This is a genomic window from Pseudomonas imperatae (assembly GCF_057128625.1).
In genome coordinates, this window is sequence record NZ_JBSKHP010000014.1 from 1 (window position 1) to 111,076 (window position 111,076).

109 protein-coding genes (1 of these 109 cut by a window edge) are annotated in these 111,076 nt (G+C 63.2%); 63 read left to right on the plus strand and 46 right to left on the minus strand.

Going from position 1 to position 111,076, the window contains the following annotated elements; translation table 11 throughout:
• Window positions 1–89 precede the first annotated feature (89 nt).
• Genes ACWKWX_RS18250 through ACWKWX_RS18260 form a run of 3 tightly spaced genes read right to left on the minus strand, consistent with a single transcriptional unit; the run spans window position 90 to window position 3,931 of the window.
• The gene (locus ACWKWX_RS18250) at window positions 90–1,391 is read right to left on the minus strand and encodes a c-type cytochrome (protein WP_483828512.1); all 1,302 of its coding nucleotides are present in this window, start codon (window positions 1,389–1,391) and stop codon (window positions 90–92) included.
• A gap of 12 nt (window positions 1,392–1,403) precedes the next feature.
• Entirely contained in the window at window positions 1,404–3,188 is a 1,785-nt protein-coding gene (locus tag ACWKWX_RS18255) for a GMC family oxidoreductase (protein WP_416421709.1), read from the minus strand.
• A gap of 2 nt (window positions 3,189–3,190) precedes the next feature.
• A complete protein-coding gene (locus tag ACWKWX_RS18260; protein WP_416421708.1) occupies window positions 3,191–3,931 on the minus strand; it encodes a gluconate 2-dehydrogenase subunit 3 family protein in 741 nt (246 codons plus the stop codon).
• A 322-nt stretch (window positions 3,932–4,253) separates the two neighbouring features.
• On the opposite strand from ACWKWX_RS18260, the gene ACWKWX_RS18265 reads away from it, so the two are divergent.
• Window positions 4,254–4,895, plus strand: a complete 642-nt coding sequence (locus ACWKWX_RS18265; RefSeq protein ID WP_483828513.1) for a phosphatase domain-containing protein — start codon at window positions 4,254–4,256, stop codon at window positions 4,893–4,895.
• Here the strand turns inward: ACWKWX_RS18265 and ACWKWX_RS18270 are convergent.
• Window positions 4,892–5,173 (minus strand): YheV family putative zinc ribbon protein, encoded by a 282-nt coding sequence (locus ACWKWX_RS18270; RefSeq protein ID WP_416421706.1) that lies wholly within the window; start codon window positions 5,171–5,173, stop codon window positions 4,892–4,894. The two genes, ACWKWX_RS18265 and ACWKWX_RS18270, sit on opposite strands and share 4 nt — an antisense overlap.
• Complete coding sequence (gene prlC / locus ACWKWX_RS18275; RefSeq protein WP_483828514.1) at window positions 5,170–7,221, minus strand: oligopeptidase A; 2,052 nt, start codon at window positions 7,219–7,221, stop codon at window positions 5,170–5,172. The genes ACWKWX_RS18270 and prlC overlap by 4 nt, the downstream gene beginning before the upstream one ends.
• Before the next feature lie 89 nt (window positions 7,222–7,310).
• Here prlC and ACWKWX_RS18280 point away from each other — a divergent pair, with 89 nt between their 5' ends.
• Both ACWKWX_RS18280 and ACWKWX_RS18285 read left to right on the plus strand, forming a co-directional pair.
• Window positions 7,311–7,874, plus strand: coding sequence for a gamma carbonic anhydrase family protein (locus ACWKWX_RS18280; RefSeq protein WP_483828515.1), 564 nt, complete (start codon window positions 7,311–7,313; stop codon window positions 7,872–7,874).
• Between the two features lie 14 nt (window positions 7,875–7,888).
• Window positions 7,889–8,542 (plus strand): HAD family hydrolase, encoded by a 654-nt coding sequence (locus ACWKWX_RS18285; protein WP_483828516.1) that lies wholly within the window; start codon window positions 7,889–7,891, stop codon window positions 8,540–8,542.
• A 104-nt stretch (window positions 8,543–8,646) separates the two neighbouring features.
• On the opposite strand, the gene ACWKWX_RS18290 is transcribed toward ACWKWX_RS18285, so the two are convergent.
• Entirely contained in the window at window positions 8,647–9,732 is a 1,086-nt protein-coding gene (locus ACWKWX_RS18290) for an aminopeptidase (RefSeq protein WP_483828517.1), read from the minus strand.
• 59 nt (window positions 9,733–9,791) lie between these two features.
• On the opposite strand from ACWKWX_RS18290, the gene ACWKWX_RS18295 reads away from it, so the two are divergent.
• Window positions 9,792–10,205, plus strand: coding sequence for a PA0061/PA0062 family lipoprotein (locus ACWKWX_RS18295; protein ID WP_416421701.1), 414 nt, complete (start codon window positions 9,792–9,794; stop codon window positions 10,203–10,205).
• A 50-nt stretch (window positions 10,206–10,255) separates the two neighbouring features.
• Window positions 10,256–10,669 (plus strand): PA0061/PA0062 family lipoprotein, encoded by a 414-nt coding sequence (locus ACWKWX_RS18300; protein ID WP_483828518.1) that lies wholly within the window; start codon window positions 10,256–10,258, stop codon window positions 10,667–10,669.
• Here the strand turns inward: ACWKWX_RS18300 and ACWKWX_RS18305 are convergent.
• Both ACWKWX_RS18305 and ACWKWX_RS18310 read right to left on the minus strand, forming a co-directional pair.
• Complete coding sequence (locus ACWKWX_RS18305) at window positions 10,666–10,902, minus strand: DUF1161 domain-containing protein (protein WP_416421699.1); 237 nt, start codon at window positions 10,900–10,902, stop codon at window positions 10,666–10,668. The genes ACWKWX_RS18300 and ACWKWX_RS18305 overlap by 4 nt on opposite strands.
• Window positions 10,903–10,987: 85 nt before the next feature.
• Entirely contained in the window at window positions 10,988–11,416 is a 429-nt protein-coding gene (locus ACWKWX_RS18310; protein ID WP_416421698.1) for an OsmC family protein, read from the minus strand.
• 199 nt (window positions 11,417–11,615) lie between these two features.
• On the opposite strand from ACWKWX_RS18310, the gene ACWKWX_RS18315 reads away from it, so the two are divergent.
• A complete protein-coding gene (locus ACWKWX_RS18315) occupies window positions 11,616–12,617 on the plus strand; it encodes an LLM class flavin-dependent oxidoreductase (protein ID WP_416421697.1) in 1,002 nt (333 codons plus the stop codon).
• Window positions 12,618–12,743: 126 nt separating this feature from the next.
• Here ACWKWX_RS18315 and ACWKWX_RS18320 read toward each other — a convergent pair whose 3' ends face one another.
• On the minus strand, window positions 12,744–12,959 hold the full coding sequence (locus ACWKWX_RS18320) for a DUF1161 domain-containing protein (RefSeq protein WP_416421696.1): 216 nt from the start codon (window positions 12,957–12,959) through the stop codon (window positions 12,744–12,746).
• Between the two features lie 123 nt (window positions 12,960–13,082).
• Complete coding sequence (locus ACWKWX_RS18325) at window positions 13,083–13,298, minus strand: dodecin (RefSeq protein ID WP_416421695.1); 216 nt, start codon at window positions 13,296–13,298, stop codon at window positions 13,083–13,085.
• A 150-nt stretch (window positions 13,299–13,448) separates the two neighbouring features.
• Here ACWKWX_RS18325 and ACWKWX_RS18330 point away from each other — a divergent pair, with 150 nt between their 5' ends.
• Window positions 13,449–13,772, plus strand: coding sequence for an ElaB/YgaM/YqjD family protein (locus tag ACWKWX_RS18330; protein ID WP_416421694.1), 324 nt, complete (start codon window positions 13,449–13,451; stop codon window positions 13,770–13,772).
• Here ACWKWX_RS18330 and ACWKWX_RS18335 read toward each other — a convergent pair.
• Window positions 13,769–14,665, minus strand: a complete 897-nt coding sequence (locus ACWKWX_RS18335; protein WP_483828519.1) for a LysR family transcriptional regulator — start codon at window positions 14,663–14,665, stop codon at window positions 13,769–13,771. The two genes, ACWKWX_RS18330 and ACWKWX_RS18335, sit on opposite strands and share 4 nt — an antisense overlap.
• A 113-nt stretch (window positions 14,666–14,778) precedes the next feature.
• Here ACWKWX_RS18335 and trpB point away from each other — a divergent pair, with 113 nt between their 5' ends.
• The 4 genes from trpB to ACWKWX_RS18355 all read left to right on the plus strand — a co-directional run bounded on the left by trpB (window position 14,779) and on the right by ACWKWX_RS18355 (window position 17,875).
• On the plus strand, window positions 14,779–16,002 hold the full coding sequence (gene trpB / locus ACWKWX_RS18340; protein WP_416421692.1) for a tryptophan synthase subunit beta: 1,224 nt from the start codon (window positions 14,779–14,781) through the stop codon (window positions 16,000–16,002).
• A complete protein-coding gene (gene trpA / locus ACWKWX_RS18345; RefSeq protein WP_416421691.1) occupies window positions 15,999–16,811 on the plus strand; it encodes a tryptophan synthase subunit alpha in 813 nt (270 codons plus the stop codon). The genes trpB and trpA overlap by 4 nt, the downstream gene beginning before the upstream one ends.
• A gap of 125 nt (window positions 16,812–16,936) precedes the next feature.
• Window positions 16,937–17,389 carry an anti-virulence regulator CigR family protein gene (locus ACWKWX_RS18350; protein ID WP_483828520.1) on the plus strand — a complete coding sequence of 151 codons (453 nt, stop codon included), beginning with the start codon at window positions 16,937–16,939 and terminating at the stop codon, window positions 17,387–17,389.
• Window positions 17,390–17,422: 33 nt separating this feature from the next.
• Window positions 17,423–17,875, plus strand: a complete 453-nt coding sequence (locus tag ACWKWX_RS18355) for an anti-virulence regulator CigR family protein (protein ID WP_416421689.1) — start codon at window positions 17,423–17,425, stop codon at window positions 17,873–17,875.
• 115 nt (window positions 17,876–17,990) lie between these two features.
• On the opposite strand, the gene ACWKWX_RS18360 is transcribed toward ACWKWX_RS18355, so the two are convergent.
• Together ACWKWX_RS18360 and ACWKWX_RS18365 are read right to left on the minus strand one after the other, a co-directional pair.
• Window positions 17,991–18,323, minus strand: a complete 333-nt coding sequence (locus ACWKWX_RS18360; protein WP_416421688.1) for a DOPA 4,5-dioxygenase family protein — start codon at window positions 18,321–18,323, stop codon at window positions 17,991–17,993.
• 34 nt (window positions 18,324–18,357) lie between these two features.
• Window positions 18,358–19,272 (minus strand): choline sulfate utilization transcriptional regulator, encoded by a 915-nt coding sequence (locus tag ACWKWX_RS18365; RefSeq protein ID WP_473004986.1) that lies wholly within the window; start codon window positions 19,270–19,272, stop codon window positions 18,358–18,360.
• 115 nt (window positions 19,273–19,387) lie between these two features.
• On the opposite strand from ACWKWX_RS18365, the gene betC reads away from it, so the two are divergent.
• The 3 genes from betC to ACWKWX_RS18380 all read left to right on the plus strand — a co-directional run bounded on the left by betC (window position 19,388) and on the right by ACWKWX_RS18380 (window position 23,511).
• Window positions 19,388–20,908 carry a choline-sulfatase gene (betC, locus tag ACWKWX_RS18370; RefSeq protein ID WP_473004985.1) on the plus strand — a complete coding sequence of 507 codons (1,521 nt, stop codon included), beginning with the start codon at window positions 19,388–19,390 and terminating at the stop codon, window positions 20,906–20,908.
• A gap of 17 nt (window positions 20,909–20,925) precedes the next feature.
• On the plus strand, window positions 20,926–21,846 hold the full coding sequence (gene choX / locus ACWKWX_RS18375; protein ID WP_416421685.1) for a choline ABC transporter substrate-binding protein: 921 nt from the start codon (window positions 20,926–20,928) through the stop codon (window positions 21,844–21,846).
• Window positions 21,847–21,942: 96 nt separating this feature from the next.
• Window positions 21,943–23,511 carry a SulP family inorganic anion transporter gene (locus ACWKWX_RS18380; RefSeq protein ID WP_416421684.1) on the plus strand — a complete coding sequence of 523 codons (1,569 nt, stop codon included), beginning with the start codon at window positions 21,943–21,945 and terminating at the stop codon, window positions 23,509–23,511.
• Here ACWKWX_RS18380 and aroE read toward each other — a convergent pair.
• The gene (gene aroE, locus ACWKWX_RS18385) at window positions 23,508–24,332 is read right to left on the minus strand and encodes a shikimate dehydrogenase (protein ID WP_416421683.1); all 825 of its coding nucleotides are present in this window, start codon (window positions 24,330–24,332) and stop codon (window positions 23,508–23,510) included. The genes ACWKWX_RS18380 and aroE overlap by 4 nt on opposite strands.
• A gap of 54 nt (window positions 24,333–24,386) precedes the next feature.
• Complete coding sequence (gene hemF, locus ACWKWX_RS18390; protein ID WP_416421682.1) at window positions 24,387–25,301, minus strand: oxygen-dependent coproporphyrinogen oxidase; 915 nt, start codon at window positions 25,299–25,301, stop codon at window positions 24,387–24,389.
• Window positions 25,302–25,467: 166 nt separating this feature from the next.
• Here hemF and ACWKWX_RS18395 point away from each other — a divergent pair, with 166 nt between their 5' ends.
• Window positions 25,468–26,442: an NADPH:quinone reductase gene (locus tag ACWKWX_RS18395; RefSeq protein WP_473004982.1), complete on the plus strand. Its 975-nt coding sequence runs from the start codon at window positions 25,468–25,470 to the stop codon at window positions 26,440–26,442.
• A gap of 104 nt (window positions 26,443–26,546) precedes the next feature.
• On the opposite strand, the gene tsaC is transcribed toward ACWKWX_RS18395, so the two are convergent.
• The 3 genes from tsaC to ACWKWX_RS18410 form a co-directional block, all read right to left on the minus strand.
• Window positions 26,547–27,101 (minus strand): L-threonylcarbamoyladenylate synthase type 1 TsaC, encoded by a 555-nt coding sequence (gene tsaC, locus ACWKWX_RS18400; protein WP_473004981.1) that lies wholly within the window; start codon window positions 27,099–27,101, stop codon window positions 26,547–26,549.
• Between the two features lie 36 nt (window positions 27,102–27,137).
• Entirely contained in the window at window positions 27,138–28,232 is a 1,095-nt protein-coding gene (gene dprA / locus ACWKWX_RS18405) for a DNA-processing protein DprA (protein ID WP_483828521.1), read from the minus strand.
• Between the two features lie 90 nt (window positions 28,233–28,322).
• Window positions 28,323–29,348, minus strand: coding sequence for a LysM peptidoglycan-binding domain-containing protein (locus ACWKWX_RS18410; RefSeq protein WP_416421678.1), 1,026 nt, complete (start codon window positions 29,346–29,348; stop codon window positions 28,323–28,325).
• A 150-nt stretch (window positions 29,349–29,498) separates the two neighbouring features.
• On the opposite strand from ACWKWX_RS18410, the gene def reads away from it, so the two are divergent.
• From def to ACWKWX_RS18435, 5 genes are read left to right on the plus strand one after another with little or no spacing between them, the layout of a single operon-like run.
• Window positions 29,499–30,005 (plus strand): peptide deformylase, encoded by a 507-nt coding sequence (gene def / locus ACWKWX_RS18415; protein ID WP_416421677.1) that lies wholly within the window; start codon window positions 29,499–29,501, stop codon window positions 30,003–30,005.
• 58 nt (window positions 30,006–30,063) lie between these two features.
• Window positions 30,064–31,002, plus strand: coding sequence for a methionyl-tRNA formyltransferase (gene fmt, locus ACWKWX_RS18420; RefSeq protein WP_483828522.1), 939 nt, complete (start codon window positions 30,064–30,066; stop codon window positions 31,000–31,002).
• Window positions 30,999–32,312 (plus strand): 16S rRNA (cytosine(967)-C(5))-methyltransferase RsmB, encoded by a 1,314-nt coding sequence (rsmB, locus tag ACWKWX_RS18425; RefSeq protein WP_483828523.1) that lies wholly within the window; start codon window positions 30,999–31,001, stop codon window positions 32,310–32,312. Before fmt ends, rsmB begins: the two co-directional genes overlap by 4 nt.
• Before the next feature lie 12 nt (window positions 32,313–32,324).
• Window positions 32,325–33,698: a Trk system potassium transporter TrkA gene (gene trkA / locus ACWKWX_RS18430; RefSeq protein WP_416421674.1), complete on the plus strand. Its 1,374-nt coding sequence runs from the start codon at window positions 32,325–32,327 to the stop codon at window positions 33,696–33,698.
• A gap of 33 nt (window positions 33,699–33,731) precedes the next feature.
• Entirely contained in the window at window positions 33,732–34,025 is a 294-nt protein-coding gene (locus tag ACWKWX_RS18435; RefSeq protein WP_416427508.1) for a tetratricopeptide repeat protein, read from the plus strand.
• A gap of 153 nt (window positions 34,026–34,178) precedes the next feature.
• Here ACWKWX_RS18435 and ACWKWX_RS18440 read toward each other — a convergent pair whose 3' ends face one another.
• Both ACWKWX_RS18440 and ACWKWX_RS18445 read right to left on the minus strand, forming a co-directional pair.
• Window positions 34,179–35,066 (minus strand): lysophospholipid acyltransferase, encoded by an 888-nt coding sequence (locus ACWKWX_RS18440; RefSeq protein WP_473004977.1) that lies wholly within the window; start codon window positions 35,064–35,066, stop codon window positions 34,179–34,181.
• Between the two features lie 38 nt (window positions 35,067–35,104).
• Complete coding sequence (locus tag ACWKWX_RS18445) at window positions 35,105–35,656, minus strand: DNA-3-methyladenine glycosylase I (RefSeq protein ID WP_416421672.1); 552 nt, start codon at window positions 35,654–35,656, stop codon at window positions 35,105–35,107.
• Window positions 35,657–35,738: 82 nt separating this feature from the next.
• On the opposite strand from ACWKWX_RS18445, the gene glyQ reads away from it, so the two are divergent.
• From glyQ to ACWKWX_RS18465, 4 genes are all read left to right on the plus strand, one after another.
• Window positions 35,739–36,686, plus strand: coding sequence for a glycine--tRNA ligase subunit alpha (glyQ, locus tag ACWKWX_RS18450; protein WP_008367129.1), 948 nt, complete (start codon window positions 35,739–35,741; stop codon window positions 36,684–36,686).
• Window positions 36,683–38,737 (plus strand): glycine--tRNA ligase subunit beta, encoded by a 2,055-nt coding sequence (glyS, locus tag ACWKWX_RS18455; protein WP_416421671.1) that lies wholly within the window; start codon window positions 36,683–36,685, stop codon window positions 38,735–38,737. Before glyQ ends, glyS begins: the two co-directional genes overlap by 4 nt.
• Before the next feature lie 3 nt (window positions 38,738–38,740).
• Complete coding sequence (gmhB, locus tag ACWKWX_RS18460; protein ID WP_473004975.1) at window positions 38,741–39,274, plus strand: D-glycero-beta-D-manno-heptose 1,7-bisphosphate 7-phosphatase; 534 nt, start codon at window positions 38,741–38,743, stop codon at window positions 39,272–39,274.
• 112 nt (window positions 39,275–39,386) lie between these two features.
• Window positions 39,387–40,160 (plus strand): lysophospholipid acyltransferase family protein, encoded by a 774-nt coding sequence (locus ACWKWX_RS18465; protein WP_416421669.1) that lies wholly within the window; start codon window positions 39,387–39,389, stop codon window positions 40,158–40,160.
• 166 nt (window positions 40,161–40,326) lie between these two features.
• Here ACWKWX_RS18465 and ACWKWX_RS18470 read toward each other — a convergent pair whose 3' ends face one another.
• Both ACWKWX_RS18470 and ACWKWX_RS18475 read right to left on the minus strand, forming a co-directional pair.
• On the minus strand, window positions 40,327–41,949 hold the full coding sequence (locus ACWKWX_RS18470) for an MFS transporter (RefSeq protein ID WP_473004974.1): 1,623 nt from the start codon (window positions 41,947–41,949) through the stop codon (window positions 40,327–40,329).
• Between the two features lie 96 nt (window positions 41,950–42,045).
• Window positions 42,046–43,695, minus strand: coding sequence for a GMC family oxidoreductase (locus tag ACWKWX_RS18475; RefSeq protein ID WP_416421667.1), 1,650 nt, complete (start codon window positions 43,693–43,695; stop codon window positions 42,046–42,048).
• 117 nt (window positions 43,696–43,812) lie between these two features.
• On the opposite strand from ACWKWX_RS18475, the gene ACWKWX_RS18480 reads away from it, so the two are divergent.
• A complete protein-coding gene (locus ACWKWX_RS18480) occupies window positions 43,813–44,703 on the plus strand; it encodes a LysR family transcriptional regulator (protein WP_473004972.1) in 891 nt (296 codons plus the stop codon).
• A gap of 4 nt (window positions 44,704–44,707) precedes the next feature.
• On the opposite strand, the gene ACWKWX_RS18485 is transcribed toward ACWKWX_RS18480, so the two are convergent.
• Together ACWKWX_RS18485 and ACWKWX_RS18490 are read right to left on the minus strand one after the other, a co-directional pair.
• On the minus strand, window positions 44,708–45,307 hold the full coding sequence (locus tag ACWKWX_RS18485) for a LysE family translocator (RefSeq protein WP_416421665.1): 600 nt from the start codon (window positions 45,305–45,307) through the stop codon (window positions 44,708–44,710).
• A gap of 2 nt (window positions 45,308–45,309) precedes the next feature.
• The gene (locus ACWKWX_RS18490; RefSeq protein ID WP_483828524.1) at window positions 45,310–46,200 is read right to left on the minus strand and encodes a TauD/TfdA family dioxygenase; all 891 of its coding nucleotides are present in this window, start codon (window positions 46,198–46,200) and stop codon (window positions 45,310–45,312) included.
• A gap of 163 nt (window positions 46,201–46,363) precedes the next feature.
• On the opposite strand from ACWKWX_RS18490, the gene ACWKWX_RS18495 reads away from it, so the two are divergent.
• Complete coding sequence (locus ACWKWX_RS18495) at window positions 46,364–47,284, plus strand: LysR substrate-binding domain-containing protein (protein WP_483828525.1); 921 nt, start codon at window positions 46,364–46,366, stop codon at window positions 47,282–47,284.
• Window positions 47,285–47,314: 30 nt separating this feature from the next.
• Here the strand turns inward: ACWKWX_RS18495 and ACWKWX_RS18500 are convergent, their stop codons facing one another.
• The 5 genes from ACWKWX_RS18500 to dnaA all read right to left on the minus strand — a co-directional run bounded on the left by ACWKWX_RS18500 (window position 47,315) and on the right by dnaA (window position 54,021).
• The gene (locus ACWKWX_RS18500) at window positions 47,315–47,656 is read right to left on the minus strand and encodes a hypothetical protein (protein ID WP_473004970.1); all 342 of its coding nucleotides are present in this window, start codon (window positions 47,654–47,656) and stop codon (window positions 47,315–47,317) included.
• A 162-nt stretch (window positions 47,657–47,818) separates the two neighbouring features.
• Entirely contained in the window at window positions 47,819–50,236 is a 2,418-nt protein-coding gene (gene gyrB, locus ACWKWX_RS18505) for a DNA topoisomerase (ATP-hydrolyzing) subunit B (protein WP_416421662.1), read from the minus strand.
• A 4-nt stretch (window positions 50,237–50,240) separates the two neighbouring features.
• A complete protein-coding gene (recF, locus tag ACWKWX_RS18510; protein WP_476296639.1) occupies window positions 50,241–51,344 on the minus strand; it encodes a DNA replication/repair protein RecF in 1,104 nt (367 codons plus the stop codon).
• Window positions 51,345–51,362: 18 nt separating this feature from the next.
• A complete protein-coding gene (dnaN, locus tag ACWKWX_RS18515; RefSeq protein ID WP_027980937.1) occupies window positions 51,363–52,466 on the minus strand; it encodes a DNA polymerase III subunit beta in 1,104 nt (367 codons plus the stop codon).
• A gap of 40 nt (window positions 52,467–52,506) precedes the next feature.
• Window positions 52,507–54,021 carry a chromosomal replication initiator protein DnaA gene (gene dnaA / locus ACWKWX_RS18520; protein ID WP_416421659.1) on the minus strand — a complete coding sequence of 505 codons (1,515 nt, stop codon included), beginning with the start codon at window positions 54,019–54,021 and terminating at the stop codon, window positions 52,507–52,509.
• A 563-nt stretch (window positions 54,022–54,584) separates the two neighbouring features.
• Here dnaA and rpmH point away from each other — a divergent pair.
• From rpmH to mnmE, 5 genes are all read left to right on the plus strand, one after another.
• Window positions 54,585–54,719, plus strand: coding sequence for a 50S ribosomal protein L34 (gene rpmH / locus ACWKWX_RS18525; protein ID WP_003213577.1), 135 nt, complete (start codon window positions 54,585–54,587; stop codon window positions 54,717–54,719).
• A 16-nt stretch (window positions 54,720–54,735) separates the two neighbouring features.
• Window positions 54,736–55,137 (plus strand): ribonuclease P protein component, encoded by a 402-nt coding sequence (rnpA, locus tag ACWKWX_RS18530; protein ID WP_416421658.1) that lies wholly within the window; start codon window positions 54,736–54,738, stop codon window positions 55,135–55,137.
• Window positions 55,130–55,375 carry a membrane protein insertion efficiency factor YidD gene (gene yidD / locus ACWKWX_RS18535; RefSeq protein ID WP_416421657.1) on the plus strand — a complete coding sequence of 82 codons (246 nt, stop codon included), beginning with the start codon at window positions 55,130–55,132 and terminating at the stop codon, window positions 55,373–55,375. The genes rnpA and yidD overlap by 8 nt, the downstream gene beginning before the upstream one ends.
• A gap of 2 nt (window positions 55,376–55,377) precedes the next feature.
• A complete protein-coding gene (gene yidC / locus ACWKWX_RS18540) occupies window positions 55,378–57,063 on the plus strand; it encodes a membrane protein insertase YidC (RefSeq protein WP_416421656.1) in 1,686 nt (561 codons plus the stop codon).
• An 81-nt stretch (window positions 57,064–57,144) separates the two neighbouring features.
• Entirely contained in the window at window positions 57,145–58,515 is a 1,371-nt protein-coding gene (mnmE, locus tag ACWKWX_RS18545) for a tRNA uridine-5-carboxymethylaminomethyl(34) synthesis GTPase MnmE (protein WP_416421655.1), read from the plus strand.
• Window positions 58,516–58,518: 3 nt separating this feature from the next.
• Here the strand turns inward: mnmE and ACWKWX_RS18550 are convergent, their stop codons facing one another.
• Both ACWKWX_RS18550 and ACWKWX_RS18555 read right to left on the minus strand, forming a co-directional pair.
• Window positions 58,519–59,979 carry a sensor histidine kinase gene (locus ACWKWX_RS18550; protein ID WP_483828526.1) on the minus strand — a complete coding sequence of 487 codons (1,461 nt, stop codon included), beginning with the start codon at window positions 59,977–59,979 and terminating at the stop codon, window positions 58,519–58,521.
• Window positions 59,976–60,704, minus strand: a complete 729-nt coding sequence (locus ACWKWX_RS18555) for a response regulator transcription factor (RefSeq protein WP_416421653.1) — start codon at window positions 60,702–60,704, stop codon at window positions 59,976–59,978. The genes ACWKWX_RS18550 and ACWKWX_RS18555 overlap by 4 nt, the downstream gene beginning before the upstream one ends.
• Window positions 60,705–60,850: 146 nt before the next feature.
• Here ACWKWX_RS18555 and ACWKWX_RS18560 point away from each other — a divergent pair, with 146 nt between their 5' ends.
• The 18 genes from ACWKWX_RS18560 to glmU all read left to right on the plus strand — a co-directional run bounded on the left by ACWKWX_RS18560 (window position 60,851) and on the right by glmU (window position 76,774).
• Window positions 60,851–61,474, plus strand: coding sequence for a cytochrome b/b6 domain-containing protein (locus ACWKWX_RS18560; RefSeq protein ID WP_483828527.1), 624 nt, complete (start codon window positions 60,851–60,853; stop codon window positions 61,472–61,474).
• Complete coding sequence (locus ACWKWX_RS18565; protein ID WP_473004954.1) at window positions 61,471–62,232, plus strand: molybdopterin-dependent oxidoreductase; 762 nt, start codon at window positions 61,471–61,473, stop codon at window positions 62,230–62,232. Before ACWKWX_RS18560 ends, ACWKWX_RS18565 begins: the two co-directional genes overlap by 4 nt.
• Before the next feature lie 63 nt (window positions 62,233–62,295).
• The gene (locus tag ACWKWX_RS18570) at window positions 62,296–62,571 is read left to right on the plus strand and encodes a pentapeptide MXKDX repeat protein (protein ID WP_416421650.1); all 276 of its coding nucleotides are present in this window, start codon (window positions 62,296–62,298) and stop codon (window positions 62,569–62,571) included.
• 62 nt (window positions 62,572–62,633) lie between these two features.
• Entirely contained in the window at window positions 62,634–63,314 is a 681-nt protein-coding gene (gene msrA / locus ACWKWX_RS18575) for a peptide-methionine (S)-S-oxide reductase MsrA (RefSeq protein WP_476296653.1), read from the plus strand.
• A 484-nt stretch (window positions 63,315–63,798) separates the two neighbouring features.
• Complete coding sequence (gene mnmG, locus ACWKWX_RS18580; protein WP_476296655.1) at window positions 63,799–65,691, plus strand: tRNA uridine-5-carboxymethylaminomethyl(34) synthesis enzyme MnmG; 1,893 nt, start codon at window positions 63,799–63,801, stop codon at window positions 65,689–65,691.
• Window positions 65,692–65,696: 5 nt separating this feature from the next.
• Window positions 65,697–66,335, plus strand: coding sequence for a 16S rRNA (guanine(527)-N(7))-methyltransferase RsmG (rsmG, locus tag ACWKWX_RS18585; RefSeq protein ID WP_416427507.1), 639 nt, complete (start codon window positions 65,697–65,699; stop codon window positions 66,333–66,335).
• Between the two features lie 18 nt (window positions 66,336–66,353).
• Window positions 66,354–67,142, plus strand: a complete 789-nt coding sequence (locus ACWKWX_RS18590) for a ParA family protein (RefSeq protein ID WP_416421647.1) — start codon at window positions 66,354–66,356, stop codon at window positions 67,140–67,142.
• Window positions 67,143–67,151: 9 nt separating this feature from the next.
• A complete protein-coding gene (locus tag ACWKWX_RS18595; RefSeq protein ID WP_416421646.1) occupies window positions 67,152–68,024 on the plus strand; it encodes a ParB/RepB/Spo0J family partition protein in 873 nt (290 codons plus the stop codon).
• Window positions 68,025–68,171: 147 nt separating this feature from the next.
• Window positions 68,172–68,579 (plus strand): F0F1 ATP synthase subunit I, encoded by a 408-nt coding sequence (locus tag ACWKWX_RS18600; protein ID WP_027980923.1) that lies wholly within the window; start codon window positions 68,172–68,174, stop codon window positions 68,577–68,579.
• Window positions 68,580–68,595: 16 nt separating this feature from the next.
• Window positions 68,596–69,465: a F0F1 ATP synthase subunit A gene (gene atpB, locus ACWKWX_RS18605; RefSeq protein ID WP_027980922.1), complete on the plus strand. Its 870-nt coding sequence runs from the start codon at window positions 68,596–68,598 to the stop codon at window positions 69,463–69,465.
• A 146-nt stretch (window positions 69,466–69,611) separates the two neighbouring features.
• Entirely contained in the window at window positions 69,612–69,869 is a 258-nt protein-coding gene (gene atpE, locus ACWKWX_RS18610; protein ID WP_002555987.1) for a F0F1 ATP synthase subunit C, read from the plus strand.
• Between the two features lie 54 nt (window positions 69,870–69,923).
• Window positions 69,924–70,394, plus strand: coding sequence for a F0F1 ATP synthase subunit B (locus tag ACWKWX_RS18615; RefSeq protein ID WP_008367083.1), 471 nt, complete (start codon window positions 69,924–69,926; stop codon window positions 70,392–70,394).
• Window positions 70,395–70,406: 12 nt separating this feature from the next.
• Entirely contained in the window at window positions 70,407–70,943 is a 537-nt protein-coding gene (locus tag ACWKWX_RS18620; protein WP_416421645.1) for a F0F1 ATP synthase subunit delta, read from the plus strand.
• 21 nt (window positions 70,944–70,964) lie between these two features.
• The gene (gene atpA / locus ACWKWX_RS18625) at window positions 70,965–72,509 is read left to right on the plus strand and encodes a F0F1 ATP synthase subunit alpha (protein ID WP_416421644.1); all 1,545 of its coding nucleotides are present in this window, start codon (window positions 70,965–70,967) and stop codon (window positions 72,507–72,509) included.
• Window positions 72,510–72,559: 50 nt separating this feature from the next.
• A complete protein-coding gene (atpG, locus tag ACWKWX_RS18630) occupies window positions 72,560–73,420 on the plus strand; it encodes a F0F1 ATP synthase subunit gamma (RefSeq protein WP_416421643.1) in 861 nt (286 codons plus the stop codon).
• 27 nt (window positions 73,421–73,447) lie between these two features.
• Window positions 73,448–74,824, plus strand: a complete 1,377-nt coding sequence (atpD, locus tag ACWKWX_RS18635; protein WP_027980916.1) for a F0F1 ATP synthase subunit beta — start codon at window positions 73,448–73,450, stop codon at window positions 74,822–74,824.
• A 44-nt stretch (window positions 74,825–74,868) separates the two neighbouring features.
• Window positions 74,869–75,294: a F0F1 ATP synthase subunit epsilon gene (locus ACWKWX_RS18640; RefSeq protein WP_416421642.1), complete on the plus strand. Its 426-nt coding sequence runs from the start codon at window positions 74,869–74,871 to the stop codon at window positions 75,292–75,294.
• A gap of 112 nt (window positions 75,295–75,406) precedes the next feature.
• Window positions 75,407–76,774 carry a bifunctional UDP-N-acetylglucosamine diphosphorylase/glucosamine-1-phosphate N-acetyltransferase GlmU gene (gene glmU / locus ACWKWX_RS18645; protein WP_483828528.1) on the plus strand — a complete coding sequence of 456 codons (1,368 nt, stop codon included), beginning with the start codon at window positions 75,407–75,409 and terminating at the stop codon, window positions 76,772–76,774.
• Window positions 76,775–76,922: 148 nt separating this feature from the next.
• Here glmU and ACWKWX_RS18650 read toward each other — a convergent pair whose 3' ends face one another.
• Genes ACWKWX_RS18650 through ACWKWX_RS18660 form a run of 3 tightly spaced genes read right to left on the minus strand, consistent with a single transcriptional unit; the run spans window position 76,923 to window position 79,137 of the window.
• Window positions 76,923–77,312, minus strand: coding sequence for a hypothetical protein (locus ACWKWX_RS18650; RefSeq protein ID WP_483828529.1), 390 nt, complete (start codon window positions 77,310–77,312; stop codon window positions 76,923–76,925).
• Window positions 77,313–77,344: 32 nt separating this feature from the next.
• Window positions 77,345–77,734, minus strand: a complete 390-nt coding sequence (locus ACWKWX_RS18655; RefSeq protein WP_483828530.1) for a hypothetical protein — start codon at window positions 77,732–77,734, stop codon at window positions 77,345–77,347.
• On the minus strand, window positions 77,731–79,137 hold the full coding sequence (locus ACWKWX_RS18660) for a PAAR domain-containing protein (protein WP_483828531.1): 1,407 nt from the start codon (window positions 79,135–79,137) through the stop codon (window positions 77,731–77,733). The genes ACWKWX_RS18655 and ACWKWX_RS18660 overlap by 4 nt, the downstream gene beginning before the upstream one ends.
• A 407-nt stretch (window positions 79,138–79,544) precedes the next feature.
• On the opposite strand from ACWKWX_RS18660, the gene ACWKWX_RS18665 reads away from it, so the two are divergent.
• The 3 genes from ACWKWX_RS18665 to cfaB all read left to right on the plus strand — a co-directional run bounded on the left by ACWKWX_RS18665 (window position 79,545) and on the right by cfaB (window position 83,575).
• Entirely contained in the window at window positions 79,545–80,312 is a 768-nt protein-coding gene (locus ACWKWX_RS18665; protein WP_483828532.1) for a DeoR/GlpR family DNA-binding transcription regulator, read from the plus strand.
• Between the two features lie 11 nt (window positions 80,313–80,323).
• A complete protein-coding gene (gene glmS, locus ACWKWX_RS18670) occupies window positions 80,324–82,159 on the plus strand; it encodes a glutamine--fructose-6-phosphate transaminase (isomerizing) (protein ID WP_483828533.1) in 1,836 nt (611 codons plus the stop codon).
• Between the two features lie 231 nt (window positions 82,160–82,390).
• Window positions 82,391–83,575, plus strand: coding sequence for a C17 cyclopropane fatty acid synthase CfaB (gene cfaB / locus ACWKWX_RS18675; protein ID WP_476296665.1), 1,185 nt, complete (start codon window positions 82,391–82,393; stop codon window positions 83,573–83,575).
• Window positions 83,576–83,591: 16 nt separating this feature from the next.
• Here the strand turns inward: cfaB and cls are convergent, their stop codons facing one another.
• Window positions 83,592–85,031, minus strand: coding sequence for a cardiolipin synthase (gene cls, locus ACWKWX_RS18680; protein ID WP_416421635.1), 1,440 nt, complete (start codon window positions 85,029–85,031; stop codon window positions 83,592–83,594).
• Window positions 85,032–85,177: 146 nt separating this feature from the next.
• Here cls and ACWKWX_RS18685 point away from each other — a divergent pair, with 146 nt between their 5' ends.
• The 3 genes from ACWKWX_RS18685 to zigA all read left to right on the plus strand — a co-directional run bounded on the left by ACWKWX_RS18685 (window position 85,178) and on the right by zigA (window position 88,512).
• On the plus strand, window positions 85,178–85,705 hold the full coding sequence (locus ACWKWX_RS18685) for a DUF3617 domain-containing protein (RefSeq protein ID WP_416421634.1): 528 nt from the start codon (window positions 85,178–85,180) through the stop codon (window positions 85,703–85,705).
• Window positions 85,706–85,960: 255 nt separating this feature from the next.
• On the plus strand, window positions 85,961–87,205 hold the full coding sequence (locus tag ACWKWX_RS18690) for an N-acetylmuramoyl-L-alanine amidase (RefSeq protein ID WP_416421633.1): 1,245 nt from the start codon (window positions 85,961–85,963) through the stop codon (window positions 87,203–87,205).
• Window positions 87,206–87,306: 101 nt separating this feature from the next.
• On the plus strand, window positions 87,307–88,512 hold the full coding sequence (gene zigA, locus ACWKWX_RS18695; RefSeq protein ID WP_483828534.1) for a zinc metallochaperone GTPase ZigA: 1,206 nt from the start codon (window positions 87,307–87,309) through the stop codon (window positions 88,510–88,512).
• Here the strand turns inward: zigA and ACWKWX_RS18700 are convergent, their stop codons facing one another.
• Window positions 88,513–88,866: an NADH:ubiquinone oxidoreductase gene (locus tag ACWKWX_RS18700; RefSeq protein WP_416421631.1), complete on the minus strand. Its 354-nt coding sequence runs from the start codon at window positions 88,864–88,866 to the stop codon at window positions 88,513–88,515. It abuts the gene before it with no gap.
• Between the two features lie 28 nt (window positions 88,867–88,894).
• Here ACWKWX_RS18700 and ACWKWX_RS18705 point away from each other — a divergent pair, with 28 nt between their 5' ends.
• Window positions 88,895–89,845 carry a CobW family GTP-binding protein gene (locus ACWKWX_RS18705; protein WP_483828577.1) on the plus strand — a complete coding sequence of 317 codons (951 nt, stop codon included), beginning with the start codon at window positions 88,895–88,897 and terminating at the stop codon, window positions 89,843–89,845.
• Window positions 89,846–89,881: 36 nt separating this feature from the next.
• Here ACWKWX_RS18705 and ACWKWX_RS18710 read toward each other — a convergent pair whose 3' ends face one another.
• On the minus strand, window positions 89,882–90,271 hold the full coding sequence (locus tag ACWKWX_RS18710) for a DUF3301 domain-containing protein (RefSeq protein WP_416421630.1): 390 nt from the start codon (window positions 90,269–90,271) through the stop codon (window positions 89,882–89,884).
• 117 nt (window positions 90,272–90,388) lie between these two features.
• Between ACWKWX_RS18710 and pdxY the strand changes: the two genes are divergently transcribed.
• Window positions 90,389–91,261, plus strand: a complete 873-nt coding sequence (gene pdxY, locus ACWKWX_RS18715; protein WP_416421629.1) for a pyridoxal kinase PdxY — start codon at window positions 90,389–90,391, stop codon at window positions 91,259–91,261.
• Here the strand turns inward: pdxY and ACWKWX_RS18720 are convergent.
• Window positions 91,258–91,743, minus strand: coding sequence for an acyl-CoA thioesterase (locus tag ACWKWX_RS18720; protein WP_416421628.1), 486 nt, complete (start codon window positions 91,741–91,743; stop codon window positions 91,258–91,260). The two genes, pdxY and ACWKWX_RS18720, sit on opposite strands and share 4 nt — an antisense overlap.
• Window positions 91,744–91,982: 239 nt before the next feature.
• On the opposite strand from ACWKWX_RS18720, the gene ACWKWX_RS18725 reads away from it, so the two are divergent.
• Complete coding sequence (locus ACWKWX_RS18725) at window positions 91,983–93,740, plus strand: cation:proton antiporter (protein ID WP_483828535.1); 1,758 nt, start codon at window positions 91,983–91,985, stop codon at window positions 93,738–93,740.
• A 102-nt stretch (window positions 93,741–93,842) separates the two neighbouring features.
• Here ACWKWX_RS18725 and ACWKWX_RS18730 read toward each other — a convergent pair whose 3' ends face one another.
• The 3 genes from ACWKWX_RS18730 to uvrD form a co-directional block, all read right to left on the minus strand.
• On the minus strand, window positions 93,843–94,250 hold the full coding sequence (locus ACWKWX_RS18730) for an SMI1/KNR4 family protein (protein WP_416421626.1): 408 nt from the start codon (window positions 94,248–94,250) through the stop codon (window positions 93,843–93,845).
• A 119-nt stretch (window positions 94,251–94,369) separates the two neighbouring features.
• Window positions 94,370–95,218 carry a Tim44 domain-containing protein gene (locus tag ACWKWX_RS18735; RefSeq protein ID WP_416421625.1) on the minus strand — a complete coding sequence of 283 codons (849 nt, stop codon included), beginning with the start codon at window positions 95,216–95,218 and terminating at the stop codon, window positions 94,370–94,372.
• Between the two features lie 188 nt (window positions 95,219–95,406).
• A complete protein-coding gene (gene uvrD, locus ACWKWX_RS18740) occupies window positions 95,407–97,590 on the minus strand; it encodes a DNA helicase II (RefSeq protein WP_416421624.1) in 2,184 nt (727 codons plus the stop codon).
• A 161-nt stretch (window positions 97,591–97,751) separates the two neighbouring features.
• Here uvrD and ACWKWX_RS18745 point away from each other — a divergent pair, with 161 nt between their 5' ends.
• The 3 genes from ACWKWX_RS18745 (at window position 97,752) to ACWKWX_RS18755 (ending at window position 102,063) form a co-directional block, all read left to right on the plus strand.
• A complete protein-coding gene (locus tag ACWKWX_RS18745; protein WP_473004940.1) occupies window positions 97,752–100,649 on the plus strand; it encodes an EAL domain-containing protein in 2,898 nt (965 codons plus the stop codon).
• A gap of 88 nt (window positions 100,650–100,737) precedes the next feature.
• A complete protein-coding gene (gene hexR, locus ACWKWX_RS18750; RefSeq protein WP_416421622.1) occupies window positions 100,738–101,604 on the plus strand; it encodes a transcriptional regulator HexR in 867 nt (288 codons plus the stop codon).
• A 240-nt stretch (window positions 101,605–101,844) separates the two neighbouring features.
• The gene (locus tag ACWKWX_RS18755; protein ID WP_473004939.1) at window positions 101,845–102,063 is read left to right on the plus strand and encodes a PA3496 family putative envelope integrity protein; all 219 of its coding nucleotides are present in this window, start codon (window positions 101,845–101,847) and stop codon (window positions 102,061–102,063) included.
• Here the strand turns inward: ACWKWX_RS18755 and ACWKWX_RS18760 are convergent.
• Window positions 102,005–102,967 carry a LysR family transcriptional regulator gene (locus tag ACWKWX_RS18760; RefSeq protein ID WP_483828536.1) on the minus strand — a complete coding sequence of 321 codons (963 nt, stop codon included), beginning with the start codon at window positions 102,965–102,967 and terminating at the stop codon, window positions 102,005–102,007. The two genes, ACWKWX_RS18755 and ACWKWX_RS18760, sit on opposite strands and share 59 nt — an antisense overlap.
• Before the next feature lie 186 nt (window positions 102,968–103,153).
• Between ACWKWX_RS18760 and ACWKWX_RS18765 the strand changes: the two genes are divergently transcribed.
• Together ACWKWX_RS18765 and oadA are read left to right on the plus strand one after the other, a co-directional pair.
• On the plus strand, window positions 103,154–104,569 hold the full coding sequence (locus ACWKWX_RS18765; RefSeq protein WP_416421620.1) for an acetyl-CoA carboxylase biotin carboxylase subunit: 1,416 nt from the start codon (window positions 103,154–103,156) through the stop codon (window positions 104,567–104,569).
• Window positions 104,570–104,580: 11 nt separating this feature from the next.
• Window positions 104,581–106,389: a sodium-extruding oxaloacetate decarboxylase subunit alpha gene (oadA, locus tag ACWKWX_RS18770; protein WP_416421619.1), complete on the plus strand. Its 1,809-nt coding sequence runs from the start codon at window positions 104,581–104,583 to the stop codon at window positions 106,387–106,389.
• 155 nt (window positions 106,390–106,544) lie between these two features.
• On the opposite strand, the gene ACWKWX_RS18775 is transcribed toward oadA, so the two are convergent.
• The 4 genes from ACWKWX_RS18775 to ACWKWX_RS18790 all read right to left on the minus strand — a co-directional run.
• Window positions 106,545–109,499: an autotransporter outer membrane beta-barrel domain-containing protein gene (locus ACWKWX_RS18775; RefSeq protein ID WP_483828537.1), complete on the minus strand. Its 2,955-nt coding sequence runs from the start codon at window positions 109,497–109,499 to the stop codon at window positions 106,545–106,547.
• An 86-nt stretch (window positions 109,500–109,585) separates the two neighbouring features.
• Complete coding sequence (locus tag ACWKWX_RS18780; RefSeq protein WP_483828538.1) at window positions 109,586–110,260, minus strand: GNAT family N-acetyltransferase; 675 nt, start codon at window positions 110,258–110,260, stop codon at window positions 109,586–109,588.
• Between the two features lie 9 nt (window positions 110,261–110,269).
• Complete coding sequence (locus ACWKWX_RS18785; protein WP_483828539.1) at window positions 110,270–110,716, minus strand: N-acetyltransferase family protein; 447 nt, start codon at window positions 110,714–110,716, stop codon at window positions 110,270–110,272.
• A gap of 9 nt (window positions 110,717–110,725) precedes the next feature.
• A protein-coding gene (locus ACWKWX_RS18790) for an FMN-binding negative transcriptional regulator (RefSeq protein WP_416421615.1) crosses the window boundary here: on the minus strand, window positions 110,726–111,076 show its 3' portion. Its footprint extends 276 nt past the window's final position; 351 of the gene's 627 nt are visible here — the last part of the coding sequence; its start codon lies beyond the right edge, outside the window — the gene reads right to left on this strand; its stop codon occupies window positions 110,726–110,728.

Sequence of the window (111,076 nt, forward strand, 5' to 3'; positions counted from 1 at the left end):
CTGCTGCCGAACAACCTGCCATTCACCGCTCTCACCTCAGATTCTATTCCCTTCTCTAGACACAAGCTGCCGAAGGCGGCGTCAGGGCACTACTTGGAGGTCACCTGCCCAAGGTCATCCCCCGAGGTGGTCTTCAGGTCATCGGTGCGCAACGCTTTCACGTCCTTCGCCGACACCTGCGACCCCTGGTTGCCCCAGCTGGTGCGGATGAAGTTCACCACGTCCGCCACTTCCTGGTCCGACAGGCGCCAGGCGTAGGACGGCATGGTGAAGTTCGACGGCGCGGTCTTGGTGGCCACCAGGGTGCCGCCCTTGAGCACGATGTGGATCAAGGACGTCGGGTCGTCGGTCTGCAGCACCGGGTTGCCGGCCAGGGCCGGGAACACGCGGGTGTAGCCCTTGCCGTCGGTGCGGTGGCAGGCGGCGCAGTTGTCGATGTACACCGAGGCACCCGGCTTGCTGTCGTCGCCCTTCCACAGCGCGTCGGCCACGGCCTTGTCGTAGACCTGCGGCTTGTCGTCGGGATTCACCGCCGGCAACGACTTCAGGTAACGGGCGATGGCGGTCAGGTCGGCGTCGCTCATGTACTGCATGCTGTGCTCGACCACGTCGCTCATGCCGCCGAACACGGCAGTACGGTCGCTGCGGCCGGTCTTGAGGAAGGCCACCAGCTCTGCTTCGCTCCAGCTGCCCAGGCCGTCCTTGTGGTCGCCGCGCAGGTTCTTGGCGATCCAGCCCTCAAGCGGCGCGGAACCTGCCAGGAACTCCTTGCCGTCGGCCGGGTTCAGGGCTTTTTCCTGCATGGTGATGGCCCGCGGGGTGTGGCAGGCGCCACAGTGGCCCAGGCCCTCGACCAGGTAGGCGCCGCGGTTGATGCTTTCATCCGCGCCCGCGGCCTTGAACGGCTCGACCTTGGGCGCGAACATGCCGCGCCAGATCGCCAGCGGCCAGCGCATGCTCAGCGGCCAGGGGATGTCGACGTCCTTGTTCTCCTGGGGTACCGGCTGCACACCCTTCATGAAGTAGGCGTACAGGGCCTGCATGTCTTCGTCGCTGACGCGGGCGTAGGACGGGTAGGGCATGGCCGGGTACAGGGTGCTGCCGCTCTTGCCGACGCCGTGGCGCACGGCCTGGTCGAAGTCTTCGTACGAATATTCGCCGATGCCGGTCTTGTCCGGGGTGATGTTGGTGGAGTAGATGGTGCCGATCGGCGTCTCCATCGGCAGGCCACCGGCGAAGGGCTTGCCGCCCTTGGCGGTGTGGCAGGCCACGCAGTCACCGGCGCGCGCCAGGTATTCACCTTTCTGCACCAGGGCCGGGTCGAACGAAGGTTCGGCTGCCCACACGGGCAGGCTGGCCAGGGCCAGGGATGCGATAAACAGTTTGCTCATGATCATCGCTCCTTAAGCCTGCACCAGCGGGCCGGGGTTCTTCAGGTACTGCTCGCGGATCGCCTTGGCCGACCAGTAGGTCAGGGCTGCCACCAGGCCAGTAGGGTTGTAGCCCAGGCCTTGTGGGAAGGCGGACGCACCCGGCACGAACACGTTGTGTACGTCCCAGCTCTGCAGGTAACGGTTGATGGCGCTGGTCTTGGGGTCGGTGCCCATGATCGCACCGCCGTTGAGGTGGGTAGTCTGGTAGGCGGCGGTGTTGAATTTCTCACCGACCTTCTTGCCCAGGATGGCGATGGACTTGGGGTTCATGGCCTTGGCGATCTTGCTCAGCTTGTCGGCCATGAACATGTTCATCTTGATGTCGTTTTCCTGCCAGTTGAAGGTCATGCGCAGCAGCGGCAGGCCGTAGGCATCCTTGTAGGTAGGGTCGAGATCGAGGTAGTTGCCACGGTAGGACTGGTGCGCGCCGTGGGCGTCCATGGACACCTGGTGGGTGTAGTACTCGGCCGTGGTCTTCTTCCAGGCGCTGCCCCAGGCCGGGGTGCCCGGCGGGTTCGAGGTGCCGGCGATAGGGCGGCTGCCGGCCTGGTTGACCCAGAACGGCGAGCCACCGACGAAGCCGTGGGGGCCGTGGTCGAAGTTGTCGGCGTTGAAGTCATCGATCGCCACGCCATTGCCGCCGGCGCCGATGAAGTTGTTGGTGTGGGTGTCCTTGTCGAAGAACGCCTTCACCGTGGCCATGTTCTGGTAGGCAAAGTTGCGGCCCACCACGCCTTCGCCGCTGATCGGGTCGTACGGCTTGCCGATGCCCGACAGCAGCATCAGGCGCACGTTGTTGAACTGGAACGCACCGAGGATCACCAGGTCCGCCGGCTGTTCCACTTCGCGGCCCTGGGCGTCGATGTAGCTGACGCCGGTGGCCAGCTTCTTGTCGTCGGTCAGGTTCACGCGCAGCACGTGGGCGTTGGTGCGCAGCTCGAACTTGGGCTCCTGGCGCAGCGCCGGGAGGATGTTCACGTTCGGCGAGGCCTTGGAATACATGTAGCAGACATAGCCGCTGCAGAAACCGCAGAAGTTGCACGGGCCCATCTGCGCGCCATAGGGGTTGGTGTACGGCCCCGAAGTGTTGGCAGACGGCAGGTTGTAGGGCTTGTAGCCCGACTCGGTGGCGGCCTTGTGGAACAGCATCGCCGACACGCCGTTCTTCTGCGCTTCCAGCGGGAACGGGTTGGAACGGTCGGGCGCGTAGGCGTTGCCGCCCTTGCCTTCACCCACCACCTGGCCCTTAACCGACCAGGCGGTGCCGGAGGTGCCGAAGACCTTTTCCGAGAAGTCGAAGAACGGCTCCAGCTCCTCGTAGGTCACGCCGAAGTCCTGGATGGTCATGTCCTTGGGGATGAAGTTCTTGCCGTAGCGCTCTTCATAGTGGCTGCGCATGCGCAACTCGATAGGGTCGACCCGGAAGTGCACGCCCGACCAGTGCAGGCCGGCACCGCCCACGCCCTTGCCCGGCAGGAACGCGCCCAGCTGGCGGTTCGGCAGGGCCACGTCGTTGACGCTGTGGCGAATGGTGACGGTTTCCTTGGAAATGTCCTGGAAGAGTTTTTTGCGCACGCTGTAGGTCAATTCATCAATGACCTGGGGATAGTTGCCGTCCGGGTAGGTGTCCTGCATCGGGCCGCGCTCCAGCGCCACCACGTTCAGGCCGGCCTCGGTCAGCTCCTTGGCCATGATTGCGCCAGTCCAGCCGAAGCCGACGATCACGGCGTCGACTTTTTTCAATACGGTCGCCATGCTCAAGCCCTCTCGCCGCGAATGGATACTGCCGGGAAGGGGTAAGCCTCGTTGCGTTCAACCCAGTCCATGAAATCGGCGCGCGCGCCGGGGAAGCCCACCAGGGTCCAGCCCACCAGGCCCTTGTTGCCGCCGTGCACCGGGTCGCTGAAGAAGCCTTCCTTGGTGTTCTGGATCAGCAGCGCGAAGAACGCCTTGGACGGCACGTCATCGAACTGGATCTCGCCGGACTCAAGCTTGGTCAGCACGCTTTCCTGGGCAGCGGTATCCAGCTGGGCGAACACCTTGCCCGCCTGCTTCTTGCACCAGGCGTCGGTGGCGGCGATGCCCAGGCGGTAGATTTCCTTGGGCACCAGCTTGAGCTGGTAGCCCATTTCCGGCGGCGCGTCGGCCACGAACGGGCCCTGCATGAACCACAACGCACCGCTGGCGTAGGCGGTGTTCATCTGGCGGTCGATGAATTCCGGCGCACCGGCTTCCAGCGCGCCCGGGCCCAGGTCGTCGGCCGGGATCAGCCGCGCCACGGCGGCGTTGACGAACGCCCACTCCTCGGCGGTGAAGTAGCTGGGCTGGTAGTCCTGCGCAGGCTTGACTGGCGCGGGCTCGGGCTTTTTCTCCGGCGCGGCCATCAGCTCGCCCACACCCATGCCCAGGCCAGTGCTGGCCACGGTCACTACGGGTATCAGGGTGAGAGTCTTGCGCAGGAAATCCCGGCGCGGGTTGTCGTGGTCTTGCTCAGACATGGGGGATCCTCATCCGATCACGGATTATTCGCAGCCTTGGGGCTGCTTTATCGTTTTGAATTGCTCATCGAGCTGCACAGGCAGGCATCGCGTTGCCCTTAGTAAAGAACATCGCGACGTTTTTTAGTTTTATCGAGTCTGGGCGGCACGCCAGGGTGTTGCTTCAGCCTACGTAGAGGCGTTTTGAGAAGCGAAAATGTAACCGGTTTCAGCCCGGTTTTACAGGGTTTTTATACGAAGTTTTTACAAACACCCAACACAGCTTTCACGCCATCGAGGCCATTCTTGCGCCCCATAAGCCCACCGCCCATCCGGATCTGCCATGTCTTTGCTGCACCGTCTGTTGTTTTGCCTGCCGCTGTCGTTGAGCCTGGCCACCACCTGCTTCGCCGGCGAGCCCAGCGTGGAAGTGGCCCCGCGCCCGGCGCAGTGGGCGCAATCGGTGGAGCCGCACTACAACCTGTACCAGATGAGCCCCACGCTGTACCGCAGCGCCCTGCCTGACGAACAGGCGGTGCCGTTGCTGGGCAAACTGCAGATCAAGACCGTGGTCAGTTTCCTCCCCGAGTCGGATGAAACCTGGCTCAAGGAGCCGCAGATCAACCGGGTGCAACTGCCGATGCGCACCGTGCACGCCGATGACGCGCAGATCATCGCGGCGTTGCGGGCCATCCAGGAGGCCCAGGCCAAGGGCCCGGTGCTGATTCATTGCAAGCACGGCATGGACCGCACCGGCCTGGTGTCGGCGATGTACCGGGTGGTGGTGCAGGGCTGGAGCAAGCAGGACGCGGTGGCCGAGATGACCCAGGGCGGGTTCGGCGACCTCAAGCGGATGAAATACGGTATCGACTACATCAACGGCGTTGACGTGGAAAGCGTGCGCAACGCCCTGGCCAGCGGGGCTTGCAGCACCAACCCCCTGGCCGCGTGCGCGGTCAAGGGGCTGTTCAAGGCGCTGATCTAAGCCTGGGGCTTCTTCAACTTGGGGTTGGGGAAGAACTGCACCGTCTGCACTTTCGGGTTGGCCACCTTCGGCGCGGCCTGGTTGACCCGCGTCCCCAGCTCGCTGGGAATCGACTGGCCCTGGGCGTTCAGCGTGTCGCTGTAGCCGCAGGCCACGCACTCGCGGTGCGGCACCTCGTCCTCGCTCCACATCATCAACTTGTCGGACTCGCTGCACGCCGGGCAGACCGCCCCGGCGATGAAGCGTTTCTTGGTCTTGATCACGGTCACTTCACTCATGCTGCCGCGTCCTCACTCAGGCCGCTATGGCGCAAGAGTGCATCAATCGACGGCTCGCGGCCGCGGAAGTCGACGAACAGCACCATCGGCTCCTGGGAACCGCCACGCGCCAGGATGGCTTCGCGGAATGCGCGGCCAGTGGCTTCGTTGAGCACGCCTTCTTCCTCGAAACGCGAGAACGCGTCCGCCGACAGCACTTCGGCCCACTTGTAGCTGTAGTAGCCCGCCGCGTAACCGCCGGCGAAGATGTGCGCGAAGCTGTTGGGGAAGCGGTTGTACGCCGGTGGGCGCATGACCGAGACCTCGTCGCGCACGCCTTCGAGCACCTGCAGCACGCCGCGGCCATCGCCGTGGGTGGCGTGCAGTTCGAAGTCGAACAGCGAGAATTCCAGCTGGCGCACCATCATCAGGCCGGACTGGAAGTTTTTCGCCGCCAGCATTTTTTCCAGCAGGTCCTGGGGCAGGGCGTCGCCGCTTTCGTAGTGACCGGAAATCAGCGCCAGGCCTTCAGGCTCCCAGCACCAGTTTTCCATGAACTGGCTTGGCAGCTCGACCGCATCCCACGCCACGCCATTGATACCCGACACGCCAGCGTGCTCGACGCGGGTCAGCAGGTGGTGCAGGCCATGGCCGAACTCGTGGAACAGGGTGGTCACTTCGTCGTGGGTCAGCAGCGCTGGCTTGCCAGCATCGGCCGGGGTGAAGTTGCACACCAGGTTAGCCACCGGGCTTTGCAGCGCGCCATCGGCGGTGCGACGGTGGTCACGGGCGCCGTCCATCCAGGCACCGCCACGCTTGTTGGCGCGGGCGTACAGGTCGAAGAAGAAGCGGCCCACGTGCTTGCCGTTTTCCTTGATCTCGAACAGGCGCACGTCCGGGTGCCAGGTGTCGAAGCCGGTCTGCTCGGCGATTTCGATGCCGTACAGGCGCTGGACGATGGCGAACAGGCCGGTCAGCACCTTGTCGATCGGGAAGTAGGCGCGCAGCGCTTCCTGGGAGACGCTGTAGCGTTGCTCACGCAGTTTTTCACCGTAGAAACCGCTGTCCCAGCTTTGCAGGTCCGGGCAGCCCTGCTCGGCGGCGTAGGCCTTGAGCTGGGCCAGGTCTTGCGCGGCGAACGGCTTGCTGCGCTTGGCCAGGTCACGCAGGAAACCCAGCACCTGGTCGCTGGACTCGGCCATCTTGGTGGCCAGGCTCAGCTCGGCGAAGCTTGCGTAACCCAGCAGCCTGGCCAGTTCCTGGCGCAGGTCGAGGATCTGTTCCATTACCGGGCCGTTGTCATTCTGGCCGGCGTTGGGGCCCTGGTCCGAGGCGCGGGTGCAGTAGGCAGCGTAGATTTCCTCGCGCAGGGCACGGTCCTGGGCGTAGGTCATCACCGCGTAGTAGCTGGGGAATTCCAGGCTGATCAGCCAGCCGTCCAGGCCCTTGGCCTTGGCGGCGGCAGCCATTTGCGCCTTGGCCGAGTCGGTCAGGCCGGCCAGGGCCGCTTCGTCAGTGACGTGCTTGGTCCAGGCCTGGGTGGCGTCCAGCAGCTGGTTGGAGAACTTGCTGCCCAGCTCCGACAGTTTGCTCTGCACTTCGGCGTAGCGCTGCTGCTGCTCTGGCGGCAGGTCGATACCCGACAGGCGGAAGTCGCGCAGCGAATGCTCGAGGATGGTTTTTTGCGCCACGTCGAAGGACGCCGCTTCCGGGCCGTTGGCCAGCGCTTCATAGGCCTTGAACAGCTCGCGGTTCTGGCCCATCTCGGTGGAGTAGGCGCTCAGGGCCGGCAGGCAGGCTTCATACGCCTGGCGCAGTTCCGGGCTGTTGCAGACTGCGTTAAGGTGGCTGACTGGGCTCCAGGCCGCGCCGAGGCGGTCGTTGAGCTCGTCCATGGCCAGTACCAGGCCGGCCCAGGTAGGCTGCTTGGCCTGGGTTTCGAGAATCTTGGCGATCGCCGCACGGTTGTCGGCCAGGATCTGTTCAATCGCCGGCTGTACGTGCTCGGCACGGATCGCCGAGAACGGTGGCAGGTCATAAGACTGCAGTAGCGGGTTGGTCGCGCTCACGGATACACACCTTGGCTGAAGAAACACCAGCCCATCTTAATTACAATCGGCGCTGACCGCAGCTATCAACGCCAGAGAAGGAGCCTATCGTGGCCATTCGCACTTTCCAGCAGCACACGCCCCAGGTGGGCGCGCGGGCGTTTGTCGACCGTTCGGCGGTTGTCATCGGCGATGTCGAAATCGGCGAGGACAGTTCGGTGTGGCCCATGACCGTGATCCGCGGCGACATGCACCGCATCCGCATCGGCGCGCGCACCAGCGTGCAGGATGCCAGCGTGCTGCACATCACCCACGCCGGGCCCTTCAACCCCGACGGCTTCCCGCTGGTCATCGGCGACGACGTGACCATCGGCCACAAGGTGATGCTGCACGGCTGCACCGTGGGCAGCCGCATCCTGATCGGCATGGGCAGCACGGTCATGGACGGCGCCGTGGTGGAAGACGAGGTCATCATCGGCGCCGGCAGCCTGGTACCACCGGGCAAGCGCCTGGAAAGTGGCTTCCTGTACGTGGGCAGCCCGGTGAAGCAGGCGCGCCCGCTGACCGACAAGGAGCGCAGCTTCTTCACCTACACCGCCGGCAACTACGTGAAACTCAAGGACCAGCACCTGGAGGCCGGCTTCGCCAGCCCCAACCCGCTGTCCACCGACTGATTCGGAAAATTCCCATGCATTATCAGAACATTCTCTTCGACCTGGACGGCACCCTCACCGACCCGCGCGAAGGCATCACCCGCTCGATCCAGTACGCCCTGGAAAAGCTCGGCATCATCGAGCCAGACCTGCGCAAGCTCGAGCACTTCATTGGCCCGCCGCTGCTGCAGGCGTTCATGCAGTTCTACGGGTTCGAGGAAGAGAAGGCCTGGCAGGCGGTGAATTTCTACCGCGAGCGCTTCAAGGTCACCGGCCTGTACGAAAACGAAGTGTTCGAGGGCGTGATCGAGCTGCTGGAAACCCTGGAGGCCCAGGGCCGCCACCTGTACGTGGCCACCTCCAAGCCGTGGGAATTTGCCCGCGAGATCGCCCGGCATTTCGATTTCGCCAAGCACTTCAAGGTGATCTACGGCAGCGAGCTGGACGGCACCCACACCAACAAGGTCGAGCTGCTGGCCCACCTGCTCAAGGAAGAGGGCCTGGACCCGGCCCAGACGCTGATGATCGGCGACCGCAAGCACGACCTGATCGGCGCCAAGGCCAACGGCCTCGACGTGGTGGCGGTGGGCTACGGCTTCGGCAGCCGCGAGGAGCTGGAGGCCGAGGCGCCGACCTATCATTTCGATACGCTGGCTGAGCTGCATCAAGCCTTCCTTACCCCGGTGTAATTGGCACTCCACTCCGGTAGGAGCCGACCTTGGTCGCGATGGGGCCACCGCCGTACGTCAGGCAGGCGAGTTTGTGGCGCCTGCATCGCGACCAAGGTCGGCTCCTACCGGGTTTGAGACAACCTTACCAGCGCCGCCTTGCGGTGATCGGCGGGCAACTTGCCCAACCGCTCCACTTCGCTGAAGAACGTCGGCCAATCGCCGTTCACCTGCCGGAACAATGCCGCGAACGCCGGCACCCACTGGTCATACAGCCCGAACGGCAGCAGCTTGGCGTTGTTCATCGGCGCGTTGACCCAGGCGTCATAGCGCTTGTCGCCGTTCCACTGGCTGTCGCGCAGCTGGCGGTAATCGGCGCGCATGCGCTCGAACGCCTGCTGCTTCGCCTGGCGCATGGCCGCCGGCGCCAGCGGCTGGGCGTACAGGGCTTTGAGGCGGTCACGGGTGTCGAGCACCAGTTGGGTGAACTGGTGGATCTGCTTCGACTGGTCGACGTTGGCCGGCGGCAGCCCCTGGTACGCCCGCCATTGCCGGGTGCCTTCCTGCTCGACGAAGGTGGCGTAGGACTCATTGAACTCGCTGTCGTCCTTCACGTAGAAGCGCTGGTGCGCCAGCTCGTGGAAGATCAGCGTGGCCAGGCGCTCGTCGCCGCGGTCCATCATGGTGTTGATGATCGGGTCATCGAACCAGCCCAGGGTGGAGTAGGCGTCCACCCCGCCAATGTACACGTCCATCCCGGCCTGCTTCTGCAGCGCCGCCTCACCCCGGGCAGCCCCCAGGCTGTAGTAGCCGCGGTAGGCCACGCAACCGGCTATCGGAAAGCAGTGGGTTTGCGGGTCCAGGGAAAATTCCTCGGTGGCAAACACGTTCCACACCACGGAACTGCGTTTCACGTCCGCGTACAGGCGGTAACTGCGGTTGTCGGGCAGGTGCAGATGGCTGCTGGCAAAATCCCGCGCTGCCTGGGACTGACGCAGCTGTGCGCGCAGCTTGGCGTCGCGCGAAGGATCGGCGATCACCCGGCTCACCGGCTCGCGCGCCCTCAAGAGTTGCACCTGGCCATCAAGCAGCTGGCCGTAATAGGTGGAGCAACCGTTCAGCAGCAAAACGGCCAACAGGGGAACCAAGCGGCGAATTTTGCGGTCGAGTGCCCCAGGGTCTGCGCGCCTTAAAAAAAGAAGATCAATCATCTGTCGGGTGAATCCTTCATTGGGACGAACCGGCCACCATTGCCATCGGGAGTATTGCCATGCGTGCCTTGTTACTTGTCTGCGGTCTGGCGGCCGTGGCCGGTTGTTCGACCTTGCCCGACCCCGACCCGCACCAGGCCTGGGTGGACCTTGCAGCCGGCTCCGACAACTCGCTGAAGGCGGTGAAGGTCGACAACCACGACTGGACCGATCCACGTTACTTCGAAGTGCAGCCAGGCGCTCATGAATTGTGGGTAACTTTTCAATTCCCCGTGGCCCCCACCAATATCGGCCCGGTGGCCCAGCCGCTGTGGCGGGACTGCAAGATGAAGCTCAGCTTCAAGGACTTCAGCGCCGGCCAGCGTTACCGGCTCGAGGCGGGCAGCCTGGGCTTCCAACCCTGGGCCAAGCTGTATGACGAACAACGCTATATGGTGGGCAAGGCGCAACCGGCGGGCTGCCAAGCGACGTAGACCGCCGCGCGGGGGTATGCTGGAGGCCTGTCCCCACCTTGGAGCCCATCATGCGCCGCGCCCTTGCTGTCGCATCATTCATTACCCTGGCCGGTTGCAGCATGACTCCCTTGCCCCCGGTCAATCCCCAACAGGCCTGGGTGGACATGACCATGCTGGGCGGCAAGGTGGTCATGGCCGAACGCCTCGATGGCGTGCGCCTCAAGGACGGCCGCTACTTCCAAGTCACCCCGGGCAGCCACGAGCTGATGGTGCGCTACGACTTCGAGATCTATTCGGGCAGCATGTTCCTGATCGATGCGGATGAGCGAACCTGCTACCTCACCCTGCGCTACGATGCATTCCAGCCCGGCCAGCGCTACCTGCTGGAAGCCCGCACGCTGGGGCTGAACCCGAGCGCGCGGCTATACGACCAGAGCAAGAAAGTGGTGGCGGAGGACAGTGCCGTGAACTGCCTGTTCTAGCGGTCGTTCTTCTGGTAGATGATTTTCTTGCTGCCGCCTTCGCACGAACCCACGATCATGTTCTTGTCGTGGACTTCTTCGTTGCTGACGATTTCGAGGGTGTAGGACGTGACGCCCTGGGCCTGGATCTTGGCTTCGATCTCGGCCTTCAGTTCTTCACAGGGCTTGGGGGCTGCCATGGCGCTGGTGGCCGCAGCACAGCAGGCGAGGGTCAATATCAGTCGCTTGATCATGATGGCATCCTTGAATTGCGGGTGGAGCCGACAGGTCGGCTCCTACATCTAGACCACAAATGCCATCACCTGTTCCAGTGCCGGCCTAGCTGACCAGCGTGGCGTCCAGGCTGATCTTGGCGCCTTTGAGCACCTTCGACACCGGGCAGCCTTCCTTGGCCTTGTTGGCCAGTTCCTGGAACTGCTCGTTGGTGGCGCCCGGCACCTTGGCTTTCAGGATCAGGTGCACGGCGGTGATCTCGAAACCTTCGCCCACCTTGTCCAGGGTGACTTCGGCGATGGTGTCGATGCGGTCGGCGGTCAGGTTGGCGCCGCCCAGGATCATCGACAGGGCCATCGAGAAACAACCCGCATGAGCCGCACCAATCAGCTCTTCCGGGTTGGTACCAGGCTGCCCCTCGAACCGGGTGTTGAAGCCATAAGGGTTGCTCTTCAGCGCGCCGCTTTCAGTGGAAATCTGGCCCTTGCCATCCTTCAAGCCGCCTTGCCAGACGGCTGATGCTGTCTTCTTCATGATGCCTCCTCGGGTTGCACGCGAAGGTTCGCGCAGGTACTGAGGTTAGGAGGGGCAGCAGGGCTTGCAAGTTCACACCGATTGACAAGATGGTATTGAAGTTTCTCAATATGCCCATACTGTTGGATAAAGGGCAGGGTGGTGTTACCCATGGCAGCGTGCACCAGCCTTCCACTCGACGCCTGAGGAAGTGCTACCCATGAAACGACTCTCCGATATCAAGTATTCCGCCCTGGACCTGGTGCCCGTGCGCGCCGACAAGGGCCCGGCGCACTCGCTGCGCAACTCGCTGGACCTGGCGCAACACCTGGAAAAATTCGGCTACCACCGCTTCTGGGTCGCCGAGCACCACAACATGGACGGCATCGCCAGCTCGGCCACCGCCGTGCTGCTGGGCTACCTGGCCGGCGGCACCTCCACCATCCGCGTCGGCAGCGGCGGGGTAATGCTGCCCAACCATGCGCCGCTGGTGATCGCCGAACAGTTCGGCACCCTGGAAAGCCTCTACCCGGGCCGCATCGACCTTGGCCTGGGCCGTGCGCCGGGCTCCGACCAGATGACCGCCCGCGCCCTGCGCCGCGAGCGCTCGGGCAGCGCCGACGATTTCCCCGATGACGTGCTGGAGCTGATGAGCTACCTGGGCCCGCGCACCCCTGAGCAAAAAGTGATCGCCGTGCCCGGCACCGGCACCCAGGTGCCGATCTGGCTGCTGGGCTCCAGCCTGTTCAGCGCCCAACTGGCCGGCATGTACGGCCTGCCGTACGCCTTCGCCTCGCACTTCGCGCCGCGCTACATGCATGAAGCGATTCGCACCTACCGCAACCACTTCAAGCCCTCGGCGGTGCTGGACAAGCCGTACGTAATGCTGGGCGTACCACTGGTGGCCGCCGACACCGACGAGCAGGCCGACTACCTGGCCACCTCGGTGTACCAGCGCATCCTTAACCTGATGCGCGGCCAGAGCCTGGTGCAGCAACCGCCGGTGGACAGCATGGAAGGGCGCTGGCTACCCCACGAGAAAGCCGCGGTCGCCGACTTCCTGGGCCTGGCCATGGTGGGCAGCCCACAGAAGATTCGCGCAAAACTGGAGGTGTTGCTGGAGCAGACCCAGGCAGATGAGTTGATCTTTACCTGCGACCTGTATGAGCATGCCGACCGGCTGCATTCCTACGAACTGCTGGCGCAGATCGCCAAGGGCTGAAAAAAAAGGCGCCTGCATCAGGCGCCGATCAGTAGCCGCTGCCGCCAGGCTGCGCTGGCCCTCTGCCTCGCTGGAAATCTCCAGCGAACGGCAAGGCCAGCGCAGCCTGACGGCAGCGGCTACAGGTTATTTTTTGTACACAATTTCCTTGCGGCCGGCCTCGCAGGTACCGACAACCTTGCCGCCGGTGCCCTTGTCGGCAATTTCCAGCGTGTAGTGGCTGACGCCCTTGGCGTCGAGCTTCGCGGCGATTTCCGATTTCAGTTCTTCACACGGCTTCCCCGCCGCCAGTGCCGAACCCGCCATGCAGAACAACCCTGCTGCCAACAAAATATTCTTCATCGGTCACATTCCCTGGTCAGATCATGAGCAGACAAGCGCCCCGGCAAGATTGCCGGAGCCCCCCAGCACTGTTTGTAGCGGAATACTGGCCGTTCGGCCAGTAAGACGCTTCCCAGAATCGTGTCAGCTGTTTGCGATGCGGAAGCCGACCTTCAGCGTGACCTGGAAATGCGCGGCCTTGTTGTTCTCGATGTGGCCGCGGGTTTCCAACACCTCGAACCACTCCAGGTGCTTGACGGTCTTGCCGGCCTCGGCCAGGGCGTTGTTGATGGCTTCCTCGATGCTGTTGGCCGAAGAACCAACCAGTTCGATCAGCTTGTAGGTGCGATGGTCAGACATGGTGAATCTCCTTTCGATAGTGGTCTTGAGCGTAGGTGGCCTTTTAGCTCTGTGCCGAATCGGGGCGCAAAAGTTCAGATGCACTGCACTTTCCTGAAGCGCCGCAGTCGGAAACTTACACACGCAACTCACCACGCAGGAGAGACACCTATGGCTACTTCACTTCGCAAAGCTTCGTTGCAAAGCATGGAAGCGGAAATCGAAAGTCTGCTCAAATCGCTGGAGAGCTTGAAGGACGATGCGTCCGACGAGTCGCGCAAAACCCTGAAAAGCCTGCGCGCCAACGCTGAAAACGCCCTGAAGCACTCGCGTCATCTGCTCAGCGACGTGTACGAAGACGTGAAGGTGAAAACCCGCGAGACCGGCGTCGCCACCCGCGACTACGCGCAGGAGCACCCCTGGACCACCGCAGGCGTGGCCATTGGCGCACTGGGCCTGCTGGCTGGCTACCTGCTGATCAAACGCGGCAACTAATCCACCTGGCGCGCCAGCTCCGCGGTGAGCCAGTGCGCCAGCTGCCGGGCGCGCCCATCATCGGCGCGCCGCGGCACCCATAGCGCCAGGCGCGCCGAGGTTTCGCTGAAGCCCCACGGCGCAGCCAGTCGCCCCGCCCGCAGGTCGTCAATCACCAGCGGTTCCGGGGCGATGGCCACCCCCAGGCCGGCCACCGCCGCCTCCAGCAAATAATACAAATGCTCGAACCCCTGGCCGTACTGCAATTGGCCGGGTGCGATGCCGTGGGCCCCCGCCCAATTGGGCCACGCCTGCGGGCGCGAAGTGGTGTGCAGCAACGGCTCACCGGCAAGCACCTGCGCAGGCGCCTCGGCCAACTTTTCGAAACGGGCAAAGCGCGGGCTCAGCACCGGGCCGATGCGTTCGTGCGCCAGTTCATACACCTGCATGTCGGCCGGCCACGGCGGCTCGGCGAACACCAGCCAGGCATCGAGGCCGGGGCGCCGCGGGTCCAGGTCGCCTTCGCCGGCGGACAGGTGCAGGCGCAGGTCCGGCAGGTCGGCGTTGAGCTTGCCCAGCCTGGGGATAAACCAGCGCGCCAGCAGGCTGCCCGAGCAGCCCAGCACGAAGGGCGCGTCGCTGGCGCCCTGGCTGATCTCGGCGCAGGCGGTGCGCAGGCGCTCGAAGGCATCGCCGCTGGCATCGCGCAGGCGCAGGCCGGCATCTGTGAGTTTCAGGCCACGGCCTTCCTTGACGAACAGGCTCACCCCCAGGTGCTCTTCCAGCACCTTCAGCTGGCGGCTGATGGCGCCGTGGGTCACGTGCAATTGTTCGGCAGCGCGGCTTACGCTGTTCAGCCGGGCAGTGGCTTCGAACGCGCGCAGGGCGTTGAGGGGGGGCAGGTCGCGGCTCATGGTATCTGTGAGTTTTCCTGACAGGTTGCAGCAATCTTATCGGTTTTTTTCGCCGGCCGCCGTGGTTACAGTAGATTCATAGCTAGCCCATCACTTTTCACCTGGAGCGACCCATGACCCAGACTAACTTGCGCAACGGCCCGGATGCCAACGGCCTGTTTGGCGCCTTCGGCGGCCGCTACGTGGCTGAAACCCTGATGCCGCTGGTGCTCGACCTGGCCCGTGAATACGAAGCCGCCAAGGCCGACCCCGAATTCCTCGAGCAGCTGGCCTACTTCCAGCGCGACTACATCGGCCGCCCGAACCCGCTGTACTTCGCCGAGCGCCTGACCGAACACTGCGGCGGCGCCAAGATCTACTTCAAGCGCGAAGAGCTGAACCACACCGGCGCGCACAAGGTAAACAACTGCATCGGCCAGGTGCTGCTGGCCAAGCGCATGGGCAAGAAACGCCTGATCGCCGAAACCGGCGCCGGCATGCACGGCGTGGCCACCGCCACCGTCGCTGCCCGCTTCGGCCTGCCTTGCGTGATCTACATGGGCGCCACCGACATCGAGCGCCAACAGGCCAACGTATTCCGCATGCGCCTGCTGGGTGCCGAGATCGTGCCGGTCACCGCTGGCACCGGTACCCTGAAAGACGCCATGAACGAAGCGCTGCGCGACTGGGTGACCAACGTCGACGACACCTTCTACCTGATCGGCACCGTCGCCGGCCCGCACCCATACCCGGCCATGGTCCGCGACTTCCAGTCGATCATCGGCAAGGAAACCCGCGAGCAACTGCACGCCAAGGAAGGGCGCCTGCCCGACAGCCTGGTGGCGTGCGTGGGCGGCGGCTCCAATGCCATGGGCCTGTTCCACCCGTTCCTGGACGACGCCAGCGTGGAAATCTACGGCGTTGAAGCCGCCGGCCACGGCGTGGACACCGACAAGCACGCGGCCAGCCTCAACGGCGGCGTGCCGGGCGTGCTGCACGGCAACCGCACCTACCTGCTGCAGGATGACGACGGCCAAATCACCGACGCCCACTCGATCTCCGCCGGCCTGGACTACCCTGGCATCGGCCCGGAACACGCCTGGTTGCACGAGATCAAGCGCGTGAACTACGTCAGCATCACCGATGACGAAGCCCTGGCCGCGTTCCACACCACCTGCCGCCTGGAAGGCATCATCCCGGCGCTGGAGACCGCCCACGCCCTGGCCGAAGCCATCAAGCGCGCGCCTACCCTGCCCAAGGATCACCTGATGGTCGTCTGCCTCTCGGGCCGTGGCGACAAAGACATGCAAACCGTGATGAGCCATATGGCCGCCGCCGAGCAGGAGAAACTGGCATGAGCCGTCTTGAACAACGCTTCGCCGATCTGAAAGCCGAGGGCCGCGCCGCCCTGGTGACCTTCGTCACTGCCGGCGACCCTGGCTACGACGCCTCCCTGGCCATCCTCAAGGGCCTGCCAGCCGCCGGCGCCGACGTGATCGAGCTGGGCATGCCGTTCACCGACCCCATGGCCGACGGCGTGGCCATCCAGCTCGCCACCCTGCGCGCCCTGGATGCCGGCCAGACCCTGAAGAAAACCCTGCAGATGGTGCGCGAGTTCCGGGTTGGCAACGACACCACGCCGATCGTGCTGATGGGCTACTACAACCCCATCCACCGCTTTGGCGTCGAGGCCTTCGTGGCCGAAGCTCGCGAAGTGGGCGTGGACGGCCTGATCATCGTCGACCTGCCACCCGAGCACGACGCCGAGCTGGCCACCCCGGCCCAGGCCGCGGGCATCGACTTCATCCGCCTGACCACGCCCACCACCGACGACGTGCGCCTGCCGCGCGTGCTGGAACGCAGCTCCGGCTTCGTCTACTACGTGTCGGTGGCCGGCGTGACCGGTGCCGGCTCTGCCACCACCGAGGCCGTCAGCAGCGCCATCGAGCGCCTGCGCCGCCACACCAGCCTGCCGATCAGCGTCGGTTTCGGCATCCGCACCCCCGAGCAGGCCGCGGCCATCGCACGCCTGGCCGACGGTGTAGTGGTGGGTTCGGCACTGGTGGACAAGATCGCCAAGGCCAGCTCGCCCGACCAGGCCGTGGGGGATGTACTTGAGCTGTGTTCGCAATTGGCCCAAGGCGTGCGTAAGGCCCGTGTCAGCTGAAGGTAAATAATTTGTTACAAAGGAATTAGTTGCTGATTTTCCGGACTAATTTCACAGACCAGAGGGAACCTGATCCGTAAGATCTGGTTCCCTTTTTTGTTGTTTGAGCAGTGAGGATTCGCTCGATGAAACTCTCCAAACCATTGATTGCCAGCCTGGGGCTTGTGCTTGTCGGCATGACATCCCTGGCCCATGCCGACCAATGGGGCCCGGGTGGCCCGGATGACCGTGGCCACTACGATCATCGCGATGACCACCGCGATGACCACCGCGACGACCATCGTGACGACCACCGCTTCGACCATGGCGGCCCGCCCCGTGATTTCGGCCCCATCCGCCAGCACGCCTTCGAACACCGCGGCTACTTCGGCCGCGCCGAGCGCCTGCCGCCAGGCGTGTTCGTCGTCCAGGGCCGCCCGTTGGCGCCCGGCTACGGTCGCCCGCTGGGCCCGCGTGAACTGGAACAACTGCCGTACTACCCAGGCTACCAATGGATCGCCTACGGCCCGGATATCGTGCTGATCCAGGATGGCACCGGTGTGGTTTACCAGGTGCTGCAAGGCGTCCTGGCCTACTGATTCATTTTTGACACACCACCGCGAGGAACGCGTATGAAACTGCCAAAATCCCTGATCGCAGGCATGGGCGTGCTGCTGGTTGGCGTCACCCCATTGCTGCAAGCTGCCCCAGGCCCGGACGACCAGCGCCAGGGCGGTGAACAGCACCAGCAACAAGGTGGCCCGCGCGGCGACGAGCATGGCGCGCCGCAACAGCAGCAACACGCTGGCGGCGGCAACCGCCCACCACAGGACTTCGGCCCTGTGCGCCAGACCATCCAGCAGCACCGCGACAGCTTCGGCCACGGCAGCCCGCTGCCACCGAACGTCCACGTGGTCAAAGGCCGTCCGCTGCCCCACGGCTACGGCAAGCGCCTGGACAGCCGCGCGCTGTCGCAGCTGCCACGCTACCCCGGCTACGAATGGCGCCGCCTGGGCAACGACGTGGTACTGATCTCGGTAGGTACCGGCGTGGTCTACGAGATCCTCGATGGTGTGTTGAACTGAAATAACACCCCCCCGTAGCAGCTGCCAAAGGCTGCGTCCTGAACACCCCGGTACACCAGACATACCGAGGCGCCAGGGACGCGGCCTGATGGCCGCTGCTACGGGATTGGGTGCATCACCCGCCGAAAATCGACAACTTCAACGGCCGCACCGCCCCCATCCAGATCGCATGATCACGGTGGTCCGCCAACTCATCCCCGCTCAGCGGGTGCATGAACACCACCAGCCCCTTGCGGTTCATCGCCAGCCACGGCAATACCTGCGCCACCACCTGCGGCCCGAACGCCAACTGGCAGCTCCAGTCCGGGTGCGGCCCCACCGGCTTCTCATGCACACGCCCCATCACCACGGGAAACAACCGCGCGGCTTCTTCGCACAGGGCGCGCGCCTGGTCGAGGGTGGAGGCGTCGAAATAGATGTGGGCGTGGTAGCCCTGGATTGGTTGCACAGTCTTTCTCCCGCTTGTGGATAACCGAAGATTATCAGTTAGTGCCTTGAGCCTGCTCAGCCATCAACCACTCCACAAACCGCCCCACCATCTCCCCCCGCCGTTTCCGTTGCGGCACCACCACGTAATACCCCAGCGCCGAACTGGCCGTTGCAGCGATGGGCCGGCACAGCAGGCCCTGTTCGATCAACGCGTCCACCAGGTGGCGCCAGCCGATGGCCACGCCCTGGCCGGCGATGGCGGCCTGGATCAGCAGGGTGTAGTTGTCGAAGCGCAGTTGGCCCGGGGCTGGGGCGCTGGGGATGTGCAGGTGGCGGAACAGGGTGGTCCAGTTGAACCAGTGGGTGGTGCTTTCGCCGCGCAGGTGCAGCAGCGGCAGGTCGAGCAGGGCTTGGGCGGGCAGGGGGGTGGTTTGCTTTTCAAGCAGGCGCGGGCTGCACACGGGGAAGACTTCTTCGGCGAACAGCCAGTGGCTGTCGCCCTGTTTGAAGCGGCCGTCGCCGAACAGCACGGCTACGTCGATGTCGCTGCGCAGCATGGCGTGGCTGCGTTCGCTGGTCACCAGGCTGACATCGACATGGGGGTGGGCCTGGTGGAAGCGGTGCAGGCGTGGCATCAGCCAGTAGGCGGCGAAGGCGAAGTCGGTGGCCACCTGCAGCACCTCGTGCTGGGGCTGGGCGGTGAGGGCGGCCAGGGCTTCGTCGATCTGGCCGAAGCCGGCCTGCACCGCATCGAATAGGCTGCGGCCAGCGTCGGTGAGTTCGATGCCGCGGTAGATGCGGTCGAACAGGCGCGTGGCCAGTTGTTCTTCCAGGCGCTTGATCTGCTGGCTGACGGCGGGCTGGGTGGTGCCCAGTTCGGCCGCGGCGGCGGTGAAGCTGCGCTGGCGGGCGGCGCATTCGAAGGCGCGCAGCAGGTCGAGGGACAGGTCGGCGAGGCTATCAAACATTAGCTGGGCTTATCCTAGGCATTGCCTGACGTGGGCTTTACCGCATGGCAGCAAGGTCGCATGCTCGGTTGGAAGCACTTTCGCATAATTCAACACTATGGAATGCCGCCTACCCATGAAGCGCAAGAACATTCTCTTCATCATGGCCGATCAGATGGCCGCGCCGCTGTTGCCCTTCTATGCCCAGAACTCGCCGATCAAGCTGCCCCACCTGAGCCGCCTGGCCGCCAGCGGCGTGGTGTTCGACGCCGCCTACTGCAACAGCCCGCTGTGCGCGCCGTCGCGCTTCACCCTGGTGAGCGGCCAGTTGCCCAGCAAGATCGGCGCCTACGACAACGCCGCCGATTTCCCCGCCGACGTGCCCACCTATGCCCACTACCTGCGGCGCCTGGGCTACCGCACCGCGTTATCGGGGAAGATGCATTTCTGCGGCCCGGACCAGCTGCATGGCTATGAAGAGCGCCTGACCAGCGACATCTACCCCGCCGACTACGGCTGGGCAGTGAACTGGGATGAACCCGACGTGCGCCCCAGCTGGTACCACAACATGTCCTCGGTGCTGCAGGCCGGGCCATGCGTGCGCACCAACCAGCTGGATTTCGATGAAGAGGTGGTGTTCAAGGCCCAGCAATATCTGTTCGACCACGTGCGCGAGGACGGCAGCCAGCCGTTCTGCCTGACCGTATCCATGACCCACCCCCACGACCCCTACACCATTCCCAAGCGCTTCTGGGACCTGTACCGCGACGAGGACATCCCGCTGCCGGCCAATGTGCCTGGGCAGCATGAGTTGGACCCGCACTCCCAGCGCCTGCTCAAGGTGTACGACCTGTGGGACAAGCCGCTGCCTGTGGACAAGATTCGCGACGCCCGCCGCGCCTATTTCGGCGCCTGCAGCTACATCGACAGCAACGTCGGCAAGCTGCTGCAGACGCTGGAGGAAACCGGCCTGGCGGAGGACACCATCATCGTCTTCTCCGGCGACCACGGCGACATGCTCGGCGAGCGCGGGCTCTGGTACAAGATGCACTGGTTCGAGATGTCGGCGCGGGTGCCGCTGCTGGTCTGTGCACCGGGGCAGTTCCAGGCCGGGCGGGTGAGCGCGGCAGTCTCCACCGCCGACTTGCTGCCGACCCTGGTGGAACTGGCCGGCGGTGAAGTCGACCCGCGCTTGCCGCTGGACGGCCGCTCGCTGGTGGGCCACCTGCAAGGGCAGGGCGGCCACGACGAGGTGTTCGGCGAGTACATGGCCGAAGGCACGGTGGGCCCGCTGATGATGATTCGCCGCAGCGAGCACAAATTTATCTACAGCGAGGACGACCCTTGCCTACTCTTCGACGTGCGCCATGACCCGCACGAACGCGAGGACCTGAGCCAATCGCCGCAACACGCGACGCTGTTCGCCGCGCTGCTGGCTGAGGCGCGCGCCAAGTGGGACGTGGCGGCCATACGCCAACAGGTGCTGGCCAGCCAGCGCCGGCGCCGCCTGGTGGCCCAGGCCCTGAGCCTGGGCACGCTGAAGAGCTGGGATCACCAGCCGTGGGTGGACGCCAGCCAGCAGTACATGCGCAACCACATCGACCTCGATGACCTGGAGCGCAAGGCCCGTTATCCACAACCCTGCCAAGATCAATAATCGATGAGGGGAAGCCGATGAAGTTATCCACAGTGGTGGTATCCGCGTTGCTGGCCGTGGCCAGCCTGCAGGCACTGGCCGATGAGCAAAGCTGCAGCACGGTGCAGATGGCCGACCCTGGCTGGAGCGACATCGCCTCCACCAACGCCATCACCGGCCTGCTGCTGGACGGCATGGGCTACAAGGCCAAGGTCGACAGCCTGGCGGTACCCATTGCCTACGGCGGCCTGAAAGACGGCAAGGTGGATGTCTTCCTCGGCAACTGGATGCCGGCGCAACAGGGTTTCTACGACAAGTTCGTGGCCACCGGCGACGTCACCCAGTACGCCAAGAACCTGGAAGGCACCGAGTTCACCCTGGCGGTGCCGGACTACGTGTGGGACGCCGGCGTGCACAGCTTCGCCGACCTGAACAAATACGCCGACAAGTTCGGCGGCAAGATCTACGGCATCGGCTCCGGCGCGCCGGCGAACCTGTCGATCCAGCAGATCATCAAGAAAAACGAATTCGACCTGGGCCAATGGAAACTGGTGGAATCCAGCGAGCAGGCGATGTTGTCGGAAGTGCGCCGGGCTGTGGATAAACAGCGCTTCATTGTGTTCCTGGGCTGGACCCCGCACCCGATGAACGTCGAGATCAAGATGCACTACCTGAGCGGCGGCGAGGCATACTTCGGCGCCAGCGGCAGCGTCTACACCCTGACCCGCAAGAGTTATGCACAGGCGTGCCCGAACGTCGCCAAGCTGCTGGGCAATCTGACCTTTACCCAGGACATGGAGAACAGCATCATGGCCGACGTGGTGAAGACCAAGGCCAGCTACCCGGACGCGGCGAAGAAGTGGATCAAGGCCAACCCCACGGTGCTGGACAAGTGGCTGGACGGCGTGAAGACCGTGGACGGGCAGGACGCGCTGCCCGCCGTGAAAGCCAAGCTTTAACCCTGTGGGAGCTGGCTTGCCAGCGAGTTTCTTGCCCCCTGAAAAGCTCGCTGGCAAGCCAGCTCCCACGGGAAAGACCAGCAAACAGAGAGCCTCATGCGCGGTACCCGACTGGAAAAAATCCTGCCCTTCCTGGCCTGGCTCCCACGCCAGACCCGCGCCAGCGTCAGCCGTGACCTGGTGGTGGGCTTGAGCGGCGCGATCCTGGCGTTGCCGCAGTCCATCGCCTACGCGCTGATCGCCGGCCTGCCGCCGGAATACGGCCTGTACGCAGCCATCATCCCGGTGCTGATCGCCTGCCTGTGGGGCTCGTCGTGGCACCTGATCTGCGGGCCCACGGCGGCCATTTCCATCGTGCTGTACGCCAGCGTCAGCCCACTGGCGGTGCCGGCCACCCAGGACTACGTGACGCTGATCCTGCTGCTGACCTTCCTCGCCGGCATTTTCCAGTGGCTGCTGGGCATGCTGCGCTTCGGCGCGCTGGTGAATTTTGTCTCCCATTCGGTGGTGCTGGGCTTCACCCTCGGCGCCGCCATTGTCATTGCCATCGGCCAGCTGCCAAGCCTGCTGGGCATGGAGCTGAGCAGCCAGGCCACGGCGCTGGCCAGCCTCGGCAACCTGTTTCAGCACTTGGCCGAAGTGGACCAGCCGTCGCTGCTGCTGGGGTTGTTCACCCTGGTGCTGGGCCTGGTGCTGAAGGCGCTGGTGCCGCGCTGGCCGACGCTGCTGATTGCCTTGGTCAGCGGCAGCCTGCTGGCGTGGCTGTGGCCGGGGATGTTCGGCCACGTGCGCCGGGTCAGCGAGTTCGTCGGCCAGTTGCCGCCGTTCAGCCCGCTGCCCACGGACCCGGCGCTGGTGCTGCGGCTGCTGCCCAGCGCCGTGGCCGTGGGCATGCTGGGGCTGGTGACCAGCCTGTCGATTGCCCGCTCGATTGCCACACGTTCGCAGCAGTTGCTCGACGCCAACCAGGAAGTTCGCGCTCAGGGCCTGTCGAACGTAATCGGTGCATTCTTCTCCGGATCGCTGTCGGCGGGCTCGTTCACCCGCTCCGGGCTCAGCTATGAGGCCGGCGCCTGCTCGCCGTTGGCGGGGGTGTTCTCGGCCCTGTGGGTGGCGCTGTTCGCGGTCACCGGCGCGCAGCTGATCGCGCAGATTCCCATTGCCGCCATGGCCGGCAGCATCCTGCTGATCAGCTGGGGGCTGGTGGACCACCGCGGCATTCGCGCGCTGTTCCGGGTCAGCCGCTCGGAGTTCGTGGTGATGGCGCTGACGTGCCTGGCGACCCTGCTGCTGGAGCTGCAGACGGCCATCTACGCCGGGGTGCTGGCGTCGCTGTTCTTCTACCTCAAGCGCACCTCGCAACCGCGGGTGCAGCAGTGGCGTGACGGCGACGAGGAGGTGCTGCGCGTAGGCGGTTCGATCTTCTTCGGCGCCAGCCATTACCTGCAGGTGCGGCTGCAGCGCGCGCAGGGCCAGCGCGTGGTGATCGACGCGCAACAGATCAACTTCATCGATTATTCGGGGGTGGAGATGCTGCACCAGGAAGCACGGCGGCTGCGCGCCCAGGCCCGCAGCCTGACCCTGCGCCACGCACGGGCGCAGGTGATCGAGGAACTGCACAAGCTGGAAGGGGCGGCCAACTGCCCCATCCAGTTCGAAGGTTAGCCGGCGGCCATTTCCTGGCGCAGGGTGGCCATCACGGTCTTCGAATCGGGGGTCACGCCGCGCCAGTAGGTGAAGGCCTCGGCAGCCTGTTCCACCAGCATGCCGAAGCCATCCAGGGCCTGGGCGGCGCCGTGCTCGGCGGCCCAGCGGCAGAACGGCGTGGGCTCTTTGCCGTACATCATGTCGTAGCACACGGTGACGCCCGGCTGGATCAGGCTGCTCTTGATCGGCGGCAGGTCACCGGCAAGGCTCGCCGAGGTGGCGTTGATGATCACGTCCACCGGCTCTTCCAGCCAGTCGAAACCGCTGGCGGCCACCGGGCCCAGGCCGGCAAAGATCTGCGCCAGCAGCTCGGCCTTGTCCACGGTGCGGTTGGCGATGACCAGCGACACCGGCTGCTGTTCCAGCAGCGATTCCACCACGCCGCGCACCGCGCCACCGGCGCCCAGCAGCAAAATGCGCTTGCCCTTGAGGGTGACGCCGGCGTTGTTCAGCAGGTCGCGCACCAGGCCCACGCCGTCGGTGTTGTCGCCGCGCAGAGTGCCGTCGGGCAGGCGCGTGAGCATGTTCACCGCGCCGGCGCGCTGGGCGCGGGGGGTGAGCACGCTGCACAGGCGGAAGGCATCTTCCTTGAACGGCAGCGTCACGTTGGCGCCCAGGCCGTCCTGGAAAAACTCCAGGGCGTTGCCGGCAAAGTCATCCAGCGGCGCCAGCCGCGCGCCGTATTCCATGGCCTGGCCGGTCTGCTCGGCGAACAGGCGGTGGATGGCGGGCGACTTGCTGTGGCCAATCGGGTTACCGAAGACGACGTAACGGTCCATGCAGGCAGTTCCTAATTCAAGGGCAGGCAAATAATAGGTTATCCACAGCGGCCGTCAGGCCTGGCCGAGCCAGTCGCGGTCGGTGAGGAAGTAGTCGGTCAGGCGCGCTTCTTCGCTGCCCGGCGCCGCCTTCCAATCGTAGCCCCAGCGCACTTGCGGCGGCAGCGACATCAGGATCGACTCGGTGCGGCCGCCCGACTGCAGGCCGAACAGGGTCCCACGGTCGTACACCAGGTTGAACTCCACGTAGCGGCCGCGGCGGAATTCCTGGAATTCGCGCTGCTGCTGGGTGTAGGCCATGGCCTTGCGGCGCTGCACGATGGGCAGGTACGCCTCCAGGTAGGCGTCGCCGATGGCGCGCATGAAGGCGAAGCTGGTGTCGAAGTCCCATTCGTTCAAGTCGTCGAAGAACAGGCCGCCCACGCCGCGCGGTTCGTTGCGGTGCTTGATGTGGAAATAGCGGTCGCACCAGGCCTTGTAGCGCGGGTACACGTCTTCGCCAAACGGCGCGCAGGCGCGCTCGGCCACGCGGTGCCAGTGAATGCAGTCGTCTTCGTTGGCGTAGTAGGGCGTCAGGTCGAAGCCGCCACCGAACCACCACACCGCTTCTTCACCTTCCTTCTCGGCAATGAAGAAGCGCACGTTGGCGTGGGACGTAGGCACGTGGGGGTTGTGCGGGTGGATCACCAGCGACACGCCCAGGGCTTCGAAGCCACGGCCCGCCAGTTCCGGGCGGTGGGCGCTGGCCGACGGCGGCAGGCCGCTGCCAAAGACGTGGGAGAAGTTGACCCCGCCTTTCTCGATCACCGTGCCGTTCTCGATCACCCGGGTGCGGCCGCCGCCACCGGCGGCGCGGTTCCACGCGTCCTCGACAAAACGGGCGCCACCGTCTTCAGTTTCAAGGGCGCTGCAGATCCGCTCTTGCAGGTCGAGCAGGTAGGCTTTTACGGCTTCGGTGCGGGTAGTCATGGCATCACCTTGTAACGGGCAAAGGCCGGGCAGCGCTGGGGATTACCGCCGCCCGAGAGCAAATTCGGCGCGTAGCATAGCACCCGCGGCCCACTTTGAGCGGTTGACGGCGCGGTTACAAAGGCGTCCGATAGGGGCTTTCCATGCCTGTTTCAGGAGATTGCAGATGGCCAAACGTATTCAGTTCAGCACTAACGGTGGTCCGGAAGTCCTCGAATTCGTCGACTTCCAGCCAGCCGAGCCGGGCCCGCAGGAAGTTCGGGTACGCAACAAGGCCATCGGCCTGAACTACATCGACACCTACTACCGCAGCGGCCTGTACCCGGCGCCGTCCCTGCCGTCGGGGCAGGGCACCGAAGGCGCGGGCGTGGTAGAGGCGGTGGGCAGCGAAGTGACCTCGGTGAAGGTCGGCGACCGCGTGGCCTACGCCGGCGGCCCGCTGGGCGCTTATAGCGAAGTGCACACCCTGCCGGCCGCCGTGCTGGTGAAGCTGCCGGAGGCCATCAGCTTCGAACAGGCCGCCGCGGTGATGCTCAAGGGCCTGACCGTGCAGTACCTGTTCCGCCAGACCTACGAACTGAAACGCGACGAAACCATTCTGTTCCACGCCGCCGCCGGCGGTGTCGGCTCCCTGGCCTGCCAGTGGGCCAAAGCCATCGGCGCCCGGCTGATCGGCACCGTCAGCTCGCCGGAAAAAGCAGCGCGGGCCAAGGCCCTGGGCGCCTGGGAAACCATCGACTACAGTCGCGAAGACGTGACCAAACGCGTGCTTGAGCTGACCGATGGCAAGAAATGCCAGGTGGTGTACGACGGCGTCGGCAAGGACACCTGGGAAACCTCGCTGGACTGCGTGGAACCGCGCGGCCTGGTGGTCAGCTTCGGCAACGCCTCGGGCGCGGTCAGCGGCGTCAACCTGGGTATCCTGGCGTCCAAGGGCTCGCTGTACGTGACCCGTCCCACCCTGGGCACCTACGCCACCGCCAGCACCCTGCAGGCCATGGCCGACGAGCTGTTCGGGATGATCACCAGCGGCAAGCTGGACGTGGAGATCAGCCAGCGTTACCCGTTGGCCGAAGCGGCGAAGGCGCAGACCGAGCTGTCTGCACGGCGCACCATGGGTTCGACCATTCTGCTGCCGTAACCCCACACGCACCGTAGCAGCGGCCGCAGGCCGCGTCCCAGGCACCGCGTTGGTGCCTGACGCGGCCTGCGGCCGCTGCTACGACGGGGTGTTTACGGCCAGCGTTACGGGCGAATCACGTCGCCGGTCACCAAGTCGCGGATCACGCTGGGGTTCTTGCGCCCGCCCAGTTCACCGTTCAGCACCAGGTCCACCTGGCCACGGAAATACTGTTCGATGCGCAGGCGGTTCATGGCTGGCGGCCGCCCGGTCGGGTTGGCGGAGGTCGACACGATCGGCCCCACCAGCGAACACAGCTCACGCACCAGCGGGTGGTCGCTGACACGAATCGCCACGCTGTTGTGCTTGCCGGTGATCCACTCGGGCAGCAGGCCTTGGTGCGGCACCAGCCAGGTGTTGGGGCCCGGCCAGGTGCTGGCCATGCGGTCCAGCCAGATCTCGGGAAAATCCTCGAAGAGGAAATCGAACTGGCGGATGTTGTCCGCCACCAGGATCAGGCCTTTATCCACAGGCCGTGACTTGATCGCCAGCAACCGATAGACCGCTTCCGCGTCCCACGGGTTACAGCCCAGACCCCAAACCGCTTCGGTTGGATAGGCAATCACCGCGCCTGCCTTCACATCACGCGCGGCTTGTTGCACACGCCAACTGCTCACCATCACTGTTACTCCGCTTGAATGCTGTGAGCAGTGTACTTAGCTGGAGCGCGCAAACCAACGCCCGGCCTCGTTGACCACGCGCCCCTCAAGCTCCAGCTCGGTGAGCGCCTCCAGCAGCTTGGGCAGCGGCCAGTCGCTGGAACGCATAAGCGCCTCGCTGCTTTGCGGCGCTGCGTGCAGCAGCGCCAGCAGCGGGTGGTCCACCATTGGCGCCGGCAGTGTCACCCGCTGCCAGCCGCGCAGCGGCTCGAGAATGTGTTCCACGGTCTCCACCAGTTGCGCGCCATCGCGAATCAACTGGTGGCAGCCCTTGGCGCCCGGGTGGTGGATGGAGCCGGGGATGGCGTACACCTCGCGGCCCTGTTCGTTGGCCAGGCGCGCGGTAATCAGCGAGCCACTGGCCAGGCTGGCCTCCACCACCAGCACGCCCAGGGACAAGCCGCTGATGATGCGGTTGCGCCGCGGGAAGTTGGCGGGGATGGGCTCGGCGTCCAGTGGGAACTCGGAAACCACCGCGCTGCCCTCGGCAGCCATCCGCGCCGCGAGTGCCTTGTGCCGCTGTGGATAAAGTTTTTCGATACCTGTGCCCAACACGCCGATTGTCTGGCCGCCGACGTCCAGGGCGGCCTGGTGAGCGGCACCGTCCACGCCGGCGGCGAGGCCACTGGTGATGACGAAACCGGCCTTGGCCAGGCTGCGCGAGAAGGCCGCGGCGGTGTCCAGGCCAGGGCGCGATGCACGGCGGCTGCCGACGATGGCCAGCTGCGGTTTTTCCAGGATGGCGGGGTCGCCGGCAACGAACAGCAGCGGCGGTGCGCCGCTGGTTTCGGCCAGCAGGGCAGGGTAGCCAGGGTCGTCAAACATCAGCAAATGCTGGCCCGGACGCTCTAGCCAGGCCATTGCGGCCTTGCCGCCGGCTTTTACCGCAGGGCTGTCGCGGGCCTCGCAGGCGGCCGCGGTCATGCCCATCGCGCGCCAGGCCGATTGCGGCGCCCGCAGCGCCTCGGCTGCAGAACCGAAGGCTTCGAACAACTGGTGGAAGCGTTTTGGCCCGGTGTCGGTCAAACGATGGAGGCGCAACCGCGCCTCCAGCTCATCCATGGGAAGTGCATCGTTGGCAAAGAGCGGCATCTGATCATCCTTGATTCAGGCCCCTGTACAGCGGCAGGCAAAAGCTGTGGATAACTCTGTTGGTAACTGTTTGACAACTTTCCCGACGGGCTAGGGATTTTTCACCTTGTCCATCACTGCCAGGGAGCGATTGGCGTTGAGCACTAAACCATAGCTGAGCTTTTCATAAGTGCGGAACACCATCAGCAGGCCGGCCCGCTCGTCGGGTATTTTCACCTGCTCGCCGGTCACCCGATCGCGTACGGTTTCACCGGTCTTGTAGATGGCCAGGACGTTGCCCTCCTTGAGCCCGTCGCGGTTGCCACGGTCCAGGGTGACCACGTCGTACTTGCCGATCTGTGTAACACCCCGTGGCACATCCACGATGGTGCCGCTGATCTGCCGGCTCGGCGCGCTGGGCAGGAAGGTGGAGTTCACCGGCCGCTCCTCGCTGACGAACAGGCGGTCGCCCAGGCGCACTTCCTCGCTGGAGCGCTGCAGGTTGATGGTGGCGATGTCGCCCTCGGTAGCTACTACTTCGCCGCCGCCCATATTGTCGGCGTTCACGCCCAGCTGCTCGTGGGTGACCGGGTCGGTGTAGACCTTGCCCTTGCGAAAAATACCGTAGGAGGCATGGGCCGGGTCGAAGCTGCCGCGCGCATAGATACGGTCGCCCATGCCGCTGACCACCCGCTCGCCCTGGCCAGCGACGATGTAGGGCGCGCTGTCGAACGCCTCGCTGCTGTCGAGGATGCGGTTGCTGAGCAGGAAGGCGTTGATCGACTGCAGCGGGATGCTCGGGATGGCCTCGGCCACCGGCGTGCTGCGGATGTGCGGCGACAGCTTGATGGTGCCGCGCGACGCACCGCGCTCCAGCATCAGCTGCGGCTGGCCGTTGACGTAGCTCAGCACCAGCGAGTCGCCGGGGTAGATCAAGTCAGGGTTGGCGATTTGCGGGTTGGCGTGCCAGATCTGCGGCCACTGCCACGGCTGGCGCAGGAATTTGGCGGAAATGTCCCAAAGTGTGTCGCCCTGAACCACAGTGTAGCGCTGTGGATAACCGTCCTTGAGCTGCACATCGGCGTTGGCCAGGCCGGCGCACGCCATGAGCAGCAGGGCGAGTAGTGATTTCCTCATGCCGTGAATCCCTTTATTATGTACGTTCACGTGAAACGCAGCCCACGCGGCCCTTCTCTCCCTGGGAGAACGTTTGACAGGCAGACCGCCCCCAAGCACCTTGCGCGGCTGCTACCTTTGACTTTACCTCACAGTGCAGCAAATACGCATATGGCTATTTTAAACATCCTCGAATTTCCAGACTCGCGTCTGCGTACCATCGCCAAGCCCGTGGCCGTGGTGGATGACGAAGTTCGCCAGTTGGTCGATGACATGTTTGAAACCATGTACGAAGCGCCTGGCATCGGGCTGGCGGCCACCCAGGTCAACGTGCACAAGCGCGTGGTGGTCATGGACCTGAGCGAAGATCGCAGCGCCCCCATGGTGTTCATCAACCCCGAGTTCGAGTCCCTGACCGACGAAATGGGCCAATACCAGGAAGGCTGCCTGTCGGTGCCCGGCTTCTACGAAAACGTAGACCGCCCCCAACGCGTCAAGATCAAGGCCCTGGACCGTGACGGCAAGGCCTACGAGCTGATCGCCGAAGGCCTGCTGGCCGTGTGCATCCAGCACGAGTGCGACCACCTCAACGGCAAGCTCTTCGTCGATTACCTGTCTACGCTCAAGCGTGACCGGATCAAGAAGAAGCTGGAAAAAGCCCACCGCCAGCAAGCTTGACCCCTCACATTCCAAAGGCTTGCCACGGCAAGCCTTTTTCTTTTCCAGCGAGTAATCCATGAGCATGCGCATCGTTTTCGCGGGCACGCCCGAATTTGCCGCCGAACACCTCAAGGCCCTGCTGGCCAGCCCTTATGAAGTGGTCGCCGTGTACACCCAACCGGACCGCCCGGCCGGCCGTGGCCAGAAACTGATGCCCAGCCCTGTGAAACAGCTGGCGCTGGAGCACGGCATCCCCGTGCTGCAACCGCCCACCCTGCGCAACGAAGACGCCCAGGCCGAACTGGCCGCGCTCAAGCCCGACCTGATGGTGGTGGTGGCCTACGGCCTGATCCTACCGCAGGTGGTGCTGGATATCCCGCGCCTGGGCTGCATCAACAGCCACGCCTCGCTGCTGCCACGCTGGCGCGGTGCCGCGCCAATCCAGCGTGCGGTGCAGGCTGGCGACGCCGCAAGCGGCGTGACCGTGATGCGCATGGAAGCGGGCCTCGACACCGGGCCGATGCTGCTCAAGGTCAGCACCCCGATCAGCGCCGACGACACCGGCGGCAGCCTGCACGACCGCCTGGCGCAGATGGGCCCACCGGCGGTGATCGAAGCCATCGCCGGCCTGGCCGCCGGCACGCTGCAAGGCGAGGTGCAGGACGACGCCCTGGCCACCTACGCCCACAAGCTGAACAAGGACGAGGCGCGCATCGACTGGAGCCAACCGGCCGAAGTGCTGGAGCGCCTGGTGCGCGCCTTCTTCCCGTGGCCCATCTGCCACAGCACCCTGAACGGCGAAGCCGTGAAGGTGCTGGCCGCGCAGGTCAGCCCGGAGCAGGGCGCGCCCGGCACCATCCTGGGCGCCAGCAAGGACGGCCTGGTGGTGGCCTGCGGCGACCAGGCCCTGTGCCTGACCCGCCTGCAGTTCCCCGGCGGCAAGCCGCTGAACTTCAGTGACCTGTTCAACAGCCGCCGCGAGAAATTCGCCGTCGGCGCGGTGCTGGGCCAATGAACCCGCGTCTCGCCGCCGCCCGCGCCCTGGCCGCCGTCCTCAGCGGCAAGGCCTCGCTGAACAGCTCGCTGCCGCTACAACTGGACAAGGTGGAAGCCCGCGACCGCGGCTTCACCCAGGACCTGGCCTTCGGCACCGCACGCTGGCAGCCGCGGCTGTCAGCCCTGGCCGAAAAACTCCTGCAAAAGCCGTTTAAGGCTGCCGACGCCGACGTCGAGGCGCTGATGCTGGTGGGCCTGTACCAGCTGTTCTACAGCCGCGTGCCGGCCCACGCCGCCATCGGCGAAACCGTGGGCTGCGCCGACAAGCTCAAGAAGCCGTGGGCCAAGGCCCTGCTCAACGCCGTGCTGCGCCGCGCCCAGCGCGAGGGCAACGACCTGCTGGCAGAAATGGAACGCGACCCGGTGGTACGCACCGCGCACCCACGCTGGCTGCAGAAGTCGCTGAAGGCCTTCTGGCCGGACCAGTGGGAAGCCATCTGCGCGGCCAACAACGCTCACCCGCCGATGATTCTGCGGGTAAACCGCCGCCACCACAGCCGCGACGCCTATTTGAAGTTGCTCGAGCAGGCCGAAGTCAGCGCCAGCGCCTGCCAGTTCAGCCGCGACGGCATCGTGCTGGAGCAGGCCTGCGACGTGCGCGACCTGCCCGGCTTCGCCGACGGCTGGATCAGCGTGCAGGACGAGGCCGCGCAGCTGGCCGCCGACCTGCTCGACCTGGCCCCCGGCCAGCGCGTGCTCGACGCCTGCTGCGCGCCCGGTGGCAAGACTTGCCACCTGCTGGAAGCCGAGCCTGCGCTGAAAGGCGTGGTGGCCATCGACCTCGAACCCAAGCGCCTGGTGCGCGTGCGCGAAAACCTCGACCGCCTGGGCCTCGACGCCCAGCTGATCGCCTGCGATGCCCGCGATACGGCCCAGTGGTGGGACAAGCAAAGCTTCAACCGCATCCTGCTCGACGCCCCGTGCTCGGCCACCGGCGTGATCCGCCGCCACCCGGACATCAAGCTCACCCGCCAGCCCGACGACATCCAGGCCCTGGCCACGCTGCAAGGCGAGCTGTTGGACGCGCTGTGGCCAACGCTGGAAGTGGGCGGCGTGCTGCTGTACGCCACCTGCTCGACGCTGCCCACGGAAAACACCGAGGTCATCGAGGCCTTCCTGGCCCGTACCCCTGGCGCCCGCGAGCTGGACCTGGCCACCACGGCCGGCATCAAGCAGCCCCACGGCCGCCAGCTGCTGGCCCAGGAAGGCGGCCACGACGGTTTCTACTATGCCAAGCTGATCAAGATCGCCGCCCAGCGCGCGAGCTGACAGGAGTAGCGGATGAAAATCATCATCCTGGGTGCCGGCCAGGTCGGCGGCACCCTGGCCGAGCACCTGGCGGGCGAGGCCAACGACATCACCGTGGTGGACACCGACGGCGAGCGTCTGCGCAGCCTGGGCGACCGCCTGGACATCCGCACGGTGCAGGGCCACGCCTCGTTCCCCACGGTGCTGCTGAAAGCTGGCGCCGAAGACGCCGACATGCTGGTGGCAGTGACCAACAGCGACGAGACCAACATGGTCGCCTGCCAGGTCGCCCACACGCTGTACCACACCCCCACCAAGATCGCCCGGGTGCGTGCCGCGGCCTACCTGACCCGCGACGCGCTGTTCGCCAACGAAGCCATCCCGGTGGACGTGCTGATCAGCCCGGAACAGGTGGTCACTCACTACATCAAGCGCCTGATCGAGATTCCCGGCGCCCTGCAGGTCATCGACTTCGCCGACGGCAAGGCGCAGCTGGTGGCGGTGAAAGCATTCCACGGCGGCCCGCTGGTGGGCCAGCAACTGCGGCAGATTCGCCAGCACATGCCCAACGTCGAGACCCGCGTGGCGGCGATCTTCCGCCGTGACCGGGCGATCCTGCCGCGCGGCGACACCGTGGTGGAGGCCGATGACGAGGTGTTCTTCATCGCCGCCCGCGAGGACATTCGCGCGGTGATGGGCGAGCTGCGCGGCGTGGACGAGAGCAACAAGCGCGTGGTGATCGCCGGCGGCGGGCAGATCGGCGAGCGGCTGGCCGAGGCCATCGAAAGCCGCTACCAGGTAAAGATCATCGAAATGAACCCGGCGCGCTGCCGGCACCTGTCCGACACCCTCAACAGCACGGTCATCCTGCAGGGCAGTGCCTCGGACCGCGACCTGATGGTGGAGGAAAACATCGCCCAGGCCGACATTTTCCTGGCCCTGACCAACGACGACGAGGCCAACATCATGTCGTCGCTGCTGGCCAAGCGCCTGGGCGCGCGCAAGGTGATGACCCTGATCAACAACCCGGCCTACGTGGACCTGGTGCAAGGCGGCGAAATCGACATCGCCATCAGCCCGCAACTGGCCACCATCGGCACGCTGCTGGCCCACGTGCGCCGCGGCGACATTGTCAGCGTGCACTCCCTGCGCCGCGGCGCCGCCGAGGCCATCGAAGCGGTGGCCCATGGCGACGCCAAGTCGAGCAAGGTGGTGGGCCGGGCCATCGAGAACATCGCGCTGCCGTCCGGCACCACCATCGGCGCCATCATCCGCGACGAGCAGGTGATCATCGCCCGCGGCACCACGGTGATCGAGGCGGGTGACCATGTGATCCTGTTCGTTGTGGATAAAAAGTACATTCGTGACGTGGAGAAGCTGTTCCACGTGGGCTTGAGTTTCTTCTAGAAGGATTGTCGCGTGCTCGAATCACTGGAGAAGATGCTGGCCAAGGGTGTGGATAACTCGCTGCTGCGCTTTGGCCTGGGCAAGGGTTACCTGGACCTGGGCGAACATGCCAAGGCGGCGGAGCACCTGGCCCGCTGCGTGGCGCAGGACCCCAAGTATTCGGCGGCGTGGAAGCTGCTGGGCAAGGCGCTGCAGGGGCAGGGCGACGTGGCCGGTGCGCGGGCGGCGTGGCAGCAGGGGATTACTGCGGCGCAGGCCCATGGCGACAAGCAGGCCGAGAAGGAAATGACGGTGTTCCTGAAAAAGCTGGATCGCATGGCGCCTTAGCAACAACCTGCCTGCTCCAGCTGAAGCCACGGTCTCTGTAGCCGCTGCCGCCAGGCTGCGCTGGCGCCCGAGTACGCTGAAGATCTTCAGTGTGGTTCAGGGCCAGCGCAGCCTTCGGCAGCGGCTACAGGGAATCCGCGTCGCCACTGATCGTCAGTACCAGCGCGCCTCGCCGGCAGGGCGCTTCTTGAAGCGCTTCATGCTCCACATGTACTGGCTCGGATACGCCCGCACATAGCGCGCAATCACCTCGCTCATCGCCGCCACCGAGGTCTCGGTGTCAGTGCTGTACATCGCTTCAGGCGCTGCTTCCAGGATCACCTTGAAGCCCGAACCATCAGGCAGGCGCAGCGCGTGCAGGAACACCCCCACGGCCTTGCCGCCGGCGAGCATGTTGGGCACGAACTTGCTGGTCAGCGCCTGGGTGCCCAGGAACGGCACGAACACACCCGCCGATTCCGCCGGCTCCGGGTCGGCCGGAATACCCACCTGGCCACCCTTGCGCACTTCCTTGATGACGCTGAGGATGCCTTCCTTGGTGGACGCCGCCACTCGGTTGCCCAACTGCACGCGCTGCTTCTGCAGCAGTTCGTCCACTGCCTTGAGCTTGGGCGGCCGGTAGAAGATGATCGGCTTGCACTGCATGCAGTAGAAGTGGTTCAGCACTTCCCAATTGCCCAGGTGGCTGGTGATGCCGACCACGCCCTTGCCCGAGGCCAGGGCCTGCTCGAGGATTTCCAGCCCCTGCACTTCACGCACCAGCTTCAGCGACTTCTCGGCCGGCCAGATCCAGGCGCAGGCGCTCTCGGTCAGGCTCTTGCCGATGTCCATCATGCTCTGGCCCACCAGGCGCTCGCGCGCGGCGGAGTCCAGCTCGGGGAAACACTTGGCCAGGTTGATGCGCACGATTTCCCGCGACCGGTTCGGCAGCTTCCAGGTCAGCCAGCCAATGGCCGAGCCCACGGCCTCGACCGCGCGCCACGGCAACATCGCAAACAACCGCAGGGCCCCGACCATCAGGGCGCCTTTGAACTTATCCACAGCCCACTCCTTTCTTCAGCAAGGCGCCATTGTAACCGTCAGCGGCACAAAGCGGCGTAGCGATCACAATCCTGGGTGTGGTCCATGACCATGCCCGAGGCCTGCATGAAGGCGTAGCAGATGGTCGGCCCGACGAAGGTGAAGCCGGCTTTCTTCAACGCCTTGCTCATGGCTTCGGCTTCCGGCGTCTGCGTGGGAATGTGGCTGCGGTCGGGGAAATGGTTGATGCGCGGCTTGCCGCCGACGAACGACCACAGCAGCGCCACCGGGTCTTCAAGTTTCAGCCAGGCCTGGGCGTTCTGCCGCGCGGCCTTGATTTTCAGGCGGTTGCGGATGATGCCGGGGTCGAGCATGCGTGCCTCGACTTCCTCGTCGGTCATGCGTGCCAGCCGCTGCGGGTCGAAGCCGAACATCACCTGGCGGTAGTGCTCGCGCTTCTTCAGCACGGTGATCCACGACAGGCCGGCCTGGCAGCCTTCCAGCAGCAGCAATTCGAACAGACGACCGGGGTCACGCAGCTCAACCCCCCATTCTTCGTCGTGATAAGCCTGGTAGATCGGCTCATCCGAGCACCAAAAGCAGCGTGGCATAAGGCTCCATGGGTAGAGGTCAGGGCGAATCGGGGTATACTCCCGCTCTTTATATTCGCAGCCCTAGAAACAGGTGAATTTCGTGAGCCAGCCTACGCCAGCCGTGCGTACCTTCCAAGACTTGATCCTCGCGCTCCAGCAATACTGGGCCGAGCAAGGTTGTGTGGTGCTTCAGCCCTACGATATGGAAGTAGGCGCCGGCACTTTCCATACCGCCACGTTCCTGCGCGCCGTCGGCCCGGAAACCTGGAACGCTGCCTACGTGCAGCCAAGCCGTCGTCCTGGTGACGGCCGCTACGGTGAAAACCCCAACCGCCTGCAGCACTACTACCAGTTCCAGGTGGTCCTGAAGCCTAACCCGGAGAACTTCCAGGAGCTGTACCTGGGCTCGCTGAAGCACATCGGCCTGGACCCGCTGGTCCACGATATCCGCTTCGTCGAAGACAACTGGGAATCGCCGACCCTGGGCGCCTGGGGCCTGGGCTGGGAAATCTGGCTGAACGGCATGGAAGTCACCCAGTTCACCTACTTCCAGCAGGTAGGCGGCATCGAGTGCTACCCGGTCACCGGCGAAATCACCTACGGCCTGGAACGCCTGGCCATGTACCTGCAGGGCGTGGACTCGGTCTATGACCTGGTGTGGACCGACGGCCCGTTCGGCAAGGTTACCTATGGCGACGTGTTCCACCAGAACGAAGTGGAGCAGTCGACCTACAACTTCGAGCACGCCAACGTCGAGAAGCTGTTCGAACTGTTCGACTTCTACGAAAGCGAGGCCAACCGCCTGATCGAGCTGGAGCTGCCGCTGCCGACCTACGAAATGGTCCTGAAAGCGTCGCACACCTTCAACCTGCTCGATGCCCGCCGCGCGATCTCGGTCACCGCCCGCCAGCAGTACATCCTGCGCGTGCGCACCCTGGCCCGCGCCGTGGCGCAAAGCTACCTGCAAGCCCGCGCCAAGCTGGGCTTCCCCATGGCGTCCCCTGATCTGCGTGATGAAGTGTTGGCTAAGCTGGAGGCTGCACAATGAGTGCTCAAGATTTCCTGGTTGAACTGGGCACCGAAGAGCTGCCGCCAAAAGCCCTGAACACCCTGGGCGATGCGTTCCTGGGCGGTATCGAGAAAGGCCTGCAGGCCGCCGGCCTGAACTTCACCGCCAAGAAGGTCTACGCCGCGCCGCGTCGCCTGGCCGTGCTGATCAGCGGCCTGGACACCCAGCAGCCTGACCGCAGCATCAACCTCGACGGCCCGCCACGCCAGGCCGCCTTCGACGCCGAAGGCAACCCTACCCAGGCGGCCCTGGGCTTCGCCAAGAAATGCGGCGTTGACCTGGCCGAAATCGACCAGAGCGGCCCGAAGCTGCGTTTCAGCCAGCGCATCGTCGGCAAGCCGACTGCCTCGCTGCTGCCGACCATCGTCGAAGACTCGCTCAACGACCTGCCGATTCCCAAGCGCATGCGCTGGGGTGCCCGCAAGGTCGAGTTCGTGCGCCCGACCCAGTGGCTGGTGATGCTGCTGGGCGACCAGGTGGTGGATTGCACCATCCTGGCCCAGAAAGCCGGCCGTGAATCGCGTGGCCACCGCTTCCACCACCCGGAAAACGTGCGCATCAGCGCCCCGGCCAACTACGCCGAAGACCTGCGCAAGGCCTACGTGCTGGCGGACGCCGGCGAGCGTCGTGAACTGATCAGCAAGCGCACCGCCGAGCTGGCCATGCAGCAGGAAGGCACCGCCATCGTGCCGCCGGCCCTGCTGGACGAAGTGACCGCCCTGGTCGAATGGCCAGTGCCGCTGGTGTGCTCGTTCGAGGAGCGTTTCCTGGAAGTGCCCCAGGAAGCCCTGATCACCACCATGCAGGACAACCAGAAGTACTTCTGCCTGCTGGACGTGGACGGCAAGCTGCTGCCGCGCTTCATCACCGTGGCCAACGTCGAGAGCAAGGACCCGAGCCAGATCGTGCTGGGCAACGAGAAAGTCGTGCGCCCACGCCTGACCGACGCCGAGTTCTTCTTCAAGCAGGACAAGAAGCAGCCGCTGGAAAGCTTCAACGAGCGCCTGCAGAACGTGGTGTTCCAGGCCCAGCTGGGCAGCGTCTACGACAAGGCCGTGCGCGTTTCCAAGCTCGCCGCCTTCATCGCCCCGCTGATCGGCGGCGACGCCCAGCGCGCCGCCCGTGCCGGCCTGCTGTCCAAGTGCGACCTGGCCACCGAGATGGTCGGCGAGTTCCCCGAAATGCAAGGCGTGGCCGGTTACTACTACGCCCTGAACGACGGTGAGCCCGACGACGTCGCCCTGGCCCTGAACGAGCAGTACATGCCGCGTGGCGCTGGCGCCGAGCTGCCAAGCACCCTCACCGGTGCCGCCGTGGCCATCGCCGACAAGCTGGACACCCTGGTGGGCATCTTCGGCATCGGCATGCTGCCTACCGGCAGCAAGGACCCGTACGCCCTGCGCCGTGCCGCCCTGGGCGTGCTGCGTATCCTGATCGAGAAGCAGCTGGACCTGGACCTGGACAAGGCCGTGGCCTTCGCCGTGTCTGCGTTCGGTGCCAACGTCAAGGCTGCCGGCCTGGCTGGCCAGGTGCTGGAATTCATCTTCGACCGCCTCCGTGCGCGTTACGAAGACGAAGGCACCGACGTCGCCACCTACCTGTCGGTACGTGCCCTGAACCCAGGTTCGGCACTGGACTTCGACCAGCGCGTGCAGGCCGTGCAGGCCTTCCGCAAGCTGCCGGAAGCCGCTGCCCTGGCCGCGGTGAACAAGCGCGTGTCGAACCTGCTGGGCAAGGCCGAAGGCTCGATCGCCACTACCGTGGAGCCCAAGTACTTCGACAACGCCCACGAGTTCTCGCTGTACTCGGCCATCCAGCAGGCCGACCAGGCCGTGCAACCGATGGCAGCTGCCCGCCAGTACAACGAAGCGCTCACCCGCCTGGCCGCCCTGCGCGAACCGGTGGATGCGTTCTTCGAAGCCGTGATGGTCAACGCCGAAGACGCCAAGGTACGCGCCAACCGCTACGCCTTGCTGTCGCGCCTGCGTGGGCTGTTCCTGGGCGTTGCCGACATTTCGCTGCTGGGGTAAGCCTTGAAGCTGGTGATACTGGACCGCGACGGAGTCATCAATGAAGACTCCGACGCCTACATCAAGTCGGTGCAGGAATGGATTCCCATCCCCGGGTCCATCGACGCCATCGCGCAGTTGAGCAAGGCCGGCTGGACGGTTGCCGTGGCAACCAACCAGTCGGGCATTGCCCGCGGTTACTACGACCTGGCCACCCTCGACGCCATGCATGCGCGCCTGCGCACGCTGGTGGCGGAGCAGGGTGGCGAAGTCGGGCTGATCGTCTATTGTCCCCATGGTCCGGACGAGGGTTGCGCCTGCCGCAAACCGCGCCCGGGCATGCTGCAGGCCATTGCCGCGCACTACCAGGCCGACCTGGCCGGTGTGTGGTTCGTGGGTGACAGCAAGGGTGACCTGGAGGCTGCGTTGGCCGTCGACTCTCAACCTGTTTTGGTGAAAACCGGAAAAGGCTGCAAGACCCTGGACAAGGGCTTGCCCGAGGGGACGCTGATTTTCGATGATCTGGCTGCTGTAGCCAGAGCACTTATCCACACCTAGGGCGCCGTTGAATCCCTGAACACTGCCGCACCACCGGATGGCGCGGCAGGCTTGGGTCGATTCGAAGGCGCGCTTCTAACAGGCGGGTTCGCCCGCAACGGTACAAGCCGCTATGTCGATACTGCAGGCGATCCGCATTTTCGTCTTCTACTTGCTGTTGGGCACCAGCTCGCTGCTGTGGTGCACCCTGAGCTTCTTCGTTGCTCCCTTTCTCAAGTTTCCGGCCCGCTACCGTTTCATCAACGTGTACTGGTGCCGCTGCGCGCTGTTCCTGACCCGCACTATCCTCAACATCCAGGTGAAGGTCACCGGTGCCGAGCACGTGCCGGCGCAACGCTGCGTGATCGTCTCCAACCACCAGAGCACATGGGAAACCTTTTTCCTCTCTGCATATTTCCAGCCCTTGAGCCAGGTGCTCAAGCGCGAACTGCTGTACGTGCCGTTCTTCGGCTGGGCGATGGCCATGCTGCGGCCTATCGCCATTGACCGCGACAACCCCAAGGCGGCCCTCAAGGTCGTTGCCAGCAAGGGCGACGAGCTGCTGAAGGACAACGTCTGGGTGCTGATTTTCCCCGAGGGCACCCGCGTGCCGTTCGGCCAGATCGGCAAGTTCTCGCGCAGCGGCTCGGCCCTGGCGGTGAACGCCGAGCTGCCGGTACTGCCCATTGCCCACAACGCCGGCAAGTTCTGGCCCAAGGAAGGCTGGGGCAAGCGCGCCGGCACCATCGAGGTGGTGATTGGCGAGCCGATGTACGCCAACGGCACCGGACCGCGGGCCATTGCCGAGCTGAACGATCGTGTGGCGGCGTGGAACGAAGCCACCCAGCGGGCGCTGGGTTCGCTGCCGGAAAACCCGGAAGTCAAAGACACGCCGGCCGTCGGCTGATCTGTGGATAACTTGTGTACAGTATTTTGATATTTTTCCAAAAGCGTTCGTAAGTGATTAATTTAAAAGCTTATTTCGACACGCGATGGCGCAATGCAAAACGTGCATAAGTTTTTCGAGGCATAAAAAAACCGGCGTTGATCGCCGGTTTTTTCATGCCTGTGGTTTACACCTTGTCCAGGTCCACGCCGCGGGTTTCCTTGAGGCAGAAAATCCCCACTATCAGGCTCACGCCCGTCACCAGCACCGGGTACCAGAGCCCGTAGAAGATATCCCCGGTGTACACCACCAGCGCGAACGACACCGTGGGCAGGAACCCGCCGAACCAGCCGTTGCCGATGTGGTAGGGCAGCGACAGCGAGGTGTAGCGGATGCGCGTGGGGAACAGTTCGACCATCACCGCCGCCAGCGGCCCGTAGGTCATGGTGGCGATCAGGATCATGGCCACGATCAGCAGCACCACCATGGGCTGGTTCACCAGGCTGGGGTCGGCTTTCGCCGGGTAGCCGGCGGCCGTCACGGCGGCGCGCATGGCGGCCTCGTCGTAGCCGTCGATGCGCTTGTCACCGATGGTCACCACCACCGGGCTCGCCGCATCGGCCGGCGCGGACGAGTAGGGCAGGCCCTGCTTCACCAGGAACGTCTTGACCTTGTCGCAGGGGCTGTCGAAGCGTGCCTTGCCCACCGGGTCGAACTGGAAGGTGCAGCCCTTGGGGTCCGCCATCACGGTGATCGGCGCCTGGCGGCTGGCCTGGTCGATCTGCGGGTTGGCGTAGTGGCTCAGGGCCTTGAACAGCGGAAAGTACAGCACGGTGGCCAGCAACAGGCCGGTCATCAGGATCGGCTTGCGGCCGATGCGGTCGGACAGCCAGCCACAGATCACGAAGAACGGCGCGCCAATGATCACGCTGATGATCAGCAGGCTGTTGGCCTGGTTGGGGTCCATCTTCAGCATCTGGGTCATGAAGAACAGCACGTAGAACTGCGCGCAGTAGAAGGTCACCGCCTGCCCGGCGTTGATGCTGAACAGGGCCGTGAAGACGATCTTGAGGTTCTGCCAGGAGCCGAACGACTCCTTGATGGGCGATGTGCTGGCCTTGCCTTCGGCCTTCATGCGGGCGAAGGTTGGCGACTCATGCAGGCTCATGCGGATCCAGGTGGAGACGCCCAGCAGGATGATCGACAGCAGGAACGGCAGGCGCCAGCCCCAGGTCTCGAAAGCGTCGCCAGTCAGGTAGCGGCAACCCAGCACCACCAGCAGGGACAGCAACAGCCCCAGGGTGGCCGTGGACTGAATCCAGCCGGTGTGCAGGCCGCGTTTGTCTTTTGGGGCATGTTCAGCCACGTAGGTGGCAGCGCCACCGTATTCACCCCCCAGTGCCAGCCCCTGGAGCATGCGCAGGCACACCAGGATGATGGGCGCGGCGATGCCGATGCTGGCGTAGGTGGGCAACAGCCCGACGGCGAAGGTGGACAGGCCCATCAGCACGATGGTCATGAGGAAGGTGTACTTGCGCCCGATCATGTCCCCCAGCCGGCCAAACACCAGCGCACCGAACGGGCGCACCAGGAAACCTGCGGCGAAGGCCATCAAGGCGAAGATGAAGGCGGTGGTCTCATTGACCCCGGCGAAGAACTGCTTGCTGATGACCGCCGCCAGGGCGCCGTAGAGAAAAAAGTCGTACCACTCGAACACCGTCCCCAGGGACGACGCAAAGATGATCTTGCGATCTTCGCTGGCTGTAGTCGGCACGACCCCCGCGCCCTGACCCTGTATGTAGTCCGCCATAGTCTTGGTCCTTCCCGCCCTGAGGGCACAGTGATTATTGTTGTTGTCCACTGTCGATGGCCGCGGACTGCGGCGGCCATCGCCGTTCCCGGCCTGTCAGGCGACAGGCTGGGCAATTTGCCTGGTTCTATCCTCCGCACGCGGGGTGCCTTGCAGAATCATCTGCGCGGCCTTTTCCGCGATCATCAAGGTGGGAGTGCAGGTGTTGCCTGACACTATCTCGGGCATGATCGAGGCATCCACCACGCGCAGGCCTTCGATACCGTGCACGCGCAGGGTGGCATCCACCACGTCCTGGGGGCCGTTGCCCATGCGGCAGGTGCCCACCGGATGAAATATAGTCGTACCGATGGCACTTGCCGCCTGTTGCAGCTGTTCTTCGCTTTCCAGCTGCGGCCCCGGCAGGTATTCGGCGGGGCTGAAGATGCGCAGGGCAGGGGCGTCGACGATGCGCCGGGTAAGCCGGATGGCCTGGGCGGCGACGCGCAGGTCTTCCGGGTGGCTGAGGTAGTTGGGGTCGATGATGGGCGCATCGTCCGGGCTGGCCGAGCTGATATCCACGCGCCCGCGGCTCTTGGGCCGCAGGTTGCACACCGAGGCGGTAAACGCCGGGAAGCTGTGCAAGGGCTCGCCGAAGCGGTCCAGGGACAGCGGCTGCACGTGGTATTCGAGGTTGGCGCTGGGCTGCTGCGGGTCGGACTTGATGAACGCGCCCAGCTGGCTGGGCGCCATGGCCAGCGGCCCGCTGCGGTCATACAGGTAGCGCACGCCCATGCCGAACTTGCCCCACAGGCTGTTGGCCACCTGGTTGAGAGTACGGGTGTTGCTGACCTTGTAGATCAGCCGCAGCTGCAGATGGTCCTGCAGGTTGCCGCCCACGCCGGGCAGCTCGTGCTGCACCGTTATCCCCAGGCGCTCGAGCAGCGGGCGGGGGCCGATGCCGGAACGCTGGAGGATGCCCGGCGAGCCAATCGCCCCTGCACACAGCAGTATCTCCTTGCGGGCTGTGTATAACTGCGCCAAGCCTGCATGGCGGGCATGCACTGCGGTGGCCCGGCCGTTATCCACAGCCAGGCGGTCCACCTGCACGCCGGTGAGCACCGTCAGGTTGGCGCGCTTGAGCGCGGGCCGCAGGAAGGCCTTGGCAGAGTTCCAGCGAATGCCCGAGCGCTGGTTGACCTGAAAATATCCACAGCCCTGGTTATCCCCGGTGTTGAAGTCATCCACGCTCTCCACGCCGCACTGGGCAGCCGCGCTGCGGAAGGCATCGAGAATCGGCCAGCGGTAGCGCTGCAGCTCGACGCGCCATTCGCCCTTGCCGCCATGGGCAGCGGAGTCGCCAGCGTAGTGCTGTTCGCTCTGGCGAAACAGCGGCAGCACGTCCTGCCAGCCCCAGCCGGCGTTGCCCTGGGCCGCCCAGCCGTCGTAGTCGCTGGCCTGGCCACGCATGTAGATCATGCCGTTGATGGACGAGCAGCCGCCCAGCACCTTGCCCCGTGGATAACTCAGGGCGCGGCCATCAAGGCCGGGCTGCGGCTGGGTCTTGAAGCACCAGTCAGTGCGCGGGTTGCCGATGCAGAACAGGTAGCCGACGGGGATGTGAATCCAGGGGTAATTGTCGCGCCCGCCGGCTTCCAGCAGCAGGACGGACACAGCGGGGTCGGCAGAAAGCCGATTGGCCAGCAGGCAACCTGCGGGGCCAGCGCCGACTATCACGTAGTCGTAGGCGCTTGGGGCTGATGGCATGGGGAACCTCGCACCGATTTTTATTCTTGTCTTCCCCCATGGTATTGATTAGCTTCGAGATGAAAACGCGAAATTTCACCCACCGGCTGTGCGTTTTTGAGCAACGGATGAATGCCCATGTTCGATTGGAACGACCTGCGGTTTTTTCTCGAATTGCACCGCAGCGGCCGCCTGCTGACCGCCGCCAAGCGCCTGAACACTACCCACAGCACGGTGGCACGGCACATCGAGGCCATCGAGCAGAGCCTGGGCAACGCGCTGTTCGTGCAGCACGCCCAGGGCTATGAGCTGACCCCCGCCGGCCAGGCGCTGCTCAAGCACGCCGAGGCCATGGAAAACGTCGCGCTGCTGGCCCAGGAAGAGATGACCCAGCCGATGATGCCGCTGGGCAAGATCCGCCTGGGGGTGACCGAAGGCATCGGCATCATGTTCCTTACCCCGCGCCTGGGCGGCCTGTTCGAGCGCTACCCGGGGCTGGAAGTGGAACTGGTGGCGGTGCCGCGCTTCGTCAGCATCCTCAACCGCGAAGCGGAGATCAGCATTCACCTGGACCGGCCCTCGGCCGACCTGTTGATAACCCGCAAGCTCACCGATTACCGCCTGGCGTTGTACGCCAGCCCCGCCTACCTGCAGCGGGCCCCCGTGCTGGTGAACCGCGAAGACCTCGCCGGCCATGACTGGATCGGCTATGTGGACGACCTGCTGTTCAGCCAGGAACTGCTGTTCCTCAACAGCTTCTGCCGCGCGCCCAACGTGGTGTTCCGCAGCACCAGCGTGATTGCCCAACAGCAGGCGGCGAGGGCGGGCCTGGGCGTGGCGGTGCTGCCCATGTACATGGCCGAGGAGGACCCGGCGCTGGTGCGGGTGGTACCAACGGAGACCATCCAGCGCAGCTACTGGATGAGCACCCGCCGCGAGCTGCACAAGTCAGTGCGGCTGCGGGTGGTATGGGACTACCTGCTGCAGTTGTGCGCGGCCGAGCAGGCACAGCTGCTCAACCGCGGGTGAAGGCTTACTGGAACACCCGGTAGACGCCCAGCGAGAACGACAGCAGGCCCAACCCCAACAGGACGATGCCTGGGGCGCAATCGAGCAGGCGGCGCACCCGGCGGTAGCGGTCCAGGCGCCGTGACAGCAGGCTGTAGGCAATCAGGATCGAGACGTCGATGGCCGCCCAGATCAGGATCAGCGCCGCCGCCTGCACGGTGAAGGGCTCGTGGGGCGAAATGAAACCCGGCAGGAAGGCCAGGAAGAACAGGATGTCCTTGGGGTTGGACAGGCCCACGCCCATGGTCTTCCAGAAGCCGTAGCCCTTGCTGGAGCATTGCACCGACTCCGACGAACTGCTGACCAGCGCATTGCCACCCAACCACGCCAGGTACACGCCGCCCAGGATCTGCCCCCAGTTCAGCACCGCGGCGTTGATGTGCAAGGTGGTGTAGATCGCCACCAGCGCGCACACCAGCAGCACTTGCGCCGACACCACGCCGCCGGCGATGGTCCACGCCGGCCAGGCGCGTCGCGCATCGGCGATGACCATGGCGACAATGGGGCCGGGCGAGGCAATCAACAGCAGCACGGCCAGGGCAAAGGAGAGGTAGGTGGTGCTCATAGTCAGATTACCAGGTCGAAGACACGCTGGTTGGTGCCCAGCATCTCGGTGTAGTGGTGTTGCCCGGTGATAGCGAAGGTGCGCTGTATCCAGCGGTCGCTCCCGTCGAGCAGGGCGGTGAAGGGGCTGCGCGCGTGGGCGGTCTTGCGGTTGTCGATGATCAGCAGGTCGCCGGTGGCCAGCTTGACCGGCTGCTTCACTTCCCAGGCAATGTTGTGCAGGTGCTGCAGCTGGGCCTGGGCCTGCTCGCTGCGCGCCACCATGAACTGTGGGTCGAAGCGGAAGTAGGGGGCGTTGGGGTCACCGTAGAAAATCGTCTGGTGCTTGCCGATGTCGATGCGGCAGTTCTTCTCGGTGGCGCTGTAGTCGGACAGGAAGTTGTAGGGCTCGTCCAGGAAGAAGGCGGTCTCTGCATGGGTGAGGTGCGCCAGCATGTTGTCGATGGACGTGACATAGGTAATCGCCTCGCCCAGCGGGTCCTGGCGCAGGCACAACAGCAGCAGGTAATCGGGCTGCACCGGATGGAAGGCGTTCTCGGTGTGCAGGTCCAGCTCGGTGTCGTAGCTGTCGGAGCTGGCAGCCTTGGAATGCGCCTGGTGAGGAAAGAAGTTGTTGATGATGGCGCCCTTGGATTCCTGCGGGTAACCAATCGCCTGGCCCAGCAGTGATGTGGCTTGCAGCAGGCACTGTTCGCTGGCATCGTCGGGCTTGGCCAACGCATCGCGGCTGGTCGGGGTGGCCGGAATCTGGCCGATGGGCAGGTCTTGCAGGTGCAGGTAGCCGGCCTGGTTGCCGAAAACCCTGAAGTTGAGGATTTGCGCGATCTGTTCCTGACTCAATCCCCCACTGGTTATGCTCGCGGCCAGCAGCTCATCAATGTTGGTATTTGGCATGACTTCGTTCTCTTGATCCATTGGCAGTCCAGGTCACCTCCTTTCTCCTGAAGTGGGTGGGGCATCCCTTGGAGCCGATCAGAGTAGGGGGGCGGCCATGGCCTTGAAAAACGGATAAAGTGTCCGGGTTGCATGAGCAAAAATCATGGTTAAGGAAAGTGTCATGACTTCGCGGCTACCCCCGCTGTATGCCCTGCGAGCCTTTGAAGTCGCGGCGCGCTATGGATCGTTCACCGTTGCGGCACAAAACCTGTGCATTACCCAGAGTGCGGTGAGCCGCCACGTGAAAACCCTCGAGGACCACCTGGGCTCCCCGTTGTTCGAACGCAAGGGCCCCAAGCTGGCGCTGACCGACACCGGCCGGCTGCTGGCCCACGAACTGGAGCGCAGCTTCAACGCCATCGAGAACGCCTGCGCCACTGCCCGCCGCCCCAAGGGCACCTTGCGGGTAAAGGCCCCCTCCACCATCACCATGCGCTGGCTGATGAGCACGCTGGAAAGCTTCCAGGCCGACAACGTCGCCGACCGGGTGCAGCTCACCAGCGCCTGGATGGACCTGGACACCGTGGACTTCCGCAACGAGCCGTTCGACTGCGCCGTGCTGCTGAGCAACGGCGACTTCCCCAAGGACTGGAACTTCATCAAGCTGTTCGATGAATGGCTGGTGCCGGTCTGTGCGCCGTCGGTGTACCGCAAGGGCCCCTGGAACATCGAGCACCTGGGCATGGCCGAACTCATCCACCCCTCGCGCGACTGCCGCGACTGGCGCCGCTGGCTGGAACGGCAGGGGCAGGGCGACGCCGTGGACTGGAACGAAGGCAAGCGCTTCGACACCCTGGAACTGGGCATGACCGCGGCGGCGGGCGGGCACGGGGTATCGATCGGCGACCTGGCGCTGGTGGGGCCACAGTTGAAAGATGGCTCGCTGGTGCTGCCCATCCCCACTGCGGTGAAGACGGGGGACAGCTATTACCTGATCTGGTCGCAGCGTAATCCGGAGCATTACCTGCTGGAGCGGGTGCGGGATTATTTGTTGGCGAACGTGCCCATGATCGAAACCAGAAATATACAGATGCTGGATTAAAAGACTATCCACAGTTGTCGGTAATGCGGCTCAGTCGATGGCTTTTTGTCTCTTCCGCGCCTCGATCTGCTTGATGCTCTTTGCAGGCGTGGGCAAATCTTCAGGCATGGTGCCTCCGAGCTCGGCGATGGTCTCGCGTACTTTCCTGCTCGCCCCAGAGCCAATCGAGACCAATACGAGCGAGTCCTCGAAATGGTCATCGACCTCATAGCCGCTGCCAGCACACGCATCCATCGCACGCGCCAACACCGCCTGAAAATGTCGAAACTCGGAGTAATCGAGCAGCTTGGACAAGCTTCTCGCGGACCAATACTCAGCGCCGTTATCGTCCAGCTGCCTGTGCTGCTCGAATGACTGATGCTGATCGTCCATTGCTTTTACCCCTGATTCATCAATTGCGCGGAGTGGGCAAAACAGCCCAGGTAGGAACCAATGATTCTAAAATAAAAAGCCCCGGCATAATGGCCGGGGCTCGTCTTTGGGGGCGATATCAGGTCGCCCTTTTGTGACATTTGATGTGCTTGAGTACCAGGATCAGAAGTCCAGGTTCGAGACCGCCAAGGCGTTGTTCTCGATGAACTCGCGACGCGGCTCGACCGCATCGCCCATCAGGGTGTTGAAGATCTGATCGGCAGCGATCGCGTCTTCGATGGTCACCTTGAGCATGCGGCGCACGGTTGGGTCCATGGTGGTTTCCCACAGCTGGTCCGGGTTCATCTCACCCAGCCCTTTGTAGCGCTGGATGGTGTGGCGCTTGGTGCTCTCGGTCATCAGCCACTCGAGGGCTTCCTTGAACTCCACCACCGGCTTCTTGCGTTCGCCACGCTGCACGTAGGCACCTTCGTCCAGCAGGGTCGCCAGTTGCGCGCCCAGTGCGGTGACGGTGCGGTAGTCGTTGCTGCCGAAGAAGTCGCGGTTGAAGGTGATGTAGCTCGCCAGGCCGTGGGAGGTGATTTCCACTTCCGGCAGCCACACGTTGCGTTCACGGTCTTCGCGCAGGCTGGCCTTGTAGACCAGGCCCGACTTCTCGCTGGTGCGCAGGCGCGCGTCGAACTTGGCCAGCCAGGCTTGCATGCCGGCGTGGTCGGACAGGTCTTCCAGCGACACCGCCGGCAGGTACACGAAGTGCTCGGTGAGCTCTTGCGGGTACAGGCGCGACAGGCGCTTGAGGGTCTTCATCACCATGCGGAAATCGTTGACCAGGCGCTCCAGCGCCGCGCCCGAGATACCCGGTGCCGAGTCGTTCAGGTGCAGGCTCGCGTCTTCCAGGGCCGACTGGGTCATGTACTCTTCCATGGCCTCGTCGTCCTTGATGTACTGCTCCTGCTTGCCCTTCTTGACCTTGTACAGCGGCGGCTGGGCGATGTAGATGTAGCCACGCTCGATCAGCTCGGGCAACTGGCGGAAGAAGAACGTCAACAGCAGCGTACGGATGTGCGAACCGTCGACGTCAGCATCGGTCATGATGATGATGTTGTGATAACGCAGCTTGTCGATGTTGTACTCTTCGCGGCCGATGCCGCAGCCCAGCGCGGTGATCAGCGTGCCCACTTCCTGGGACGAGATCATCTTGTCGAAGCGAGCTTTCTCGACGTTGAGGATCTTGCCTTTCAGCGGCAGGATCGCCTGGGTACGACGGTTGCGACCTTGCTTGGCCGAGCCACCTGCGGAGTCACCCTCCACCAGGTACAGTTCGGAGAGGGCAGGGTCCTTCTCCTGGCAGTCAGCCAGCTTGCCTGGCAGGCCGGCGATGTCCAGCGCGCCTTTGCGGCGGGTCATCTCGCGGGCCTTGCGCGCAGCTTCACGGGCACGGGCAGCGTCGATCATCTTGCCGACGACGGCCTTGGCCTCGTTGGGGTTTTCCAGCAGGAAGTCGGAGAAGTACTTGCCCATTTCCTGCTCGACCGCGGTCTTCACTTCGGAAGAAACCAGCTTGTCCTTGGTCTGCGAGCTGAACTTCGGATCAGGCACCTTCACCGAGATGATCGCGGTCAAACCTTCACGGGCGTCGTCGCCGGTGGTGGCTACCTTGTTCTTCTTGGCCAGGCCTTCCTGTTCGATGTAGTTGTTCAGGTTGCGCGTCAGCGCCGAACGGAAGCCCACCAGGTGGGTGCCACCGTCGCGCTGGGGAATGTTGTTGGTGAAGCACAACAGGTTCTCGTTGAAGCTGTCGTTCCACTGCAGGGCGATTTCCACGCCCACGCCGTCTTCGCGCTGCACGTTGAAGTGGAACACCTGGTTGACCGGGGTCTTGTTGGTGTTCAGGTATTCAACGAACGCGCGCAGGCCGCCTTCGTACTTGAAGGTCTCGTCCTTGCCCGAACGCTCGTCCTTCAGGTAGATGCCCACGCCCGAGTTCAGGAACGACAGTTCGCGAATGCGCTTGGCCAGGATGTCCCAGCTGAAGTGGATGTTCTTGAAGGTTTCAGCCGAAGGCTTGAAGTGGATCTGGGTACCGGTGGTTTCGCTGTCGCCCACGATCTTCATCGGTGCCTGTGGCACGCCATGCACGTAAGTCTGTTCCCAGATCTTGCCGCTGCGGCGCACGGTCAGCACCAGCGTCTCGGACAGGGCGTTCACCACGGACACACCTACACCGTGCAGGCCGCCGGAGACCTTGTACGAGTTGTCGTCGAACTTACCGCCGGCGTGCAGCACGGTCATGATGACCTCGGCTGCCGATACGCCTTCTTCTTTGTGCACATCAACCGGGATGCCGCGACCGTTGTCACGGACGGTGATGGATTCGTCAGGATGGATAATGACGGTGATGTCGTCGCAGTGGCCGGCCAAGGCTTCGTCGATGGAGTTGTCGACGACCTCGAACACCATGTGGTGCAGACCGCTACCATCATCGGTGTCGCCAATGTACATACCGGGACGTTTGCGTACGGCATCCAGCCCTTTCAGCACTTTAATGCTGGAGGAATCGTACGTTTGATTTTCGCTCATGCCTTCACTCCCGATGGTCGTGGGTCTGGGTGATACGGCCCTGTTCCACGTGGAACAAAGCGACTGGCGTTTCCGTCTGCCAGCCTTCCCTCAATAATTCGTGGTCTACACAGGTGATGAACACCTGGCAGCGTAATTCTTCAAGCAAGCGGCAAAGCGCGCGGCGGTGTTGCTCGTCGAGTTCTGACGGCAGGTCGTCCACAAGATAAATACATTGACCGCGGCGTGCCTGGCTGACGAGATGCCCCTGGGCAATACGCAACGCGCACACCACCAGCTTCTGCTGGCCACGGGAAAGGATATCCGCAGCGTTGTGGGCGCCCAGTCGCAAGCGCAAATCAGCGCGTTGCGGTCCAGCCTGGGTGTGGCCCATCTGTTGGTCACGAAGCAGGGAAGTACCGAGCACCTCGGAGAGGTCCCGCTCCTTGTCCCAGCCGCGGTAGTAACTGAGGGTCAAACCTTCCAGCTCGACGAGCTCACTGAGGGTCTGCTCAAACACCGGCTTCAATGCCTTGATATAGGCCCGGCGGTATTCATCAATTTCAGCACTGGCCAGGCATAACTCCCGGTCCCATGCAGCTTGCGAAGCAGCGTCCAGTGTACCATGCCGCAGCCATGAGTTTCTTTGCTTCAGGGCCTTCTGCAGTCTTTGCCACGTGGCCATGAAGCGCGGTTCCACGTGGAACACACCCCAGTCCAAGAACTGCCGGCGTATTTTTGGAGCCCCTTCCAACAGGCGAAAACTGTCCGGGTTGATCAGTTGCAACGGCAGTATTTCTGCCAACTGCGCCGCACTGCGGGCGTTCTGCCCGTCGATCCGAATGGTGAAATCGCCTTGCCGCTCCCGCGAGACACCCAGCGCGGCGTGGCCGCCTTCGTTCAATTCGACCTGGCCGAACACCGTGCAAGCGCCTTGCTCGTACTGGATGACGGGTAACAGCCGTGTGCTGCGGAACGAACGCGCCAGCCCCAATAGGTGGATGGCTTCCAGCACGCTGGTCTTGCCACTGCCATTGGTGCCGTACAGGATGTTGATGCGGGGGGAGGGGGAGAAGGTCACCGGGTGCAGGTTACGCACCGCGGTGACAGAGACACGACTGAGGGACATTAGAGTCTGCTGGGCAAGTTACAGGCGCATCGGCATGACGACGTACGCGGAGTCATCGTTGTCCGATTCCTGTACCAGCGCACTGCTGTTGGAGTCGGACAGGATCAGACGCACTTGCTCAGTGGTCATCACGCCCAGCACGTCCAGCAGGTAGCTGACGTTGAAGCCGATTTCCAGCGAACCACCGTTGTAGTCCACGCCCACTTCTTCTTCCGCTTCTTCCTGCTCAGGGTTGTTGGCCTGGATCTTCAGCTGGCCGGCGGCCAGTTGCAGACGGATGCCACGGTACTTCTCGTTGGACAGGATCGCGGTACGGCTGAACGCTTCACGCAGGGCCTGACGGTCGCCCAGCACCAGCTTGTCACCGCCTTTTGGCAGCACGCGCTCGTAGTCGGGGAACTTGCCATCGACCAGCTTGGAGGTGAAGGTGAACTCGCCGGTGGTAGCACGGATGTGGTGCTGGCCCAGGACGATGCTGACGGTGCCATCCGGCTCGGTCAGCAGGCGCGCCAGCTCAAGGATACCCTTGCGCGGCACGATGACCTGGTGGCGGCCGTCATGGGTGATGTCGGCTTTCATCGAGCACATGGCCAGGCGGTGGCCGTCGGTGGCCACGGCGCGCATCAGGCCATTGGACACTTCCAGCAGCATGCCGTTGAGGTAGTAGCGCACGTCCTGCTGGGCCATGGCGAAGCTGGTGCGCTCGATCAGGCGGCGCAGGCGGCTTTGTTCCAGGCTGCAGGTCAGCGAGCCCGGACCTTCTTCAACAGTCGGGAAGTCGTTGGCCGGCAGGGTCGACAGGGTGAAACGGCTGCGACCGGCCTTGACCACCAGCTTCTGCTCGTCGACCTTGATGTCGATGAGCGCGTCGTTGGGCAAGCTCTTGCAGATGTCCATCAGCTTGCGCGCAGGCACGGTGATTTCGCCCTGCTCGGCAGGCTCTTCCAGTTGCACGCGGCCAACCAGTTCGACTTCAAGGTCGGTACCGGTGAGCGACAGCTGCTGGCCTTCGACCACCAGCAGTACGTTGGACAATACCGGCAAGGTCTGGCGGCGCTCGACGACGCCCGCGACCAGTTGCAGGGGTTTCAACAGGGCTTCGCGTTGAATGGTGAAATGCATGGTCTAGTCCCTTGCCTTTAATAAGCTGCGCTGACGTTCATCAAGTAGTCAGCGTCCGCAGCAGGTTCTTGTAGTCCTCGCGGATATCCGCGTCGGATTCCTTGAGTTCGTTGATCTTGCGGCAGGCGTGCAACACGGTGGTGTGGTCGCGGCCGCCAAACACATCGCCGATTTCCGGCAGGCTGTGGTTGGTCAGTTCCTTGGACAGGGCCATGGCTACCTGACGCGGGCGGGCCACCGAACGCGAGCGGCGCTTGGACAGCAGATCAGAAATCTTGATCTTGTAGTACTCGGCCACGGTGCGCTGGATGTTATCCACACTCACCAGCTTGTCCTGCAGCGCCAGCAAGTCCTTGAGCGATTCACGAATCAGCTCGATGGTGATGTCACGCCCCATGAAGTGCGAGTGGGCGATGACGCGCTTGAGCGCTCCTTCCAGCTCACGCACGTTGGAACGGATACGCTGGGCAATGAAGAACGCCGCGTCGTGCGGCAGCTCGACTTTGGCCTGGTCTGCCTTCTTCATCAGAATGGCGACACGGGTTTCCAGTTCCGGCGGCTCGACGGCCACCGTCAGGCCCCAGCCGAAGCGGGACTTGAGACGCTCTTCCAGGCCTTCGATTTCCTTGGGGTAGCGGTCGCTGGTGAGGATCACCTGCTGGCCGCCTTCAAGAAGGGCGTTGAAGGTGTGGAAGAACTCTTCCTGGGAACGCTCCTTGCGGGCAAAGAACTGAATGTCGTCGATGAGCAGCGCGTCCACCGAACGGTAGAAGCGCTTGAACTCGTTGATCGCGTTCAGCTGCAGGGCCTTGACCATGTCGGCGACGAAACGCTCGGAGTGCAGGTACACGACCTTGGCATTGGGGTTCTTCTTGAGCAGGTGGTTACCCACGGCGTGCATCAAGTGAGTCTTACCCAAACCTACGCCCCCATAAAGGAAGAGCGGGTTGTAGCCATGCTTGGGGTTGTCGGCAACCTGCCAGGCGGCCGCACGGGCCAGCTGGTTGGACTTACCTTCGACGAAGTTCTCGAACGTGAACGTGCGGTTCAGGTAGCTGGTGTGCTTGAGCGCACCTTCTACCTGGACGTTGCGCTGTTCCGCGCGCACGGGTGCCTGCTGCGAAGCGGCGCCGGCCATCGAGTCGAAGCTGTCACGCGAAGGCTCTTCGCTGACGCTGGCCACGGCGGCGGGCGCAACTGCAGGTTCCTGAACCGGAGCGGCGACGGGCGCGGGTTGCTGCTGCGCCGCCTGCGAGGCGGCCACGGCGGCGGCCAACGGTGCGTTGGGGGCGGCACGAGGCGCCGAGCTGCGACGGCTGCCTATTAATAAGGAGAGCGCCGGCGCGATTCCGCTGCCGTGCTCGCCCAGGAGTTCAAGCAGGCGTCCCAGGTACTTTTCATTGACCCAGTCCAGCACAAAGCGATTGGGCGCATACACACGCAACTCGTCGCCTTCGGCTTCGACCTGTAGCGGACGGATCCAGGTGTTGAATTGCTGGGCAGGCAGTTCATCGCGCAGAAGCTCCACGCACTGCTGCCAAAGTTCCACTGACACGGATATCCCCTGAGTTGAAAGCCGGAGAGGCAAAAAACGATCCCCATTGTACCGGCGCCGAGCACACTTATCCACATGTAGGTGGGGTGTACATAGAGGCAAATCAGCACGTGCACGAAGAAAAATAGTTTTGCCGGGCTGTGAATAAACTCTGTGGATAACCACCACTGAGCTTTCTGCACAAGTGGGGGTCGAAAACTGTGCATAACTCGCCTGTGTATAAGTACGCCTTTCATGCACAGCTTTTCCGAGGTCACAGCACAGCCGCAGCACCGCTTCTCGACAGGGTTACCATTCCCTGTATGCTACGTAAACAAAGGCGTGCAGGGTGTTATCCACAGAAAGGTGCGTGCTTAAGTTCTATAAGCTCTTCAAAAAAGCTTTAAATACGCTCCTTCTTATTTTTATGTTTACCGCGGGTTTTGCCAGTCAGACCGACGGTCATGCCTATGTAAAGGAAAAGCTGGTTGGAAATTGACCTGAGGCCTTGCTTTCACTAGAATCGCCGGTCTCTTAAAACGGGGACCATTCCGGCCCGTTGTGGACGAACCAGGTAACACGCCATGAAACGTACTTTCCAACCCAGCACCATCAAACGCGCCCGCACCCACGGCTTCCGTGCTCGCATGGCCACCAAAAACGGCCGTGCCGTTCTGTCGCGTCGCCGTGCCAAAGGCCGTGCGCGTCTGGCAGTTTGATCACTCGGCACTGGGGGTGAGTCAGGACTACAGTCGGGAAAAGCGTCTTCTGACAGCCCGACACTTCAAAGCGGTCTTTGACTCCCCAACCGGCAAGGTTCCAGGGAAAAACCTGCTGCTCCTTGCGCGCGAAAACGAGCTCGATCACCCTCGTCTGGGGTTAGTGATCGGGAAAAAGAGCGTCAAGCTCTCCGTTCAGCGCAACCGACTCAAACGCTTGATGCGCGACTCGTTCCGCCTGCACCAGGACCTCCTGGTTGGCTGGGATATCGTCATCGTCGCGCGGAAAGGTTTGGGTGACGTCGAAAACCCGGAACTGCACCAGCATTTTGGCAAGCTCTGGAAGCGACTAGCCCGCAGTCGGCCCGCCCCAGCAGTGAAGACCGAAACTGAAGGGGTAGACAGTCAAGATGCGTAAACTGGCCATCGTTCCGATCCAGTTTTACCGCTATGCCATCAGCCCTTTGATGGGCAATCACTGTCGTTTCTACCCCAGTTGTTCCTGCTACGCGCTGGAAGCCATCGAAATCCATGGACTCCTACGCGGCAGCTGGCTGACCCTACGTCGTCTGGGTCGTTGCCACCCCTGGCACGCCGGTGGTCTTGACCCGGTTCCGCCAGCCCCATCTCCCCGTAATTCTTCGATAGCCGAGTAATCATGGATATTAAACGCACGATCCTGATCGCCGCCCTGGCAGTCGTGTCCTACTCCATGGTCCTGAAATGGAACCAGGACTATGGTCAGGCTGCCTTGCCGACTCAGAATGTTGCTACCAGCACTGGCGCATCGGATTTGCCCGAAGCCCCGTTGGCTAACAATGCTCAAGCGAGTGCCGACGTACCCAGCGCCCCTTCTGCCAACGCGCCCGCGCCAACCCTGGCCCCGGATGCCGGCAGCAAGAACCTGATCCGCATCAAGACCGATGTCCTGGATCTGGCTATCGATCCAAACGGGGGCGACATCGCCCAGTTGACCTTGCCGGAATACCCGCGCCGCCAGGACCATCCTGACGTGCCGTTCCAGCTGTTCGACAACGGCGGCGAGCGCACCTACCTGGCCCAGAGCGGCCTGGTCGGCACCGACGGCCCAGACTCGCGTTCCACCGGTCGCCCGCTGTACAGCACCGAACAGAAGAGCTACCAACTGGCTGACGGCCAGAACGAGCTGGTCGTGGACCTGAAGTTCTCGTCCAATGGCGTCAACTACATCAAGCGCTTCACCCTGGACCGCGGCGAGTACGACCTGAAGGTCAGCTACCTGATCGACAACCAGGGCACCACGCCGTGGTCGGGCAACCTGTTCGCACAACTCAAGCGTGACAACAGCGCCGACCCATCGTCGAGCACCGCCACCGGCACCGCGACCTACCTGGGCGCCGCCCTGGGTACTCCGGCCGAGCCCTACAAGAAGATATCGATGAAAGATATCGACAAGGGCAACCTGAAGGAAACCGTTCAGGGTGGTTGGGTAGCCTGGCTGCAGCACTACTTCGTCACGGCGTGGATTCCGAACCATTCGGACAACAACGCCATGTCGACCCGCAAGGACAGCGCTGGCAACTACATCATCGGCTTCACTGGCCCGACCCTGACCGCCGCACCTGGCGCCAAGGTGGAAACCAGCGCCGTGCTGTACGCAGGTCCGAAGATCCAGGACAAGCTGAAAGAGCTGGCGCCTGGCCTGGAACTGACCGTCGACTACGGCATCCTGTGGTTCATTGCCCAGCCGATCTTCTGGCTGCTGAAACATATCCACATGCTGCTGGGCAACTGGGGCTTCTCGATCATCGTCCTGACCCTGATGATCAAGCTGCTGTTCTTCCCCCTGTCGGCTGCCAGCTACAAGTCGATGGCGCGCATGCGTGCCGTGGCCCCGCGCCTGGCCCAGCTGAAGGAACAGTTCGGCGATGACCGTCAGAAACTGTCCCAGGCCATGATGGAGCTGTACAAGAAAGAGAAGATCAACCCGCTGGGTGGCTGCCTGCCGATCGTGGTGCAGATGCCGGTCTTCCTGTCGCTGTACTGGGTACTGCTGGAAAGCGTCGAGATGCGCCAGGCGCCTTGGCTGCTGTGGATCACCGACCTGTCGATCAAGGACCCGTTCTTCATCCTGCCGATCATCATGGGCGCGACCATGTTCATCCAGCAGCGCCTGAACCCGACGCCGCCGGATCCGATGCAGGCCAAGGTGATGAAGCTGATGCCGATCGTCTTCACCTTCTTCTTCCTGTGGTTCCCTGCAGGTCTGGTGATGTACTGGGTGACCAACAACACCCTGTCGATCCTGCAACAGTGGTACATCACTCGTGGTATCGAGGCGAAAAGCAAGAAAGCTGCCGCCTGAACAGGTTGATCATCTAACCTGTGGATAAACGCCCCATTCGTGGGGCGTTTTGCTATCTGTCGATTTATTGAGGCCTGCCCCATGAACACTCCCCGTGAAACCATTGCCGCCATCGCCACCGCCCAGGGCCGCGGCGGCGTGGGTATCGTGCGCATTTCCGGGCCACTGGCCAGCGCCGCGGCGCAAGCCATCGCCGGCCGCCAGCTGACCCCGCGCCATGCCCACTACGGGCCCATGCGCACCGCTGACGGCGAGGTGATCGATGAAGGCCTGGCGCTGTATTTCCCGGGCCCCAACTCGTTCACCGGCGAAGACGTGTTGGAACTGCAGGGCCACGGCGGTCCGGTGGTGCTGGACATGCTGTTGCAGCGCTGCCTGGAGCTGGGTTGCCGCCTGGCGCGGCCGGGGGAGTTCAGTGAGCGCGCGTTCCTCAACGACAAGCTCGACCTGGCCCAGGCCGAAGCCATCGCCGACCTGATCGAGGCCAGCTCTGCCCAGGCCGCGCGCAACGCCGTGCGCTCCCTGCAGGGTGCGTTCTCCCGCCGTGTGGACAACCTCACCGAGAAACTCATCGCCCTGCGTATCTACGTGGAGGCGGCCATCGATTTCCCGGAGGAGGAAATCGACTTCCTCGCTGATGGCCATGTGCTGAGCATGCTCGACGACGTGCGCGACAACTTGTCCACAGTGATGCGCGAAGCCGGGCAGGGCGCGTTGCTGCGCGACGGCATGACGGTGGTCATCGCTGGCCGCCCGAACGCTGGCAAGTCCAGCCTGCTGAACCTGCTGGCAGGCCGCGAAGCCGCCATCGTCACCGACATCGCCGGCACCACCCGGGATATCCTGCGCGAACATATCCACATCGACGGCATGCCGTTGCACGTGGTCGACACCGCAGGCCTACGTGACACCGATGACCAGGTGGAAAAGATTGGCGTGGAACGAGCGCTCAAGGCCATCGGCGAGGCTGACCGCGTGCTGCTGGTGGTGGACGCCAGCGCCCCCGAAGCCAATGACCCGTTCGCCCTCTGGCCGGAATTTCTCGAAACCCGCCCGGACATGGCCAAGGTCACCCTGATCCGCAACAAGGCTGACCTCACCGGTGAGGCTGTGGATATGCAGCAAAGCGCCGACGGCCACGTGACCATCAGCCTCAGCGCCAAGGATGAAGGCCAGGGCCTGGACCTGCTGCGCGAGCACCTGAAGGCGTGCATGGGGTATGAACAGACCGCCGAAAGCAGCTTCAGCGCCCGCCGCCGGCACCTGGACGCCCTGCGCCATGCCAGCCAGGCCCTGGAGCACGGCCGTAGCCAGCTGACCCTGGCGGGCGCCGGTGAACTGCTGGCAGAGGATTTGCGCCAGGCCCAGCATTCCCTGGGTGAGATCACCGGTGCCTTCAGCTCCGACGACCTGCTGGGCCGGATCTTCTCGAGTTTTTGTATCGGGAAGTAACCGTCACTGCGCTGTGGATAACTGAAAGCTCATCACCGTGCCACTGGGCGTGCCCGCGCCCAGTTGGATATCACTGCCATGCAGCTGCAGCATGCGCTTGACGATAATCAGCCCCAGCCCGCCGCTTTCCGGCGAGCTGCGCGACATGGCCGAGGCACGGGTGAACAACCCCGCACGCAATTCAGGGGCGATGCCCTTGCCCGTATCGATGATCGCCACCTGGACCTCCGCCGCCTGGCCCAACAGGCGCACGATGATCCGTGTGCCCGGCGGGTTGTGACGGATGGCATTGTCCAGCAGGTTGGTCAGCACTCGTTCGATCATCCCCAGGTCGGCATTCACTGCCGGCAACGCCTGGGGCATGTCTACCTCCAGGCGTTGCTGGCGTGCCTCGGCCGCCAGTTCGAACTTCTGCAACACATCCTGCACCAGGTCGGGCAGGGCAAAGGTCTCTGCCTGTGGATGAACCAGCCCTGACTCCAGCCGCGCCAGCTCGAACAACTCCTGCGCCAGCCGCCCGACCTTGCGGCTTTGCCCCAGAGCCACGTCCAGGTAATGACGGCGCTCCTCGGCGCTGAGGCTCTCATCTTTGATTCGCAATGTTTCCAGATACCCATGCAACGAAGTCAGGGGCGTGCGCAGGTCATGGGAAATGTTGGCCACCAGGTCGCGGCGCTGTTGATCCTGGCGGGTCAATTCCTGCCATTGCTCGGCGATGCGCTGGCCCATCTGGGCAAACGCTGCGCTGAGCACGCCGATCTCATCACCTTTATCCACAGGCTGGGCGGTGAGAGCCGCGGCCTTGTGGCCGTTGGCGTCGAACTCACGCACAGTCTGCGTCAGCGCTTTCAACGGGCGCGTGATGAGCCGGAACGCCACCAGGCCCATGATCAGGCTCAGCAATACCATGAAACACATTGTCCACAGGGCCACGCGCAACGTTGAGTCCCGGGCGAGTGCGGCAGCCAGGGCATCGTGCGCTTCGCCCTGCAGCACCACGTACACATACCCACCGTCGCGGCCGCCCACCTGCACCGGCGCGGCGCTGAATACTTTATCCACAGCCAGGTTGCGCGGGTCCTGGCCCAGCACGGGCAGGGCCGCCCCCTCCAGAAACTTATGCACAGGGCCAAGATCCACGGTTTTGCGCTTGAGGTTATCGTCCGGGGCGCCGTTGCCGACGATCCTGCCGTCCCTGGATAGCAGGTACAGCTCGACCGAGGGGTTCACCGCCATCAGCTTGTCGAACAGCTCATGCACCGCCTCCGGGCGCCAGCCGCTGGCATCCATGAGCTGCGCGGTGCCGGCGATGTGCGCCGCCAGGCCGCTGGACAGGCGCTGCACCACTTCCTGCTCATGCCGCGTGCTGGCGCTAATCTGCAACCAGATGGCCACGCCACTGCACGCCAGCAGCAGTGCAGCGAATACCAGCGACAGGCGCTGGCTGAGGGACAGGAACTTCACGAGGTGGCCTCCGCAGCCGCCGGTGTAGCAGCGAACTTGTAGCCGCGCCCCCATACCGTGAGGATGCGCCGCGGGGCTGCCGGGTCTTCCTCGATCTTGGTGCGCAGGCGGTTGATGTGGGTATTCACCGTGTGTTCATAGCCATCATGTTGATAACCCCACACCTCGTTGAGCAGGTCCATGCGCGAAAACACCTGGTCGGGGTGGCGAGCGAAGAAATACAGCAGGTCGAACTCCCGTGGCGTCAGGCCCAGGGCCTTGCCGTCGAGGCTGATTTCCCGGGCTACCGGGTCGATGCTCAAGCCATGAGTTATCAACAGGCCCGATTCCAGCCGCGCGTTGCGCGCCATGGCATCGGTGCGGCGCAGCAGGGCACGCACCCGCGCCACCAGTTCGAGCATCGAGAACGGCTTGGCCAGGTAGTCGTCGGCGCCCAACTCAAGGCCAAGGATGCGGTGCATCTCGCTGGACCGCGCGCTGGTGATGATGATCGGCGTGTAGCGCGCCATGGCCCGGGCGCGCTTGCAGATCTCCAGGCCGTCGATGCCCGGCAGCATCAGGTCGAGCACCAGGGCATCCCACTGGCCTTCCTCGAGCATGCGCACGCCCAGGTTGCCGTCGGCGGCGTGTTCCACCACGTAGCCTTCGTCGCGCAGGTGCAGGCGCAGCAAATCGGCGATGTGGGCGTCGTCCTCGACGATGAGCACGCGTTTTGGCCTTTCCATATGCAGTTATCCCCAGGCAGCTGATAGCTCATTGTGGCGAAAAAACCGCGCCGCAGTTATCACATTTAATTTAACTCTGCGTGAGGACTTGGCGACCGGGCGCCACCAACAATGGCCCCCATTACCTTTGCTACCTGGAGCCCGCCATGGCCCGCACAGCAACCCTGCAGCGTTATTCCAGCCACCCCGGCTGGCTGCGCCTGACCCATTGGTTGAACGCACTGGCGGTGCTGGTCATGGTCACCAGCGGCTGGCGCATCTTCAACGCCTCGCCGTTCTTCGACTTCAGCTTCCCGGCTGCCCTGACCCTGGGTGGTTGGCTGGGCGGGGCACTGCAATGGCACTTCGCGGGCATGTGGCTGCTGTTTCTCAATGGCGTGTTGTACCTGATGCTCAACATCGCCACCGGTCGTTTGTTCACGCGCTTTTTTCCGCTGTCGCCCCGTGGCGTCCTCCAGGATTTATCCACAGCGCTGCGCGGCAAGCTCGCCCACGATGACCTCAGCCACTACAACCAGGTGCAACGGCTGGCCTATCTGTTCGCGATTGTCGATATCGCCCTGTTGATAATGTCCGGGCTGGTGCTGTGGAAGTCCGTGCAGTTTGGCCTGCTGCGCGAGTTGCTGGGCGGCTACGAGGCTGCGCGCCGCGTGCATTTCATCGCCATGGCCCTGCTGATGGCCTTCGTGGCGGTGCACCTGGTGATGGTAGCCGTGGTGCCGCGCACCCTGCTGCTGATGATTACCGGCAAAGGGGGCAAGGCATCATGACTGTGGATAAATCCATCCTCGATGAAGCACGCAAGCTGCTGGCGCCGCGTATCCATGACCTCAGCCGGCGCAAATTCCTGGTGCGCAGCCTGACCCTGGGCGGGGTGGCCATGCTCAGCGGCTGCAATATCAGCGACGACAAGCACGTGGAAAGTGCATTGGCGGGTATGTCGCGCTTCAACGACCGGGTCCAAGGCTGGCTGTTCGACCCCAAGGCGCTGGCGCCGGTGTACGACGAGGCAATGATCACCCGGCCATTCCCGTTCAACGCGTTCTACGGCGAGGACGAAGCCCCCAGCGTGGAAGCGGCGAGCTACCGCCTGGAGGTCACCGGCCTTGTGGCGGACAAGCGCAGCTGGCGCCTTGAAGAGCTGCGCGCCATGGCCCAGGTCGACCAGATCACCCGGCATATCTGCGTGGAAGGCTGGAGCGCCATCGGCCGCTGGGGCGGTGTGCGCTTCAGCGACTTCCTGCAACGGGTAGGCGCCGACACCAGCGCCCGCTTCGTCGGCTTCAAATGCGCCGACGACTATTACACCAGCATCGACATGGCCACCGCCCTGCACCCGCAGACGCTGCTGGCGCTGACCTACGACGGCCAGACCCTGCCGCGCCAGTACGGCTTCCCGATGAAGCTGCGCATGCCCACCAAGCTTGGCTACAAGAACCCCAAGCATATCCAGGCGATCTTTGTCACCAACACCTACCCCGGCGGCTACTGGGAGGACCAGGGCTACAACTGGTTCGGCGGCAGCTGACGGCTCGTTATCCACAGCACGGCATCCGCGGTGCTTTCAACCCACGCGACAAGGAGCACTACCATGAAAAAAATATCCACAGTCGTACTGACCATGTGCCTGGCACTGGGCACTGCTGGCGCCTACGCGGCAGACACCATGAGCAGCGGTTCCATGAGCAACGACAGCATGTCCAGCGGCTCGATGTCCAAGGACGCCATGAGCAAGGACAGCATGAAGAAAGACACCACCATGAAGAAGGATGCCATGACCAAGGACAGCATGAAAAAGGATGCAATGAAGAAAGACAGCATGTCCAAGGATGGGATGAGCAAGGATTCCATGAGCAAGGATCAGTGAGCTGACGGGGCGCCGGCGCGGTTATCCACACCCCGGCTGGCGCTCCTTCGTTGGAGACTGCGATGAAAGCGATTTTCCGTAGCGTGCTGGCCGCCGCCATCTTGTCCACAGCCGCCTGTGCCCAGGCGGCCGAGTCGGCCGTGGTCATCGACCCACCCAAGGTCGATGAGAGCACAAAAACTGTCCACAGCGAGACCGCGGTATTCGCCGGCGGCTGCTTCTGGGGCGTGCAGGGCGTATTCGAACATGTGAAAGGGGTGAGCCAGGCGGTGTCCGGCTATGCCGGGGGGCTGGCGCGTACCGCCCACTATGAAGAGGTAGGCTCGGGCGAGACTGGCCACGCCGAGTCGGTAAAGGTGACCTATGACCCCACGCAGATCACCTACGGGCAACTGCTGCAGATCTACTTCTCGGTAGCCCACGACCCGACCCAGCTCAACCGCCAGGGCCCGGACAGCGGCACTCAGTACCGTTCCACCATCTTTGTCGCCGATGCCGAGCAACGTCAGGTGGCCCAGGCCTACATCGCCCAGCTGGATGCGGCCCACGCCTTTGGCAAACCGCTGGCCACCACGGTGGAAAACCTCAATGGCTTCTTTCCGGCCGAGGCCTACCACCAGGACTACCTGGTGCAGAACCCCGGCAGCTTCTACATCATGGTCAACGACCAGCCAAAGATTGCCAACCTGGCCAAGCTGTTCGCCAATCGCTACCGCGAGGACCCGGTGCTGGTCAGCCGCTAGCCCGGTTATCCACCTGTGGATGAAATACCAGCCGCCTTCGGGCGGCTTTTTTGTGCCTGGCGGTCACGCAAATCTATCAACAACCACGAAATAAGCCCTGTGGAAAACCCCGCTTCAGCTCTGGTGATAAGCAGGCCTCAAAGCTGGTGACAACGCCCCCTGTGGGTAAGTGGTGTTTTCATCCACAGGTTTAAAGCGCTTATCCAAGGGCCTCATGGCCACATGACCACAGGGTTCAATTTCTCTGTACAGTACGCCGTTAAAGGGCTGTAGAACGTTATCCACAGATAGGGCGGTGCATAAGAATAAACATAAAAACAAAGCTTTAATAAATTTCTTTCTCTTTTTTTATTTTTAGATCCCGATCCTGCCGCTCATCCCCAGCTGGTTAAATTTTGTGCAAAAGGTTCCTATAGAGGGGGGTAAGTCCCTATACTGGTGAGCTATCCCAATTACCCATCAATGAACAGGCACGAGGTGCGTGGTGGATTTCCCTTCCCGTTTTGAAGTGATCGTCATCGGCGGCGGCCATGCCGGAACCGAGGCTGCGCTTGCGTCAGCACGCATGGGCGCAAAAACCCTGCTGTTGACACATAACGTGGAAACCCTCGGGCAAATGAGCTGCAACCCCGCGATTGGCGGCATCGGCAAGAGCCATCTGGTCAAAGAGATCGATGCGCTCGGCGGCGCCATGGCGCTGGCCACCGATAAGGGCGGCATTCAGTTCCGCGTGTTGAACAACCGCAAGGGCCCGGCCGTGCGTGCCACCCGGGCACAGGCCGACCGCATCCTGTACAAGGCAGCGGTACGCGAAATCCTGGAAAACCAGCCCAACCTGTGGATATTCCAGCAGTCGTGCGACGACCTGATCGTCGAGCAGGACCAGGTGCGTGGCGTGGTCACCCAGATGGGCCTGCGTTTCTTTGCCGACTCCGTGGTGTTGACCGCCGGTACCTTCCTGGCCGGACTTATCCACATTGGCCTGGAAAATTACTCGGGCGGCCGCGCAGGGGATCCACCCTCCACCGCGCTGGCGCGTCGGCTGCGTGAATTCCCGCTGCGCGTGGGCCGCCTGAAAACCGGTACGCCGCCGCGCATCGATGGCCGTTCGGTAGATTTCTCGGTAATGACCGAGCAACCTGGCGACACGCCGATTCCGGTCATGTCGTTCATGGGCTCCAAGGAACTGCACCCACGCCAGGTCAGCTGCTGGATCACCCACACCAACGCCCGTACCCACGAGATCATCGCCGCCAACCTCGACCGCTCGCCCATGTATTCGGGCGTGATCGAAGGCGTCGGCCCGCGTTACTGCCCGTCCATCGAAGACAAGATCCATCGGTTTGCCGACAAGGAAAGCCATCAGGTGTTCATCGAGCCGGAAGGCCTGACCACCCATGAGCTGTATCCGAACGGCATCTCGACCTCGCTGCCTTTCGACGTGCAACTGCAGATCGTGCGTTCGATCCGCGGCATGGAAAACGCCCACATCGTTCGCCCTGGCTACGCCATCGAATACGATTACTTCGACCCGCGCGACCTGAAGTACAGCCTGGAGACCAAGGTCATCGGCGGTCTGTTCTTCGCGGGCCAGATCAACGGCACCACGGGTTACGAAGAAGCCGGTGCGCAAGGCCTGCTGGCCGGGACCAACGCCGCGCTGCGTGCCCAGGGCCGTGACGCCTGGTGCCCGCGCCGCGACGAGGCGTACATCGGCGTGCTGGTCGACGACCTGATTACCCTGGGCACCCAGGAGCCGTACCGCATGTTCACCTCGCGCGCCGAATACCGGCTGATCCTGCGCGAAGACAACGCCGACCTGCGCCTGACCGAGAAAGGTCGCGAACTGGGCCTGGTCGACGACGCCCGCTGGGCAGCCTTCTGCGCCAAGCGTGAAGCCATCGAGCTGGAAGAACAGCGGCTGAAAAGCACCTGGGTACGCCCGGGCACCGAGCGCGGTGATGCCATTGCCGAGAAATTCGGCACGCCACTGGGCCACGAATACAACCTGATGAGCCTGCTGACTCGCCCGGAAATCGACTACAACGGCCTGATCGAGGTGACCGGCGAGGGTGCCGTTGATCCGACCGTGGCCGAACAGGTCGAGATCAAGGCCAAGTACGCCGGCTACATCGACCGTCAACAGGACGAGATCGCCCGCCTGCGCGCCAGCGAAAACACCAAGCTGCCTGTGGATATCGACTACGCTGCGATTTCCGGCCTGTCCAAGGAGATCCAGGGCAAGCTGGGGATAACTCGGCCTGAGACCCTGGGCCAGGCTTCGCGTATCCCGGGCGTGACCCCGGCGGCGATTTCCCTGTTGATGATTCATTTGAAAAAACGCGGCGCTGGCCGTGAGTTGGAGCAAAGCGCTTGAGTTCTATGGTCACCCCACACCACTCGCAGGAATTGGCCCAAGGGGCACGGGAACTGGGCGTCGAACTGAGCCAGGCCCAGCACGATCAGCTGCTGGCCTACCTGGCCCTGTTGATCAAGTGGAACAAGGCCTACAACCTGACCGCCGTGCGCAACCCCGACGAGATGGTGTCGCGCCACCTGCTGGACAGCCTCAGCGTGATCGCCCACATCGGTGAAGGCGAGCGCTGGCTGGACGTGGGCAGCGGCGGCGGCATGCCTGGCGTGCCGCTGGCCATCCTGTTCCCGGAGAAGAAAATCACCTGCCTGGACAGCAACGGCAAGAAGACCCGCTTCATCACCCAGGTCAAGCTGGAGCTGAAGCTGGACAACTTGCAGGTTATCCACAGCCGGGTCGAAGCGTTCCAGCCCGAGCTGCCGTTCAACGGAATTATTTCGCGGGCTTTCAGCAGCCTGGAAGACTTCAGCAACTGGACACGCCACCTGGGCGACACGAATACGCGCTGGTTGGCAATGAAAGGGCTGCATCCTGCCGATGAGCTGGTAGCATTACCGGCAGATTTTCACCTCGAAAGCGCACAGGCCTTGACCGTACCGGGTTGCCAAGGCCAACGTCATCTGCTGATACTGCGCCGCACGGCATGATTGGGAACACACGCAAGAATGGCTAAGGTATTCGCGATAGCGAACCAGAAAGGTGGTGTGGGCAAGACCACCACCTGCATCAACCTCGCAGCATCGCTGGTCGCGACCAAGCGCCGCGTGCTGCTGATCGACCTCGATCCACAGGGCAACGCCACCATGGGTAGCGGTGTGGATAAGCACGGCCTGGAAAACTCGGTCTACGACCTGTTGATCGGCGAGTGCGACCTGAACCAGGCCATGCACTTCTCCGAACACGGCGGCTACCAGTTGCTGCCGGCCAACCGCGACCTGACCGCGGCCGAAGTGGTGCTGCTGGAAATGCAGATGAAGGAGAGCCGCCTGCGTACTGCGCTGGCGCCTATCCGCGAAAGCTACGACTACATCCTGATCGACTGCCCGCCGTCGCTGTCCATGCTCACCCTCAACGCCCTGGTGGCGTCCGATGGCGTGATCATCCCCATGCAGTGCGAGTACTTCGCCCTGGAAGGCTTGAGCGACCTTGTGGATAACATCAAGCGCATCGCCGAGCTGCTGAACCCGGAACTGAAGATCGAAGGCCTGCTGCGGACCATGTACGACCCGCGCCTGAGCCTGATCAACGATGTGTCCGCGCAGCTCAAGGAGCACTTCGGCGACCAGCTGTACGACACGGTGATCCCGCGCAACGTGCGCCTGGCAGAGGCGCCGAGCTTCGGCATGCCGGCACTGGCCTACGACAAGCAATCGCGTGGCGCGCTGGCCTACCTGGCCCTGGCGGGCGAGATGGTTCGTCGCCAGCGCCGCCAAACTCGCGCTGAAAAAGCCTAAGGAATCCACATGGCCGTGAAGAAACGTGGTCTCGGACGTGGACTGGATGCCCTGCTTAGCGGGCCTACCGTCAGCGCGCTGGAAGAACAGGCCGTCAAGGTCGACCAGAGAGAATTGCAGCACCTGCCCCTGGACGTGATCCAGCGCGGCAAATACCAGCCACGCCGGGACATGGACCCGCAGGCGCTGGAAGAACTCGCCCACTCGATCAAGAGCCAGGGCGTGATGCAACCGATCGTGGTGCGTCCGATCGGCAACAACCGTTTCGAGATCATCGCCGGTGAACGCCGCTGGCGCGCGAGCCAGCAGGCCGGCATGGACACCATCCCGGCCATGGTCCGCGACGTGCCCGATGAAGCCGCCATTGCCATGGCGCTGATCGAGAACATCCAGCGCGAAGACCTCAACCCGGTGGAAGAAGCCATCGCGTTGCAGCGCCTGCAGCAGGAATTCCAGCTGACCCAGCAACAGGTCGCCGATGCGGTGGGCAAGTCGCGGGTCACCGTGGCCAACCTGCTGCGCCTGATCACGCTGCCGGAAGTCATCAAGACCATGCTCGCCCATGGCGACCTGGAGATGGGCCACGCCCGTGCTCTGCTCGGTCTGCCGGATGAACAGCAGGTCGAGGGGGCGCGACATGTTGTCGCACGTGGCCTTACCGTGCGCCAAACCGAGGCACTGGTTCGCCAATGGCTCAGCGGCAAGCCTGAGCCGGTCGAATCGAGCAAACCTGATCCGGACATAACCCGCCTTGAGCAGCGCCTGGCAGAGCGTCTGGGCTCTGATGTGCAGATACGCCACGGGCAGAAGGGCAAGGGCCAGCTGGTCATCCGTTACAACTCCCTGGATGAGCTTCAGGGCGTGCTCGCCCACATTCGCTGAAACAATCCTTCTGTAGCGCGCAGTCGGAAATCACTACCGAGCAGTTGAATAGGGGCTGAACCGCCCCTATACTCTGCGCGCATTTTGTCGGCACAAATTATGCCAAGTCACTGATTTTGGCGAGCCGACTCACGAGGAGCAATTGTGATGGAAACCCGCACGCCAAACCGCCTGCCCTTCCATCGCTTGGCGGTATTTCCGGTATTGCTGGCTCAATGTGTCGTGTTTCTGTTGGCAGCCTTGGCGTTGTGGCAGTGGCGCGGGGCAGTCACTGGATATTCAGGCCTCCTCGGGGGACTGATTGCCTGGTTGCCGAATTTGTATTTTGCTCACAAGGCGTTCCGGTTTACCGGAGCCCGAGCCGCGCAAGCCATCGTCCGGTCGTTCTACGCTGGCGAGGCAGGCAAATTGATTTTGACGGCAGTGCTGTTCGCGCTGACGTTTGCAGGAGTGAAGCCATTGGCGCCGTTGGCAGTATTCGGTGTCTTCGTGCTGACCCAACTGGTCAGCTGGTTCGCACCCCTGCTGATGAAAACAAGACTTTCGAGACCTTAGGGCGTTTGAGGCAACCATGGCAGCAGAAACCGCTTCGGGCTATATCCAGCACCACTTGCAGAACTTGACCTTCGGTCAACTACCAGACGGCGGCTGGGGCTTTGCCCACTCCGCAGCACAAGCCAAGGAAATGGGCTTTTGGGCATTCCACGTCGACACCCTCGGCTGGTCTGTGGCCCTGGGCCTGATTTTCGTCCTGATTTTCCGCATGGCGGCGAAAAAGGCGACTTCCGGCCAGCCTGGCGCGCTGCAGAACTTCGTCGAAGTGCTGGTAGAGTTCGTCGACGGCAGCGTCAAGGACAGCTTCCACGGCCGTAGCGCCGTGATCGCTCCCCTGGCACTGACCATTTTCGCCTGGGTGTTCCTGATGAACGCCATCGACCTGATCCCGGTCGACTGGATTCCTCATCTGGCCGCCGCTATCTCTGGCGATCACGAGATTCCGTTCCGCGCAGTGTCCACCACTGACCCGAACGCCACCCTGGGCATGGCCCTGTCGGTGTTCGCGCTGATCATTTTCTACAGCATCAAGATCAAGGGCATCGGTGGCTTCCTGGGCGAACTGACCCTGCACCCGTTTAGCAGCAAGAACATGCTGGTTCAGATCATCCTGATCCCGGTCAACTTCCTGCTGGAATTCGTGACCCTGATCGCCAAGCCAATCTCTCTGGCCCTGCGACTGTTCGGCAACATGTATGCCGGCGAGCTGGTGTTCATCCTGATCGCAGTGATGTTCGGCAGCGGTCTGCTGTGGCTGAGCGGTCTGGGCGTTGTACTGCAGTGGGCGTGGGCTGTATTCCACATCCTGATCATCACCCTGCAGGCCTTTATCTTCATGATGCTGACCATCGTCTACCTGTCGATGGCGCACGAAGAGAACCATTAAGACCCGCCTGGCGTGTCTGATGACCCTTCCACCCCGGTGGAAGGGTGCCCTTGGGGGGAGTCTGCCGGGGCTGCTGCAAAAACGATTTGTTTTACCGCTTTAATCTAAAAAACCTAACCAATACGACGTAAAAGTCGGGAGGAAAGATGGAAACTGTAGTTGGTCTAACCGCTATCGCTGTTGCTCTGCTGATCGGCCTGGGCGCTCTGGGTACTGCTATCGGCTTCGGCCTGCTGGGCGGCAAATTCCTGGAAGGCGCAGCTCGCCAGCCAGAAATGGTTCCAATGCTGCAAGTTAAAATGTTCATCGTTGCCGGTCTGCTCGACGCCGTAACCATGATCGGTGTTGGTATCGCTCTGTTCTTCACCTTCGCGAACCCCTTCGTTGGTCAACTCGCTGGCTAATCTCTCGAACCTTCGAGCTGATTGGTGTGAACAAAGAACGAGCGAGGTGTTGGCGTGAACATTAATGCAACCCTGATTGGCCAGTCCGTTGCGTTCTTCATTTTTGTACTGTTTTGCATGAAGTTCGTGTGGCCTCCGGTCATCGCGGCTTTGCAAGAACGTCAGAAGAAGATCGCGGATGGACTGGACGCTGCACAACGAGCAGCTCGCGACCTGGAGCTGGCCCAAGACAAAGCGGGTCAGCAACTGCGCGATGCTAAAGCTCAGGCAGCCGAAATCATTGAGCAAGCCAAGAAACGCGGCGCTCAGATCGTCGACGAGGCCCGTGAACAGGCCCGTGTCGAAGCTGATCGCGTGAAGGCTCAGGCTCAGGCCGAGATCGAGCAGGAACTGAACGGTGTCAAAGACGCGCTGCGTGCCCAAGTGGGTGCTCTGGCCGTAGGCGGTGCCGAGAAGATCCTGGGCGCCACAATCGATCAAAACGCGCACGCGGAGCTGGTTAACAAACTGGCTGCAGAAATCTAAGCGAGGGCGATCATGGCAGAACTGACCACGTTGGCCCGACCTTACGCTAAGGCAGCCTTCGAGCATGCCCAGGCCCACCAGCAACTGGCCAATTGGTCAGCCATGCTCGGCCTGGCTGCTGCGGTGTCGGAAGACGACACCATGCAGCGCCTGCTCAAGGCCCCGCGACTGACGAGCGCACAAAAGGCCGCCACTTTCATTGAAGTGTGCGGTGAAAAGTTTGATAGCCAGGCACAGAATTTCATTCATGTTGTCGCGGAAAACGACCGTCTCCTGCTGTTGCCGGAGATCGCCGCTCAGTTCGACCTGTACAAGGCCGAGCTCGAGAAATCCGTGGACGTGGAAGTAACCAGTGCTTTTGCATTGAACGACGAACAGCAAGACAAACTCGCCAAGGTTCTCAGTGCACGGCTCGGCCGAGAAGTGCGACTGCACGCCGCGCAAGATGCCTCCCTCATCGGGGGTGTTGTCATTCGCGCTGGCGACCTGGTAATCGATGGTTCAGTGCGTGGCAAACTCGCGCAGCTGGCCGAAGCATTGAAATCTTGAGTTTGAAGGGGCAGCAGAGCAATGCAGCAACTCAATCCTTCCGAAATAAGTGAAATTATCAAGGGCCGCATCGAAAAGCTCGATGTGACCTCCCAAGCCCGTAACGAAGGCACTGTCGTCAGCGTATCTGACGGTATCGTGCGGATTCACGGTCTGGCCGACGTCATGTACGGCGAGATGATCGAGTTTCCGGGCGGCGTCTTCGGCATGGCCCTCAACCTGGAGCAGGACTCCGTAGGTGCCGTTATCCTCGGTGCTTACCAGTCCCTGGCCGAAGGCATGAGCGCCAAGTGCACTGGCCGCGTCCTGCAGGTTCCGGTTGGTAAGGAACTGCTGGGTCGCGTCGTCGACGCACTGGGTAACCCTGTTGACGGCAAAGGTCCACTGGGCAACACCGAGACCGACGCGGTCGAGAAAGTTGCACCGGGCGTGATCTGGCGTAAGTCGGTAGACCAGCCTGTACAGACTGGCTACAAGTCGGTTGACGCCATGATCCCTGTCGGCCGTGGCCAGCGTGAGCTGATCATCGGTGACCGCCAGATCGGCAAGACCGCCATGGCGATCGACGCGATCATCAACCAGAAAAACAGCGGCATCTTCTGCGTGTACGTGGCAATCGGTCAGAAACAATCGACCATCGCCAACATCGTGCGCAAGCTGGAAGAGAACGGCGCCCTGGCCAACACCATCGTTGTTGCCGCCAGCGCTTCGGAATCCGCCGCACTGCAATACCTGGCGCCGTACTCCGGCTGCACCATGGGTGAATTCTTCCGCGACCGCGGTGAAGACGCGCTGATCGTCTATGACGATCTGTCGAAGCAAGCAGTGGCCTACCGCCAGATTTCCCTGCTGCTGCGCCGTCCACCAGGCCGTGAAGCCTACCCAGGTGACGTGTTCTATCTCCACTCCCGTCTGCTGGAGCGTGCATCGCGCGTTTCGGAAGAGTACGTAGAGAAGTTCACCAACGGTGCAGTGACTGGCAAGACCGGTTCCCTGACCGCACTGCCGATCATCGAAACCCAGGCTGGCGACGTTTCCGCGTTCGTTCCGACCAACGTGATTTCCATCACCGACGGTCAGATCTTCCTGGAATCGGCCATGTTCAACTCGGGCATCCGCCCTGCAGTGAACGCCGGTGTTTCGGTATCCCGTGTGGGTGGTGCCGCTCAGACCAAGATCATCAAGAAGCTGTCCGGTGGCATCCGTACCGCTCTGGCTCAGTACCGTGAACTGGCTGCATTCGCCCAGTTCGCTTCTGACCTGGACGAAGCCACCCGCAAGCAACTGGAGCACGGTCAGCGCGTTACCGAGCTGATGAAGCAGAAGCAATACGCTCCTATGTCCATCGCGGACATGGCGCTGTCGCTGTACGCCGCTGAGCGTGGTTTCCTGACTGACGTCGAAATCGCCAAGATCGGTAGCTTCGAGCAGGCCCTGATTGCTTACTTCAACCGCGATCACGCCGATTTGATGGCGAAGATCAACGTGAAGGGTGACTTCAATGACGAAATCGACGCTGGCATCAAAGCCGGTATCGAGAAGTTCAAGGCCACCCAAACCTGGTAAGCCGCAGCGGGAGCCGCGAGGCTCCCGCTTGCTAACCTGATAGGTGTTACATGGCAGGCGCAAAAGAGATTCGCAGTAAGATTGCGAGCATCAAAAGCACGCAAAAAATTACCAGCGCCATGGAAAAAGTGGCGGTCAGCAAAATGCGCAAGGCTCAAATGCGCATGGCAGCCAGCCGTCCTTACGCGGAGCATATCCGCCAGGTGATTGGTCATCTGGCCAACGCCAACCCGGAATACCGCCACCCCTTCATGATCGAACGCGAAGTAAAGCGCGTAGGTTATGTGGTAGTGAGCAGTGACCGTGGTCTGTGCGGCGGCTTGAATACCAACCTGTTCAAGGCCCTGGTCAAGGACATGGCGGTAAACCGCGAGCGCGGCGTCGAGATCGATCTGTGCGTGGTTGGCAGCAAGGGTGCGGCATTCTTCCGCAGCTTTGGCGGCAACGTCGTTGCAGCGATCAGCCACCTGGGCGAAGAGCCATCGATCAATGATCTGATCGGCAGCGTCAAGGTGATGCTGGATGCCTACCTGGATGGCCGTATTGATCGCCTGTCCGTGGTGTCCAACAAGTTCGTGAATACCATGACGCAAAAGCCAACGGTCGAGCAATTGATTCCGTTGGTCGCAACCCCGGATCAAGAGCTCAAGCACCACTGGGACTACCTCTACGAACCCGACGCCAAGGAGCTGCTGGACGGCTTGATGGTTCGCTACGTGGAGTCGCAGGTCTACCAGGCGGTGGTTGAGAACAACGCGGCTGAACAAGCTGCGCGGATGATCGCGATGAAGAACGCCACCGACAACGCCGGCGACCTGATCAGCGAATTGCAGCTGGTCTACAACAAGGCGCGTCAGGCTGCGATCACCCAAGAGATCTCGGAAATCGTCGGCGGCGCTGCCGCGGTTTAACGGTTCAAATATTCAGAGGATCCTGCTATGAGTAGCGGACGTATCGTTCAAATCATCGGCGCCGTCATCGACGTGGAATTTCCACGTGACAGCGTACCGAGCATCTACAGCGCGCTGAATGTTCAAGGCGCGCCAACCACTCTGGAAGTTCAGCAGCAGCTGGGCGACGGCGTGGTTCGTACTATTGCAATGGGTTCGACCGAAGGCCTGAAACGCGGCCTGGACGTTGTCGACACCAAGGCGCCTATCTCGGTACCCGTCGGTAAAGCGACCCTGGGCCGTATCATGGACGTCCTGGGCAACCCAATCGACGAAGCCGGCCCGATCGGTGAAGAAGAGCGCCGTGGTATCCACCAGCCGGCTCCTTCGTTCGCTGAACAAGCAGGCGGCAACGACCTGCTGGAAACCGGCATCAAGGTTATCGACCTGGTCTGCCCGTTCGCCAAAGGCGGTAAAGTTGGTCTGTTCGGTGGTGCCGGTGTAGGCAAGACCGTAAACATGATGGAACTGATCCGTAACATCGCGATGGAACACAGCGGTTACTCCGTGTTCGCCGGTGTGGGTGAGCGTACTCGTGAAGGTAACGACTTCTATCACGAGATGAAGGACTCCAACGTTCTGGACAAGGTTGCCCTGGTCTACGGTCAAATGAACGAGCCACCAGGTAACCGTCTGCGCGTAGCGCTGACCGGCCTGACCATGGCCGAGAAATTCCGTGACGAAGGTAACGACGTTCTGCTGTTCGTCGACAACATCTACCGTTACACCCTGGCCGGTACCGAAGTTTCGGCACTGCTGGGTCGTATGCCATCGGCCGTAGGTTACCAGCCGACCCTGGCTGAAGAGATGGGCACTCTGCAAGAGCGCATCACTTCGACCAAGTCCGGTTCGATCACCTCGGTACAAGCCGTATACGTACCTGCGGACGACCTGACTGACCCGTCGCCAGCCACCACGTTCGCCCACTTGGACGCCACCGTCGTACTGTCCCGTGACATCGCCTCCCTGGGTATCTACCCAGCGGTCGATCCACTGGACTCGACTTCGCGCCAGCTGGACCCACTGGTCATCGGCCAGGAACACTACGACACCGCTCGTGGCGTTCAGTACGTGCTGCAGCGCTACAAAGAGCTGAAAGACATCATCGCGATCCTGGGTATGGACGAGCTGTCGGAATCCGACAAGCAACTCGTTACCCGCGCTCGTAAGATTCAGCGCTTCCTGTCGCAGCCGTTCTTCGTGGCTGAAGTCTTCACTGGTGCATCGGGCAAATACGTTTCCCTGAAAGACACCATTGCTGGCTTCAAAGGCATCCTCAACGGTGACTACGACCACCTGCCAGAACAAGCGTTCTACATGGTCGGCGGCATCGAAGAAGCGATCGAGAAAGCCAAGAAACTGTAATCCTGGCGCCCGGCAACGGGCGCTAATCAGGTTGAGGCAAGCAGATGGCTATGACAGTCCATTGCGATATCGTCAGCGCGGAAGGGGAAATCTTCTCCGGTCTGGTCGAGATGGTGATTGCACACGGTGAACTGGGTGACCTGGGCGTTGCCCTGGGCCACGCACCGTTGCTCACCAATCTGAAGCCAGGTCCGATCCGCTTGATCAAGCAGGGTGGAGACGAGGAGGTGTATTACATCTCCGGTGGTTTCCTCGAGGTTCAGCCGAACATGGTGAAGGTCCTGGCCGACACCGTGCAGCGCGCTGCCGACCTGGATGAAGCCTCTGCTCAGGAAGCCGTCAAGGCTGCCCAGAAGGCCCTGAACGAGCAAGGCGCGGACTTCGACTACGGCGCTGCTGCTGCACGCCTGGCCGAGGCCACTGCGCAGCTGCGTACCGTTCAGCAGATCCGCAAGAAGTTCGGCAAATAAGCCGCAACTTTTGAGCGATTGAGAAAAAGGGTAGCCTCGGCTACCCTTTTTCTTTTTCCGCTTTTCATCTCCCGGTCGCGTTCGCCGACCAGCCCGGATTGGTAGCCACTCAATGTCTCTCGATATCGTCATTCTCGCCGCAGGCCAGGGCACCCGCATGCGTTCGGCCATCCCCAAGGTCTTGCATCCGGTAGCGGGCAACTCCATGCTCGGCCATGTTATCCACAGCGCCCGGCAGCTTGCGCCGCAAGGCATCCATGTGGTCATCGGCCATGGCGCGGAGCTGGTGCGCGAACGCCTGGCGGCCCCGGACCTGAATTTCGTGCTGCAGTCACAGCAGCTGGGCACCGGCCACGCCGTGGCCCAGGCCGTGCCGGCCATCACCGCTGAAACCGTCTTGATCCTCTACGGCGATGTGCCGCTGATCGAAATCGAGACCCTGCAACGCCTGCTGGCGCTGGTCACCCCGGACCAGCTGGGCCTCCTGACCGTGAACCTGGGCGACCCCACCGGCTACGGCCGCATCGTGCGTGACGGCGCCGGCAAGGTCAGCGCCATCGTCGAACACAAGGACGCCAGCGAAGCACAGCGTGCTATCAAGGAAGGCAACACCGGCATCCTCGCGGTGCCGGGCAAGCGCCTGGCCGAGTGGCTGGGGCGGCTGTCCAACAACAACGCCCAGGGCGAGTACTACCTCACCGACGTGATTGCCATGGCCGTGGGCGATGGCCTTGTGGTGGCCACCGAGCAACCGCTGGATGCCATGGAAGTGCAGGGCGCCAACGATCGTCGTCAGCTGTCGGAGCTCGAGCGCCACTACCAGCTGCGCGAAGGCCGCCGCCTGATGGCCCAGGGCGTGACCCTGCGCGACCCGGCGCGTTTCGACGTGCGCGGTGAAGTCACCGTGGGCCGCGACGTGCTGATCGACGTCAACGTCATTCTCGAAGGCAAGGTGGTCATCGAGGACGACGTGGTCATCGGCCCGAACTGCTACATCAAGGACAGCACCCTGCGCAAAGGCGTGACCCTCAAGGCCAACACCCACCTGGACGGTGCCGTGATGGGCGAGGGCAGCGACGCCGGCCCGTTCGCGCGCCTGCGCCCGGGTACCGTGATGGACCAGGGCGCCCATGTGGGTAACTTCGTCGAACTGAAGAACGCCCACATGGGCGAGGGCGCCAAGGCCGGCCACCTGGCCTACCTGGGCGATGCCGACATTGGCGCACGCAGCAACATCGGTGCGGGCGTGATCACCTGCAACTACGACGGTGCCAACAAGTGGCGCACGGTCATTGGCGAGGATGCGTTCATCGGCACCAACAACTCGTTGGTGGCGCCTGTGGATATCAAGGCGGGTGCTACCACTGCGGCGGGCTCGACCATTACCCAGGATGTGGAGGAAGCTCAACTCGCGGTAGGGCGTGCGCGCCAGCGCAATATTGATGGCTGGAAGCGGCCGGTGAAGATCAAGAAAGGCTGAGTTATCCACAGCCGGGATTGACGTTCGCTTGGTGAGGCGTGGGGGCAGGTACCGTTTGAGCTTTAAACGGTGCCTGGTTCTCACCCTGATCTTGGATGGTGAGTGAATATCCGCGGGATGTGGATAAGCTTGGCCCAAAGATTGGAGGTTAACGCAATTCGATTACTATGAAGGTAATCACCATCCAGGTGCAGGCGGCTATGTATATCGTCAGTTTTATCTTCAATAGGCGTTTCAGGGAGGGAGGAAAATTTTGAAGATCGACTGGATTGAGTTCCCCGATAGTAAGCGACGATTTTGGCCATAAAACGATCTGGGCAATTTTTGCCATCACTAGCTCGTTGCCGAGTAGACCTTGGTTCTTCAAACTTGCCCCCCATATGTAAACATATCGGCTGTTTTCTAAAGCCTTCATCATCTCATCCAGACGATAGCGGGCCAGATACCAAGTGTAGGCAATAACCCCTAGCGCGAGAGCGAAGGGGCCACTCAAGAAGAATATTGCAAGCCATGGGTGCCAATCGTCAATGCTAGTCATGATTCGGTGCTGTTAAAAATCCGACTCATTCGTCAGCGTAATTTTATAAATATATAGGTAGCTACAATCCATATAGCTCCAAATATTAGTATCGCTAGTTTTATTTTCAATAAACGCTTGAGGTGAACAGGGAAGTTGTGGAGGTCTGTAGCATTTAGTTCGCCAACTTTAATTGATGACTTCGGCCAAACGACGATCTGAGCGATTTTAGCAATTACCAGACCAGTACCTATCATGCCTTGCTTCTTGAAATCCCCCCCCCATCTGTATACGTAGCGGCTGTTTTCCAGAGCTTTGAGCATGCTATCTAAATGGAATTGTCTCAAATAATAAGTGTAGGCAATATTCACTATACCTAAAATCATAGGACCACCTGTGAAGGAGATCACGGCCCATCGATTCCAACTCTCAATATTGATCATGGCAATGTAGCTTCGTAGAGCTGTTCGCCAGCAAACTCGCCGCCAATGCCGCCTAAGGTTGTACCCATCCAGGCCCCTGTTCCTACTATTGCAACAACGCAAGCAACTCCCGCGATGCCTGTTGAAACGCCAAGGGCTATGCAGATAGATCCGCTAGCGGACTTGGCAATTTCGCCTCCTAATACACCGGCCATGGTAGAACCACCAAATTTCCCGCCCTCAGTAAACTTGATCTTCCTACAAGCCAGGCCCGATTCCCCATTACACACCTGCTGAATAGCCAGCAGGGAAGAGACGCTGCCCAGCCCGATCCCGATATACCCCCCTGCAGTCATATACCTGGTAGTACGACTCATCTTATCCACATGAGTCGCATACCCCGGTATCTGCCCCGGCGCCCCAGCTTTGCTCCAGTGATGCACCAGGCTGCGGCTGGAAATACCCAGCGCCGTCTTCAATTTTGGGTGATCCCCCAAACTTGTCTGGCCCCGCAAGCGGGTGGAATTCAGCAGGTGCGAATCCAGCTTGGCAAGCAGCTGCTGGCGCTCTGACAGGAACTGCGGTGATTTAAGGTTGCCGTGCCGCCGGTAACTTTCCTGGTGCAAGCGCTCGATGGCCTGGAGCGTGCCCCGCAGGTTACCCAAGTGCTTTTCCATGATCACCGCGCTCACGCCCAGCCAGGTGGATGTCTCGCCAATGAAGCTGGCGATTTCCGCGCCGTGCTTGAACAGGAAGTTGGCCTCTTCGGATGTGAGGGGCTCCAGGGCTGAGTTGACCTGGTTCGCAGCCTGCATCAACTGCGCTTCCTGATAGCTGCAGGTGGTGTTGTTGGGGTCGCTGAGCACCATCATCGAGCCGGCTTTTACCTCGGCAACGTAGGGGTTGAGTGCGCGGAATTTGCTCATCACTGCCGCGTTGCGGATGGGGAAGAGGTCGGCCTCCAGGGCTTCGCGGGTTGTGCTCTGCGGCACAACATAAAAACCCGGCTCTTGAGGTTCCAGCTGGCTGACGGCATTCAGGGGCCGGTAAGCTGGGGACGGGATGGAGGAGGGTGTGCCTGTGCGTTCGGCAATGCTGGAGGAAGCAGCTTGAGCCGGCTCATTGGACGCCATGGCACGCGTGCTCTCGTTTCGATAGCTTGCCGTGAACACCGAGGGAATCAGCTTCGCCCTGCAGGGGCAATCACTGAAACTGTCCAGCGTGCCCGCCACCAGCTTGCCATGGCTATCGATGAACGACACGCCACCGACAATCCGGTAGATACCGCCGTTCGCGCCGCAAGACACCCGGTCACCTTCACGGGCATGCAGCAGGCCAAACATGTTCACCCGGTCGTCGCCGTCCAGCACCTCACCACCGCAGCTGGTCTTGTCACCGCGACCAATGAAATATCCCTCACTCATCGCGTTACCCCCTGTTCCGTTGCAGTTGCTTCTAATTGCTCTTCGGTAAAAGGGCTTCTATCGAGGGTGCGGAGGTATTCTGGCGAAGCTTCGTTGGTGTACATAGTCGGCGACGCTGCAGGCATTGGGTGATCCTTTTCGACGATGGTTGGGAAGCCGTGGTTGGTAGGCTGCCTACGGTAAGCCCGTGGTCATCGCCCGTAAGTAGGACGTTTCCCAAGTTCGCCCATGGCGAGGAAATCTTTGCGTCGATCTGTGTCATGGCGCCAACAGCCTTCGGTGCGCAAGTGTGGATAACTCAAGATGAACCACCCACCGTCAGCCTGAACCACTGTTCACTTGACGAAAACCGGCCGATAGGTTTTGATTGCTTCCGTTATCTTTCGAATCGAAACTTAAAAGCCACCATGTCGAAACGCAACACGCCCCAGCGCCGCCACAACATTCTTGCCTTGCTCAATGAACAGGGCGAGGTGAGCGTCGACGCCTTGGCCCGTCGCTTCGAAACTTCCGAAGTCACCATTCGCAAGGACCTGGCCGCCCTGGAAACCAATGGGCTGCTGCTGCGCCGCTATGGCGGGGCAGTGCCGGTGCCGCAGGAGATGATGAGCGAGAGCGCCCAAAGCGTTTCTATCCACAAGCAGGCCATCGCCCGCGCGGCTGTGGACAAGATTCGCGAGCATGCGCGCATCATCATCGACAGCGGCAGCACCACCGCCGCGATGATCCCCGAGCTTGGCCACCAGCCCGGCCTGGTGGTGATGACCAACTCGTTGCACGTGGCCAACGCCCTCAGCGAACTGGAGCACGAGCCGGTGCTGTTGATGACCGGCGGCACCTGGGACCCGCACTCGGAATCCTTCCAGGGCCAGGTCGCCGAGCAGGTGCTGCGTTCCTACGATTTCGACCAGCTGTTCATCGGCGCCGACGGCATTGACCTGGAGCGTGGCACCACCACCTTCAATGAACTGCTCGGCTTGAGCCGGGTGATGGCGGACGTGGCGCGTGAAGTGATCGTGATGGTGGAGTCCGACAAGGTCGGCCGCAAGATCCCCAACCTGGAGCTGCCGTGGAGCAGCGTCCATACCCTTATTACCGATGATCGCCTGCCCGTTGCGGCACGCGAACAGATTCAGGCCCGCGGTATCAACCTCATCTGCGCCGCCGCAAGCTAGGAGAACAACCCATGTGTGGAATCGTTGGCGCCATCGCCGAGCGTAATATCACCGCCATCCTGCTCGAAGGCCTGAAGCGCCTGGAGTACCGTGGCTACGACAGTGCCGGCGTGGCGCTGTACACCAACACCGGTTCGCTGCAGCGCCGCCGCCGCGTGGGCAAGGTCGCCGAGCTTGAAGCCGCGCTGGCCGCCGACCCGCTGGCCGGCCAGTTGGGCATTGCCCACACCCGTTGGGCCACCCACGGCGCGCCCAGCGAGCGCAACGCCCACCCGCATTTCTCCAGCGACGACGTGGCGGTGGTGCACAACGGCATCATCGAAAACCACGAGGCGCTGCGCGACCGCCTCAAAGGCATGGGCTATGTGTTCAGCTCGGACACCGACACCGAGGTGATCGCGCACCTGCTGCACCACTACCTCAAGACCCTGCCGGACCTGACCGATGCCCTCAAGGCCACGGTGAAGGAACTGCACGGTGCCTATGGCCTGGCCGCCATCAGCCTGAAACAGCCTGACCGCCTGGTAGCTGCGCGCAGCGGCAGCCCGCTGGTCATCGGCCTGGGCCTGGGGGAAAACTTCCTGGCGTCCGACCAACTGGCCCTGCGCCAGGTCACCGACCGCTTCATGTACCTGGAAGAGGGCGATATCGCCGAGATCACTCGCGAAGCCGTGCGCATCTGGAACGCCGATGGCCAGCCAGTGCAGCGCGACACCGTGCAATACCACGAAGGCGCCGAAGCCGCCGACAAGGGCGAGTTCCGTCACTTCATGCTCAAGGAAATCCACGAGCAGCCTAAGGTGGTGCAACGCACCCTGGAAGGTCGCCTGGGCCAGGAGCAGGTGCTGGTGCAAGCGTTCGGCCCGCAGGCCGCCGAGCTGTTCGCCAAGGTGCGCAACGTGCAGATCGTCGCCTGTGGCACCAGCTACCACGCCGGCATGGTTGCACGTTACTGGATCGAAGGCCTGGCCGGCATTCCCTGCCAGGTGGAAGTGGCCAGCGAGTTCCGCTACCGCCGCGTGGTGGTGCAGCCTGACACCCTGTTCGTGTCCATCTCCCAGTCCGGTGAAACCGCTGACACCCTGGCCGCGCTGCGCAACGCCAAGGAGCTGGGTTTCCTCGGCAGCCTGGCCATTTGCAACGTCGGCATCAGCTCGCTGGTGCGCGAGTCGGACCTGACCCTGCTGACCCAGGCCGGCCCGGAAATCGGTGTGGCTTCCACCAAGGCGTTCACCACCCAGCTGGTGGCGCTGATGCTGCTGACCCTGTCCCTGGGCCAGGTGCGTGGCACCCTGGAAGCCGGCGTCGAAGCCGAGCTGGTAGAAGAATTGCGCCGCCTGCCAACCCGCCTGGGTGAAGCCCTGGCCATGGACAGCACGGTGGAGAAGGTTGCCCAGCTGTTCGCCGAGAAACACCACACGCTGTTCCTGGGGCGTGGCGCACAGTTCCCGGTAGCGATGGAAGGCGCGCTCAAGCTCAAGGAAATCTCCTACATCCACGCCGAAGCCTACCCGGCAGGCGAGCTGAAACACGGCCCGCTGGCGCTGGTGGACAAGGACATGCCGATCGTCACCGTGGCGCCGAACAACGACCTGCTGGAGAAGCTCAAGTCCAACCTGCAGGAAGTACGCGCCCGCGGCGGTGAGCTGATCGTCTTCGCCGACGCCCAGGCCGAGTTCCGCGACGGGCCTGGCACCCACGTGATCGCCATGCCGCACATCCTCGATGCGCTGGCGCCGATCCTCTACACCATTCCGCTGCAGCTGCTGTCGTACTACGTGGCCGTGCTGAAAGGCACCGACGTCGACCAGCCGCGCAACCTGGCGAAATCGGTCACAGTGGAGTAACCGCAATCCCCGTAGCAGCGGCCAAAGGCCGCGTCCCTTGGCCACGCGAATTGTGGTGCCAGGGACGCGGCCTCGCGGCCGCTGCTACAGGTGGCGCGAAACAAAGTGTAACGTAAGAAAACCTACCAAAATCCGCAGCATGGTCTAAGACCATAGTAGTGAACCCCATGACAGCGCCAAATTCTGGACTACCCTAATTTCAGAGAAGTCTGACTTAGGGGGGTTAAACACATGCTCGCGCAATTACCACCGGCCTTACAGAATCTTCAGCTCCCGCTGCGCCTGAGACTCTGGGATGGTCATGAGTTCAACCTGGGCCCCGCGCCCAGTGTCACTATCGTGGTGAAAGACCCACAGCTGGTGACTCAGTTCACTCACCCGAGCCTTGATCTCCTGGGTACTGCCTTCGTCGAGGGCAAGCTGGAAATGGAAGGTTCGATCGGTGAGGTAATCCGGGTATGTGACGAGCTTAGCCAAGCCCTGGTGGATGACGATGACGGCGACCAGCCGATTCGCACCGTCCACGACAAGGACACCGACGCCGCTGCCATCTCCTACCACTACGACCTGTCCAACGAGTTCTACCAACTCTGGCTGGACCAGGACATGGCCTATTCCTGTGCCTATTTCCAGACCGGTACCGAGACCCTGGAGCAGGCCCAGCATGCCAAGTTCGAGCACCTGTGCCGTAAGTTGCGGCTGCAGGCCGGCGACTATCTGCTGGACGTGGGTTGTGGCTGGGGCGGCCTGGCACGCTATGCCGCGCGCGAGTACGGCGCCAAGGTGTTCGGCATCACCCTGAGCAAGGAACAGCTGAAGCTGGCGCGCGAGCGGGTCAAGGCCGAGGGCCTCGACCATTTGGTGGAGCTGCAGCTGCTGGACTACCGCGACCTGCCGCAGGACGGCCGCTTCGACAAGGTGGTCAGCGTGGGCATGTTCGAGCACGTCGGCCATGCCAACCTGCAGGTCTACTGCGAGCGTCTGTTCGGTGCCGTGCGCGAAGGCGGCCTGGTGATGAACCACGGCATCACTGCCAAGCACACCGATGGCCGGCCGGTCGGGCGTGGGGCAGGGGAGTTCATCGAGCGCTACGTGTTCCCCCATGGCGAGCTGCCGCACATGGCCATGATGTCGGCGCGCATCAGCGAGGCTGGTTTCGAGGTGGTGGACGTGGAGAGCCTGCGCCTGCATTACGCCAAGACGCTGGACTTCTGGAGCAAGCGCCTGGAGGCCAATCTCGACAAGGCGGCCGCCATGGTGCCAGAGCAGGCACTGCGCATCTGGCGCCTGTACCTGGCCGGCTGCTCTTATGCGTTTGCCCGTGGCTGGATCAACATTCACCAGATCCTCTCGGTGAAAGCCTATTCCGATGGTACCCATGGCCTGCCATGGACCCGTGAGGATCTGTACCGCTGACCCCTGGGCGTGCGCATCACAGGATGGGTGAAATCAACCTGGCGATGCGCATGCCCAGCTTCTGCAGTTGGTGCGTATGGCGGCTGTCTTCCACGGTGATCTCTCGTGACAGGGCAAAGTCCGCCTCAAGCATCTCCGCCACCTGGCCTGCGAACGCGCTGTCCACCGTCAGCAGCATGATTTCGAAATTCAGCCGGAACGAGCGATTGTCCATGTTGGCACTGCCGATGGCGCTGATCTCGTTGTCCACCAGCACCACCTTCTGGTGCAGGAAGCCTGGCCCGTAGCGGAACATGCGCACACCGGCGCGCACTGCCTCGAAGGCGAACAGGCTGGAGGCGGCGTACACCACCTTATGGTCCGGGCGCGACGGCAGCAGGATGCGCACGTCCACCCCGCGCAGCACCGCCAGGCGCAGGGCGGCGAACACCGCCTCGTCGGGAATGTAGTAGGGGCTGGTGATCCACACCCGCTCGGTCGCGGCATGGATGGCTTCGACGAAGAACAGCGAGCAGGTCTCCTGTGGGTCCGCGGGGCCGCTGGCCAGCACCTGGCATAGCACGCCGCCGTCTTCATAGGTGTCGGGCAGGATCAAAGGTGGCAGTTTGCGCGAGGCCCAGAACCAGTCTTCGGCGAAGGACTCCTGCAGGCAAGCCACCACCGGGCCGGTGATACGGATGTGGGTATCGCGCCACGGCGACAGCTTGGGGTTGCCGCCCAGGTACTCGTCGCCGACGTTATGGCCACCGATGAACCCCACCACGCCATCCACCACGACGATCTTGCGGTGGTTGCGGAAGTTCACCTGGAAGCGATTGAGCCAGCCACTGCGGGTGGCGAACGCACGGATCTTCACGCCGCCCTTGCGCAGGACGTCGCTGTATTCGTGGGGCAGGGCGTGGCTGCCGACGCTGTCGTACAGCACATACACTTTCACACCCTGAGCGGCTTTCTCCAGCAACAGCGCCTGTAGCTCACGGCCGATCTGGTCATCGTGGATGATGAAGAATTGCACCAGTACCACTTCACGCGCCTCGCGAATGGCGGCGAAGATGGCCTCGAAGGTGGCCTTGCCGTTGACCAGCAGGCTGACCTGGTTGTTGGCCAGGCACGGCATGCGTCCGAGCTTGGGCATGGCCCGCAGCGATGCGTAGGAACTGGAGTTGCGCGCGGTCAGTGCTTCCTCCACCCAGGGCCGCCAGTCCAAGTCGGCAATGGCCTTGTGCATTTCCCGGTTGGCCTGGCGGCGCGCTTCAATATAGGCGTCGAAGGTGCTGCGGCCAAACACCAGGTAGGGGATCAGGGTCAGATAGGGCACGAAGACCAGTGACAGTGCCCACGCGATCGAGCCCTGCGCGGTGCGGACGGTGAACACCGCATGAATGGCGGCGATGACGCCGAGCAGGTGGACCAGGCCAAACAGGTAGCCAAAAAACCAGGGGCTGTGATAATCCATGCGCAGCGATGCTCCCGAATGCGTTGTGCTTAACAGACCACGTTCAGCCCGGGTTGTCTCGAAATAATTCAGCATGCAACGCAATCGGCAAACCCGCATCCAAGTATCATCAGCCAGCCAAGAGTGGCCCACCCCAGGAGTTATCCATGAAGATTCGTTTGCCGGCCGTGGCTTTGGCCCTGTGTCTGTCGGCGCCCCTCGTGCAGGCGCAAATGCTTCAACCAGGCTTGTGGGAGCTGACCACCAGCAACATGCAGGTGGACGGCAGCGCCTTGCCTGACCTCAACGTGATGCTGGGGCAGATGCAGATGCTGGCGCCGGAACAGAAAGCCATGGTCGAGCAGGCCATGGCCAAGCAGGGCATCAGCGTGGGCGGCAAGGGCATTCGCAGCTGCCTGACCCAAGCACAGGTGCAGTCCGACAACATCCCGCTGCAGGACCCGCAGTCGGGCTGCACCCAGCAGATCACCGCCCGCCATGGCAACGTCTGGGACTTCCGCTTCAACTGCCCCAAGGCCCAGGGCAGTGGCCAGGCCACCTTCCTCAGCCAGCGTGAGTTCCTGACCAAGGTCAGCGGCACGTTCAACGCCACCGGCACCCAGCAGAAAGGCAGCATGGAAACCCGCGCCGTATGGCTGGGCAACGACTGCGGCACCGTCCACCCCCGCCCCTGACCCGTAGCAGCTGCCGAAGGCTGCGTCCGCGCCAGGGCTGCCAACCGAGACGCCTGGGACGCGGCCTGGCGGCCGCTGCTACAGCGTTCCACGTGGAACACTCAGATGTAGAAAATTTCATAATCTGCAATGCAAGCCCGGTTTAGAGTCGCCACCATGCGGACCCTGTGCCTGCGCTATTTCATCTTGGGCGACATTCCGCGTGTTATATTATAACGATGCGAAAACTGTAACTTCCTTTGATGAAGATCCGCCATGCATAGACGCCAACTGCTCACCTTCATCCTGGCCAGCACGACGCTGGCACTGCCACTTGGCGCCTCCGCGGCGCTGGTGCGCGACGCACGCTTGTGGCGCAGCAACGACAAGCTGCGCGTAGTGTTCGACTTGAGCGGTCCGGTGCAATTCAAGACCTTTACCTTGCAGGCCCCCGACCGCCTCATCGTCGACGTGGCCGGCGCCCAGCTCAGCGGCGATCTGGGCCACTTGAACCTGGCTGGCACCAGCGTGCGGGCCATTCGTTCCGGGCCGTTCGGCCACGGCGACACCCGCATCGTCTTTGACCTCAACGCGCCCATGCAGGCTAACGCGTTCCTGTTGGGCCCGCAGGCGGGCCAGGGCCACCGGCTGGTGCTGGACCTGATTCAGGGCAACCATGTTGCCGCGCCGGCGGTGCTGGCCAGCGCACCGGCACCCGAGCCTGAGCCGGTCGAGGCGCCGAAGGCAGTGGCCAGCCGTGGCCCGCACCCCAAGCGTGACATCGTGGTGGTGGTCGACCCTGGCCACGGTGGCAAGGACCCAGGTGCCATTGGCGGCAAGGGCGAGCGCGAGAAAGACGTGGTGCTGTCCATCGCCCAGTTGCTGGCGCGCCGCCTCAAGCGCGAGAACGGCTACACCGTGCACCTGGTGCGCAACGACGACTTCTATGTGCCGCTGCGCAAACGCGTCGACTTCGCGCGCCAGCGCAACGCCGACATGTTCATCTCGGTGCACGCCGATGCGGCGCCGCGCCTGACCGCGTCGGGTGCCTCGGTATTCGCCCTGTCCGAAAACGGTGCCACCTCGGCCACCGCACGCATGATGGCCGACCGCGAGAACGGCGCGGACCTGATCGGCGCCGCCAGCCTGCTCAACCTCAAGGACAAGGACCCGATGCTGGCCAACGTGATCATCGACATGTCGATGAACGCCACCATCGCCGCCAGCCTGCAACTGGGCCACACGGTGCTGGGCAGCCTGGCCGACATCACCACCCTGCACCAAAACCGCGTGGAGCAGGCCGGCTTCGCGGTGCTGAAGTCACCGGACGTGCCGTCCATCCTGGTGGAGACCGGCTTCATCTCCAACGCCAGCGACGCCCAGCGCCTGGTGACCGCGCGCCACCAGCAGGCTGTAGCCGACCGGCTGTTCGCCGGCATCAACACCTACTTCCAGAAAAACCCACCCAGCGACTCCTTCATTGCCTGGAAACAGGAGCAGAACGCCCAGCGCGTCGTCTGAAGAGACAATCGGTATTGGCTATCCTGCAATGTTATACTATAACATTGCAGGATAGCCTGGCAGTTCATTCCACAAGACCAGGCGCCTTGAGGAATCGAACCATGCCCCATCGTCTTCCCGTCACCGTGCTGTCAGGCTTCCTGGGCGCGGGCAAGAGCACCTTGCTCAACCACGTGCTGCGCAACCGCGACAACCTGCGCGTGGCCGTCATCGTCAACGACATGAGCGAGATCAACATCGACGGCACCGAGGTGCAGCGTGATGTGAGCCTCAACCGCGCCGAAGAAAAGCTGGTGGAAATGAGCAACGGCTGCATCTGCTGCACCCTGCGCGAAGACCTGCTGGAAGAAGTGGCGCGCCTGGCCGACGAGGGCCGTTTCGATTACCTGCTGATTGAGTCCACCGGCATCTCCGAACCGCTGCCGGTGGCCGAGACCTTTACCTTTCGGGATGAACAGGGCCGCAGCCTGGCCGACCTGGCGCGCCTGGACACCATGGTCACGGTAGTGGACGGGGTGAATTTCCTGCGCGACTACGAGGCCGCCGAAAGCCTGGCCAGCCGCGGCGAGACCCTGGGCGAGGAAGACGAGCGGGCCATCACCGACCTGTTGATCGAGCAGGTGGAATTCGCCGACGTCATCCTCATCAGCAAGATCGACCTGATCAGCAGCGCCGACCGTGATGAGTTGATGGCCATCCTCAAGCGTCTCAATGCCCAGGCGCAGATCCTGCCCATGGTGATGGGCCAGGTGCCGCTGGAGCGGATCCTCGACACCGGGCTGTTCGACTTCGAGCGCGCCAGCCAGGCGCCGGGCTGGCTGAAAGAGCTGCGCGGCGAGCACGTGCCGGAGAGTGATGAGTACGGCATCAGCTCGGGGGCCTACCGCGCGCGCCGGCCGTTCCACCCGCAGCGCTTCCACGACTGGCTCAACAGCCCGTGGCAGAACGGCAAGCTGCTGCGCTCCAAGGGCTTCTTCTGGCTGGCCAGCAAACCCCAGGAGGCTGGCAGCTGGTCCCAGGCCGGCGGCCTGGTGCGCCATGGCTTCGCCGGGCGCTGGTGGCGTTTCGTGCCCAAGGCCCACTGGCCCCAGGACGCCGAGAGCACCGCATCGATCATGGCCCATTGGCAGGCTGACAGCGGCGACTGCCGCCAGGAGTTGGTGTTCATTGGCCAGGGCGTGGACTTCGCCCGCCTGAACGCCGAGCTGGACCAGTGCCTGCTCAGCGAAGCGGAAATGGCCCTGGGCGCTGGCGCCTGGGAACAGCTACCCGACCCATTCGGCCCCTGGCACGAAGACGCGGCCTGATCAGGGCTTGAGCCAGGTGCCCTGGCTCTTCTGCTCGCAGAACGGTTCCAGGTAGGCGGCGTCGCTGGCCACGCCGTAATAGTGGATATCCTGGCGATAGGGCATATTGTCCACATGGGCGTCGCTGCACACGCCAAACGCACCTGCCGGGCACTGGTCGACGAACTGCACCTCGACCTTTTGCCCTGGCAGGTTCGGCTCGCAGAAACCATCGTGAAACATCTTTTCCGGTATGTTGCGGTTCTGCTGGCATACCTTCACGTCGAGCCGTTCGGCATGGCTGTGCACCACGCAGGCCTGGGCCCAGACCTGACTGCTGGCAAGGCTTAGCGCCAGCACACCCCAAAGACGCATCCACTACCTCCATTCAAGAAAACCAATGATGCTTGAGAACATACCTACTCACGTCATCGCCGGGCCCCTGGGTGCCGGCAAGACCAGCCTGATCCGCCAGCTGATGGCACAGCGTCCTGCAGGGGAGCGCTGGGCGGTGTTGATCAACGAGTTCGGCGAGGTCGGCCTGGACGCCGCGTTGTTGAGCACCGCGGACGATGGTATCGCACTGGGCGAGGTGGCGGGAGGCTGCCTGTGCTGCGTCAATGGCGCGCCGTTCCAGGTGGGCCTTGCCCGGCTGCTGCGCAAGTCCAAGCCTCACCGGCTGTTCATCGAACCCTCGGGCCTGGGCCATCCGCTGCAACTGCTGGCGCAGCTGCGCGAGGCGCCATGGCGCGGGGTGCTGGCCGTGCAACCACCGATCACGGTGTTGGACGGCCAGGCGCTGGCCTGTGGACAACTTCTTCCGGAGGCCCAGCAGCAGGCGCTGGGCAGCATGGGGCTGGTGGTTGTGAATAAGTCAGCTGCGCTGGCTGTGAAAAAAATAATGTGGATAAAATCGCAACTTATTGATATTCCAATATATTTTACAGAGGCTGGATACCTGCCCATTAGCGAATTGAGAACAGTCGAGGCGCTTCCAGGGGCTGTGGATAAACTGCCGAAAGCGGCTGTGGAGCCGGTTTTTCTGTGGATAGACCCGCAGGTTCCCATCAGGGCTGTGCATAACGGCGAAGGGGGCTGGAGCGTGGGCTGGCGCTGGCATCCGGACCGGGTGTTCGATGCGCGGAAGCTGGATATGTGGTTATCCACAATGGCCTGGCGGCGGGCGAAAGGAGTTGTGCACAGCAACCGTGGGTGGCTGTCATTCAACGCTGTGGATAAAAATGTGCCGGAATGGCGCGCCAGCGAGTGGCGCAAGGATTCGCGCGTGGAGTTGATCTTCGATCATGCGCAGGATGAACAGGCCCTGGAGCAAGGCCTGAAGGCATGCCTGTAGCAGCGGCCGCAAGGCCGCGTCACAGCTACCGGCAGCTCAAGGCCGCCAGCGCTTGTGCTCCTGCCGCCACTGGTCCATCTCGATAACTTCGGCGGTGGGCTGGGTCTTGATCTCGAACGGGTAGGGCGCCAGTTCGATCTGCACCGCGTGCCCGCCGAACTGGGTGATGGTGCCGGGGTGACGCTGCTCGCCGGTCACGGTGAATTCAAAGTTATACACACGGGCAAAACGGCGACGGCCGTTGGCATCGCGCACGAAGCCGAAGCGCTTGAAGGCCACGTTCTCGTCGAGCAATTCCAGGTCCAGCTTGGCGCAATGCTGCTTGACCCGTTCCAGTGCCCGCTCGCGCAGGCCATGGTTATGCCACAGCCAGGCCGCGCCTGCGCCCAGCACCATCAGCACAAACAGATTTCCGAGGGTAAACATCGAGGAATGCTCCAACTAGGTGTGCCCAGCTTAACTGCGACGTCGGTCTGTCGTACAGACGGTATTTGGCGCCATACTGCGCCCCTCGAAAATCAGATACCGCTGCGGGATATTTGCATGAAACGTACTCCACACCTGCTCGCCATCCAGTCGCACGTGGTGTTTGGCCATGCCGGTAACGGCGCCGCGGTGTTCCCCATGCAACGCGTGGGGGTCAACGTATGGCCACTGAACACCGTGCAGTTCTCCAATCACACTCAGTATGGCCAGTGGGCCGGAGAAGTGTTGGCGCCAGCGCAAATTCCGGCACTGGTGGAAGGGATTGCGACGATTGGTGAGCTGGGCAACTGTGATGCCGTGCTCAGCGGCTACCTGGGCAGCGCTGCCCAGGGCCGGGCGATCCTGGAAGTGGTGCGCAAGGTCAAGGCAGCCAACCCCAACGCCTTGTACCTGTGTGACCCGGTCATGGGCCACCCGGAGAAGGGCTGCATCGTGCCTGCCGAGGTCAGCGAGTTCCTGCTCGACGAAGCGGTGGCCGTGGCTGACCTGGTGTGCCCTAACCAGCTTGAGCTGAATACCTTCTGTGGCCGCCTGGCGCAGTCGCTGGAAGATTGCGTGAGCATGGCCCGCTCGCTGTTGGAACGCGGCCCCAAGGCCGTGGTGGTCAAGCACTTGGCCTACCCCGGCAAGGCCGCCGAAGAGTTCGAGATGCTGCTGGTCACTGCCGAAGGCAGCTGGCACCTGCGCCGGCCACTGCTGGCCTTCCCGCGCCAGCCGGTAGGGGTGGGTGACCTGACGTCGGGGTTGTTCCTGGCGCGCCTGCTGCTGGGCGACAGCAAGGTGGCGGCGTTCGAGTTCGCCGCTGCGGCCGTGCATGAGGTGTTGCTGGAAACCCAGGCCTGCGCCAGCTACGAACTCGAGCTGGTGCGGGCCCAGGACCGCATCGTGCACCCACGGCTGCGCTTCGAGGCGCAGCGTTTGGCGTATTAAAGCCCGTCGTCCTTGATGTCCTGGTAGCGCTTTTCCAGTTCCTGGCGGATCTGGCGGCGCTGCTGGGCCTGCACGAAGCGACGTTTCTCTTCGCTGGTCTGCGGCTCCAGGCGCGGCACCTGGGCAGGCTTGCGCTGGTCGTCGACGGCCACCATGGTGAAGAAGCAGCTGTTGGTGTGGCGCACCGAGCGTTCACGGATGTTCTCGGTGACCACCTTGATGCCCACCTCCATGGAGGTATTGCCGGTGTAGTTCACCGACGCCAGGAACGTCACCAGCTCGCCGACGTGAATCGGCTCGCGGAAGATCACCTGGTCCACCGACAGGGTCACCACGTAGCGGCCGGCATAGCGGCTGGCGCAGGCGTAGGCGACTTCGTCGAGGTACTTGAGCAAGGTGCCGCCGTGCACATTGCCTGAAAAGTTGGCCATGTCCGGGGTCATCAGAACAGTCATCGACAACTGGGCGTTTCCGGGTTCCATAGTGCGCTCACGGTAATGTTGCTGTAGTTAAGGGGCGCCACCTATGTTGGTGCTTACCCGCTGGGGCAAAAAATCCCACTCTTCCGGGACGTTGGTCGCCGGCTGGACGTCACAGCCCGCGTGGCCTGGAGGCTGCCAGGCGAACGGATCTGTTTCCACTTGTTGCACCGGCATTTCCGCAGGTTTCGCGATGTTAACCTCAGACTTGAGATGTTACACCGTGAAAAGGAGCCGGGCCCATGCATGCCATCAGTTTCATCCAGGATCTGGCCGTGATCATGCTGATTGCCGGCGTGGTCACGGTAATTTTCCACCGGCTGCGACAACCCGTGGTGCTGGGCTACATCGTCGCCGGCTTCGTCATCGGCCCGCACACCCCGCCGTTTGGGTTGATCCACGACGAAGACACCATCAAGACCCTGGCCGAGCTGGGGGTCATCTTCCTGATGTTCTGCCTGGGCCTGGAATTCAGCCTGCGCAAGTTGTTCAAAGTCGGGGCTACCGCGTTCATCGCCGCCTTCCTGGAAATCGTGCTGATGATCTGGATCGGCTACGAGATTGGCCGCTGGTTTGAATGGAGCGCCATGGACTCGCTGTTCCTGGGTGCCATCCTGGCGATTTCGTCCACCACCATCATCGTCAAGGCGCTGAACGACCTGAAGATGAAGAACCAGCGCTTCGCGCAGTTGATCTTCGGCGTGCTCATCGTCGAGGACATCCTGGGCATCGGCATCATCGCGCTGCTGTCGGGCATAGCGGTCAGCGGTTCGGTCAGCTCCGGCGAAGTGTTCTCCACGGTCGGCAAGCTGTCGCTGTTCATGATCGTGGCGCTGGTGGTGGGCATCCTGCTGGTGCCCCGGCTGCTGGCCTACGTGGCGAAGTTCGAAAGCAACGAGATGCTGCTGGTGACGGTCCTGGGGCTGTGCTTCGGCTTCTGCCTGCTGGTGGTGAAGCTGGAATACAGCATGGTGCTGGGCGCCTTCCTGATCGGCGCAATCATGGCCGAGTCCCGGCAGCTGTTGAAGATCGAGCGGCTGATAGAGCCGATCCGCGACATGTTCAGCGCTATCTTCTTTGTCGCCATCGGCCTGATGATCGACCCCGCGATCCTGGTGCAGTACGCCTGGCCGATCGCTGTCATCACCATCGCCGTGGTGCTGGGCAAGATGATTTCCTGCGGCCTGGGCGCCTTCATCGCCGGCAACGACGGCCGCACCTCGTTGCGGGTAGGCATGGGGCTGTCGCAGATTGGTGAGTTCTCTTTCATCATCGCCGCCCTGGGCATGACCCTGCAGGTGACCAGCGATTTCCTCTATCCGGTGGCGGTGGCCGTCTCGGCGCTGACCACGTTATCCACGCCTTACCTGATCCGTGCCGCCGACCCGCTGTCGGAGAAACTCGCCGGCTGGGTGCCAGTGCGCATGGCGCGGGTGTTCGGCCTCTATGGCGAATGGCTGCGCAGCATTCAGCCGCAGGGGCAGGGCGCGCGGCTGGCGACGTTGATACGGCGCATCCTGCTGCAGGTGGGGGTGAACCTGGCGCTGGTGATGGGTATTTTCTTCAGCGCAGCCTATTTCGCCGAGCCTATCTCCGTGCACCTGCAGGCGTGGGTAAGCGAGGCGCGCTGGCACAACGCGTTGATCTGGGGCGCGGCGCTGCTGTTGTCCCTGGCGTTCCTGATTGCGGCGTATCGCAAGCTCAAGGCGCTGTCGATGTTGCTGGCGGAGATGGGAGTGAAGCCGGAGATGGCGGGCAGGCACACCGAGCGGGTGCGGCGGGTGATCGCCGAGGTGATCCCGCTGGTGTCGCTGCTGGTGATTTTCCTGCTGCTGGCGGCGCTGTCGGCCAGCATCCTGCCCACCAGCGAGCTGCTGGTGGTGGTAGGCCTGGTGGCTGCGGCGGTGGCGGCGGTGCTATGGCGCTGGTTCATACGCGTGCACACGCGCATGCAGGTGGCGTTGCTGGACACCCTGGGCAACAACGCCGACGGCCACTAGCGCTGTAGCCGCTGCCGCCAGGCTGCGCTGGGCTCCGAGTACACTGGATATCTACAGTGGGGCACCGGGCCAGCGCAGCCTTCGGCAGCGGCTACAAGGGGATCAGCTTTCCAGCCAGACATCCCGCGCCCAGTGCCACACCGACTCCCAGCTTTCCTCGGTGACCAGCTCTTCTTCGCCGGACCACAGCACCACGGTGCCGTCTTCTTCGACGCAGTAGTAGTCATCACCGTCCTGGCAGATAGGGATCAGGTCGCGCGGCACGCCGGCGTCCCAGGCGTTGGCGGCCACTTCCGGCAGGTAGGTGTGGGACTGCGGGTCGGTGACGGTCACGGGCTCGAGGCTGCCGTAGACGACGTCGCTGACGGTCAACAGGAATTCCTTGAAGACGAACGGGATGTTGATGAACAGCTGTTCTTCAACCTCGACCAGTTGGTCCTCATCGGGCAACTCGAGTGGAACGGGTACCGGTTCATTGGCTTCCCGGAGTTGTTCGATCACTTCTTCCACGATGTATTTCCTCTCAACGAATTGCGCGGTGCGGTTTATACATTAGCTGGATATTTTCGCAATGTTAAAAATGAAAAACCCCGGCCTGGGCCGGGGTTCGGGCGTGCAATACCGGTGGATCAGCCGTTCTGGCGAATCCCGGCAATCAGCCAAGGCTGGTTGTCGCCCTGCGGGCGTTCCATGTTCCAGCTTTCGCTGAACACTTCGCCCTGGTCAAAGCGCGAGGTCTTGGACACGCCGCTGAAGGTCAGGGTAGCGATGGTCTTGTCGGCGCGGTCGTCCACGCCATCGAGCTGCACCTGCAGGTTGTCGATGATGGTGGACTGGAAGCCGTCGCCCAGGCTGGCGCGTTCCTGACGCAGGAACTGCAGCATCTGCGGGGTGACGAACTCGGCGATCTTGTCCATCTCGTTGGCGTCCCAGTGCTGCTGCAGCGCTTCGAAGTGGCTGCGGGCGGCGTTCAGGAAGCTCTGCTCGTTGAACCAGGCCGGGGCGTGGATGACCGGGCGAACCGGCTGGCCACCCGAGCTGCCGAAGATCGGCTGGGCAGGCTGCTCGAAGGCTTCACGCTGGAACGGTGCGCCAGCCGGAGCCAGGTGCTCCTGCTGCTTGCGCCGACGGGCGGCGATGAAGCGGAAGATCACGAAGGCGATGACCGCCATGATCAGGATGTCGAAGATCTGCATGCCCTGGAAGCCGCCACCCATGAACATGGAGGCCAGCAGGCCACCGGCGGCGATGCCGGCCAGTGGGCCCAGCCATTTCGAAGCGCCACCGGCGGCAGGGGCTGCACGCCCGGCCATGCCGGCGGCGCCTGCACCGGCAGCGCCGGAGGAAGAAGGGGTGACCGACTGGTGCGTCGGCGCATTGCCGAACGACTTGCCGCCGCCAAAGCGCTTGGCGTGAGCGTCGATACTCATCGTCAGGCCGATGCACAGCGCCAGGGCGATGCTCAGAAAACGTTGCATAAGGGAATTCCCGTTGTGGATTGCACTGAGGCCATGTTGCACAGATGGGCAGGCCATGGCCAGTGACATAGTGTTTCGAGCTTTTACAGGGGGAAACAATCACGCGTGATGTGGGGTGCCCGCTGACGCGGCCTGCGGCCGCTGCTACAAAGACCGTAGCAGCGGCCGCAGGCCGCGTCAGGAAAGGATCACAGCGCTTCGAGTTTGGCGTAGCCGAGCATCAGCCACTTGCTGCCTTCGGCAAAGTTGACCTGCACCCGGGCCTGGGCGCCGGAGCCCTCGAAGTTGAGGATCACGCCTTCGCCGAACACCGAGTGCGCCACGCGCTGGCCCAGGGTGAATTCGGTCTGCGGAATGCTGGCGCCGCCGAACAGGCTGCTGGAGTTCTGCTTCTGGCCCGAGCCGAACGGGCGGCTGACGCTGTTGGACAGCCGCACTTCCTGGATCAGCCCGCCGGGAATCTCGCGCACGAAACGCGAGACCTTGTTGTAGGTCTCGCTGCCGTACAGGCGGCGGGTCTCGGCGTAGGTCATCACCAACTGCTGCATGGCGCGGGTAATGCCCACGTAGGCCAGGCGACGTTCCTCTTCAAGGCGGCCGGGCTCTTCCAGGCTCATCTTGTGCGGGAACAGGCCTTCTTCCATGCCCACCAGGAACACGTGGGGGAACTCCAGGCCCTTGGCGCTGTGCAGGGTCATCAACTGCACGCTGTCTTCGTGCTCGTCGGCCTGGGTGTCGCCGGCTTCCAGCGACGCGTGGCCAAGGAACGCCGCCAGGGGCGTCAGCTCCTCGTCCTCCGGGGCGGTCTCGAAGTTGCGCGCGGCGCTGACCAGTTCCTCAAGGTTTTCTACCCGTGCCTGGCCCTTTTCACCTTTTTCTTCCTGGTGATAGATGATCAGCCCCGACTGCTCGATGACGGTCTGGGTCATCAAGTGCAGGGGCATCTCCATGACCTTGGCGGCCAGGTTCTCGATCAGCTCCATGAACGCGCCCAGGGCATTGCCGGCGCGGCCGGTCAGGCCCTTGTTGGCCACCAGCTGGCGCATGGATTCCCACATGGAAATCTCGGCATGACGGGCGTGGTCGCGGATCGCCTCGACGGTCTTCTCGCCGATGCCGCGCGGCGGCACGTTGATGATGCGTTCCAGCGCCGCGTCGTTGCCGCGGCCTTCCAGCACGCGCAGGTAGGCCATGGCGTTCTTGATCTCGGCACGCTCGAAGAAGCGCTGGCCGCCATAGATGCGGTACGGGATGCGTTCGCGCAGCAGGGCCTCTTCCAGCACCCGCGACTGGGCGTTGGAGCGGTACAGGATGGCGATGTCGCTGCGCGACATGCCGGTCTTGATCGCCGCCTCGATGGTTTCCACCACGTAGCGCGCTTCGTCGTGTTCGTTGAAGGCTGCGTACAGGCTCAGCGGTTCGCCGTCGCCGCCGTCGGTCCACAGCTCCTTGCCCAGGCGCCCGGTGTTGTTGGCGATCAGGGCGTTGGCAGCCTTGAGGATGCCGGCGGTGGAGCGGTAGTTCTGCTCCAGGCGGATGGTTTCCACATCGGGGAAGTCCGCGGAGTACTGGTGAATGTTCTCGATTTTCGCGCCACGCCAGCCATAGATGGACTGGTCGTCGTCGCCCACCACCATCAGGCTGTCGCCGCCCTGCGCCAGCAGGCGCAGCCAGGCGTACTGCACGGCGTTGGTGTCCTGGAACTCGTCCACCAGCAGGTGGCGGAAGCGGCGCTGGTAATGCTGCAGCAGGCCGGGGTGGTCGCGCCACAGGTCCAGGGCGCGCAGCAGCAGCTCGGAGAAGTCGATCACGCCGGCACGGGCGCAGGCCGCTTCGTAAGCCTCGTAGATCGACTTCATGGTGCCCAGGAACAGGTCGCCGCTGGCCTGGATGTGTTGCGGGCGCAGCCCCTCGTCCTTCTGGCCGTTGATGAACCATTGCGCCTGGCGGGCAGGCCAACGTTGTTCGTCCAGGCCCAACTCGCGGATCACCCGCTTGACCAGCCGCTGCTGGTCGTCGCTGTCGAGGATCTGGAAGTTCTGGTTCAGGTTCGCTTCCTGCCAGTGGGCCCGCAGCAGGCGGTGGGCCAGGCCGTGGAAGGTGCCTACCCACATGCCGGCCGGGTTGATGCCCATCAGCTGCTCGATGCGCTGGCGCATCTCGGCTGCGGCCTTGTTGGTGAAGGTCACCGACAGGATGGAGTGCGGGGACGCCTGTTCGACCTGGATCAACCAGGCGATACGGTGCACCAGCACTCGGGTTTTACCGGAACCAGCACCGGCCAGGACCAACTGACGGCCAACCGGGGCCGCTACGGCCTGCCGTTGGGCATCGTTGAGGGAATTCAGCAGAAGGGAGAGGTCATCGCGCATCCGGCCATTTTAGGGTGCTGGACAAGATTGGAGCAAACCCGGCGTTCGAGCGGTCGATAAATAACCTCTTTCATCTGTTTGCGCGGGGGCTGTGGCGGGGCGGCGGGCTTGTGTATGCTCGCTGCACGTTCAGGCTCCGCACATTAATAAGAATATTGCCTATGACACTCGCTTCAGGTCCTGCTTCCACGGAGGGGCAACGGGATATACGCCGCAAATACGCCGCGCAACTGGCGGTCGAGCGCACGCGCCTGCTGTACCAGGGCTCCTTGCTGCCCACCTTGCTGATGCTCGCCAACGGCCTGGTCTGCGCCTGGCTGCTGTGGGAGCCCCAGCACTATGTGCTGGTGAGCGTGTGGCTGGTGTGGCTGACCGCGCTGGTGGCCATGCGGGTCATCCAGGTGGCCGCCTTCGATTCGGCCATTCCCGACCGGCAGTCGCAGCCGGTGTGGCTGCGCATGTTCCTGTTCGGCTCGTTCGTCAGTGGCCTGACCCTGGCTGGCGCCGCCATCCTGCTGGTGCCCACCGACAGCTTCGTCCAGCAAGCCTGGGTGTTCGGGCTGCTGGGGGCGGCCACGCTGTCGGCCAGCGTGGCGTATGCCGTCAGCCTGCCGGCCTTCCTCAGCTTCGCCTTGCCCTGCCTGTTGCCGCCCATCGGCTGCCTGTTCCTGATTGGCAGCGGCGCGCAGCACGGTTGGGGCTGGCTGGGCCTGATCCTGCTGGGGGCGCTGGTGGTGGTGGCCTGGCAGGTCAACCGCCTGATCGAGCGCGGGCTGATTCGCCGCTTCCAGAACCAGGACCTGATCGAAAACCTGCAGCACGCGCAGGCCGCCAGCGCGCGGCTGAACCAGGAACTGGCCCGCGAGGTGGACCAGCGCCGGCGCGCCGAAGGCGAGCTGCGCGAAGCCCAGGCCGGGCTGGAAACCCGCGTGGCCCAGCGCAGCCACGAGCTGGACCTGGCCAACCAGGCGCTGAGCAAGAGCGAGGCGCGCCTGGCGCTGGCGCTGGAAGCCAGCGAGCTGGGGCTGTGGGACTGGGACCTGCAGTCCGACGAAGTGCACCATACCCACGTGCAGCAGCTGTTCGGCCTGGACCCGGAGTACGTCACCGCCATGCTCCGCCACCTCAAGCCGCGCCTGCACCCGGAGGATGTGCCACACCTCAAGCGCACCCTGGTGGAACACATGAAGGGCCGCACCGAGGATTACCGCATTGAATACCGCGTGCGTCACAGCGACGGCCGCTGGCGTTGGATCGAAGACCGCGGGCGTGCGGTGGAGCGCGGGGAAACCGGCAAGGTCCTGCGCATGCTCGGCACCCGCCGTGACATCAGCGCCAGCAAGGCCCATGAAGACCAGCAGCGGTTGTCGGCGATGGTGTTCGAGGCGGCCAGCGAAGGCATCATCATTCTCGACAGCGACTATGCCGTGCTGTCGGTGAACGAGGCCTTTATCAAGGTCACCGGTTACTCGCGCGAAGAAGTGCTGGGGCGCAATGTGGTCGAGCTGCCGTGCAGCCGTGACGCGCGCCGGCATCATCGGCAGATCGACGAAGCCCTGCACCAGGCCGGCCAGTGGCAAGGCGAGCTGGTGGAAGCGCGCAAGAACGGCGAGCTGTACCCGCAGTGGCTGCAACTGAGCGTGGTGCGCGACCATCGCGGCAACATCAGCAATGTCATCGCCTTCTGCGCCGACCTGTCCGCCCGGCGCGAGTCCGAGGAGCGCATGCGCTTCCTCACCCATTACGACGAGCTGACCGGCCTTGCCAACCGCGCGCTGTTCCGCGAGCGCCTGCAGGAAGCCAACCAGCGCGTGCGCCAGGGCGGCCGCAGCCTGGCGCTGCTGCACATCAACCTGGACCGCTTCAAGCTGCTCAACGAGACCATGGGCCATGAGGCCGCTGACCAGTTGCTCAAGCAGATGGCGCGGCGCATCAGCAGTGCCCTGCCCGAGGCCGACACCATCGCGCGGCTGTCTGGCGACGAGTTCGCTGTGTTGTTCGACGCCTACGCCAACCTGTCCAGCCTGGCCCGGGTGACCAGCCGGCTGCTGGCCAAGTTGCGCGTGCCGCAGATGATCGAGAACCAGGAATTGGTCGTCAGCGCTTCCATCGGCATCAGCCTGCTGCCCGACAACGCGCGCGACGTCTCGGCGCTGGTGGGCCAGGCGATCATGGCCATGCAACACGCCAAGCACCTGGGCGGCAACAACTTCCAGTTCTACACCGAGAGCCTGCAGGCCAGCACCCTGGAGCGCCTGCAGCTGGAACAGCAACTGCGCAAGGCCATCGACGAGCAGCAGCTGGAGGTCTACTACCAGCCCAAGCTGTGCCTGGCCACCGGCCGCCTCAATGGCGCCGAAGCCTTGGTGCGCTGGCGCCACCCGGCCATGGGCATGATCCCGCCCGGGGACTTCATCGGCCTGGCCGAGGAGACCGGCCTGATCGTGCCCATCGGCGAATGGGTGCTGCGCCAGGCCTGCTGGCAGGCCTGCGAATGGCAGCGCCAGGGCCTGGCGCCCATTCGCGTGTCAGTGAACCTCTCCGTGCACCAGTTGCGCCAGGGCAAGCTGGTCAGCCTGGTGCGCCAGGTGCTCAGCGACACCGGGCTGGCACCGCAATTCCTCGAGTTGGAGCTGACCGAAAGCCAATTGCTGGACAGCGTCGAGCACATCATTGCCACCTTCCACCAGCTGCAGGCCCTGGGGATAAAACTAGCCATCGACGACTTCGGAACCGGCTACTCTTCCCTTAGCTACCTCAAGCGCTTCCCGGTGGATTACGTGAAGATCGACCAGGCGTTCATTCGCGGGTTGGCCGAAGGTAGTGAAGATGCGGCCATCACCCGCGCCATCATTGCCATGGCCCACAGCCTGCAACTGAAAGTGGTGGCTGAAGGTGTTGAAACGCACGAGCAACTTTCGTTTTTGAACGCTCATGGATGTGACGAAATCCAGGGTTACCTGATCAGCAAACCGGTGGAAGCCCAGGCTTTTGGCGGGTTGCTGGAGCAAGACCCGGATTATCGCGGGCAGCTTGGCCAGGTTCATTCGCGAACTTGACTATCGTTTAGCTGGGCGTGTCGCAGGTCATGTAGTATAACTACAAGAAAGCTACATCGGTCTTCCGATCCTGAACGAGTCTCCTCCATTGAACCTGTTGCAACACATCGCCCAGTCTCGCCACCTGTTACGCAAGTCGGAGCTCAAAGTCGCCGACCACGTGCTGCTCGACCCCGCGGCCGTGATGCACAGCTCCATGGCGGACCTTGCCCACAACGTTGGCATCAGCGAGCCGACCATCGTGCGCTTCTGCCGCGCGATCGGCTGCTCGGGCTTCCAGGACCTCAAGCTCAAGCTGGCGCAGAGCCTGGCCGCCGGCGCCAGTTTCGGCCAGTTCGCCATTCATGAAGACGACTCGGTAGCCGACTACAGCCTGAAGATCTTCGACACCACCCTGCACACCCTGATGGAGGTGCGCGAGCACCTCGACCCGCAGGCGCTGCAGCGCGCGGTGACCGCCATGGCCCAGGCCCAGCGCGTCGAGTTCTACGGCTTTGGCGCGTCCGGCGCAGTGGCGGCCGATGCCCAGCACAAGTTTTTCCGCCTGCTGCTGACCGCGGCGGCCTATTCCGACCCGCACATGCAGGCCATGTCGGCCGTGACCCTGAAGCCCGGCGACGTGGCCATCTGCATCTCGCAGTCGGGGCGCTCCAAGGACCTGCTGATCACTGCCAACCTGGTGCGCGAAAGCGGCGCCACGCTGATCACCCTGTGCCCCAGCCAGACGCCGTTGGCCGAGCTATCGACGGTGAACCTGGCCATCGACGTGCACGAAGACACCGAGATCTACACCCCGCTGACCTCGCGCATCGCCCACCTGGTGGTGATCGACGTGCTGGCCATGGGCGTGGCCATGGCGCGCGGCCCGAGCCTGGTCAACCACCTCAAGAGCGTGAAGCGCAGCTTGCGCAGCCTGCGCTTGTCGCCCAAGTCGGTCAAAGCCCTCGACGACTGAAATATCCCGTATCCGCAGCTGTCTTGTGGGAGCTGGCTTGCCAGCGAGCTTTTATGGCCCCAACAGCTCGCTGGCAAGCCAGCTCCCACAGGATGTAGACCGGCTATTGCGCGGCGCCTTTGACGCGGCCGGTGGCCGCTGCTACGAGAGTGATTTAACCGAACCGTCATCCCTGCGCCCACAAATCGTAACCGCCCAAGCCCAGTCTGAAGTCCCCGCACTCGAACTGGGAGAGACGCAATGGCTCGTTACTTCGATGGCTCGCAGGACCAAGGCACCAACAAGACCAAGCGCCAGCAGGAAGACCAGCGCCGCATGGAATTCCGCCGCGCAATCGAAAGCTACTCCGAGCAGCGCCGCCTGCTGCAGGAAATCTCTGATTTTCCCGATATGGAATCCATCAACTATTGGCAGGCAACGTCGGCAAACGTCCAGAAAAACGTTCAGCCAGGGCGGTGATCTGCGCCCGTTCCATGCGGATGAACGCCTGAAAGGCCAGTGCCACCGGCGATAGCCGCTTGGCCTTGGCCTGCACGATGCACCAACTGCGATAAAGCGGCAGTTCTTCGACCGGTAGTTCCTTGAGCACCCCCGTGGCCAACTCCATGTTCAACGCATGGCGGGTCAACAGGGCCAGGCCAAGCCCGGCGATGACGCTTTCGCGCTGGGCGTCGGCGTTGGCCACCTCGATGGTCTGGGTGAAGTGCACGCGCTTCTCCTTGAAATACTCCTCGCAGGCCTTGCGCGTGCCCGAGCCCTGCTCGCGCATCAGCAGCGTGTGTGGCTCCAGGTCCTGCAGGCGCAGGCGTTCCAGCTTGCACAGTGGATGATCCGGCGGCGCCACGGCGACGATGGGGTTGTTGAGGAACGGCATGAATTCCAGCCCCATGTCCTGGGGCACCATCGACATGATGATCAAGTCGTCGCGGTTATCCGACAGGCGACGGATGGCCTGTGCACGGTTGCACACGGTCAGGCTAAGGTTGACCTCAGGGTGTTGGCGCTTGAACGCGGCGAACAGGTGCGGCACGAAGTACTTGGCGCTGGATTCCACCGCCAGTTTCAGCTGGCCTTGCAGCGAGCCCTGCATGTCCGACAGCTGCATGTCGAAGCTTTCCAGGCGCCCGAAGATGTCGCGGCTGGCGCGCTGCAGCGCTTCGGCTGCCTCGGTCAAATAGAGTTTTTTGCCCACATATTCGAACAATGGCTGGCCAACCAGCTCTTCCAGCTGACGAATTTGCAGGCTGACCGCGGGCTGGGTCAGCGACATTTCCTCTGCAGCGCGGCTGTAAGACCGTAGGTCGCAGACTTCGTTGAAGATCTGAAGTTGCCGTAATGTCATACGCATCAATGACTTACGCATGATGTAGTCCTCGTTGCCGCGCCATGGTCGCCTGACTATAAGGCTTCCTTTATGGCTGACCTAACAAATATTGATTTTTGTTAATTGTTACACGGCGCTACTGTGAAGGTGCGACTGGCCGAGCGGGCCGGGTCATGCGCCGACCGGTTTTGCCGGTCTGTTAGTCAACGGTCGAGGAACATCCAAGTGATAAAAAAGATCCTGATCGCCAACCGTGGTGAAATTGCCGTACGAATCGTGCGTGCCTGCGCCGAGATGGGCATTCGCTCCGTCGCGATCTATTCCGACGCCGATCGCCACGCCCTGCACGTGAAACGTGCCGACGAGGCCCACAGCATTGGCGCCGAGCCGCTGGCCGGTTACCTGAACCCGCGCAAGCTGGTGAACCTGGCGGTGGAAACCGGCTGCGATGCCCTGCACCCCGGTTACGGTTTCCTCTCGGAAAACGCCGAGCTGGCCGACATCTGCGCCGAACGCGGCGTCAAATTCATCGGCCCTTCGGCCGAAGTCATCCGCCGCATGGGTGACAAGACCGAAGCCCGCCGCAGCATGATCAAGGCCGGCGTGCCGGTCACCCCGGGCACCGAGGGCAACGTCGCCGACATCGAGGAAGCCCTGGCCGAAGGCGACCGCATCGGTTACCCGGTGATGCTCAAGGCCACTTCCGGTGGCGGCGGCCGTGGTATCCGCCGCTGCAACAGCCGCGAAGAGCTGGAGCAGAACTTCCCCCGCGTGATTTCCGAAGCCACCAAGGCCTTCGGCTCGGCGGAAGTGTTCCTGGAAAAATGCATCGTCAATCCCAAGCACATCGAGGCGCAGATCCTGGGTGACAGCTTCGGCAACGTGGTGCACCTGTTCGAGCGCGACTGCTCGATCCAGCGCCGTAACCAGAAGCTTATCGAGATCGCCCCCAGCCCGCAGCTCACCCCCGAACAGCGTGCCTACATCGGCGACCTGGCCGTGCGCGCCGCCAAGGCCGTGGGCTACGAGAACGCCGGCACCGTGGAGTTCCTGCTCGCCGAGGGCGAGGTGTACTTCATGGAAATGAACACCCGGGTGCAGGTGGAACACACCATCACCGAGGAAATCACCGGCATCGACATCGTCCGCGAGCAGATTCGCGTGGCCTCCGGCCTGCCGTTGTCGGTGAAACAGGAAGACATTCACCACCGTGGCTTCGCGTTGCAGTTCCGCATCAACGCCGAGGACCCGAAGAACAACTTCCTGCCCAGCTTCGGCAAGATCACCCGCTACTACGCCCCCGGCGGCCCGGGCGTGCGCACCGACACGGCGATCTACACCGGCTACACCATCCCGCCGTTCTACGACTCGATGTGCCTGAAACTGGTGGTGTGGGCCCTGACCTGGGAAGAAGCCATGGACCGCGGCCTGCGGGCACTGGACGACATGCGTGTGCAGGGGGTGAAGACCACCGCCGCGTACTACCAGGAAATCCTTCGCAACCCCGAATTCCGTAGCGGCCAGTTCAACACCAGCTTCGTCGAAGCCCACCCTGAACTGACCAACTACTCGATCAAGCGCAAACCCGAAGAGCTGGCCCTGGCCATCGCCGCCGCCATCGCCGCCCACGCAGGCCTGTGAGGAACCCCATAATGTCCAAGAAAATCTTCGTTACCGACACAATCCTGCGCGACGCCCACCAGTCCCTGCTGGCGACCCGCATGCGCACCGAAGACATGCTGCCCATCTGCGACAAGCTCGACAAGGTCGGCTACTGGTCGCTGGAAGTCTGGGGCGGCGCCACCTTCGATGCCTGCGTGCGCTTCCTCAAGGAAGACCCGTGGGAGCGCCTGCGCAAGCTGCGCGCCGCCTTGCCCAACACCCGCCTGCAAATGCTCCTGCGCGGCCAGAACCTGCTGGGCTACCGCCACTACAGCGACGACGTGGTGCGGGCGTTCGTGGCCAAGGCCGCGGTCAACGGCATCGACGTGTTCCGCATCTTCGACGCCATGAACGACGTGCGTAACCTGCGCGTGGCCATCGAGGCCGTGAAGGCTGCGGGCAAGCACGCCCAGGGCACCATCGCCTACACCACCAGCCCGGTGCACACCATCGACGCGTTCGTGGCCCAGGCCAAGAAGATGGAAGCCATGGGCTGCGACTCCATCGCCATCAAGGACATGGCCGGCCTGCTGACCCCATACGCCACCGGCGAACTGGTGCGCGCGCTGAAGGCCGAGCAGTCGCTGCCGGTGTTCATCCACTCCCACGACACCGCCGGCCTGGCTGCCATGTGCCAGCTGAAAGCAGTGGAAAACGGCGCCGACCATATCGACACCGCCATCTCCAGCTTCGCCTGGGGCACCAGCCACCCTGGCACCGAGTCCATGGTGGCGGCGCTCAAAGGCAGCGAGTTCGACACCGGCCTGAGCCTGGAACTGCTGCAGGAAATCGGCCTGTACTTCTACGCCGTGCGTAAGAAATATCACCAGTTTGAAAGCGAATTCACCGCCGTCGATACCCGGGTGCAGGTCAACCAGGTGCCGGGCGGGATGATTTCCAACCTGGCCAACCAGCTCAAGGAGCAGGGCGCCCTCAACCGCATGAACGAAGTGCTGGCCGAGATCCCGCGCGTTCGCGAAGACCTGGGCTTCCCGCCGCTGGTGACCCCGACCTCGCAGATCGTCGGCACCCAGGCGTTCTTCAACGTGCTGGCCGGCGAGCGCTACAAGACCATCACCAATGAGGTGAAGCTGTACCTGCAGGGCGGCTACGGCCAGGCCCCTGGCCAGGTCAACGAGCAGCTGCGCCGCCAGGCCATCGGCAGCGAAGAAGTGATCGACGTGCGCCCGGCCGACCTGCTCAAGCCCGAGATGGTGCGCCTGCGCGGCGAAATCGGCACCCTGGCGACCTCTGAAGAAGACGTGCTCACCTACGCCATGTTCCCGGACATTGGCCGCAAGTTCCTCGAGGAACGCGCTGCCGGCAAGCTCACCCCTGAAGTGCTGCTGCCGATTCCAGAGCCGGGCAAGGCGCCCTCGGCCAGCGGCGAGGGCGTGCCTACCGAGTTCGTCATCGACGTGCACGGCGAAACCTACCGCGTGGACATCACCGGCGTGGGCGTGAAGGCCGAAGGCAAGCGCCACTTCTACCTGTCCATCGATGGCATGCCGGAAGAAGTGGTGTTCGAACCGCTCAACGAATTTGTCGGCGGCGGCATTGGCAAGCGCAAGCAGGCCAGCGAGCCGGGCCACGTCAGCACCACCATGCCGGGCAACATCGTCGATGTGCTGGTCAAGGAAGGCGACACCGTCAAAGCCGGCCAGGCGTTGCTGATCACTGAAGCGATGAAGATGGAGACCGAGGTGCAGGCGCCTATCGCCGGCAAGGTGACGGCCATCCACATCGCCAAGGGCGACCGGGTGAACCCGGGCGAGATTTTGATCGAGATCGTGGGTTGATCAACGTTTAACCTCTGGGAGGCCTCGGCCTCCCTTTTTTATTCTGCTGCACGCAACCCTGTAGCCGCTGCCGCAGGCTGCGCTGGCCCTATGCCTCGCTGGAGATACGCAGCGTACGCCAGGACCAGCGCAGCCTGACGGCAGCGGCTACAGGTTCAGAATTTCAGTTGCCATTGGCCGATGACGGCGTGATTGCGGCTGTTGCTGCCATATTCCCCGCTGTATCCCACGCCCAACGTCTGCCGTGCGGTGATGCCCACGTCCAGCCCGGCCTCGGCCAGCAGGCTGTCGCGGTCCAGCGCCGTGCCCTGCACGCTGAAACCGCTGCCGCCGGACAGGAAGGCCTGGCGCGTCTCGCTGTCCACATCCCCATAGGTATGGCGCCAGCCCAGGCTGGCCCGCGGGGTAATGCTCATGCCGTTGGCCAGGGTACCCAGGTGCGCCACGCGTACGCCGAAGGTGCTGCTGACGTTGTCCTGGGTCTGGGCGCTGACATCCAGCGCCGCGGCGCCGCCTTTCTCCTGATAGGCGTCGCGGTGGTAGCGCTGGTAGCCCAGGGTGGCGAAGGGTTCGGCACTCAGGCGGCCGCTGCCCAGGCTGTAGCCCAATTCGGCGAAGGCCTGCTGGCTGTCGGCGTTGTAGTCGCCCTTGGGGCTGTCGGTAAAGCCATCGAACGCCACGCTGCGGCGGCTGCGGCCATCGTGGTGGCTGTAGGCGGCGCCCAGGCGCAGCGCCAGCGGCCCGTCCTGGCGCAGGGCGTAGGCGCCCAGGTGCCAGCTGTCCACCGAACCCTCGACGCCGCTGGTGTCCAGGTCAGTCTTCGAATAGCCGCCCAGCACACCCAGGCGCCAGGCCGGGGTGGCAGCCCAGTCGGCGCCGATCACGCTGCCCTTGGTGCGCTGGGTGAGGGCGCTGGCGCCGTCCTTGCCGTCCAGCTTGCCGTAGCTGCCCAACCCTTGCAGCCACAGCCGGCCCTGGGCGTTGGGGTCGTTGAGGTTGCGGGCGCTGTCCGGTACGCCGTTGGCGGCCAGGGCCGGCGTGTCCTGGTCGTTCTGGCCCACCAGCAGGCCGGCGGTGCCGTCCATCTGCTGCATGGCCTCGAGCATGGTGCTGCCCACCTGGGCGCTGCCGCTCAGGGTGGCCGCGGCCAGGCTGGCGTTGCTGCCGCCCGCCAGTTGCTCGATGGCGGCGGAGGCCGTGCGGGTGGAGGTGTTGAGCAGTGCGTTGTACAGCGTGCTGTTCTGGTCCAGGCCACCCAGGCTGCGTGCGGCGCTGGCGCCGTTGCCCGTGGTGGCGTAATCGCTGAAGGCGATGTCATTGCGGTTGTAGTCCAGCCCGACCTGGGTGGCGGTATAGCTCAGGGTTGGGGTCAGGAACGCGTAGTCACTGGTGACCTTGGCGAAGGTGCCTTCGATGGTGCCGGCCTCAAGCACCGTGTAATGGCTTTTCCAGGGGTAGTCGCCAGTGCTGGGCACCACTTCAAGCGTGGCGCCGGTGAGCGTGGCGGTGCCGCCCACCTGCACGGGGGCGCTGGTACCGTCGGCGTTCACGCCATAAGCCAGGGTAGCGCCGCTGCCGAAGGTCAGGTTGCCGGCGACGCTGGCAGTGCCCAGCGCGGTGCTGGTCAGCAGGGTGCCGTTCACCAGCAGGTTGCCGACGCTGCCGCCGCCGGCATAGGTGCCGCCGTTGTCCACGGTCAGGGTGCCGGCGATGCTGCCCTGGTTGATCAGCGTGGCGCCTGTGGATATCTCGCCGCCGTCGCTGAAGTCACCGGTGCCGGTCAGGGTCCAGGTGCCCTGGTTCACCTGCAGCCATTCGAAATTGCGGCTGGCGCCGAAGCTGCCGCCGCTGGCATCGTCCATCACCAGCCGGTCGTAGCCGCTGCCACCGTCCACCAGGCCCTCGAAGCGGCTGCCGCTGAGCAGGGTGAGGGTGTCATTGCCGCCGCCAAGGTCCAGGGCCAGGCCGTTGCTGCCGCTGATCAGGCCGGCGTTGGTGACCTTGTCGTCGAATTCGCCCACCAACTGGATGCCGAAGCCGTCCAGGCCCCGGATGGTGCCCTGGTTGATCAGGGTCAGGGCCCCCACGCCGGATCCATCGCTTCCGTCATCCACCAGAATGCCGTTATTGGCGCCGCTGATCAGCGCGCCGCTGGCGTTGTAGATATAGCCGCCACCCATGGCAATGCCCTCGCTGCCGTTAGCGAAGCCATTCTTATCCACACCCCCGGCCCCCGTGCCCTGGATGGTGCCGTGGTTTTCCACATGGCCAATGCCATCGATATCCACACCGTCGCCATCGCCATTGGCTTTCAAGCCCGCGTACGCACCGGTGATGGTGCCAAAGTTATACACAGTGCCGTCGCCGTCCGAGCCGAACCCTGAACCATTACGGCCCGTGAGTTCGCCGTAGTTGTAGAGCGTGGCCCCCAGGTCGGTGGTAATGCCATGCCGGCCACCGCTGATAGTGCCGTAGTTATACACAGTCACGCCGGTGGCCGAATCGACATCCACACCATCGTATTTCTGCGCATCGGTGAGCGAATCGCCTGTGGATATCTCTCCGTAGTTGATGATCGTCGCATTGCCGCCGGTCTTCATGCCGTCGCTGGCGTCGCCGCGAATCAAGCCGCCTTCGCGGTTGATGATGGTCGTGGTGGTGCCGGCGCTGCGCAGGCTATCCAGGTCTATCCCCTGGCCGGTGCTGGAGCGGATAGTGCCGCTGTTATCGATCAATACGCTGCCTGTGGGAAAGTTGCTGTTGATGCGCAGGGCGTCGTCGTAGCCCTGGATCAGGCCGCCGGCGCGGTTGATGAAGCTGTAGATGCGCCCCGCAGTCTCGCTGCCGCTGCTGTCGATGGCGCGGCCACCTGTGGATATGATGCTGCCGGTGTTATCCACAACCACGCCAGCGCCCGTGGTGGCATCCTTGAGGCTCAGCGCCTTGCCGCTGGTGGTGATGCTGCCGGTGCTGGTCACGGTCAGAGTCTTCTCCGCGGTCAGCGTCTGCGAATCGGTGGTGGGCGCACTGATGACCGTGGCGTTGGCTTGAGTTATCCCCAGGCTGAGGATGGACAGGGCGCAGGCTAGGCGGGACGGGGACGGAAGCATGACGGACGGCCTTTTTGTAATTGGGAGGCCGTCCTATATAGCGATGTGTGTTTACAGCTATGTTTAACCGTACAAATTGAAATAATTTAACGGCGGGCCGTTCGCAGTTCGCTCAAGCTTTTGAGTTGGCCATTGGCACCCTGGTTGGCATCCGCCAGCCAGGCATCGAACGCCGCATGCACCGCCGGCCATTGGCCGTCGGTGATCGAATACCAGGCGGTATCGCGGTTGCAGCCCTTGACGATCATGTGCTGCCAGAACACCCCTTCGAAGGTGAAGCCCAGGCGCTCGGCGGCCTGCTTGGAGCGGGCGTTGGCGTTGTTGCACTTCCACTCCAGGCGGCGGTTGCCCAGGGCGAACGCCAGCTTGGCCAGCAGGTACACGGCTTCGGTGCTTTTCGGTGTGCGCTGCATGGGGGCGCCGAAGGCCACGTGGCCGATCTCGATACGGCCATGCTCCGGCACGATGGACATCAGGCTGAGGATGCCCTCGGCCTTGCCGGTGGTGCTGTCGATAACCGTGTAGAACAACGGATCGCTGCTGGCCGCCTGGCCCTTGAGCCAGGCATCGAACAGCCCGCGCTCGGTGAAGGGGCCGTAGGGCAGGTAGTCCCAGAGTTTCGGGTCGGGGCCCTGCAACGCAGCCCACAGCTGGTCGCCGTGGTGGCCGGCGTCGAGTTTTTCCAGGCGCACGAAGCGGCCTTGCAAGGTGGAGCCACTGGGTTCGACGGCGGGTTGCCAGTCGACGACGGGGTTGGACATGGTCAATTCCTACAGTGCTTTGCGAAATTGTATGAAGCCGGGGCGTTCGGCGATGCGTTCATACAGCTGGATGGCGGTGGCGTTGGTCTCGTGGGTCAGCCAGTGGACCTTGACGCAGCCTGCGGCGGCCGCGGTGCCGTACACATGCTCGATCAGCTTGCGCCCAACGCCCAGCCCACGCGCCTCCTCACTGACGAACAGGTCCTGCAGGTAGCAAGAGTTCTCGATCGACCAGTTGGAACGATGGTAGATGAAGTTGACCATGCCGATGGCGCGCCCGTCCTTCCACGCCAGCGCAGCGTTGGTGGTTTCGGTGGGGTCCAGTAGGCGTTGCCAGGTGCTGTCGGTGACCTGCTGCGCCAGCTCGGTTGCATAGAAACGCAGGTAGCCTTGCCACAGGGGCAACCAGTGTTCCTTGTCAGCTACGGTGACCGGGCGAATTTCAACGGATGACATGGTGGCTCCTTATTCACTCATGAGCTGGGCAACGGCGTTGTCCAGGGGATCGATGCTGGCCGCAAGGCCCTGGCGCACGCCGGCGATGTCCTCGGCGCTGCGGTTCTGGCTGAGCTTGCGCTTGCCTTCCAGGCGGCTGATGGGTAGTTCGAAGCCGACGATGGCCTTGAGCATGCTTTGCAGGTAGTCGGCGGGGGCGTCATTCACGGCCCAGGGCTTGGCCTGGCCCGCTTCGTGGCGGTCGGTGAGCTGGCTGACCAGTGCGCGCAGGCGCTCGGCGTCGCTGAACACCTCGGCCGTGCCAGTGGCATGCACCGCCAGGAAATTCCAGGTCGGCACCGCTTTGCCGTGCTCGGCCTT

Coding starts and splice junctions, on each gene's coding strand:
- ACWKWX_RS18250 (WP_483828512.1), bottom strand. CDS start 1,391: ATGAGCAAACTGTTTATCGCATCCCTGGCCCTGGCCAGCCTGCCCGTG.
- ACWKWX_RS18255 (WP_416421709.1), bottom strand. CDS start 3,188: ATGGCGACCGTATTGAAAAAAGTCGACGCCGTGATCGTCGGCTTCGGC.
- ACWKWX_RS18260 (WP_416421708.1), bottom strand. CDS start 3,931: ATGTCTGAGCAAGACCACGACAACCCGCGCCGGGATTTCCTGCGCAAG.
- ACWKWX_RS18265 (WP_483828513.1), top strand. CDS start 4,254: ATGTCTTTGCTGCACCGTCTGTTGTTTTGCCTGCCGCTGTCGTTGAGC.
- ACWKWX_RS18270 (WP_416421706.1), bottom strand. CDS start 5,173: ATGAGTGAAGTGACCGTGATCAAGACCAAGAAACGCTTCATCGCCGGG.
- ACWKWX_RS18285 (WP_483828516.1), top strand. CDS start 7,889: ATGCATTATCAGAACATTCTCTTCGACCTGGACGGCACCCTCACCGAC.
- ACWKWX_RS18290 (WP_483828517.1), bottom strand. CDS start 9,732: ATGATTGATCTTCTTTTTTTAAGGCGCGCAGACCCTGGGGCACTCGAC.
- ACWKWX_RS18295 (WP_416421701.1), top strand. CDS start 9,792: ATGCGTGCCTTGTTACTTGTCTGCGGTCTGGCGGCCGTGGCCGGTTGT.
- ACWKWX_RS18300 (WP_483828518.1), top strand. CDS start 10,256: ATGCGCCGCGCCCTTGCTGTCGCATCATTCATTACCCTGGCCGGTTGC.
- ACWKWX_RS18305 (WP_416421699.1), bottom strand. CDS start 10,902: ATGATCAAGCGACTGATATTGACCCTCGCCTGCTGTGCTGCGGCCACC.
- ACWKWX_RS18310 (WP_416421698.1), bottom strand. CDS start 11,416: ATGAAGAAGACAGCATCAGCCGTCTGGCAAGGCGGCTTGAAGGATGGC.
- ACWKWX_RS18315 (WP_416421697.1), top strand. CDS start 11,616: ATGAAACGACTCTCCGATATCAAGTATTCCGCCCTGGACCTGGTGCCC.
- ACWKWX_RS18320 (WP_416421696.1), bottom strand. CDS start 12,959: ATGAAGAATATTTTGTTGGCAGCAGGGTTGTTCTGCATGGCGGGTTCG.
- ACWKWX_RS18325 (WP_416421695.1), bottom strand. CDS start 13,298: ATGTCTGACCATCGCACCTACAAGCTGATCGAACTGGTTGGTTCTTCG.
- ACWKWX_RS18330 (WP_416421694.1), top strand. CDS start 13,449: ATGGCTACTTCACTTCGCAAAGCTTCGTTGCAAAGCATGGAAGCGGAA.
- ACWKWX_RS18335 (WP_483828519.1), bottom strand. CDS start 14,665: ATGAGCCGCGACCTGCCCCCCCTCAACGCCCTGCGCGCGTTCGAAGCC.
- trpB (WP_416421692.1), top strand. CDS start 14,779: ATGACCCAGACTAACTTGCGCAACGGCCCGGATGCCAACGGCCTGTTT.
- trpA (WP_416421691.1), top strand. CDS start 15,999: ATGAGCCGTCTTGAACAACGCTTCGCCGATCTGAAAGCCGAGGGCCGC.
- ACWKWX_RS18350 (WP_483828520.1), top strand. CDS start 16,937: ATGAAACTCTCCAAACCATTGATTGCCAGCCTGGGGCTTGTGCTTGTC.
- ACWKWX_RS18355 (WP_416421689.1), top strand. CDS start 17,423: ATGAAACTGCCAAAATCCCTGATCGCAGGCATGGGCGTGCTGCTGGTT.
- ACWKWX_RS18365 (WP_473004986.1), bottom strand. CDS start 19,272: ATGTTTGATAGCCTCGCCGACCTGTCCCTCGACCTGCTGCGCGCCTTC.
- betC (WP_473004985.1), top strand. CDS start 19,388: ATGAAGCGCAAGAACATTCTCTTCATCATGGCCGATCAGATGGCCGCG.
- choX (WP_416421685.1), top strand. CDS start 20,926: ATGAAGTTATCCACAGTGGTGGTATCCGCGTTGCTGGCCGTGGCCAGC.
- ACWKWX_RS18380 (WP_416421684.1), top strand. CDS start 21,943: ATGCGCGGTACCCGACTGGAAAAAATCCTGCCCTTCCTGGCCTGGCTC.
- aroE (WP_416421683.1), bottom strand. CDS start 24,332: ATGGACCGTTACGTCGTCTTCGGTAACCCGATTGGCCACAGCAAGTCG.
- hemF (WP_416421682.1), bottom strand. CDS start 25,301: ATGACTACCCGCACCGAAGCCGTAAAAGCCTACCTGCTCGACCTGCAA.
- ACWKWX_RS18395 (WP_473004982.1), top strand. CDS start 25,468: ATGGCCAAACGTATTCAGTTCAGCACTAACGGTGGTCCGGAAGTCCTC.
- tsaC (WP_473004981.1), bottom strand. CDS start 27,101: ATGGTGAGCAGTTGGCGTGTGCAACAAGCCGCGCGTGATGTGAAGGCA.
- dprA (WP_483828521.1), bottom strand. CDS start 28,232: ATGCCGCTCTTTGCCAACGATGCACTTCCCATGGATGAGCTGGAGGCG.
- ACWKWX_RS18410 (WP_416421678.1), bottom strand. CDS start 29,348: ATGAGGAAATCACTACTCGCCCTGCTGCTCATGGCGTGCGCCGGCCTG.
- def (WP_416421677.1), top strand. CDS start 29,499: ATGGCTATTTTAAACATCCTCGAATTTCCAGACTCGCGTCTGCGTACC.
- fmt (WP_483828522.1), top strand. CDS start 30,064: ATGAGCATGCGCATCGTTTTCGCGGGCACGCCCGAATTTGCCGCCGAA.
- rsmB (WP_483828523.1), top strand. CDS start 30,999: ATGAACCCGCGTCTCGCCGCCGCCCGCGCCCTGGCCGCCGTCCTCAGC.
- trkA (WP_416421674.1), top strand. CDS start 32,325: ATGAAAATCATCATCCTGGGTGCCGGCCAGGTCGGCGGCACCCTGGCC.
- ACWKWX_RS18435 (WP_416427508.1), top strand. CDS start 33,732: ATGCTGGCCAAGGGTGTGGATAACTCGCTGCTGCGCTTTGGCCTGGGC.
- ACWKWX_RS18445 (WP_416421672.1), bottom strand. CDS start 35,656: ATGCCACGCTGCTTTTGGTGCTCGGATGAGCCGATCTACCAGGCTTAT.
- glyS (WP_416421671.1), top strand. CDS start 36,683: ATGAGTGCTCAAGATTTCCTGGTTGAACTGGGCACCGAAGAGCTGCCG.
- ACWKWX_RS18465 (WP_416421669.1), top strand. CDS start 39,387: ATGTCGATACTGCAGGCGATCCGCATTTTCGTCTTCTACTTGCTGTTG.
- ACWKWX_RS18470 (WP_473004974.1), bottom strand. CDS start 41,949: ATGGCGGACTACATACAGGGTCAGGGCGCGGGGGTCGTGCCGACTACA.
- ACWKWX_RS18475 (WP_416421667.1), bottom strand. CDS start 43,695: ATGCCATCAGCCCCAAGCGCCTACGACTACGTGATAGTCGGCGCTGGC.
- ACWKWX_RS18480 (WP_473004972.1), top strand. CDS start 43,813: ATGTTCGATTGGAACGACCTGCGGTTTTTTCTCGAATTGCACCGCAGC.
- ACWKWX_RS18485 (WP_416421665.1), bottom strand. CDS start 45,307: ATGAGCACCACCTACCTCTCCTTTGCCCTGGCCGTGCTGCTGTTGATT.
- ACWKWX_RS18490 (WP_483828524.1), bottom strand. CDS start 46,200: ATGCCAAATACCAACATTGATGAGCTGCTGGCCGCGAGCATAACCAGT.
- ACWKWX_RS18495 (WP_483828525.1), top strand. CDS start 46,364: ATGACTTCGCGGCTACCCCCGCTGTATGCCCTGCGAGCCTTTGAAGTC.
- ACWKWX_RS18500 (WP_473004970.1), bottom strand. CDS start 47,656: ATGGACGATCAGCATCAGTCATTCGAGCAGCACAGGCAGCTGGACGAT.
- gyrB (WP_416421662.1), bottom strand. CDS start 50,236: ATGAGCGAAAATCAAACGTACGATTCCTCCAGCATTAAAGTGCTGAAA.
- recF (WP_476296639.1), bottom strand. CDS start 51,344: ATGTCCCTCAGTCGTGTCTCTGTCACCGCGGTGCGTAACCTGCACCCG.
- dnaN (WP_027980937.1), bottom strand. CDS start 52,466: ATGCATTTCACCATTCAACGCGAAGCCCTGTTGAAACCCCTGCAACTG.
- rpmH (WP_003213577.1), top strand. CDS start 54,585: ATGAAACGTACTTTCCAACCCAGCACCATCAAACGCGCCCGCACCCAC.
- yidD (WP_416421657.1), top strand. CDS start 55,130: ATGCGTAAACTGGCCATCGTTCCGATCCAGTTTTACCGCTATGCCATC.
- yidC (WP_416421656.1), top strand. CDS start 55,378: ATGGATATTAAACGCACGATCCTGATCGCCGCCCTGGCAGTCGTGTCC.
- mnmE (WP_416421655.1), top strand. CDS start 57,145: ATGAACACTCCCCGTGAAACCATTGCCGCCATCGCCACCGCCCAGGGC.
- ACWKWX_RS18555 (WP_416421653.1), bottom strand. CDS start 60,704: ATGGAAAGGCCAAAACGCGTGCTCATCGTCGAGGACGACGCCCACATC.
- ACWKWX_RS18560 (WP_483828527.1), top strand. CDS start 60,851: ATGGCCCGCACAGCAACCCTGCAGCGTTATTCCAGCCACCCCGGCTGG.
- ACWKWX_RS18565 (WP_473004954.1), top strand. CDS start 61,471: ATGACTGTGGATAAATCCATCCTCGATGAAGCACGCAAGCTGCTGGCG.
- ACWKWX_RS18570 (WP_416421650.1), top strand. CDS start 62,296: ATGAAAAAAATATCCACAGTCGTACTGACCATGTGCCTGGCACTGGGC.
- msrA (WP_476296653.1), top strand. CDS start 62,634: ATGAAAGCGATTTTCCGTAGCGTGCTGGCCGCCGCCATCTTGTCCACA.
- rsmG (WP_416427507.1), top strand. CDS start 65,697: ATGGTCACCCCACACCACTCGCAGGAATTGGCCCAAGGGGCACGGGAA.
- ACWKWX_RS18590 (WP_416421647.1), top strand. CDS start 66,354: ATGGCTAAGGTATTCGCGATAGCGAACCAGAAAGGTGGTGTGGGCAAG.
- ACWKWX_RS18595 (WP_416421646.1), top strand. CDS start 67,152: ATGGCCGTGAAGAAACGTGGTCTCGGACGTGGACTGGATGCCCTGCTT.
- ACWKWX_RS18600 (WP_027980923.1), top strand. CDS start 68,172: ATGGAAACCCGCACGCCAAACCGCCTGCCCTTCCATCGCTTGGCGGTA.
- atpB (WP_027980922.1), top strand. CDS start 68,596: ATGGCAGCAGAAACCGCTTCGGGCTATATCCAGCACCACTTGCAGAAC.
- atpE (WP_002555987.1), top strand. CDS start 69,612: ATGGAAACTGTAGTTGGTCTAACCGCTATCGCTGTTGCTCTGCTGATC.
- ACWKWX_RS18620 (WP_416421645.1), top strand. CDS start 70,407: ATGGCAGAACTGACCACGTTGGCCCGACCTTACGCTAAGGCAGCCTTC.
- atpA (WP_416421644.1), top strand. CDS start 70,965: ATGCAGCAACTCAATCCTTCCGAAATAAGTGAAATTATCAAGGGCCGC.
- atpG (WP_416421643.1), top strand. CDS start 72,560: ATGGCAGGCGCAAAAGAGATTCGCAGTAAGATTGCGAGCATCAAAAGC.
- atpD (WP_027980916.1), top strand. CDS start 73,448: ATGAGTAGCGGACGTATCGTTCAAATCATCGGCGCCGTCATCGACGTG.
- ACWKWX_RS18640 (WP_416421642.1), top strand. CDS start 74,869: ATGGCTATGACAGTCCATTGCGATATCGTCAGCGCGGAAGGGGAAATC.
- glmU (WP_483828528.1), top strand. CDS start 75,407: ATGTCTCTCGATATCGTCATTCTCGCCGCAGGCCAGGGCACCCGCATG.
- ACWKWX_RS18650 (WP_483828529.1), bottom strand. CDS start 77,312: ATGACTAGCATTGACGATTGGCACCCATGGCTTGCAATATTCTTCTTG.
- ACWKWX_RS18655 (WP_483828530.1), bottom strand. CDS start 77,734: ATGATCAATATTGAGAGTTGGAATCGATGGGCCGTGATCTCCTTCACA.
- ACWKWX_RS18660 (WP_483828531.1), bottom strand. CDS start 79,137: ATGAGTGAGGGATATTTCATTGGTCGCGGTGACAAGACCAGCTGCGGT.
- ACWKWX_RS18665 (WP_483828532.1), top strand. CDS start 79,545: ATGTCGAAACGCAACACGCCCCAGCGCCGCCACAACATTCTTGCCTTG.
- glmS (WP_483828533.1), top strand. CDS start 80,324: ATGTGTGGAATCGTTGGCGCCATCGCCGAGCGTAATATCACCGCCATC.
- cfaB (WP_476296665.1), top strand. CDS start 82,391: ATGCTCGCGCAATTACCACCGGCCTTACAGAATCTTCAGCTCCCGCTG.
- cls (WP_416421635.1), bottom strand. CDS start 85,031: ATGGATTATCACAGCCCCTGGTTTTTTGGCTACCTGTTTGGCCTGGTC.
- ACWKWX_RS18685 (WP_416421634.1), top strand. CDS start 85,178: ATGAAGATTCGTTTGCCGGCCGTGGCTTTGGCCCTGTGTCTGTCGGCG.
- ACWKWX_RS18690 (WP_416421633.1), top strand. CDS start 85,961: ATGCATAGACGCCAACTGCTCACCTTCATCCTGGCCAGCACGACGCTG.
- zigA (WP_483828534.1), top strand. CDS start 87,307: ATGCCCCATCGTCTTCCCGTCACCGTGCTGTCAGGCTTCCTGGGCGCG.
- ACWKWX_RS18700 (WP_416421631.1), bottom strand. CDS start 88,866: ATGCGTCTTTGGGGTGTGCTGGCGCTAAGCCTTGCCAGCAGTCAGGTC.
- ACWKWX_RS18705 (WP_483828577.1), top strand. CDS start 88,895: ATGCTTGAGAACATACCTACTCACGTCATCGCCGGGCCCCTGGGTGCC.
- ACWKWX_RS18710 (WP_416421630.1), bottom strand. CDS start 90,271: ATGTTTACCCTCGGAAATCTGTTTGTGCTGATGGTGCTGGGCGCAGGC.
- pdxY (WP_416421629.1), top strand. CDS start 90,389: ATGAAACGTACTCCACACCTGCTCGCCATCCAGTCGCACGTGGTGTTT.
- ACWKWX_RS18720 (WP_416421628.1), bottom strand. CDS start 91,743: ATGGAACCCGGAAACGCCCAGTTGTCGATGACTGTTCTGATGACCCCG.
- ACWKWX_RS18725 (WP_483828535.1), top strand. CDS start 91,983: ATGCATGCCATCAGTTTCATCCAGGATCTGGCCGTGATCATGCTGATT.
- ACWKWX_RS18735 (WP_416421625.1), bottom strand. CDS start 95,218: ATGCAACGTTTTCTGAGCATCGCCCTGGCGCTGTGCATCGGCCTGACG.
- uvrD (WP_416421624.1), bottom strand. CDS start 97,590: ATGCGCGATGACCTCTCCCTTCTGCTGAATTCCCTCAACGATGCCCAA.
- ACWKWX_RS18745 (WP_473004940.1), top strand. CDS start 97,752: ATGACACTCGCTTCAGGTCCTGCTTCCACGGAGGGGCAACGGGATATA.
- ACWKWX_RS18755 (WP_473004939.1), top strand. CDS start 101,845: ATGGCTCGTTACTTCGATGGCTCGCAGGACCAAGGCACCAACAAGACC.
- ACWKWX_RS18760 (WP_483828536.1), bottom strand. CDS start 102,967: ATGCGTAAGTCATTGATGCGTATGACATTACGGCAACTTCAGATCTTC.
- oadA (WP_416421619.1), top strand. CDS start 104,581: ATGTCCAAGAAAATCTTCGTTACCGACACAATCCTGCGCGACGCCCAC.
- ACWKWX_RS18775 (WP_483828537.1), bottom strand. CDS start 109,499: ATGCTTCCGTCCCCGTCCCGCCTAGCCTGCGCCCTGTCCATCCTCAGC.
- ACWKWX_RS18780 (WP_483828538.1), bottom strand. CDS start 110,260: ATGTCCAACCCCGTCGTCGACTGGCAACCCGCCGTCGAACCCAGTGGC.
- ACWKWX_RS18785 (WP_483828539.1), bottom strand. CDS start 110,716: ATGTCATCCGTTGAAATTCGCCCGGTCACCGTAGCTGACAAGGAACAC.